Origin of the sequence: Phormidesmis priestleyi ULC007 (assembly GCF_003003695.1) — a bacterium.
GTDB lineage: Bacteria > Cyanobacteriota > Cyanobacteriia > Leptolyngbyales > Leptolyngbyaceae > Phormidesmis_A > Phormidesmis_A priestleyi_A.
Genome location: NZ_PVWG01000007.1, coordinates 113,929 through 201,167, shown reverse-complemented (window position 1 = coordinate 201,167; position 87,239 = coordinate 113,929). Strand labels below are relative to the sequence as shown.

Here is an 87,239-nt window from a genome sequence, read left to right as displayed (position 1 = left end):
CATACTCACCCCTCTTGGTTGCATCACTGAGGTAATATCATGATTGAATGATTAAATCAAGTAGAGGTCGCACCCGTAGAAACAAACATCAAACTCCATAAAGAAGTTGACTTGTCCCAAAATGAGCGGCACATTTGTAGCTTGCGTCCATGCAAATACTAACTGTAGAGGCTCAAACTCTCCAACAATGGCTTGAACATCACAACACGCGCCTCGTACTGAGCCAAATTTCCTGTCAAAATCAGTGCTGTTGTTTGCCGTTCCCATTCGTATCCAAGTTCATTCCCTACCAAATACGAAAGCACATTTACACTTGCTCCAGTGTCTAACAGACCGGATGCTCTAACAGAAGCTTGCTGATAAATCAGAGTCAGGGGCAAGTATGGGCGAAAACTAGCTTCGCCTAATGCAACATCACCAGAGACAAAAGGATATCGTTCAGCATTACGCATGGTTTTGAGTTTTAGCAGCTTGTAGCACTTTTAACATCGTATCTGCTGCTTCAACCGCATCACAAGGCGACCACACTGGATAAGACTGGTCGGGTCTGATTAGATCCGTTTCTTGTTGGGCTAATTCTGAGATTAGAACTTGCATGACATAGAGTTTGTCTGCACGATTTAGCCCCCGCAATGTCGAGATTAGTTCTGATAAAACCATACAAAATACTCCCGTCAAGTCTGGTTTGCCTCTCTATTTTAGTTGCTCTAGAGACTTTCTAATAAATCAGCATTGGCTTACGATTGATCAACACATTGTAAAATCTTCTGCCCGATCGCTGCATATTGTGAGTGATCCACTAATCCCGAATCGAGCAAAACAACGCCAAATAAAATTGCCCAACCTTTGGCACGGGCCAATGTCGCCTCAGATACTTCGCCATAAGCCTTGATAGCGGGTTGCCTTAAATGCTGCTCAGGGAACAAATACCAGAATGCAGCGAGATCAGTTGCTCTATCTCCCACAGCCAAATCTCCCCAATCAATCACCCCTTTAATGCCGCTTTTGTCTACCAAAATATTACGTGAATGTAGGTCGCCATGTATCCACGTCGATTCTAGGTCAATCGGTGCATCAACTGCTTGTTGCCAAAGCGATCGTAGAGTTGGTGTGATCACCGCTGTCTGTGCTTCTACTCGTTGCATCCGCTCATTCATCATGGTGACTCGCTGAATTAGGGGAACGCCTCGAAATGGGTTCTTCGGGGCATTGTCAGGTGCTGCAATGTGTAGAGCTTTCAAGAACAGCGCAAACTGTCGGGCATGATTCATATTGAGTCGAATTTCGTCTGCGGTTTGTCCTGAGAGCCAAGGAATGATGCTCCAATGCCAAGGATAAAGCGGGGACGGCAATCCAATTCTGTGAGGCACGGGAACTGCTATTGGAAGTTGCTTTGCAAGTTGTGGAAGCCAGTGTTGTTCCTTTTCTAGGAGTCTTGCTGCGATCGCTCGCCTGGGAAGCCGCACTGCTAAGCGATCGCCCAAATGAAACATCGCATTATCCCAACCCGAATCAACAAACTGAATCGACAGATTTTGCAGATCTGGGTGCTGTTCAGTGAGTAGCTGTGATACCAATAAGGCATCAATTTCAACTTCAGCCGATGGAGTTCCCAACATACAAATGACCTCCTAAAAATGCTTATTACGGCACTCCGTATGTTGTAACTTAATCCAGTTCACTCTTATTTCTGCCGTTTGAAAACTTACCAATTAGCATAATACGCTTCATAGGAGAATTATGCTGTGTCAATACTCCGGACAAAATTTGAGCAGGTTTTGAGCCTCAAACCCTGATTCAACCGTGGACAGGATCTTATTATCAAAGTCAGGGGTAGAGCTAACTTTGAAAAAATAGCTCGATCCTGGAACTGTAAGCCCTGAAAGCCTTGTGAAGCCGTTCAAAAAACTGTCCGGACTATTGCTGTGTAGAGGCTGGATAATTCCCCAAGCTTAAGGTTTTATCCGGTTTTCTTGCCACATAATGCCTAAATGTCGGCAGTTATCCTGATTGGAGTTTTGGCTCGGTGCCCTTAGAAAGTATGGATTAATCGAGTATTGGCACTTGTATTCAATTTCTGATTGCCGCGAGCTTATAATAGCCATTCTTAAATCTTCAGAGATTCTTATTCTTCTAGCGTTACCAATACTGCTTGCAATTCTTTTGCTTTGTCTTCGGGTAGTGCATCATTGGCAAACATACCTGCTGCAAGTTCGGTGCCTGCCAAATACTTTAAACGATCGCTGGTTCGATAAGGCGGATAAAACTCGGCATGAAGATGAGATTCTGGATGTGGCTCACCGTCAGTCGGAGCCTGAAACCACGCCATCAAATAAGGAAACGGACGATTCCACAAACCATCAAATTTTAGCGTCACGGTTTTTAAAGCTTTTGCCAAACCCGATCGCTGTTCAGAGGTCAGATCTGAAAAAGTTGCAACAGATTGGATCGTCGCAATCCAAACCTCATAGGGATAACGAGCGCACACTGGGACAAACGCGATCGCGAATTCATCTTGATATAGAATCCGCCGATCGTCCTTAATTTCTCGCTGAATTAGATCGGCTAACAGTCCGCGCTGATGGGTTTGATAATACGAGCGCTGACACTCCAACATTTTGGCAGGCACAGGCGGCACAAACGGATAAGCATAAATTTGTCCGTGCGGATGATTGAGCGTCACACCTACTTCAATACCCTTGTTCTCGAACGGCAATACATATTGAATTTGAGAATGTTGACTGAGCGCGCGTGTGCGATCGCCCCAGACTTGCAGCAACAACTCCAGGTGACTCAGATCTAACGAGCCGAGAGAAGCTTGCGGATCTTGGGTAAAGACGACTACTTCACACGCTCCATTTGCCGGGAGAGTCTCCACAATCTCGATCGGAGCCGTCTCCACTTGCAAAGTCATCGACGGAAATCGATTATCAAACACTGCTATGTCATAGTTCCCTTGCGGCAACTCCGTCGGAAACTTCGGATCGGTGGTCGGCGCAAGCGGATTGTATTCAGGCGGCGGCAAAAATGTGCGCCCTTGACGATGACTCGCATAGGCAACCCACTCACCTCGCAGAGGGTGCCATCGTAAATGGGGCGTTGCCTGAATCGGTTCACTGCCAGGGCTAGGAGCCAGGGTGTCCGCTACAATGGGGCACCGACTGTATAGGGTGAGTTTCCGTCCATCCGGCTTGAGAAGTTCCTGGGAGTACATTTTCGGCTTCTGACCATGTTCCGGGCGCTGTTAGTATAGCCTCGTTGTCCGATTCCCTGCCCAGAGTTGCAGACGCGATCGCTTCTAGCGAAAATTTGGGCGTACGATCGACATACAGCAACCCGTTTGCCTCCTGAAAGGTGTCGGTTAACTGCGTATAGCAAAAGCCGCTAAAGATCTCAACTCGATTCACCGCACCGAGTAGTGACGAATAGCGATGTTGCAGATCGGAGGTGTCGTGCGATCGCACATAACCCCAAGCTTTATCGGCATCGGTGGCATCGGGGCGCGCATAGGCAATGCCGCCAAACTCGGTGAGCATGATTGGTTGCCCCTGATGCGGATAGCCATCAAGCGTGAGAATTCGTCCACCGGGACGCTGACGATCGAACAAATCCGAGAGTTTCACATCCGACCCATAGCGTTTAGCTAATCGTTGCGGCTGATTGTCATAATCGTGGATTGCCAAAATATCGGTCGTGGCACTCTCCCAGCCGTCATTGCCGATCACCGGGCGAGTCGGGTCGAGGGTTTTCGTCAGATAATAAAGGGCTTGAACATAGTGGCGATGAGCTGCCGTCTCAGTCAGATTAGGCACACCCCACGATTCGTTAAATGGCACCCAAGCGACAATGCAGGGATGGCTGACATCGCGCTCGATCGCTTCTGTCCACTCTTGAGTAATGCGCTGCACGGCTTTGGGCGTAAACCGATACGCACTGGGCATTTCTTCCCAAACGAGCAGCCCCATCGCGTCTGCCCAATATAAAAAGCGAGGATCTTCAATCTTCTGGTGTTTCCGCACACCGTTGAAGCCCATTCGCTTCGTTAGCTCAATATCCAGCCGCAGCGCTTCATCAGAAGGCGGAGTCATCAGCGTGTCTTGCCAATAGCCCTGATCGAGAATGAGCCGCAGATAATAAGGATGACCGTTGAGCATAAAGCGATCGCGCTGAATCGACACCGATCGCATTGCCGTATAAGATTTCACTTCATCCAACAATCTGCCTTGGTGCCACAGTTGAATCTGAGCATCAATCAGCGTCGGCTTTTCAGGACTCCACAGCAATGTGTTGCGATAGTCATCAATGCCCGGATCAGATAGGGCAATGCGTCGATGCACTTCTCCATTCAGCACTTCATAGAGGTCATTGACTAAGAGACGACCTGCGATCGACAGCCGCACTTTGAGCTGTAGTTCTTCGAGCATCTCGCCCGATGTAAAACCTTCAAACCCGATTTCCCAGCGCTCTAGGTGAGGAGTCCATCGGAGGCGGCTGATGTAGGTTTTGGGCACACACTCGACCCAAACTGTTTGCCAGATGCCACTGGTGCGCGGATACCAAATGCTGTGTGCGTCTAGCTGCCAGTCTTGTTTGCCTCTAGGCTTCGCCAAATCGTGCGGGTCATCGTGTGCCCAAACGGTGACAATCTGTTCGCCTTCTAGGTTTAACGTTGAGGTGATATCAAAGCTAAACGGCGTATGACCACCCTCATGTTCGCCGACAAACTGATGATTGACCCAAACACGAGCGCGATAATCGACCGCTCCAAAGTGCAGCAACACCCGATTAGAGTCTTGACTTGGCTCTAAGTCAAACGATCGCTCATACCAGCAGTTGGTATGAAACCCAGTATCGTGAATGCCACTGCGCTTTGATTCTGGTGCAAAAGGAACGACGATCGTCCGGTTCCATTCCGAGACATGGTTGGGTTGCTTCCACAGCCCGTCATCGTCGTAGGCAAACTTCCAGTCACCGTTAAGATTGAGCCAGTTGCCGCGCTGAAGCTGAGGGCGAGGGTAGGAAATTTCGAGTTGACGAACCATTGCAAGCTCACCCATGTCAGCAGGGCAAGCGTTTTCTAGACATCTACCGAGTAATCTCATCGACTTGAACCTTCAAGATTGAGAGGGAGTGCTTAACCTAATGATGACTTCACCACGGATGGACGATCGCCCCGAAAAACGACTGTTAAGAACGTTTACGATATGGCATTTAAAAATATGGCACAACCCAAACTTGTCTCAACGTCTTGTTAGACATTGAGTATTTCAAGACTAGGTTGTCAAAAAACTTTCTTACTTAGATCCTAGCTCAATTTCTGCATCATGCTAAAGGCAGAGAAAAGTTTTATTGGGATCAGCTTTGAAAAAGATTTAGCGGTTTGTCTACCTGTTTTAAGAAGGCTGCCCTAAGTATTTCTACTCGTTCATTGGTGATCCGTGATCCACCCCTGGCAATCCGATCGACTTTGCCATTCGTAATCAGAAAGTATAGTTGAAATTGTAACCAGAGAGTGAGACGGCCTTACCTATTTCCGTTTCTTGTAGCAGATGCCAACGTCAATTAGATTTCCTATTCTGATGTTATTCGTTAATCAATCAGCAGACCTATGATGCACTATCTTGGACAATCCATCGAACTGACTCAAGAAAACTCAGGCTGGGTCGGCATTTGGTGGCACTCAGCCGGATATCGCGTAGAAATGGGATTTTTCCCGACTGCGACCGCTGCTTGGAATGCGATCGTTGAACTGATTCAGCGTGATTTTGCGGTGAGAGCACTGCTCGAAGTCGTTGAAGAATGGCTCGACTTGGAATGGATTAACGATCGCGAGTATAGCACCAGCGCCGAAGCTCTGATTGAGTCTGTGATTGCCGTTGAGGGCTAATGTAAGCGCAAATAGCTTGGGATCTCGTCAGATTCGCGAACGTCTGCTAACGACAGCATCGCTTCAACCGTTACCTGTAGCGTTGGCAGATAGCTAATGCTGTTGATTAAAACTAGTCTGAGAGTGATTTAACTTAAGTATTGCGTGATTTTTCAAGAGATTGTAAACATCAAGACAGTGAATCGAATCTCAGAAGAAAATTTCTAGCAAGCGGGCAAGGTGTATTACCAAGTTCCAAACACAGTTAATGACCCCAGTAGAAATCTTACAAGACAATGGATTTGTTAGGTGTATTCAGGCTAAACAGGATTTATCAGCGAACTATAAAACGAATTACTTAAGATGGAAATTCTAGCTCTGTTTGTGTAGAGAGAAAGGGTTTACCCATAGTAATCTTTGGTTCTCCTAACTTCTCAGAGAGTTTGATTAGGTCGTCGTCAAAAGTATCTATGTGATTTACTTTGGCTCTAATTGCAGTCGCTACATGTACTGCATCGTAGGGTCGTAGTACATGTTCCCAAACAAGCTCTCTTGCCAATTCAGAAATCTTGCGATCTACATCTTGAAGAACAATCCATTTGTGCATAAAGAATCTTCTGATCTTTTCTTCGTCCTCTCTAGAAATAGGTTCTCTCTTCTTGAGCTTAATTACTTCTACAAGTGAAAGCGATGATGTAACAATCTTAACGCTACCCTTCTCGGCATGTTTCAAAACTGACACACAGCCATCAACTTTATCTGCTTCAGCCTTTAAGTAACCAAGAAACGTGCAAGAATCCCAGTAGTGCAGAGGAATTGCCATTAATTATTGTCCTCTGCAAGAATACCAATCATTTCTTGAATGGTAGGCAACTCATCTTCACTTGGAAGAACTTCAATCTCTTGAACCAAGATACTCACGCGCTCTCCATCATTTCTAGATTGAATTAAGCCATATATATAAACTCGCTGACCCAGGCAATCTAGCATCCTTTGTGTCATCTTTTTATCAACGTTGCACTTGATCAATCGATCATTCAAAGCAGTGTAGATATGGAAGTATGGATCTTTGTGGATGTTGGCTCCGTCAAGACATCCTTCAATCGAGCCATAACTTTCAAATCTTGGCCCTATAATCTCATCTACATTTCTCGCAATATCCTTGGTGATACTAACCACATGAGTTTCACTTCCAAGCTTTAGCACTTGCATTCCGTGGTCCAGCTTTTTGGCTAAAGATTCAAGCTGCTTCAACGCACGGTCAGAGAAAAAACGAGGGCGTTGAGCCTTCTCAGCCAGAACTGAAATTCCTGATTGAACACTTTCAACTAGGTTACTCACCGATTTTAAATCAATGTTTGAACTAATTGGAACACCAGAAAAAGTCAGATTTACACTTCCGGTACTAACACTTGATATATTCCATCTGACAGATCGCTTGGCAGATTCAAAAGCTTCCTTGTCGATTTCTTCTAAAATTATGGAGAAACAACGCTGAACATCTGAAAAATCCTCAATGGAAATCCCGTCGCCATCAACCGTAATTGTGATGGTGACATCGGTTCCTCCGTGCTGTCCCTTTGAGTTGAGTGCCAAGATAACCCCCTCTCACTGATTAAGAGGATACAACTACCCACCACAAATATATCACAGACATTTTTCCATAGTACGTTTGCACCCTAAGCTTTTTTCTAGCTTAGCTTCGCAAGCTGTTGGATTAACAAAATCTGCAATGCTATCCGAGCGCCAAGGCGGTATCTCAAGTTCTTGAAGCACTACAAAGTGTGCATGAAACTCTAGATCGCGACAATTCTCCTAGATTCAGCATTTGCTACCTAGCTAAGTTCTTGCGCGAGAGGCAGGCGATGGCTTGTCTTTTGTTTAGAGGCAGTTTTAGCAAATAGCTTACTGGCTTCTTTAAGGTCTACGTTGCCGCCACTGATGATCACACCAATTCGAGCATTGGGCAAAGAGATAATGCCTTCTAGCAACGCCGCTGCCGCTAACGCTCCAGTAGGTTCTACGACAATCTTGAGACGTTCCCATAAGAAGAACATTGTCCGCGAGAGAGCCGCATCAGAAACCGTTACCATATCATCCACATAGTTCAAAATCAGCGGAAAGGTGAGTTGACCGAGCGATCTCGTCCGGGCACCATCGGCGATCGTCTGCGGATCTTCTACTACTTGCAAGGTTTTGCTATAAAACGATCGCATCGCGTCGTCTGCCCGTTTTGGCTCCACGCCCACAATTTGACAGTTTGGAGCTAAGGTATCGGTCGCGATCGCGCATCCCGACAACAATCCGCCGCCTCCGCAGCAAACGAGTAGAAGATCTAACGGCCCCACTTCTTCGATCAGTTCTTTAGCGGTGGTGCCTTGTCCGGCAATCACAGGCGCATAGTCAAAGGGAGGAATTAGCGTCAACGATCGCTGCTCGGCAATTTGTTGGGTAACTTCCTCGCGCTTTTGGGTGGCACGATCGTAGAAGATAATTTCTGCCCCATACTCACGGGTCGCAGCTTGTTTAACCGCCGGGGCATCGTTGGGCATAACGATCGTCACCGGGATATTGAGAAGCTGGCCCGATCGGGCCAATGCTTGAGCGTGATTGCCCGAAGAAAATGCCACAACCCCTCGCTTTTTTTGATCAGTAGACAGTTGCGAAAGGGCGTTAAAGGCTCCCCGAAACTTAAAAGAACCCGTGCGCTGGAAGTTTTCGCATTTAAAGAAAACCTGACTTTTGGTGCGCTGGTTGACCGTGGTGGAGGTCAAAACTGGCGTGCGGTGGGCCTTGCCTGACAACCGTTTTGCAGCGGCTTCGATGTCAGCATAAGTCGGGAAGGACAAATCAGAAGAGAGTTGATCAGTCATAAAATCAGGGCAAGCGATCGCAAATATCTCTATGACCTTAGCGAAATTCTTGCGTCGGTGACGGTGCCGTAAAAAAGGATAACGCGCTTCTTTACTGACAGTAGATGGCAATATCTTCTCCACACTGATCAGCGAGATAGCAAAGCGCTTTAAATCGCAGTTCCATTAACTGCTGATAAAAAGGATTTAACTTACACAGGGGTGGAATGTGAAACAGCGTCCGACCAAACCATCGAACATCTCGCTCAAAGGGGCATTGCGATGGAATGATTCGGCAAAAGAAGCGGGCCATTTCAGCATTGTGAATCTCGATTGCTTCCAGTCTGTGAGAGATTGGCTGTAGTAGACTAGCGATGAATGGGTTGTCAATAGAGCGCAACATGGTCGATTTCTCCAGGGGTAGTGATAGAACATCTAGGGGTTGTTGACCTCTGTTGATCTATACTGCTGAACTTGAGAAGTTATGCAAAAAAACTGCTCGATCGCCGATCGCTCGAATTTGAAAACCCAATTTCGGAAGCAATTGCGACTGATTGTTCATTCCGACGAGGCACGGCATGCCATGCCCCTACGCTTTTTGTATGGACATGTCGTGCCTTGCCCTGATGCGGATCTGTCGCATTCACCAATCAAATTGATATCGTTTAAAATAGCGTTTCGGGAAAGTCACACGTTAGCGTTTTCATCCTATGCTGCTTCTGCAATTCAGCACGTCTCACTATTGTCGCAAAGCTCGATTAGCACTGGGCTATAAGCAAATTTCTTATCAAGTCGAAAATCTAACTCCCGGACTGCACACTCTCAAAATCAAGCCGCTCACGGGAGGATTAACCACGCTGCCTGTGTTGCTGCCGCAGATTGAAGGGCAACCTGTGGCGATCGCTGACTCGACTCAAATTTTTCACTTTCTAGAAAGCTATTGTCCTGATCCTCCACTCGTTCCGACTGATTTAGAAGCGCGATCGTCTGCCTGGATGCTGGAAGATTGGCTCGATGAAAGTCTCGGCATTGCGTCTCGATTTGTCTATTATCAGTTTCGATCTGGGGAGGGCAAATCACTCGATCCATCGCTGATGAGTCAGATGGTGATCCAAGCGGTAAAGCGGCAATATCGCATCAATCTCGCTAGTGTTGAGCTAGCAGAAAAACGGTTAGCTACTGGCTTAGAGGCATTGAGATGGCGCTGGCAAGATCAGTCTTATTTAGTAGGCGATCGCTTGAGTGTGGCAGACATTGCGGCGGCAGCGTTACTCAGTCCACTTGCGCGAATTCCGAGCTATCGGAAGAATTATTCGTGGTTATTCGATCGCCTGATCGAAGTCCATCAAACTTGTAGAGAGCCGTTTCCACCAGGATTGGAGCAAGACTGAACGGTATAGTAGAGAAGTCGCAACTCAGGGCTGTCTATGACGAAATCGGTGCAAGTTCTCAGCCTTCTCTTGCTCTCTTCGCCCTTCTACCCGTTGGTTGCCCTTTCGCTTCCTCCGGCTGATGACCCGCCTGAAGAGGTGTTGCGATCGGAAATTATCACTGACGCTCGATCGCCGATTGATGGTAAACCCCTAACGGCTGCTGAATATGCTGAATTGCAATCTGAAATTCAACAAGGTCAACCCGTTCAGCCTCAACTTTCACCCAAAGTGAGGAAAACGATCGGACTTTTGCGTCTAAGAAGATTTATTAAAACATTCTTTCCGTTTATTCCGCTCAAGTAAGTTCTCCGTCAGGGGTAGGCACGGGGGCACTACCCCTACTAGTCTGCTACTACTAACCAAAATGTCCGCTCACGTAGAGAACTTTAAGATTTTCGGTTCGCAAAACGGCTTCGGCTTGATCATTTTGCTGAGGCTGTTGAGATTTATTTTTCTGGCGATCGGTCTGATTTTGAGAAACCATAATATATTGATCCCAAGTTCAAAGTTAGTGGTTATAAAGACTTTTGCGCGCCGCCCAGTGAGCGAGAATGCTAGTCGCCAAGACAAACAGCACCAAAACCAGAGACGCTGCCCAAGCAATGTCTTGCTGATTCTGAAATGGAACAGTTGCAAAGTTGTAAATCAGAACGGCAAGCGTTGGGGTCGGGTCGAACAATCCTCTTGACCAAAACTGTGAAAACAGCGTGGTGAAAATGAGCGGTGCCGTTTCGCCAGCCGCCTGGGCGATCGCTAAAGTGGCTCCCGTCAAAATGGTGGGTAATGCAGCATTACCCAGATTACTCGTTTGATGAATTACCGCTAGAACGCTGCAAAGACTCACAAGAACAACCGCTAACTGTAACCATTCAACTCGTCGATCGCGCTCCCCAAAATCTCACTCAAGCACAGCGCGATTATTTTGGCGCACATACCTACGAGCGGTTAGATAAACCCGGCAGCTTTCATACGAATGGACTCCGATCGCGGCTGAGTCCTTACAAACAAGTTAGACTTTATCCGGCTGAGAACTGGACTTTCTTGAATGACTGAAACTACCCGATCGTACTAATACCAATTTCGGAAGCAATTGCGACTGATTGTTTAATCCGACGGGGCACGGCATGCCATGCCCCTACACTTTTTGTACAACATTTGGATTAAATCGGAGCATTATAGAGGTCTGTCAAAGCTTGCACTTTCTGCCAAATGCGATCGCGCAACGCACTCGGAGCAATCACCTCGCAATCTTCGCCATATCGAAAAACCTCTCGAAAAAACCAGAACGTAGAAGTCACTCGCCGCAAAACTCGCCGCACTTCTGAGGTATTAGCCAACCATTCATTGGAGATATCTTCTGGTTTAGCTTGGTAGGCAAATGCCAACCTTCGATAGAAATTTATTTCTACTTCAACAGCATCTAAGTTGGGGTGCCATTCACCCTCGATCGGGATGATTACTGCTTCTGGAATGCGATCGAGCCTCAAACACCAATTATGCGCCAGTTCTGGAATATCCTGATTACCTGCTGTTTGCTCACACCAACAGTCTAGATATTGGCGCTGTTCGTGAGGTGTGATTTTGGCGTAACGAATGGTGAACACCCAAGGACGATCGGCAGCATCTCGGTAAGAAAGTTGGAAAGGCTGCTGTTGCAGAATGTAGCGATCGATCTCTTGTCGCCAAGGAATTAATGGAGTTTCTAAATAGTGAACAATGTCCCTTCGCAATGGGTCAGACAGTTCACCGCGTTCAAGTAAGAGATGAGCGATCGTCTCGGCGATTTGTGTATATCCTGTGTCATGTAGCACTCGAATCGCTTGGTTCAATTCTCGAATGCGTACGTCTGACCAGTCATTGTTACGACCGATCAGCAGTTCGCGGCGCGCGATCGCTTCGACTAAACGAGAGATATTGGGACGATCGCCCCACATCATCCCTTGTTCTTGAGCAATCTGCTCTAGCTGCGCCTTATCCTGTTCTGAAATTGACAGTGTAACGGACTGTCCTCGACGACCCATAAGAACCCCAAAAGTGTACGTCCACTTTGTACTGGACAATCCTTATTATGCCTGTCATCATAGTCTTATTGCAACCCGTCACGTACACTCAAACCCGATGATCGTCTACACGACTCCGCTAAAGCCTGTTTATTCTCAGACTGTTCAGACTCCACAAGGGGTAAATTTGCCGGAGGGTTGGGTGCTTTCCTGGCATCAGGCTGCAACGCTAGAAGCCTTGCGTGACGCGGCGGTTGATGTAGTGTTTAACAGCGCTATGACGGGAGATGGTAAGAGTCTCGCCGCATTTTTAGAAGTGTTTCAGGGAGAGTGCAACGCGATCGCGCTTTACCCCACAAACGAGCTTGCCCGCGACCAGGAAACGCAAACTCGTCAGTATATTGCAGACTTTCAACCGCCGAATAATCCACGAGTAACGCGCTTGAGTGGGGCAGAGTTAGAAACCTACGCCGAAAATGAGGACATCAGTAAAGGGGCAGCGATCGCGACGCGAACCAGTCAATCAGAAATATTGCTCACAAACCCAGATATTTTTCACTTTTTACACCGGGGCGCATACATCATCAAAGGCAACAAAGGCGATAGTCCTGACAAGCTTTGGGGACGCATCGACAAAGACTTTGACTTGTTTATTTTTGATGAATTTCACGTTTATGCCGCTCCGCAAGTTGCGAGTGTGATCAATACAATGTTGCTGATCCGATCGACCAATCGCCGCAAAAAATTTCTATTCTTATCAGCAACGCCAGACATCCAGTTGATGGGGCGACTAGAAAAAGCTGGATTTCGCTGCCGGACTGTTAGCCCGATCGAGCAAAACAAATATCAGTTTCCAGAAACATTAGAGCAACAACAGCAGCTCAAGACTCAAAACTGGCGGCAAGTTGCGAGAGCGATCGCCCTTAATTTTGTCTCATTAGAACCTGTTGCCAAAGCATCCGAATCTTGGCTTAAAGACAATGCAAATCTGATTCTCCAACAATTTCAGCAGCATCCTCACAGTAAAGGTGCAATCATTCTCAATTCTATTGCAGCCGTCAAGCGACTAACGCCATTTTTTCAGGCGCTGCTGCATTCTCAAGGTTTAGTCGTGAGTGAAAATACAGGACTGTCAGGCAAAAGTGAGCGAGAGCGATCGCTAATGGCTGATCTGGTTTTAGGAACTAGCACGATCGACGTTGGGGTCGATTTCAAAATCAACTTTCTAATTTTTGAATCGTCAGACGCGGGAAACTTTATTCAACGTCTAGGGCGACTGGGACGACACGACGGCTATGAGCGTAACGGACAAACTTTCGAGTTTGATCAATTTACGGCTTATGCATTGGTGCCAAACTTTTTAGTTGAGCGGTTGTTCTTGAGCGAAGAGCCGCCTTTAGTCGATGGAGAAAGCCGCGATCGTCTCTCTTTCAACACTGTCATTAACGAGAAATATCGTCAAATCAATGACTTCCGAGGCTACTACAAACAGTGGGGTGCGGTACAGTCCTTCAAGCTATATATGGACTTAAATCATCAAACGATTCGGCAACAATATGCTGGCAGTCGAGAGCAGTTTCAGACCGCGTGTGAGACGGTTTTTGAGACAAGTTTATCGAGAGTTGCGGGACGAGTGAGCGGTTGGGCAAAAGACTGGCAGCAGCTTTCGGGGCAGAAAACAGGGAACCCGATCGCCGAAGATGCCTGTAGCTTTCGGGGTTCTAGCCCGTTGCAGTGTGGTCTGTACGACGAGACAGAACTGCACGAGGCAGACCGCTACAAGACCTATGATCTGCCAGGAATTTTAGGAAATTTAGAGATTGAACTGTGGACAAAAGAGGCTTTCTTGCGATCGCTTGATGACACCGCCAAACGCACTGGACAACCCATTCCCAAAGGTAAATTCGCCCACTGTCTCGCCTTCATGAAACTCAAAGCCTACCGAGAAGAGCGGCTGAACTGGAAATTTCACGTTTCGGGTAGCTTAGAGACGATCGCAGATGGCTGGAAGGTGCAGGTGTTGAAAGGCGTTGAAATTTGGCAACCCGATAACCGCTGGGCTGGGGAGATTAATCGCAAATTGCGCGATCGGGCATTGGTCAGCTATGTTTTGCATCGTCCAATAAGCGAGGTAAGGCAGAGGCTGCGATTGCCGATGCACTTTCAGATTTACCCGATTAGCGACAACTACAGCTTCCATGATGCAGTAGCACCCTACTCGATCGCATTTGGGCAGAGTGCGCTACTGCTAGATACGTTGGCGTATCAGTTCAAAAGTAAAGGAGGCGATCCATATTTCGCCTAGTTTCGATCCCTGTAAGGGATTCAGGTGGATTGGGCGGAGAGGTAGCTTACGCCAATAAGTACAGACGTATTTATTTCAATTCCTAAAAGGGATTTTGTTTTCCTGAAGCTTTACAAACAGGAGGCTCCGCTTCTCAAAGCTACCACGCGCTGCCACTGTCTGATGCATGTACGGTCAAATAAGTCTAAACTTAAGCGACCCCTTGATTCCTGAAATTCCAAATGTTACATTCAAGCTGTCGTAATTCTTTGATAAAGGAGATAACACCATGAGTAAGAAAGAGCAAATCCGAAAGCTCCTCGCAGATGGTCAGCCGCACTCTGCTAAAGAGCTAGTCGATGTCACCCATCGCTTTAGTGCTGTCATTCACAGTTTAAGAGAGGAAGGATATCGCATCGAAACGATCCCTTTATCACACCATGATTTTGCTTATCAGCTTTCCAGCAAAGCAACGATCTATGGCTAGTCTATTCTAGAAGTGTCCATCTTGAGGGGTGCAAGGAACTTGCTTCACACATGCAACTGGATATTATTTGCTTAAAGTTTTAACAAGGTTCTCTTTTTAGCTTGCGGCATTAAGTCCAAACATAGGTAATCTCGACTCCCATACGCAACTGCCATTTGTTCAGTTAGCGGCTGGCTGGTTAAGTTCCCAGTAAAAAGCAATGTGTGAATGCTAGTTTTCGGTAGTTTACTACTGGAGCTACTCCTTCATGATGAACGAACAAAGGCTCTTAGAGCGCATTACCGTTAACCCTAAGATTTTTGGAGGTAAACCGATTGTTAGAGGTCGCCGTCTTGCCGTTGAACACATTTTGGGAATGCTTGCCGCTGGAGATACCTTGGAAACGCTGTTAGCAGCTTATCCTTGGTTGGAGCGGGAAGATATTCAAGCCTGTCTGATCTACGCCCGTCGTCTAGTTAGCCATGAGCGCATTGAAACCCTTGTTCTGGAGCCTTAAGGATGAAGCTACTGCTTGATTCTTGTGTCTGGCACGGAGTTCGCAGCACACTGACTAGCTCTGACTACGACGTAGTTTGGGTCGGTGAATGGGACGCTGATCCGGGTGATGAGGAAATCTTAGCGATCGCTTATCGTGAAGAGCGCATCCTCATCACCCTAGACAAAGATTTTGGCGAGATGGCGATTGTTCGTGGCTTTCCTCATGCTGGAATTCTGCGGCTTGTGAATTTGATGACGAGCCAACAATCTCAAGTCTGCTTACAGATCTTATCTCGCTATGGAGATGAGCTAAGGGCAGGTGCGATCGTGACTGCTGAATTGGGTAGAGTAAGAATTCGCCCTCCTGAAAACTGATCAATCCCGCTCTTGACATCGAGAGGAGAACAACAAAGTGTCACTGCAATCGATCGCCGATATCCAATCAGCTATCCCACAAATTCTGGAACAAGTCCCTTATCTGAAACTATTGGTTCTTTTTGGTTCTAGAGCAAGAGGGGATCATTTCCCATCCAGCGATTGGGATTTTGCCTTGCTGTTCGATGAAGAACTCCGCCAGCAGTATGAACCGGGAGGCGGTTGGAATTGCTACCGATCTTGGAGTGTACTTCAGCAACTTCTCGATTTGGGAGATGATGAGATGGATTGGATTGATCTGAAAAACGCTTCAGACTTGCTGGCGCACACGATTGCTTCTGAAGGTAAGGTTATTTATGAAAAGACTGCTGGAGAGTTTGAATCATTTCGTCAAACATCACTAAAAACTACGGCTGAACTCAAAAAAATTTATCAGGAAGAGCGAGAAGAACTAGAACTAGAACTACAAAAGTGGGGTGTATGAGCAGTATTAACCCCATTTCAATGAATCGCAAACTAAAGAGTTTGGTGAAAAATCTAAACGCACTCAAGCATTTTGAGAATGTCACTTTAGAGGACTATCTCAATAACTATCAGATGCAGCTTGCCGTTGAGAGAAGCCTAGAACTCATCATTCAAGCATCGCTCGACATCAATCGATATTTACTCAAGCGAATTCGTAAGGTTAACCCCAAAGAAAATGCAGAAGTCTTTTTAGCTGCGGGACAGTATGGCTTGTTGACTCCAGAACTTGGGTTGGTTCTTTCAGAATTTGGAAAATTTCGCAATGTTTTAGTTCACCTTTATGAGGACATTAATCCAAATGAAGTGTTCTCCACGATTCGAGAAACTTTAGAAATCTATCCAACCTACGCAAGATAAATCACACAGTATATTGACTCTTTGGAAATTGACTATGGCGAATCTAACGAATGACGAATTTGACTTTCTAGAGGGGGATTTTGGCTTTGATGAGGACAGCGATCGCACCCTCTCTTCAACTCAACGCGAACTCCTGACCCTCAAACTATTACGAGAAGCCATCCAATCGCAAAACCCAGATGATGCGGTGATGCAAGACTTTGCGGAGTATGTGTTGCCAAATTTGTTGCGAGTCGCGATCGGGGTCACGGCAAAGGGCGGCAAGTTTTTCGACGAACTCGATCGCAAAAATGAAGCCGCAGGCAAAGCCAAAGTTAGGCGAGATAATGCAGCAGATCAATCACTCAATACCCATTTGTTGAATGGTTTATTTCCTGCCAACCTAATCGAGCGGCGATTAGCAAAGTTAGACACCACCATCAAACGAGTCGTGCGCGATCGTGAGCGGAGATTAGTAATTGCTGGGTTTATTCTGCACGATTTTGAGAAGTTTCCCGATGCCCCTGACGACTGCCGCAAACTGCCTTTAGACGCGCATCGACAAATCATTGATCAAAAAGTGCGTCAGCTAGGACTCGATCGCTTTATTGACTCCAGTGATCTAACTACCTATAAAGCGTATGTCGATGATTTGCTGTGTATGGCATACAACGCTCAACGGCGATGGGATACAAACTGGAACTTCTCAGAATTTGGACTTAACCCAACTCTTAAAGATCGCGTCTTGAGAAGCTTGTCTGATCTGACGTGTCTTGCCGACTCATTAGCGTCGATCGTTAAGCATCCCTACGATGCTGACAACACCCGCTTAAATGATCTGTTGCACAATCTTAGCGATGGTCAACTCCATTTCACTTATCACAGCATTTCTGAAAATCGTGGCGTTTTGACTAATGTGTTGAACAATGCACTGGTAGAGGCTCACACAAGTTTGAATACAGCCGATCGCACTTACTATGAGCCATTGCTTTATTTGCCGACGGGTGTGATTTACATTGCTCAGAAAGATGCGCCAAAAGTTGAACGATCGGGCTTGAGCGATCGCGTAGTTGTCAGCATCAAAGCTTTGTGTTCTGGACAACTCCGCCAACGACAAACCGGGTTTGGCAGAGATGGCAAAGGCATGAAATATGCGGATTATTACAACCTGTTTTTTGACGATCCAGGTTTGATGCAAGTGGCACTAGATGCGACATTGCGAATTCTCAGAGTCGGCAAACCTTCAGTCGCAACCAGCCGCAGCGAGAACTTAGTTAAATTTCAACAGCAAAACGTCTTGCCCGCCGATTTTGACTTCAAATTTAGCGACGATATTCGGATTGACCAAATTGCCGAATTTGGAGATGTGATCAGTCGGAAAATTTGGGGAGAACGGTTAGCAAAAATTGAAACGGCTCGTAAACAGAACAAAAAGCTGCCTGCCCCTGTTGCGATCGACTTAGTACAAAAGGTTGCAGAATTTTGGAACTTATCTGAATATCTGCCGCAGATTCGGGCGATCGAGCGAATCAACGAATCGCTCAGAGAACTCAAACTAAAAGGCAATACGGGCGGTGTTCCTTACGAATGGTATTACTTGGCAGCAAAGTATCTGGAACATCATCCAGGGATTGAAAGTGTCCGTAAGACTTGCGAGAAGGTGATTACTCAAATTGCAGCATTCACACGTCCGATCGCAGATGCCTATCAATTGCCGGATGGCTGGAATGATTTGCGTGAATGGTGCGATCGCGTCATCATGCTCCCTAGCGCAACGCTAGAACAATCGATCGCTAAACACGCTGATATCTTTCTCAAAGAACTTTCTAACTACAACAATGCTAAAAAATCAGGACGCGGACGGCAACTAATTTGCTCGATCTCTCACTCGGCTTACACCGTCACAGAACAAATGGAATCAGCAGTGCTATTTACGCCGCAAGTGTATACAAACAAGCAAACGCTAGGCGGTTCCAATGCAAAACGCAATATCTCTAGCATTTCTGGCATTGAGATGATGCTACGGCAAATCTTAATGAATCAAACTCAAACAGTGGGCAAACGCTTTGAAGATGGGAAATATCGCTATCTCTACTTCTATCCGACCTACTACTTTACCCCTGAGACAAATCGATTTTTGCAGAAAGCCTATAGTGGCATTGCTCAAACTCGTTTTGATACGAGCATTCGTAACCACTTCATCAGCAAAGATCTCGATGCTAATTTTGAGCGCGATCGCTATCAGACTGTTGATGCATTCTTAATTGATGAAGACCTGGATCGCAAAAAGAATCTAGATGAAACCGATCCAGAATTCAAGCGCGATCGCACCTTCAAACTGGCTTACCCCGATGACAAACCTTTGACGTTCTATTTCATGGCACTGCCACCGGGCAAAGACCCCACCGATACCGAATCTTGGGTGATGCCTGCGTGGTTAGCGTTGGCGTTCCCGATGATTTTGGATGTCAAAACCGTGGTTTCAGAATCGCCAATTCCGCCCTTTAACGATGGGGCAGAGTTTGAAGAAAGCGTGTTTCTCGACAGTGCGCCACAAGCCTTTCGGATGTTGCTGGGCAACGATCGGTTTCGACTCGATCACATTTTAGAAGGTTGGAAAACGGCGGATGGCGTTCAGCGATCGGCTCCGTTGAACACATTGACGGCTGCCTATGCCATTCATTTAGATGTGAATGCCAAACAGGGAAAAGGTGGCTACGATGCAAACTGGGGCAGACTGACGGAGTTAGCGAAAGACTTAGATACGAGTCCGCTATATGTTTTTTCTTACCTCGTTAAATGGGCGAAAAAGCAATCGAGTGACACACCTAGCCCCCAGAAAATCAGGCTCTATACCCACCACTTCTACCCCTGTTTTGACCCCTATGTCAAATTTGATGCCAATCAAGAAATGCTCATTGTGAATGGAGAATCTCCTTTGAATCATCCTCAAAAACTGACGGAACTTTATCGCAAGTTCTATCGAGCGAAGCAACGCTACAACCCCAAAGCAAATGCTGTACTCAAGCCGATCGACGTTGCGGCTGAGGTATTGCTCAAAGCCGACACTAGCGTCTTTCAGGGTGAAGTTTTAGTCATGGTTGTTGCGGCTGAAATCTTCAAGCTGATGGATCGCGTTCGCAATTCACGGGCTGAAGGGTTTACCCAAATCAGAGATCGCGAAGCAGAACGCCAAGCAATTTTAGAGTTTGCCCGCTATTTTGTGGAGGACGTATTTGAGCAAGCATTCGCAGGCGATCGCGCTCGATTATCCGGCAGACAACTCAATCTGATTCGTGACACTTGCGAATTGCTTTATCGCTTAGAGCAAGACAACGACAATCGCGACCTTAAGGCAAAAGGCGAAGTGATTGAAGAATCTGAAACTGAAAACTAATTATTGGGAGAGTTCATCATGGCATTGCTAAAAGCGATCGACGCAAAGTTTTTTCACACCGAAATCCCCTACAAGCCAATGGGAAAATATGTTCACTTTTTGACGATTCGCGTCACCGAATCTTACCCGCTCTTTCAAACAGACGGGGAACTCAACAAAGCCCGAGTCAGAGCCGGAATTATCGATAAAACGCCAGTCAGCCGTCTCTCAATGTTTAAACGCAAGCAGTCTACACCCGAACGATTAGTCGGTCGAGAACTGCTGCGAACCTATGGGTTGGTCGAACCTAAAGAGTGCGAATATAACGTCGAGTTTGGCATGGACAATCCAGACTGCATCATCTACGGTTTTGCGATCGGCGACTCTGGTTCCGAAAAATCTAAAGTAGTGGTTGACACTGCATTTTCGATTACCCCATTTGATCAGTCGCACGAAACGTTTACGCTGAATGCGCCCTACGAAAATGGCACAATGGCATCCAAGGGCGAAGCAGGGTCTAAGCCGGGAGAAGTCACCAGTCGCATTAATCAACAAGACCATATTCGTCCTCAGGTATTTTTTCCGAGCATTGTTACCTTAAAAGATCCAACTGAAGCAAGCTTCCTCTATGTGTTTAACAACATTTTGAGAACTCGTCACTATGGCGCTCAGACGACTCGAACGGGACGAGTTCGCAACGAGATAGTTGGCGTTGTGTTTGCAGATGGTGAGATCATTAGTAACCTGCGCTGGACTCAAGCCATCTTCGATCGTATGAGTGCTGCCGGAACACTCCACTCGCCCGACCCACTCGATGAGGATGATGTAATGACCGCAGCCAATGCAGCAATTACCCACTTACTCGCTGAAGAATTCATCGTTCACACTGATCTAATCGGTGACTTGTTCACACCTTTGTTGGATGAAGTGAAGTCACTCACAGGCAGCGAAGCAGGCATTCAAAAAATTCTGCAACAGGCAGACAAAGAAGCAAAAGCCTACGCCAGCAAGCACATCAGCAAGAAAAAAACAGCAGCAAAAGCGGGGTGATTTGAATGGTGTCGATTTATCGCTGCACGATCGAGCTTCACGATAATCTCTACTACGCGACTCGTGAAATCGGGCGACTCTATGAAACCGAACCCATTTTGCACAACTATGCCCTTTGTTATGCACTGGGTTTAGTCGATAGTGATCGCTACTCGACAACAGTTGCCGAAGAGCATTCCTATCGCTACTTCTGCCCAGAGCAAATTCCTAAATATGCAGAGCATTTAACGCCGCTCAACCAGCAGGGAATCTATGTCACGCCTGCCCGATCGCTCAATCACGCTGCTGTTCTCAACACTTGGAAGTATGCCAACAATAACTACCACGTTGAGATGGAAAAAACTCAGAAGAACATTCCGAGTTTTGGCAGAGCCAAGGAGATTGCGCCTGAGAGTCAGTTTGAGTGTTTCATTCTGTCTGACAAACCGCTCACACTTCCTAAATGGATTCGGTTGGGTAAATGGATGAGTAAGGCAGAAGTGAGGGTGGAGGAGTTGCTACCAAAGCGATCGCAGGGCGATTTCACCTTTCCTTATCCACTCAACCCGCTGGATGTGATGTTTACCCATCAAGTTCTCAGCTACGACACCGTGAATATGCCTCCAGTGAGCTTAATCCGCAATGTTCGGATTCAAGGGAAATACTACAGTTTCGAGGAAAGTAAGCTTAAAATTCCGGCTCAGATGCACTATCGATTTAAATAGCAATGCCGCATAGTTTAGTTCTTAACCTTGTTCCGCGATCGCCCATTTCATCTGGTTATCTCACAGGCAAACATCTCCATGCCCTATTTCTGACGTTGGTCAGTTCGGTGGATCAAGAACTGGGCAATCATCTCCATGCCCAGACCACTGACAAAGCGTTTACCCTCAGTCCTTTGCAAACCCGCTCTCAGCGAGGACATCTGCAATGGGAACATCCACAAGCGATCGCTGCCGGAACGCCCTGCTGGTGGAGAATTTCGCTCTTAGACGATCGTTTGTTCTCACGGCTGACTCAGCTTTGGCTAAATCTCAACCCTAGTCAGCCCTGGCATCTAGGTTCCGCAGACCTATCGATTACTAGCATTTTAGGAACGCCACAAAGTACGCAGCCTTGGGCAAATTTTGCGACCTATGCCCAACTCTATGAGCAGGCATCGGAGAACGATCGTCAGCTTGATTTTGCGTTTTGCACCCCAACTGCTTTTCGACAGATGCAGTTTGACTCTGCTTTACCAACCAGAGATTTAGTGTTTAACAGTTTGTTGCGGCGTTGGAATCAGCACAGTGGCTTGATGTTTCCTGAATCGTTGGTAGAGTGTATTTTTCCTAGTTTCTTTGATATTCGCACTGAGATTGTAGCTGACAGCCGCAGCAAGTTTATTGGATGTGTGGGAGCGATTAACTTTCGCATTCTAGGAGACGCTGATCCAACCGTAATTAAGCAAATCAATACGCTGGCAGATTTTGCACTCTATAGCGGGATTGGACGCAAAACCCCAATGGGCATGGGCATGATTAGGAGGGTACGTGGAAAACATTGAGTATGTGACGATCGCAGCTCTCAACCAATATAGCTATTGTCCTCATCGCTGTTGGCGGATGTTTTGCGCGGGTGAGTTTGCTGAAAACCAATATACGATCGAGGGCACTCATCTGCACGAGCGAGTTCATACCTTGGGCGACGGGCACCGCGAGGAGGTTTGGCAAGTGAGGGCGATTTGGTTGAAGTCCGATCGCTATGGATTAATCGGTAAAGCTGATCTGGTTGAAGAGACAAATGGGCAGTGGGTTCCGATCGAATATAAGCGCAGCCATCGCGGTGAATTTGACAATGATGAACTGCAAGTCTGTGCCCAAGCATTGTGTTTAGAAGATATGACCGGAAAGCCTGTCACCCAAGGCTATATCTACTATGCTCAGTCTCATCAGCGGCAATTAGTAGAGATTTCAGCAGAGTTGAGGGCGGCGACGATCGAGACAATCCAATTAGTCAGAACTCTTTTAATCACTGGAGCAATGCCTGCTGCTATTTACACAAAACGCTGTGAGGGATGTAGTTTGCAACGGCAATGTTTACCGAAAGCAGTCGTTAAAGTGAATCGATATCAGGAAGCATAGGTTATCTAAATACAACTTAAAATAATGGGAACAGTCTACATTACTCAAGATGATGCGTTCATTGGTAAAACAGATGAGCGATTGCAGGTGAAGGCGCAAAAGAAAACGCTGCTAGATGTGCCGATGATCAAAGTCGATGGTGTGGTGGTGTTGGGTCGAGCTACCATTTCTCCAGCAGCGATGATCGAACTGTTGGAGCGCAAAATCCCACTCAGTTTTTTGACGGGCACGGGTCGCTATCTGGGGCGATTGGAGCCGCCGTTGACGAAGAATATTTTTGTGCGATCGGCTCAGTGGAAAGCGAGTGGAGAATCGGCGCAAGCGGTGCATGTGGTGCGAGGATTTATTCGGGGCAAGCTAAAGAACTATCGCAATACTTTGCTGCGCGCTCAACGAGAAACTGTGGAGTTGAATTTGCAAGCGGCGATCGCTCGGCTAGAACAAACGATCGCGCCAATCAACAATACCGAAAAAATCGATTCTCTACGAGGATTGGAAGGAGCCGGGAGTGCGGCTTATTTTGGCAGTTTTGCTCAACTGATTCGGGTGAAAGAGTTTTGTTTTGAGACTAGAAATCGCCGTCCCCCGACCGACCCTGTGAATGCGCTGCTGAGTTTTGGCTATTCATTGCTGGCAAACGATGTGCAGAGTGCGGTGAATATTGTGGGCTTTGATCCTTATCTGGGATATTTGCACGTCGAACGCTATGGGCGACCGTCGCTGGCACTCGATTTGATGGAGGAGTTTCGCCCGATCGTGGTGGATGCGATGGTGTTGTCGGTGATCAATCGCCGAGTCTTAACGCCAGACGATTTTACAACCGAGCCATTGAGTGGGGCGGTGTCGCTGTCAGATGAGGGGCGGCGATCGTTTCTACGGGCCTATGAGCAGAAGAAGCAGTCGGAGTTTAAGCATCCGGTGATGGGGCGAAAGTGTAGTTATCAGGAAGCGTTTGAAATTCAAGCGCGATTGCTGGGGAAATATCTGATGGGTGAGACAGAGCAATATCCGCCGCTCATTCTCAAGTAGTTGGTTGCTCTATTTATGAACCCAGATCATGCACGTTCTGATTGCTTACGATATTCCAGAAGATAAGCGCCGCACGAAGATTCACAAGGCTTTGAAGTCTTATGGACAGTGGATGCAGTTTAGTTTGTTTGAGTGCAACCTAACAGATGTTGAGTATGCGAAGCTAAGAGCTAGGTTGAGTAAGATGATTAAGCCTGAGCAAGATAGTGTGCGATTCTATTTTCTCTGCGCTTGTTGTCAGGCGAAGGTCGAGCGGATTGGTGGGGTGCAGGTGCGTGATGAGTCGATTTTCTTTGTTTGATGCGCGGAGGGGTAGGTGTTGAGGGCAGGTAGGCTATTTTTGGGGCTGAGGTGCCTGCTGTGTAAAGGTTAGATAGGTTTTGTGGTGGTGAGTCGATCCGCGCAGTCTCTCAAGTGCAGTGTAGATATAGGTTTCGATCAAAGGGTTGGTGTTAGTTTGTTCGCACGTCAGAGTTTACGATGGTATAATTTCAATGGTTCGCGCAACTGCACCTGGAAAACTAAATTTAATCAGGGTTACAGCCTCCCGCGGTTCCAAAGAGCCTGAATCCCTTCCAGGGATTGAAACAGGAGGCTGCAACGCAAGTTAGCCAAACAACGTTCCAAAGAGCCTGAATCCCTTCCAGGGATTGAAACATGACACGGTTTGCCATCTTGAAGGCAAGACGAGGTTCCAAAGAGCCTGAATCCCTTCCAGGGATTGAAACATAAATGCGAAGCATTTTATCTGATTGGGAAGAGGTTCCAAAGAGCCTGAATCCCTTCCAGGGATTGAAACTAAAGCCACATCCAAGCGAGTGCAATGAAAGTAGTTCGCAGAGGTTCCAAAGAGCCTGAATCCCTTCCAGGGATTGAAACTTCTGAGCTAAACGCATCATCCACAATGATCCCGATCGTTCCAAAGAGCCTGAATCCCTTCCAGGGATTGAAACCGAAATGCGCTGATGCACTCTTGCGATCTTCTGATGTTCCAAAGAGCCTGAATCCCTTCCAGGGATTGAAACAGAATAAATCAGAGCGATCGCTTCTTTTTTGCTCGGTTCCAAAGAGCCTGAATCCCTTCCAGGGATTGAAACCACATGATTATTGAGTACACGCCCAAGATGGAGGTTCCAAAGAGCCTGAATCCCTTCCAGGGATTGAAACTAAAGACGCGGGGATTCTTGAACGTGGTAGCGACAGTCCGTTCCAAAGAGCCTGAATCCCTTCCAGGGATTGAAACCGAGCCAAGGAAAACAGCGAGAGGGGACTGGCGAGAGTTCCAAAGAGCCTGAATCCCTTCCAGGGATTGAAACGAAAAACAGAGAGGACACGAATCAATTTTTTCTTGTGTTCCAAAGAGCCTGAATCCCTTCCAGGGATTGAAACGTTAAAGTTCACCTTGATTTGGGTCGTTGTGGCTGGTTCCAAAGAGCCTGAATCCCTTCCAGGGATTGAAACGGCGTAAGCGGTGACGATTTGAAAAAATCATTGACCTGCGTTCCAAAGAGCCTGAATCCCTTCCAGGGATTGAAACGTCGGTAGATCGCTCTTGGCTTTTAGAGCTAGAGGTTCCAAAGAGCCTGAATCCCTTCCAGGGATTGAAACAATTTCCTGCTGTAGTTTCTCAAGTTCAGTGCGAGTAGCGTTCCAAAGAGCCTGAATCCCTTCCAGGGATTGAAACAGCGATAGCGATGTAGCCACCAGCGCCGCGATCGGTTCCAAAGAGCCTGAATCCCTTCCAGGGATTGAAACTAGTCTTGAGTTTGCCAATTGGCTTGGCTATTCAAGGTTCCAAAGAGCCTGAATCCCTTCCAGGGATTGAAACTTAAACGCGCGATCGGGCATGGATCTCACCGTCGAAGGTTCCAAAGAGCCTGAATCCCTTCCAGGGATTGAAACAGGCAAGCCGCGATTCAAGGGAGTAGGGCGTTATCGCTCGTTTGTTCCAAAGAGCCTGAATCCCTTCCAGGGATTGAAACTGAGTGATCTTAATTAAAATCTCAGCATCGCTGTCGTTCCAAAGAGCCTGAATCCCTTCCAGGGATTGAAACCAGATTCTGGACTCTTCAAGAATCCCCGCGTCTTTAGGTTCCAAAGAGCCTGAATCCCTTCCAGGGATTGAAACACGCCCAAACGATCGCCGATCCGTTTGTGGGCAGTGGGTTCCAAAGAGCCTGAATCCCTTCCAGGGATTGAAACCCAGATTGCCCCACTTCTCGCCTCAAGACCAATGGTTCCAAAGAGCCTGAATCCCTTCCAGGGATTGAAACGACCATCGGCTACGGGAATATTGGCTGATGGCAGCGTTCCAAAGAGCCTGAATCCCTTCCAGGGATTGAAACTAATAATTTGCCTTGAAACTTAGTGCCGATTAGCTCGTTCCAAAGAGCCTGAATCCCTTCCAGGGATTGAAACTATGTCAGCGTTGGGGGAAGCTTCTCTTTAGCAAAAGCAGACGTTCCAAAGAGCCTGAATCCCTTCCAGGGATTGAAACAAACCTCGACTTCGCAGCCTTGCGAGAGGTGCGGGTTCCAAAGAGCCTGAATCCCTTCCAGGGATTGAAACACTGAGACAGTGCTTTCAGCCCAACAAGCTCTTAAAGTTCCAAAGAGCCTGAATCCCTTCCAGGGATTGAAACAACCCCGATTCAATCGCTGCTAGAAATGCAGGCGGCGTTAGGTTCCAAAGAGCCTGAATCCCTTCCAGGGATTGAAACAAAGCTTGAAAATGCTTGTAAACAGGCATCTTCAGTTCCAAAGAGCCTGAATCCCTTCCAGGGATTGAAACTAGCTCAAAATCAACCCACCCCACACCGTAGGAAGTTCCAAAGAGCCTGAATCCCTTCCAGGGATTGAAACTTACGGCTTTGCGGAACGAATCGAGCGAATTGGGGGTTCCAAAGAGCCTGAATCCCTTCCAGGGATTGAAACCTATCCACCTTTCGGACGAACAGACGCACGATCGGTTCCAAAGAGCCTGAATCCCTTCCAGGGATTGAAACAGAATAGACAAGCCTAATGAGATGTTAATCGCTTAGTTCCAAAGAGCCTGAATCCCTTCCAGGGATTGAAACGCATCATTTAAGCGTAGGAATTATAGCAGCGAGTTCCAAAGAGCCTGAATCCCTTCCAGGGATTGAAACTCAGCGCTACCACCAAATTCAGCTAGCAATTGCCGTTCCAAAGAGCCTGAATCCCTTCCAGGGATTGAAACCGATCAAGCCAGTAACGGAGCCAAACCGGGACTTAGTTCCAAAGAGCCTGAATCCCTTCCAGGGATTGAAACAGAGTGCCATCTTCACCGACGTTGATGCTGCCGGGGGTTCCAAAGAGCCTGAATCCCTTCCAGGGATTGAAACGCTCAAAGAGCAGTTGCAGGAATTGGGTTTCAGTGGTTCCAAAGAGCCTGAATCCCTTCCAGGGATTGAAACGATCGAGCGCTACGGCTTTATCGACCCACCTAAGTGGGACATCAATCTCGTTCCAAAGAGCCTGAATCCCTTCCAGGGATTGAAACCGAGAAACAGGCGAGGGCGCTGTCGGGCTTGATTTGTTCCAAAGAGCCTGAATCCCTTCCAGGGATTGAAACAACTCTATGGTTTCTGCTACGCGAGAAAGTTACTGGTTCCAAAGAGCCTGAATCCCTTCCAGGGATTGAAACTAACACATAGTCATTCGGATCAGACGGCTCATCAAGCGTTCCAAAGAGCCTGAATCCCTTCCAGGGATTGAAACTCGATAAATCGCTCAACGCGATCGCGCATCCAAAGAGTTCCAAAGAGCCTGAATCCCTTCCAGGGATTGAAACGCTCAAATCGCCGCCCAAGTCGTTGACGCGCGACTGTTCCAAAGAGCCTGAATCCCTTCCAGGGATTGAAACTGAAACAGACAGACTCGTATTGCAGGCATCGCGCGTTCCAAAGAGCCTGAATCCCTTCCAGGGATTGAAACGAGAGAGTCTTGCAGCCCTGAGATGTTGGCGATCGGTTCCAAAGAGCCTGAATCCCTTCCAGGGATTGAAACATCACGAACCCTCCCCCCAATTGATTCGAGAGTTCGTTCCAAAGAGCCTGAATCCCTTCCAGGGATTGAAACGCGATGAGCGAGTACAACGCGAGGGGAACACTGGGTGTTCCAAAGAGCCTGAATCCCTTCCAGGGATTGAAACACTCTATTTTGGCTACACCACCAGCGCCAGCGTTCCAAAGAGCCTGAATCCCTTCCAGGGATTGAAACAAATTATCAGCTAGTGGAATCAATTCTTTGCTCGAAAGTTCCAAAGAGCCTGAATCCCTTCCAGGGATTGAAACTGAGAGTCGATAGAGGGGCGCGATCGTAGTCACGGGTTCCAAAGAGCCTGAATCCCTTCCAGGGATTGAAACGCAGTCGGGTGCGGCAATCTCAACCATTTCAGGGCGGTTCCAAAGAGCCTGAATCCCTTCCAGGGATTGAAACGGGAACAATAAGGGCGAACCCTTTAGCTGAGTCGCCCAATGACGTTCCAAAGAGCCTGAATCCCTTCCAGGGATTGAAACGATTAATTGGACGGCTCCAGGGGCGGCGATCGGCTCGTTCCAAAGAGCCTGAATCCCTTCCAGGGATTGAAACCGGGGGCTTGGGGCATGATGGGGTGAAATACTAAGTTCCAAAGAGCCTGAATCCCTTCCAGGGATTGAAACGCCATAGGTCTAAGCGATCGTGCCCCTTTTTCAGGTTCCAAAGAGCCTGAATCCCTTCCAGGGATTGAAACTGAAGTCGAATCGCAGATTCAGCAAAAGCCTTATGTTCCAAAGAGCCTGAATCCCTTCCAGGGATTGAAACCAAACATCCGCACCGCAAACCGAGCCGGATAAGCGGTTCCAAAGAGCCTGAATCCCTTCCAGGGATTGAAACGAATCACAACATCAGCAAACAGCTTGTGAGCCAAGGTTCCAAAGAGCCTGAATCCCTTCCAGGGATTGAAACGCAACAATCCAAAACTGTCAGTTGTGGTGAATGTGTTCCAAAGAGCCTGAATCCCTTCCAGGGATTGAAACGTACCGATGAGACAATCGGATCGCCTCATGACATCGTGAAAGCGGTTCCAAAGAGCCTGAATCCCTTCCAGGGATTGAAACAGAAAAATCAAGGCGGCTCAGAAAGTGGAAGAGGGGTTCCAAAGAGCCTGAATCCCTTCCAGGGATTGAAACTTAATCGTGGGAACTGCGGTGAGCGTAATCGCAGCAGGTTCCAAAGAGCCTGAATCCCTTCCAGGGATTGAAACGAAGCTGTAAACCCTGTGTTGGCGAGGTTGGTTGCCGTAACGTTCCAAAGAGCCTGAATCCCTTCCAGGGATTGAAACGAGATTGTGCGAGATGGCAAACGCAGTGGCGCGATCGCGTTCCAAAGAGCCTGAATCCCTTCCAGGGATTGAAACTCGACAAACTGAATGCCGTGCTGTTCACACAGTTGCTTGATGTTCCAAAGAGCCTGAATCCCTTCCAGGGATTGAAACTGATTTAGTCAGACGCAGTAGAAAGGTCTACTCACGTTCCAAAGAGCCTGAATCCCTTCCAGGGATTGAAACAGGACAACAAACCAGCTTACACACGCATCCGGGCCAACGTTCCAAAGAGCCTGAATCCCTTCCAGGGATTGAAACTACAAAGTGCCATAAAATTAGACAACCTGAAAACGTTCCAAAGAGCCTGAATCCCTTCCAGGGATTGAAACGTAGAGTGCGACGGTCAAGCTGAGTACGCCATTTTTGGTTCCAAAGAGCCTGAATCCCTTCCAGGGATTGAAACGTTTTGAATCTGGCGCTGAGACGTGGTGCCGCCTCTGGTTCCAAAGAGCCTGAATCCCTTCCAGGGATTGAAACGTCAAATTCTTACAGACTCGATCGGGGGCTTGAAGTTCCAAAGAGCCTGAATCCCTTCCAGGGATTGAAACGGATAACTATGATATTTACGATCGACAACGCCTCACGTTCGTTCCAAAGAGCCTGAATCCCTTCCAGGGATTGAAACCAGTTTTCGCAGGGTCGAGGGCAGTATCAAGATCTGAGTTCCAAAGAGCCTGAATCCCTTCCAGGGATTGAAACTGAAACTGATGAATTAGCCCATACTTTGAGAGCGCGTTCCAAAGAGCCTGAATCCCTTCCAGGGATTGAAACCTGGTATCAGCAGGGCGATCAAAGAGGACATTTTTGTTCCAAGTTGTTCCAAAGAGCCTGAATCCCTTCCAGGGATTGAAACGTCGAAGATCTAGTTGGCAAAGACAAGATCACGATCGTTCCAAAGAGCCTGAATCCCTTCCAGGGATTGAAACTTCGACAGATGGTCAGTGGTACGCCCCCGATCTTTGGTTCCAAAGAGCCTGAATCCCTTCCAGGGATTGAAACCACACCGTCCGTAAGCTTGCCCCAGTGGGTTGAGGTTCCAAAGAGCCTGAATCCCTTCCAGGGATTGAAACAGCACCAGATCGCAGCCTCCTCCCGGGTAGAAGCCAACAGTTGTTCCAAAGAGCCTGAATCCCTTCCAGGGATTGAAACAACGCAGTTGCCCAAGGACTGATTGGTAATATCGGCGGTTCCAAAGAGCCTGAATCCCTTCCAGGGATTGAAACAAGGGAGATGCCTAAACGATCTGCTTCACCTCTCGCAAGTTCCAAAGAGCCTGAATCCCTTCCAGGGATTGAAACATCCGCACTTCCATTGGCAGAGACACGCCTTTACCGTTCCAAAGAGCCTGAATCCCTTCCAGGGATTGAAACTAGAAATATTGATTGCCCCATTCAAATCAGCATCGCCGTGAGTTCCAAAGAGCCTGAATCCCTTCCAGGGATTGAAACGCGTGTTCCCATCTAGCGATCGTCAGGTGGCACCGCGTTCCAAAGAGCCTGAATCCCTTCCAGGGATTGAAACCTCACATTCCGCCCGACCCTGCTTGGGGAATCTACCCCGTTCCAAAGAGCCTGAATCCCTTCCAGGGATTGAAACACGCCAGAACGGGAGACACCGAGTTAGTCATCCTGTTCCAAAGAGCCTGAATCCCTTCCAGGGATTGAAACAAAGGCTTCATTCGTTGATAGCGATTTTCTGCCTAGTTCCAAAGAGCCTGAATCCCTTCCAGGGATTGAAACAGGGTACGATCGCGCGACCTCCGATTTTTATCAAGTTCCAAAGAGCCTGAATCCCTTCCAGGGATTGAAACAAGAGACTGAAGTTGAGATCGTTCGAGCGATAGAGACGCTGTTCCAAAGAGCCTGAATCCCTTCCAGGGATTGAAACCTTAAGGAATTCACAATGGATACTCAAACTCTCACGTTCCAAAGAGCCTGAATCCCTTCCAGGGATTGAAACCAATAACGCCACCTACAGCTAAAAATACCTGGGTTATTTGGTTCCAAAGAGCCTGAATCCCTTCCAGGGATTGAAACGAGCATTAATCCGACCTGCGCCGATTCCATCCGCTCGTTCCAAAGAGCCTGAATCCCTTCCAGGGATTGAAACTTGGATCGCCCTGTGTAACTCGATGGTTTCTTGTAGTTCCAAAGAGCCTGAATCCCTTCCAGGGATTGAAACGCCCTGAAGGATTTAGCCCCATCAATGGCAAAGGCGGGGCGTTCCAAAGAGCCTGAATCCCTTCCAGGGATTGAAACTAAACTAGCTTAAGATATTCTAGGTAACATATCTAGTTCCAAAGAGCCTGAATCCCTTCCAGGGATTGAAACCCTGAGATGGGTGAAGCTCCTGTAGAAGACCCCAGGTTCCAAAGAGCCTGAATCCCTTCCAGGGATTGAAACAATGAATTGGATATGCTCCGAAAACATATCCATAGCAGTTCCAAAGAGCCTGAATCCCTTCCAGGGATTGAAACCCTGATGTAACTATTGGGATGTATGTAGATAAAGAGGTTCCAAAGAGCCTGAATCCCTTCCAGGGATTGAAACTCAGGCAACCACTGGGCAGCGCCCGTGCAGGCAGGTTCCAAAGAGCCTGAATCCCTTCCAGGGATTGAAACGTCATCTGGGTTATCCATTAGCATCTGTGATCATCGTTCCAAAGAGCCTGAATCCCTTCCAGGGATTGAAACACTAAGTCAGGTAACAACAACACCACTGCAATTGCTACAAGTTCCAAAGAGCCTGAATCCCTTCCAGGGATTGAAACTTCTTGTGTGTTCGGTTTAGTGTGCCCAATTCTCTGGTTCCAAAGAGCCTGAATCCCTTCCAGGGATTGAAACACTTTAAGGTTTTGCACCCAACAACCCCCTTAACTGTTCCAAAGAGCCTGAATCCCTTCCAGGGATTGAAACGTCTCCATCCAGACTTGATGAATACAAAACCATACCGAACGCTAGTTCCAAAGAGCCTGAATCCCTTCCAGGGATTGAAACGTCTCCATCCAGAACAACCGTAGCCTTACTTTCAAAGTTCCAAAGAGCCTGAATCCCTTCCAGGGATTGAAACCAGCATTCGCAACAGTGCGGAGATTTCGACCTCTTTGTTCCAAAGAGCCTGAATCCCTTCCAGGGATTGAAACATAGTAATACATGTAAGCAGCAAGCTGGTCAAAGTGTTCCAAAGAGCCTGAATCCCTTCCAGGGATTGAAACAAACTAGTTTTAGAAACCAAGAGTAATGATCTGGCGTTCCAAAGAGCCTGAATCCCTTCCAGGGATTGAAACATGCACTTGAAGGATACGAATGAGGTCAGTGAAGTTCCAAAGAGCCTGAATCCCTTCCAGGGATTGAAACAATAGCTTCTACTACGATGGATGGACTAAAGTAAGTTCCAAAGAGCCTGAATCCCTTCCAGGGATTGAAACCCCTTCTGTTGAAGGCAAGACTATTGCAGAGTTGCCCAGGTTCCAAAGAGCCTGAATCCCTTCCAGGGATTGAAACACCTAACTTTCCCTGCAACACTTGAGTTATCTGGTTCCAAAGAGCCTGAATCCCTTCCAGGGATTGAAACAGGGATAGAGATAGCAGGTCACCGATACAACGCTGACAGTGGTTCCAAAGAGCCTGAATCCCTTCCAGGGATTGAAACTCAAGTTCAGTTATTTTTCAAGTTTCAGAATCGTTGTTCCAAAGAGCCTGAATCCCTTCCAGGGATTGAAACATCGAGATATTCGATAAAATTGAAAATGAACAAGAGTTCCAAAGAGCCTGAATCCCTTCCAGGGATTGAAACATTGATGGGGATTGGTACGGGAACGTACGAGGTGTTCCAAAGAGCCTGAATCCCTTCCAGGGATTGAAACAGATTCAGTCGGTGCTTCTGAAGGTTTAGGTGATGTTCCAAAGAGCCTGAATCCCTTCCAGGGATTGAAACTTACTCACGGGGGTCTGGGGGGGGGGGACTGGAAGGTTCCAAAGAGCCTGAATCCCTTCCAGGGATTGAAACTAGCCTATCGAGAGATTGAAAACAATTGAAAATCGTTCCAAAGAGCCTGAATCCCTTCCAGGGATTGAAACTTCCAATCATCGAGCCAATCGCCGGGAGGAACAAGTTCCAAAGAGCCTGAATCCCTTCCAGGGATTGAAACGTAAAAGTCTGGCGTGTAGACCATGCAACATAGATCCGCTAGTTCCAAAGAGCCTGAATCCCTTCCAGGGATTGAAACTGAGACTGATGCAATGGCGTGGCATGAACTCACGAAAGTTCCAAAGAGCCTGAATCCCTTCCAGGGATTGAAACACCAGTAACCGAGAAGGGCACCAACTTACAGTGGTTCCAAAGAGCCTGAATCCCTTCCAGGGATTGAAACTGGGAATAAAGTAGCAACGAGCGGGACATTGCGTGTTCCAAAGAGCCTGAATCCCTTCCAGGGATTGAAACTAAAGACATTGGGACGCTGGTGGCAAGACTTCCTAGTTCCAAAGAGCCTGAATCCCTTCCAGGGATTGAAACCACTGAGAGGAAACTAGGGAATGTCATTATCCAAGGTTCCAAAGAGCCTGAATCCCTTCCAGGGATTGAAACGGGAGTCAATGTGAAACGAGCGCAACAGATACTTGGTTCCAAAGAGCCTGAATCCCTTCCAGGGATTGAAACCTCTCAGGGTTCGCTAACTCTCCACTCACTGCCGTGTTCCAAAGAGCCTGAATCCCTTCCAGGGATTGAAACAATGGAGAGGTTGTAGCCAGTACTTTAGAATGGAATGTTCCAAAGAGCCTGAATCCCTTCCAGGGATTGAAACTAGACCCAACACTGAACGGGACTATTGTTCACATGGTTCCAAAGAGCCTGAATCCCTTCCAGGGATTGAAACTGAAGACCCTTGCACGTAAAGCCATCTACTGAGAAGTTCCAAAGAGCCTGAATCCCTTCCAGGGATTGAAACCGTAAGCTCTGGGCTATGCTTCGCTCCTTGGTTGGTTCCAAAGAGCCTGAATCCCTTCCAGGGATTGAAACGCCGGGAGGAACAAGGGAAATCGCATCATTAAAAGTTCCAAAGAGCCTGAATCCCTTCCAGGGATTGAAACCACTCAGTACGACTTCCCAATACGGAGTGTTTGGGTTCCAAAGAGCCTGAATCCCTTCCAGGGATTGAAACCTACATTCCAGTTGAGTTTGCTACTGAGGAGAATGTTCCAAAGAGCCTGAATCCCTTCCAGGGATTGAAACTCAGAAGACTAGACAACTCATCGATGAAGCAGCAAGTTCCAAAGAGCCTGAATCCCTTCCAGGGATTGAAACAGAACCCACTTGCTCCCATTGACATCACACTCCCGTTCCAAAGAGCCTGAATCCCTTCCAGGGATTGAAACGCAACTCCCACAACAGTAGGGTGGTCAACCATGTCTGTTCCAAAGAGCCTGAATCCCTTCCAGGGATTGAAACCTACAAACTCCCTTGACTGCCAAAAAGCGCCTCAAGTTCCAAAGAGCCTGAATCCCTTCCAGGGATTGAAACTTGTAGTTATTGCGAGGGAATGAAGGGGAGATAGTGTTCCAAAGAGCCTGAATCCCTTCCAGGGATTGAAACATGGGTAGCGAGAGTAGCGATAGCGCCACTCTAGCGTTCCAAAGAGCCTGAATCCCTTCCAGGGATTGAAACAATATTTTGGCGGTTGAGTGGCTCTGGGAGGATGGGTTCCAAAGAGCCTGAATCCCTTCCAGGGATTGAAACAGCAGTATTGGCAGGATTGCCCAAGCCAGTATCAGGTTCCAAAGAGCCTGAATCCCTTCCAGGGATTGAAACTAATTACTATCCCACTAATTCATCATCATCAGTAGTTCCAAAGAGCCTGAATCCCTTCCAGGGATTGAAACGATGCGAGAACGACTGGAGGACGAAGAAAGAGCGGTTCCAAAGAGCCTGAATCCCTTCCAGGGATTGAAACAAAACTGCTCACCCGCTAACCCTATCGAGATCACGTTCCAAAGAGCCTGAATCCCTTCCAGGGATTGAAACAGGACGAGAAACACTGACAGAATGCCCCATTAAAGTTCCAAAGAGCCTGAATCCCTTCCAGGGATTGAAACGCAGATGGATTGTCGAGGTGTGAGAGTTGCAATATGTTCCAAAGAGCCTGAATCCCTTCCAGGGATTGAAACCTCGTTGGCCAAGGCTGGGTGAACAATGCTAAACGTTCCAAAGAGCCTGAATCCCTTCCAGGGATTGAAACGTCGTTCACCTCCTGGATGAACAACCCCATTCTCAGGTTCCAAAGAGCCTGAATCCCTTCCAGGGATTGAAACTTCATTGTTCCTCCATCCCCTACGGCTTGGGGCATTTGTTCCAAAGAGCCTGAATCCCTTCCAGGGATTGAAACGACGAAGGGACTTATGGCGGCGAGGTAACTGTTTCGTTCCAAAGAGCCTGAATCCCTTCCAGGGATTGAAACTCGTCAGGCGGTAATGCAGATTAGATTGCGCCGAAGTTCCAAAGAGCCTGAATCCCTTCCAGGGATTGAAACCAAATAATTCTCGCACACAATAAACTTTAGGGGCGTTCCAAAGAGCCTGAATCCCTTCCAGGGATTGAAACTCAATACAAAAACCCTAATTAAAGCAAAATCCTAATGTTCCAAAGAGCCTGAATCCCTTCCAGGGATTGAAACAGACGAATTTCTCGCTCGTATCCAGCCGTAAGGCGTTCCAAAGAGCCTGAATCCCTTCCAGGGATTGAAACGATATTTTCTTGCGAGGTATCTAATTCACCTCGTACGTTCCAAAGAGCCTGAATCCCTTCCAGGGATTGAAACAATTCTAAATCTGCAATTTCTTTCTCTGTTAGGGTAAAGTTCCAAAGAGCCTGAATCCCTTCCAGGGATTGAAACTTTAGGCTGCGAACGTTGAGCGTGACAATCTCTGGTTCCAAAGAGCCTGAATCCCTTCCAGGGATTGAAACCTAGCCGACGAGCAAGCCGCGCTAACGAATCGACCGTTCCAAAGAGCCTGAATCCCTTCCAGGGATTGAAACCTGACTGCTCTGAAGAGTTGGGACGCGATGTTAATTACGTTCCAAAGAGCCTGAATCCCTTCCAGGGATTGAAACGCAGCCAAATACCTCAGATCTAAAAATCAGGAAGTTCCAAAGAGCCTGAATCCCTTCCAGGGATTGAAACAGAGATAAATGAAGAGGTAGAGGCGATCGCGAGATGGATTCGTTCCAAAGAGCCTGAATCCCTTCCAGGGATTGAAACCAATTTTATGGCGGCATTCACCCTGATTTTGAAACGTTCCAAAGAGCCTGAATCCCTTCCAGGGATTGAAACGAAAACAGTATCCTGATTCTGGACGTAAACGTCTGAGTTCCAAAGAGCCTGAATCCCTTCCAGGGATTGAAACTCGATATAGGCTTTGCAGCAGCTATCGGAGGAGCGCGTTCCAAAGAGCCTGAATCCCTTCCAGGGATTGAAACCTTTAACGCTTTCCTGCTGCTGGTGCGAAGCGAAGGTTCCAAAGAGCCTGAATCCCTTCCAGGGATTGAAACGCTGAACTTGGCGGCTCTCCAGGGGGCAAGGAATCAGGTTCCAAAGAGCCTGAATCCCTTCCAGGGATTGAAACGAAATTCCGGGCATGGGTACACCCGACGCGGATCAGTTGTTCCAAAGAGCCTGAATCCCTTCCAGGGATTGAAACGGGAAGGATGCCCCGATATCGCTTGCAGCAAGAGGCGTGAAGGTTCCAAAGAGCCTGAATCCCTTCCAGGGATTGAAACGCCATGAATAATCAGCCGCATTTTGCTCTAATAGGGTTCCAAAGAGCCTGAATCCCTTCCAGGGATTGAAACGAGTACGAGTCCGTAGCTGCCATCGCGGTAGGTCGGAATGCGTTCCAAAGAGCCTGAATCCCTTCCAGGGATTGAAACTAAGGGACGATCGCGACTTCTGGATAGACGAGTTTGTTCCAAAGAGCCTGAATCCCTTCCAGGGATTGAAACAGATACAGAATCCGCTTATAAGAAAGGCAGTCATGTTCCAAAGAGCCTGAATCCCTTCCAGGGATTGAAACTGCGGAGTCGATTAGCTCATTTAATGGCGGCAACTCTGTTCCAAAGAGCCTGAATCCCTTCCAGGGATTGAAACATGACACCGAGCGATCTCTTAACATTCAAGTGCCCGTTCCAAAGAGCCTGAATCCCTTCCAGGGATTGAAACCTAGATCCTGAAGTGCAAAGAGCGATCGAGGGCAAGCGTTCCAAAGAGCCTGAATCCCTTCCAGGGATTGAAACGACTCGGACTCAGAATTTTGAGAGGCTTTAGAGGAGGTTCCAAAGAGCCTGAATCCCTTCCAGGGATTGAAACGGAAGTTCTGAAGCTAGTCGCACAGGGATTAACAGGTTCCAAAGAGCCTGAATCCCTTCCAGGGATTGAAACAAGACTTTCTCACGAGATGCTGACAACATCTCGGCAGTTCCAAAGAGCCTGAATCCCTTCCAGGGATTGAAACGGATCGTCGAACGAGAGATGAGGAGGGCGATCGCGGTTCCAAAGAGCCTGAATCCCTTCCAGGGATTGAAACGGTTCTAGGCGTTGCCCTGACCACCGCATGGGGTTCCAAAGAGCCTGAATCCCTTCCAGGGATTGAAACGAAATTATGGGACTCGCTGCCGTGCCGCCCAGGGGTTCCAAAGAGCCTGAATCCCTTCCAGGGATTGAAACATCTAGCAAAGTTTGCCAGTAGAGACGATCGCTAAAGTTCCAAAGAGCCTGAATCCCTTCCAGGGATTGAAACAGAAATGAAACTAAAGGCTCTACCTATCACGTTGATTGTTCCAAAGAGCCTGAATCCCTTCCAGGGATTGAAACCAATCTGAGCTAGAGAAGATGTCGAAAGCTGCGAGTGGTTCCAAAGAGCCTGAATCCCTTCCAGGGATTGAAACACGATCTCCGGGGGTAGAACTGCCCATGAGCTTAAGTTCCAAAGAGCCTGAATCCCTTCCAGGGATTGAAACGCAGTGCAAGCTGGATCGATCGGAGACTTCCTTGAAGTTCCAAAGAGCCTGAATCCCTTCCAGGGATTGAAACAACCCCATTGCGCGAAGAAAAGGCATTCGATGTTTGGGTTCCAAAGAGCCTGAATCCCTTCCAGGGATTGAAACTGCCATTATTACAACCACATTTCACCTCAATTTTAGGTTCCAAAGAGCCTGAATCCCTTCCAGGGATTGAAACCAAGCGCTGGCAACGGTGCAGCAGCTAGGACATCCCGGTTCCAAAGAGCCTGAATCCCTTCCAGGGATTGAAACTGGGTGTGACTTCGAGAAAGCAACGATCGAGCTTGAGTTCCAAAGAGCCTGAATCCCTTCCAGGGATTGAAACGAACTCATCGATAAAGCACAATCGAAGGGCCGCAAGGTTCCAAAGAGCCTGAATCCCTTCCAGGGATTGAAACCCAAGTAGTAGCCAAATTTGTGCAACTCAAGCCGTGTTCCAAAGAGCCTGAATCCCTTCCAGGGATTGAAACGCATTATTCAGTCGGCGCTGATCATCGTGGCTCAGTTCCAAAGAGCCTGAATCCCTTCCAGGGATTGAAACGGTTTTGGGCATCAGAACTGATACCCTCGATCGCGATTGCTCGTTCCAAAGAGCCTGAATCCCTTCCAGGGATTGAAACCGAGTCGCTGCTCTGCCTGTACACGGTAGATATTCGTTCCAAAGAGCCTGAATCTCTTCCAGGGATTGAAACAGAGTAGATGCTTGAGTACTTGGGATTAGACATTAGTTCCAAAGAGCCTGAATCCCTTCCAGGGATTGAAACTCGTCTAATCGCAGTGCCCACAGTCAGGAATCACCGCTCCTTTAGGACGGTGAGGATGTCAAGAAACCTCTATCAGCGGAACGAGGAAAAGCTTCAGAAGCTGTGGCACTGTGAGTAATAGGTGCTGTGTCACGAATTCTTTTTATAAAGTATGTATACCGAAGAAAAAAAAGTTACTCAACTCGCTACTCTAGATAGCTTTGCTTACTCTGCGATCGAGAAACATTTTAAGAAATCAATCAAACACGAGTCAGACGTTCTCGACGACAAAGATCCCGAATTGCTGCATCAGATGCGAGTGGGGTTGCGTCGTCTGCGAACTGCCGTAGACGTTTTTGACTTTGCGGTAGACTTGCCGAAGCCAATTAGCGATCGTACCATCAGCAAAATTGCTCACTCACTGGGTGCGGTCAGAGATCTCGACGTGCTAACCGCAGAACTCAACAGTCAGCAACAAAGCAGTTTGCCGATCGCAGAGCAAAATCGACTAGAAACGCTGCTTAAGAAAATGAACAAACAGCGCAAACGAGATTTTGCTCATCTCCAGCAAACCCTCAAGGGATCAGACTACGATGCCCTCAAAGATGCCCTTAAAGGTTGGTTAAAAAAGCCTCACTATCAGTCGATCGCTCAATTGCCAATACAAGAAGTGTTGCCAGATTTATTGCTGCCGCTCATCAGTGAAACATTGCTGCATCCCGCCTGGTTAGTGAATGCGAACTTTGAAAATGGAGCGGCGATCGTTCATTCTATTCATCCAGAAATGCTTGATGACTTTATCAAACAGCATGGCCCTACTCTGCATGACCTCCGCAAACAGATGAAGCGGGTTCGTTATCAAACAGAGTTGTTTGTTGACTTCTATGACTCAGCTTACGCCGAGCAAATTGAGGACTTTAAAGCCATCCAAGAAGTGTTGGGGCAGATTCAAGACAGGGCTGTGCTTCAAGGTTATTTAGGATCTCAGATCAAGGAATCAGTTCAAGATGTGTATCCTACTCTGTCAAAACAGCTTGACCAAAAAGTTGCTGATGCACTGCGAACTTGGCAGACCTTACAGCAGCGCTATCTAGATCCAGAATTTCGGAAGAAGTTGCGATCGCTTATATGAAGTTCATTGAAATGGACTAAAACTTTGACTCAGTGTTCTTCAGAGCACTTTCGCTATTAGCCAGGAAATTCATTTCCCGGTGGGCTGAACCAAAGCGATATGACACAAAATATTAGACATACTCTTAAAATCATCGAAAAATAGGAGCCTCAAAATTAGCAGCGCCAGCAGTTGCTAACCTCAAGACTCCTCAAAACCAGTCAGATTACCAGCCGAAGTTAGATGAGAAAGCTCTCGAATCAGTGACATCTTTGACAGGTTGGGAATCTGATCGATCGCTTTGTGCCTCCTCTCGAATTCGCGTCTCCGTGCAGAATGAGGCAGTGCTAAAGCCGCCAAACCGTTTAACCGTTCCACTCCGAATTCTCACATCTGGGCTGGCAAACCAGAAGTGTTCTTTAGAACTCATCGTTTCATATTCTGTAATCAGCACCAGTCCGTCTTCGTCATCCATCTCATAGCGCCCAATCACGGGCACGATTTCGGCATAGCCAACTTCTCGCAGCAATCTGCCGTTGCGGGGGTTATCTTCGTCGGGCACCAGCACAAACACGGTCGAGCCTTCGTGATTTTCTTCGCTGGAGCGATCCCACGCCATTGTGCCCATCCATTGCACTTGTGCGCCTCCGACCGCCAAGCTGGGGTCAACGTCGTGCAGTTTGCAAATTTCAAGAATTTTAGGATCGTCTACTGACAGCGCTTCAACCGCAATCTCTGACTCGCCGCCTTCCGATCGCTTGAATGCTAGATGGTGAGTGGTGCGCTGCGACAACCACTTGCCAGCACTCAGTTGAAAAAACTCCATAACATTCATCTAAGCTTGACTCCTGAGACTTTCGTGAGTTGAGGTTGGCAAATTAAGCACAAATGACTAGAGAACCCCGTTCTCTCTCACCTGCAAAGACCTCTCTCATGATAAAACGTTTGCTGCTTTGATTTAGTTGAGGCAATCGTGACACTTTAAATAATTGTTCGGGCTTCAGCCGCGATCGATCTGACCCAGCCTCACTTCACCACGACGGTCTGACGACTGAGAAAACGTCCTTCTAGAGACATTTGCACCTGCCACACGCCTACCGCAGAGCGGCGATCGAGTCGATAAAAACAATTGGTTGTCCAGGATGATTTCTCGATCGGTTGAGTTTGGTAGTTACTTTGCTGAACCACTTGCCCAGTTGGATTAATCCAATCACACGTTAAGCCTAAGCGATCGCCGAGGGGCACATCTTTTAAGGTGACTTGATAAAACACCTGAGAATTCTTTTGACGATCAATTTCTCCGATATTGGTCTGACTGTTTTTTGTGAGCGTAACGCGATTTTGAGTGACAGCAATTCGCGCAATTTCTTGTTGATATTGCTGATGAAAAATCATTGCAGCCGCAGTTGCACCGATCAGCGTAGTGGCGATCGCGCTCCCAATCAGCCAGATTCGTTTTTGCTGTCTTGCCAGCGCTTTACGTCGCGTTAGCTGCACAAGGGCATCGTCTAACAAATCATCGGGCAAGTTGAGTTCTTGCAAAACCTGTTTGACTTGTAATGACAACTCTTTGTCACGTTGTTTTGATTGCCCAACTTCAGCAACCACTTGCGCTAATTGCGTTTGGGTGATGCGAGTATCCATAGCAGATGCAATATTCGATCTCGATTGCCCCTATTCAATCATGTCTAGTGAAGTTCGTGACAAAAATTTTAGCGCCTCATTTCTTGTGGTTACGACACTTCACAGATCTCATCGGTCTTGAGTAAGATTTCGCCATAGTCAGGAATCCAAGCTAACCAGTGATCATCGGCATATTGGCACAGCAGCCAAGCCTCATCAAAACTAAATGCAGTCGGCGGATTTAATAACTTCACCCACGTGGACGGCGCAAACTTGGGTAATCGCGCCCGTCTTTGAATCTCCCACGCGAAAGAACTCGTCGTCTCGTCTTGAGACGTGAAGGGTGGGATAGAACAGAAGTTAGTTTGAAGCATAAATTAAAATCCTTTAACGCGAGAAGGCAACGCAAGGTTTAGACCAAAAACTGCTGTGCAGAGAAAAGACATTTATATTTTGTCATTCCGTATCTTATGCTACAGTTTTTTGATTTTAAAATCATCTTTTATCTTAGAAGTTTACGAAGTTTTACCTTTCGTTGAACTGAGCGTTCATCTGCAAAGAAGACAGCGGCACGTCGATCGCGTCACATCCAATCGCTGAATAGCGAGATGATTGGGTAGGGGCAATCCCCCCGTGGTTGCCCTCCGTCAGGGGTGGGCAGACCCCTACAGCCATTTCATCCCCGCATTCTGCAACGCCTCCTACCCAATAGAACGAATTGCTATACGATCGAGGCTTCCTTATTTCAGCATCTACTATGTCTGCCGTCGCTGCCTCAAACCCTCTGCAACGCCTGCTGCGCTACAGCCGCCCTCATCGTGCTCAAGTTTGGCAAGCCAGCCTTTGCTCGGTGCTCAACACAATCTTTGACTTGGCACCGCCTTATCTGATCGGCATAGCAGTCGATGTCGTTGTCAAGCGAGAATCATCTTTGATCGCAAGAGTCGGTGTCACCAGCATCATCGGACAATTGGCGGTGTTGTCATTGCTGACCTTCTTAATTTGGGGTCTAGAATCGCTGTTTCAATATGCCTACGATCGGCTTTGGCGAAACCTGGCACAAACCTTGCAGCATGAGTTGCGGCTTGATGCCTATAGCCATTTGCAAGAGTTAGAACTGAGCTTTTTTGAAGAGCAAAGCACCGGAACACTGCTCTCGATTATCAATGACGACATCAACCAGCTAGAGCGATTTCTCGATAGCGGTGCCAATGATATTTTGCAATTTTTCACTACGATCGTGTTAGTCGGCGGCACCTTTTTGGCATTAGCGCCTGGGGTTTCGTGGTTTGCAATGTTACCGATTCCATTCATTGTGTGGGGTTCGATCGCGTTTCAAAAACGTCTCGCCCCTCGTTATGCAGACGTGCGCCAGCAAGCCAGTTTAATTAACAGCCGATTAGCTAACAATTTGTCAGGCATTGCCACAATCAAAAGTTTTACGGCTGAAGATTATGAACGCGATCGGGTTGCGGCTGAGAGTGAAGCTTATCGTCGCAGCAATCGTCGAGCCATTGCGTTAAGCGCTGCGTTTATTCCTTTGATTCGCATTCTTATTTTAGTTGGCTTTACTGCCACCCTTTTTTTAGGTGGCATCGAAGTGGCAAACGGACGGCTCTCAGTTGGCACCTACGGATTTATGGTGTTCATCATTCAGCGATTGCTGTGGCCCTTTACTAGTTTAGGGAAAACAATGGATCAATATCAACGGGCGATGGCATCGGTCAATCGGGTGATGAATTTGTTAGATACGCCGATCGCCATCCCCACGGGCGATCGCTCATTGCCAGTTCATCAAGTGCGCGGTGAAGTCAGTCTTGAACACATCACCTTTGCTTACCAAGGTCGCAGTCCTGCGTTAGAGGATTTATCTCTACATATTCCAGCCGGACAAACGATCGGAGTTGTGGGCGCAACGGGGTCAGGAAAAAGTACGCTGGTGAAATTACTGCTGCGATTTTATGAGATTCAGCAGGGGCAAATTTTGCTCGACGGCATTGACATTCGTGAACTGCGACTGCGTGATTTGCGCCGCTGCATCGGCTGGGTGAGTCAGGAAGTGTTTCTCTTTCATGGCACCGTTGCCGACAACATTGCCTATGGAAGTTTTGATGTCATGCGCGAAGAAATTACGCGATCGGCAAAGCTCGCAGAAGCGCACGAATTCATCATTGAGTTGCCCGACGGATACGACACGATTATTGGCGAACGGGGTCAAAAATTATCGGGTGGGCAACGACAGCGACTTGCGATCGCCCGTGCCCTCCTCAAAGATCCGCCAATCCTAATTTTGGATGAAGCCACATCTGCGGTCGATAACGAAACCGAAGCCGCCATTCAGCGATCGCTGGAATACATTACTCAAGATCGCACCACGATCGCGATCGCTCATCGCTTATCCACAATTCGTCATGCCGATCGTATTTACGTGATGGATCATGGACGCGTGGTTGAGCAAGGCACCCACGAGACGCTGCTTAACCACGATGGAATTTATGCGGCGCTGTGGCGACTGCAATCGGGCGTTAAATAGGGGCACGGCATGGCATAGGGACACGGCATGCGATGTCCCTACAGATTGATTGCGTGTTCCTGCAATACCTCTAGCGCAACCACGTTGAGAGCCGCCTCGTGAGTGGCAGACAGCACGATCGGAGGCGCAACCCCAGAGTCGAGTGCCTCCTTCCAGCGAGAAACACACAGACACCAGCGATCGCCTGGCTTTAAACCCGGAAACTCAAACATTGGCATGGGTGTGCTCAAGTCGTTACCCTCAGATTTTGTGTAAGCGAGAAATGCTTCAGTCACTTGGGCGCAGACGACGTGCGTTCCGACATCTTGCGCCCCGGTTTCACAGCAACCATCGCGAAAAAAACCAGTCATCGGAGACGTACTGCATGTCTCCAAGGTTTTACCTAATACATTCTTCGCGTCTGTCATCACAGAGACTCCTAATTTTTAGACTCTTTTTGCAGAATGATTCAACTCAGTCAATTCAGCAGAACCCCATCAGAATAAAGCCTTCTGCATACAGTAACTCAACTATTATTGGATGATTTTGTAAATAATCAAAAGCCCCAAGTGCTCAGGAACTTAGGGCTTTATTCATGCTAGACGCGTTCTTTTAGAGAGGAGAGTTTAACAACAACCTGACGCATTTGCTATTGACTAAAACTTAGCAGTCTCTCATCTCAAATGAGCCAGTCTTAAGGCTTGGTAACATCTCACTCTATAGTAGGAAAGTAGACGAAAACCTTTCAACCGAGTGCGCCTTGAGAGAGACGGAATTCGATACGATCGCCGCGATCGTGCGGGTGAAAATGCTTGTCCATTCAACTTTTTTGACTGGGATTTTCTCGATCGTCATCAAGACAACTAAAACGTAGCCCGAACAATGTGCAGTTTTATTTAATTCACGATCCTAAGAATTGAAGGCTAGGAAAAAAGTTGCGCCCACCGATCGCTTTAATTTTCGCATCGCTCGACCCGCCATATCCGTAAATAATAGATCTCCATAAAGAAGCTGGGTTGCCATCCGAGTGGCTCTTTCAGATTTAACGCCATATTTATAGCAAGCGCCCGTCCATTGATAAAAGACTTGGGCAAGCGTCAAGGCGGCATCAAAGTTGGCGGCAAATTCAGCGTGAATGCGATCGGTGTATTGGTCCGCTGCCTCATCTACTAAACATTGAGCGGCGATTGTGCCACTTTTAACCGCATGCAGAATGCCATCTCCAAATAGAGGATTGATCAATCCGGCGGCATCTCCCACTAATAAAATTCGTCCTTCATGAAGCGGTTCTTTGCCATTCCACGTCGGCAAGGGGTGAGCGTGAAAGCGGGCTTGGTCGCGATCGATCTGCAATCCCATCGCTTCGACATATTGAAAAATGGTTTGCTGCAAGTCTGCTCGTAGGGTGCGAGTGTTGCGGGCATCTTTACGATCGGGTCGAAACACTCCTGCACCAATATTCAGGTGATCGGCTTTAGGAAAAATCCAGGCATAGCCGCGCTTGATGGCTCCATATTCTAAATGAGCTACATCAGGACGCAATTCAGCATGACCGTCGCCCCACTGGTGAGGATGCTCAATTTCCATCGCTAAGGCGATCGCGCGATTTTGCCGCAGTCGAGTTGATTTGACCGTTACCCCATTGGCTCCATCGGCCCCAATCACATATTTAGCTTTGGCGACAAAGTGACTGCCTGTTTTGATGGCTTGAGCCGAGACTTTGATGCCGTCTGACTCGACTTCGAGCGATCGGACTGCCAGCCCATCTCGCAATTCTGCGCCCGATTTCACAGCTCGCTGGGCAAGGGCATTGTCAAAAATCGATCGCTGCACCATCCACAATAAAAGCTGTCGATCAACACCCGGCGGATTGATGGGTGCGAGATAAGCATCATCAAAATTCCAGGTGTGGCGCATGTGAGTGACTTGAGATTCGACAAACGCCTCTGGTGCCAAATCTCGCAAGCTATTTTGCATCACCATCGGCATGCCACCTCCACAGGTCTTATGACGAGGCAGAAATTGCTTTTCTAGCAAGGCAACTTTTAGCCCCGCTTTTGCGGCTTCTGCGGCTGCCATTGTTCCAGCGGGCCCGGCACCACACACCACAAGATCGTAATTCAACATAGTCTTGGCTTGACAGCTAAAGGGTCGATCTTTAGCCTAGTACACAAAGGAGGCGTTGCTGAATAGGGAGGATTTGGTAGGGGCAATCCCCCCGTGGTTGCCCTCCGTCAGGGGTAGGCACGGGAGCGCTACCCCTACAGCCATTTCATCCCGTTGTTCTGCAATGGCCACAAAGGAAACCTTTCTCGATCGGGGCCAGTGGATTGGACGGTTAGAAATTTTCTATCGCGGAATGACTACGATCGCCGCTTTCTGTTTTGAAGATGACTCTTGAGAGCGATCTTCAATTTTTGACGCTAGATCCGGCATCTCTTGCCAGCAGTGAGAACAAAACCAGTAGATTTCTCCATGCCGAACATGACGCAGCAGTTTTCCTGCACAACAAGGACATTTAGGCATGACTTTTAACTCACTTTTAATCAAAAACGAATGGAAAACAAACAAGATTGCCATAAATCAGCCCTCCTCGATCACATTAAATCTGGAGGGGGATCATTATCATCAGCAGGTCTACCCATTTTCTAGAGTAGTATCCCTACTCTATTGATTAAGTTTATTTTCGCCTTTGCAATGAGTTAAACGCGAGACATCTTATGGTTGGATTAAGAATAGAGAAAAATCTCGGAATTTAGCTTGAATCGCTTGCTAAGATTAGAAAGTTTTTAATGAAAATGTTGTTTTGCATACCATATTTATTCTTAATTATGTCTTCAGAATGATGTGGTTAAAAATGCCTTGAAGCAAACCCCAAAAAATTGCCTGTTCATCTCTAGGTGTATTTGCCCAAACTAAGTTGAAATAATTGATGGAGTCTTATTCGATTTCCCCCAACAACTGGGTCGGAATTATCTTGCGATTGAGTTTAGCGCTGGTGGTCGGCGGCGCGATCGGGTGGAACCGTCAACAACGACACAAAGCAGCTGGGCTAAGAACTCACATGCTAGTTAGCCTCGGAGCCGCACTGTTTGTCATGATTCCTTTACAGAGCAGTGCTCATTCAGGTGATGCGGTCAGTCGTGCCATTCAAGGAGTCGCCACTGGAGTTGGCTTTTTAGGAGCCGGAGAAATCTTGCATTTGTCGCGTCCCACTTCTGCCAACCCTAAAGTCAAAGGACTCACCTCTGCCGCCTCTATCTGGGTCACTGCTGCGTTAGGAATCATTTCAGGCTGTGGCTGGTGGCAACTCGCTGTCTCAGGAACCATGATGGCTTTAATTACTCTCGGATTAGTGAAAATGTTAGAGAACCATTCATTCATCCACCACAGTGAAGAGGAAAATGAATAAGACCTTTGGCTGCAAGCCGCTAATCTTCGATCGATGACTTATGATTGGGAACATGAAAAATTCTCCTTTTAACAAGAGCGGACTTAGAAGAGATCTGACATCGCCCTGCATAGTGAAAGGCTGAAATGGGTCAAGAAATTTCTGCGAGTCGTCGGTTTGGGATGGAAAACCCTCGCTTTGAAGCCTGGGTCGATCGCGGCTGGCTTCTAGGATTATTCGTTGCAGCAGTGGTGCTATTGGGTATAAATCTCGGAGACTTACCGCTCAGAGATTGGGATGAAGGCATCGTCGCTCAGGTGGCCCGTGAAATGTGGCGATCGCCCTTTCCCTCTTCAACCTGGCTCTATCCCAAAGAGTTGACCGGAACGCCCTATTTTAACAAGCCGCCTCTAATGCACTGGTTAGTAGCACTCACCTACTCGATCGCAGGCGTGAGCGAACTGACCACTCGCCTACCAGGCGCGATGCTGACGGCATTTTCGGTGCCGATGATGTATTGGCTCGGAAGAGAAGTTTTTTTCCAACGCACGGCAGCGATTTTTTCGGCGTTGGTCTACCTCACCTGGCTGCCCGTCGCGCGACAGGGACGGCTGGCAATGCTCGATGGAGCCGTGCTGTGTTTCTTTTTGCTGATGATGGCGTGTTTGCTGCGATCGCGGCGAGATTTACGCTGGGGTTTAGGCGTAGGGATCGGCGTGGGGCTGATCTGCCTCACCAAAGGCATTTTAGGGCTTTTGCTTGGCGCGATCGGGCTGCTGTTTCTGATCTGGGATACGCCTCGCCTGTTGACCAGCCGCTATCTCTGGCTCGGCATTGCGATCGGAGCGGTTCCGATCGGGCTATGGTATGGCGCTCAGTGGTCGCACTATCACCAGCAGTTTATTGATGCCCATTTGCTCAATCAATCCCTAGTGCGAGTTTGGGGAACGGTCGGCAATAATAACGGCCCGGTTTGGTATTATCTGTGGGAAATTCTGAAATTTGGCTTTCCGTGGCTGCTGTTTTTGCCCCAGGGGTTACGCCTCGCCTGGGAAAATCGGGGCTTAAGCTGGGCGCGTCTAGCACTCGTCTGGAGCGGTGTTTATCTGCTCGTCATTTCGGCAATGCAGACTAAGTTACCCTGGTACGCCTTGCCCATTTATCCTGCTTTGTCGCTGATGGTGGGCGCTCAACTGAGTCGCATGTGGAACCCTTTGAAGATGGGAATTCGGCAACAGCGCCCGATCGTTCATGCTCGTATCTGGTTCGCAGTGTTTGCGGTGTTTGCATTTGTGGCATGGGGCTTAAGTGCCTACTTCACCTTTTTTGCCCCTCAGCAAGACCTTCAGCTTGTTTCCTCCACATTGGCGCTCACCGTCACTGTCACCGCAATTTTAATTCTTCGGCAAGACACTCAGTTTATCTCGGTGCTGATCTGGGGCACTTATCTGACTTTGATGGTGCTAATGATGTCGAGTCATTGGGTCTGGGAGTTAGCCGAATCCTACCCGGTGAAACCTGTGGCGGATATGATTCAACGTTATACGCCTCGCGGTCAGACGATTTACACGTCTTATCCCTATCACCGTCCCTCGCTAAATTTTTATAGCGATCGGGCAGTCGTTCCTGCCTCTGAAGCAGAGTTGCAGCAGCGATGGAAGACTGACCCTCACCCTTACCAACTGTTGAGATCTTCGGCGTTGGGCTACTTGCCTACTAAACAGACTCAACTGCTAGAGATGCAAGAAGGATGGATTTTGGTGACTCGCAATTCGCACTTTAAGCCGATGGTAAGTGCCAGTCGCCACAAAAGCAGGAAATCTTGATCACTTGGCTGAAGTCCGATCGCTGCCATCCGGTGCTTTGCGAAAAGCGGCAACCAGCAGACAAAAAATGCCCACGTTGATAAAAGCATCTGCCAGATTAAACACCGCGAAGTTAATCAGCCGCACATCTATAAAATCGACGACGTGACCCAGCACAAAGCGATCGATGCCATTCCCCAGTGCCCCACTTAAAATAAACCCGTAGCCCAACTGCTCCCACCGCTCAAATCGAGGGCCAAACCACGCCAGGGCCATCAGTCCCACGCTAACGGCAAGTGACAGCCATCGCAGCCACACGCTGCCCTGAAAGAGGCTAAACGCGGCTCCCTGGTTGATCACATAAGTGATGTGAAAAACGCCTGGCAGCAGCGGAATCGTTTGACCCAGCGTCATTGTCTTCACAACCCAGAGTTTTGTAAAGCGATCGAGGATCAGACCTACGATCGCAGCCAGCCAGAAAAAACGATTTTTGAACATTCAGGAGAGGGATCGAGGACTAATAAAACATTAAACGACGCATTGCAAACGCCAGCACCGTCACAGCACACACGACCGCAAATTGTCCGGGTAGAGGAGTGAGAGAATAGGTTTTCAGAGCATCCCACAATGATAAAGCCTCTGCATCAGCCCACTTCAGCCCATAGGACAAAAATAAGTAGAAGATTCCAGTTAGATGAATGACTAACAGCCCGCAGAAACAGCTAAAGGCTAGAGATTCTAGACGAGGAGGCGTTTTGAATGCGAGATATCCACACAGCCATGCGCCGGGAATGAAGCCCAGCAAATAGCCAAAGCTAGGCTTGCTAAAATAGTGAATTCCGCCGCCGTCGCTAAAGATTTCAAACCCGGCCAACCCCAGCAATAGATAAGCAATTTGGGAAATGACCGCCGCGTTTTTTCCGCCCAGACAGCCGACTAGCAGCACGGCTCCGATCTGGTAACTCACGCCCAAAAAGTGGAGGGGAACCGTTTGGGGTGTCCAAGTCCACGGCGCATCGGCGATCGAAGCCTTGAGCAGTGTGCCTCCGATCGTCAACAATAGGCCAGTCAACGCCCACAGCATATCGGTGAGCGTAATCGTGGGTCGGGTGGTAGTCAGTCGTGAGGAAGAAGTTGACCGCGGCATAGTGATTGAAATTGTATCACTGGGTTAGAGATCAAAATTTTTGCATTCTCTAGACGCTGACAGACTGCTAATCTAAATAGCTAGGAGTTTTGAATCTTCCCTGACGTTTGAATGCTATGTTGACCTCTTCGATCGCGCCCATCGCCAAAATTTATCATCAGCCTCTGCCCGATCTGCTGTTTGAGGCGCAGCGAGTGCATCGAGAGCATCACGATCCGCGGGCGGTGCAGATGTGTACGCTTAGTAGTATCAAAACGGGAGCTTGTCCAGAAGATTGCGGCTACTGTTCTCAGAGCGTGCATCACCAAACGGATTTGAAACCAGAACCGCTGATGGATCTTGAAAGCGTGGTGGCTGAAGCTCAGGTCGCAAAAGCAGCCGGATCAACGCGCTTTTGTATGGGAGCGGCTTGGCGAGAAGTGCGAGACGGTGCCCAGTTCGATCGCGTCCTTGATATGGTACGTCAGGTTGCCGCGCTGGATCTCGAAGTCTGCTGCACGTTAGGAATGCTCAAACCTCATCAGGCAAAACAACTCAAAGAAGCAGGACTGACTGCCTATAATCACAATCTCGACACGTCACCCAGCTATTACGAGAAAATTATCACGACTCGCACTTATCAAGATCGACTGGAAACGATTCGTGCCGTTAGTGAAGCCGGAATCTCGGTCTGCTGTGGCGGCATTGTCGGACTTGGTGAATCGGTTCAAGATCGGTTAGATTTGCTCGAAGCGCTGTCAAACTTGAATCCTCCACCTGAATCGGTGCCGATCAATTGCTTGGTTCCCGTGGCAGGAACTCCGCTTGAAAATGCGCCTGCGATCGACGCGATCGAGCTTGTCCGCATGGTTGCCACCACTCGAATTCTGTTTCCAAAGGCAATGGTGCGACTGTCAGCCGGGCGACTAGAGATGAGCGACGAACTGCAAGCGCTGTGCTTTTTAGCGGGTGCAAATTCGATCTTTACAGGTGCGGTGCTGCTGACCACGCCAAACCCGGAGCGATCGCAGGATGAACGACTGCTCGATCGTTTAGGAATGGTGCCCAAACCGCTTTAATCGCTAAAAAGATTCAGCTTTAAGACAAATTCAGGTAGGGTATCTTCGCCTGACAAGTCACTAGGGAGATTCAAGACTTCAACGGGGCGACGGAACCGATAAATTTCCACTCGCTGATCTTGAGGATTGATCAGCCAACCTAACTGCACACCATTGTCTAAATACTCTTGCATCTTGTCTTGCAGGTCTTGCAGATCGTCGGTTGCGGATCGGAGTTCAATCACAAAATCGGGCGCGATCGCCGGAAACTTGCGGCGCTGAATCGGTGTTAAAGCGTCCCATCTTTGGCGCTGAATCCAGGCGGCATCGGGCGATCGATTCGCTCCATTGGGGAGTTTAAAAACAGTGGAAGAACTAAAGACAATCCCAAGATTTGTATGACGATTCCAGATGCCCAGATCAGTGATGAAGTCAGCTTCTCGTCTGCCGCTTTCTCCGCCTACAGGTGGCATGACGATCAGTTCTCCTGTTTGAGTGCGTTCAAATCGAAAGTTTTGATTGCGGCGACATAATTCATAAAACTGGTCATCTGTCAGGTTAACTGTGTCTAGATTTAAGGTCAAAGCATTCATGATTTTTCCTGCTTTAGTCTGATGAGAATCTAGATCATTTAATCGATGCCTAAGTGCTTTTTGATTTGCTTAATCGAGAGATACATCTCATATAAGCGGTGATACATTGCAGAAGCTTTGAGATAAACTTTATGCTCGACGGCAGGATATCCTGAAACGGTTTGTCCGGCGGGGACATCTTTGTGAACGCCCGCCTTGGCAGACGCAACTGAGCCATCGCCCATTTTGGCGTTATTGGCAACGCCGACCTGCCCCGCGAGAATAACGCGATTGCCGATTTGAGTGCCGCCTGCAATGCCGCAACCCGACGCAAACGCACAGGCTTCACCGACTTTTACGCCATGCCCGATTTGCACGAGATTATCGATTTTGGTGTTGCGACCGATGCGAGTCTCACCCACAGCAGGACGATCGATCGCAGAATTACAGCCCACTTCAACCCCATCTTCTAGCACGGTGTAGCCAGATTGCTCCATCTTGAGCCAGCCCTCGCGAGTCGGCACAAACCCAAACCCTTCAGAACCGATGACTGCACCGCAGTGAATCACGCAATCAGCCCCGATGTGAGTGCGTTCTTGAATCGAGCAATTCGCATGAAGGACAGTCCGATCGCCAATCTGCACGTCAGGATAAATCACAACATTGGGATGGATGACGACACCCGCGCCAATTTTTGCCCCAGTTTGGATGACGACATTCGCCCCGATCGCGACGTTTTCGCCAATCTCAGCGCTGGGATCGATCACTGCCGTGTGATGAATCACAGGCGCGGGTTTAAACGGATGATAGTAGAGCGCGATCGTTTGAGCAAAGGCGAGTCGTGGATGACGAACCGACACCCAGGCAATGCCACGAGCCTCGGCTTTTGCCTGCAAGTCTTCGTTAGATGGAAGAATTAAGGCACTAGCGGCAGTCGATCCGATCAACACTGCAAACTTGTTGCTTTCTGCATAGCTGATTGTGTTAGGAGTCGCTTCGTCGATCGCGGCAACCCCTGCGATTTCAGGATCGCTATCTGAGTGAGTGGTCAAACTGTGAGCCACGATCGAGGAACCAAGTTTCTCAATAATTTCGCTAAACTTCATCGCAAATGCAGTTAAGATTGACGACCATTTACCCTACACCCTACACCGTATCCCCCGCACGTCTCAAGAAAGCGGCACATTCGACGTGGGCAGTTTGGGGAAAGAAGTCAGCAGGCTGCACACGCTGAAGCTCATATTCGCCCTCAGCGCAAAATAGCTTGAGGTCACGAGCCAGGGTCGCCGGGTTGCAGCTCACGTAAACAATGCGCTCAGGTTTCATGTGTCGAAGCGTCTCGATCACAGAGCCATCACAGCCCTTGCGAGGCGGATCTAACAGCACGATATCGGGTTTCATCTCTAGCGCGGGCAGACCTGTTTCAACGGTTCCGGTGAGAAAGATGACGTTTTCGATGTGATTGAGTTCGGCGTTGATTTTGGCTTGCTCGACGGCTTCGGGCTGGACTTCTAACCCGATGGCGGTCTTGACTTTTTGAGCGATCGGCAGCGTCAGCGTCCCAATTCCGCTATAGGCATCGACAAAGGTCTCGGTGCCTTGCAGATCCAACTCATCCAAAATCACCTGCATCAGGGCTTCGGCTTGCTCGGTGTGAACTTGAAAGAACGTATCGGGGAGAATTTGGAACGTCAAACCCAAAAAGCGCTCGTGTAAGTGAGGTTGACCCGCAATGCAGCGAGTTTCTTTGCCAAAGATGCCATTGGTTTTGGCACCATTCACGTTGAGAGAAACCCCGACTAGATCGGGATAGCGATCGAGCCAGTCTTGAGCCTGATCATTCAACCCAACCAGGTTTGCATCTTTGCACACGAGGGTAAGCAGCATTTCTCCAGTGCGTCGTCCGATTCTCAAACTAAGGTGACGCACTTTACCACGATGAAGTTTCTCGTCATAGATGCCCCAGCCGCGTTTTTGAATGTCTAGTTTGACTTCTGCCAATAGCGGATTCAATCGCTGATCTTGAATCGGACATTGATTGAGGTTGATGAGTTGATGACTGCCTTTTTGATAATATCCGGCTTGCACCTGCCCAGTAGCAGAGCGAGTGATGGGGTAAGTCACCTTGTTTCGATAAGCCAAAGGCTCGGCAACATTTAAAACAGGATTGACGTTCAGATCTCTGAAACCGCCGATTCGCTCTAACGCTTGGACAATTTGATTGCGTTTTGCCTCAAGCTGATAGTCATAATCGACGTGCTGCCACTGACAGCCGCCACACTTATCGGCAACAATGCAACTCGGTCTAATGCGGTGAGGAGAGCGGGTTAAAAGCTCGTGAACCTTGCCATTGGCGTAAGTGGGCTTGGTGCGGATCAGACGAACGATCGCGCGATCGCCCGTGACAGTATCAGGAACGAAAACGACGCGCTCTCCGAATCGACCCACGCCATCGCCGCCCTCTGTAATGTCGGTAATGTCAACTTCGACCAGTTCTCCTTGCCGCCATAGGTCAATCACAGGCTCAGTTGGGGTAGATTCTGATTCAAAAGGCAGTTGTAAGTCGGAGATGGTCACAGAGAATATTCCTGGTCTGATATAAACAGATCCCTATTCTCGCTTTTCTAATCGACATATGACCGAACTCGCTGAAGTCTTGCAATTTATCGCAACGATCGAGCAAAAAATCTGGGCAAGTCTGCTTAGGATCGTGGATTAAATAACCTGTAAAAGTCCTCTGATTTGTCATCGCCGAGACTTTTGCCCCCTAAATCCCCCACGAGTGAGGGACTTTGAAGCCAGAGTCTTAGCTCAAAGTCCCCCAGAATGGGGGATTTAGGGGGCTGAAGCCGACCCAAACGCAGCGACAAAGATTGGTGTACACCGTAGCTCCTTAGGGAGATGGCGAGAAGTTACACCTTAATAAATCCACGTTCCTTACGAAATTGCAAATATTGGCGTTGCCTGATGGTGCTCTGAATTGAGGCTAAATTGTGTTGTTTTATCTTAAGCAAACGCTTTCTGTCAAATACTAGTGATACGCTATTATGTTCGGAAATAACACCCGTATTTTGGAGGCTTGTAGTGTCTATAGACTCGGCATCCTCTTTCCTTCAAACAGAAATAATTCTAGAGAAAATCGCGGAAATCACTCTCCACATTCAACAGGGTCGGGAACTAGAGGACATTTTACAGTGGACGATCGCTGATGCCAGGGCACTTCTGCAAACCGATCGCGTTCTCATTTCTCGCTTCCTAGAAAACCAGGATGCGGTCGTTGCCTTTGAGTCTGTCGGTGCAGATTGGACACCGATTCTCGGACAACTCATCTATGACCCCTGCTTTAGTGCAACTTGGGTCGAATACAAGCAAGGGCAGACTACCACCCTCTCAGACACTCACAGCGGGACGATCGACCCTGGCTATGTCCAACTTCTGAAAGGGTTACAGGTGCAAGCCAACCTGGTGGTGCCGATTTTCAACCAGGGCACCTTGTGGGGTTTATTGATTGCCCATCACTGTCGCAGCCCGCGTGCGTGGCAACCCTTAGAGGTGCAGTTATTGCAGCACATCGCTCTGCAACTAGGGGTTGCCACTCAACAGGCAGAACTGCGCCAACGCCAGCAATATTTAGAAAGCCAGCTTGAGCAGCACACGGTTGACCGCCAACAATCTACGATCGCTTTAACAGATCCAAACGGTGATATTTCTGGCTTTATTGGTACAGTTGCCGACCTCAACGATCGTCAGCGAAAAGAAGACCTGATCCAAGATATTGCTCAAGGCGTTTCAGCAAAAACTGGCGAGGCATTCTTCCATTCGCTGGTGCAATATCTGACTCGCTTATTGGGCATGGATCAAGCCTTTGTGTTTGAATTAATTACGCCTGAAACCAAGCGAGTTAAGATCATTGCTGGGTTAAGTGATGACCAGGTTCTAGATGGGTTGGAGTGTCCCTTGGTAGGCACCCCCTGCGAACAGGTGTTTGAGCAGGGCTTTTGTATTTATCCTAACAACGTTCAGCAACTCTTCCCAGAAGCTTTGGCATTGAAGGCTTTGGGAGGAGAGAGCTATGTGGGCATTCCCCTGGTGAGTTCGTCTGGAGCGGTCATTGGCTCGATTTGCGTGATCAGTAACCAGGCGATCGCCAACGTCCAGTTTATTCAAGAAGTCTTGACAATTTTTGCCGTGCGAGCCGCCTCCGAGCTAGAACGTCGGCAATCAGAAGCCATACTTCGTCGCTATGAGCGGATTGTTTCCGCCACCCCCGATATGGTGTCGCTGATCGATCGTAACTATCTCTACCAAGTCGTTAACCAGAGCTACCTAACCTGGAATCAGAAAACCTACGATCAAATTGTTGGACATTCTGTCAGCGATTTATTGGGGCAAGAACTTTTTGAGACTGTTCAGCCCTTAATGGATCGCTGCCTTGCAGGAGAACTTCAGCAAATCTTGGAGACATGGCAGAACTATCCAGATGGACAGCGACGCTATATCAGAGCCACCTATTCCCCCTACCTAGAACTAGACGGCACAATCTCCGGTGTGGTGGTCAACGTCCACGATCTAACCGACCTAAAACTTGTTGAAGAAGCCCTGCGGGAGAGCGAAGAGCGGTTTCGTCAAATGGCGACTAGCATCCATGAAGTGTTTTGGCTAACGGACATCAATTCCACCCAAACTATTTATGTCAGTCCAATTTATGAGGAGATCTGGGGACGCAGTTGTGCCAGTCTTTATGAGCAACCTAGATCGTTTCTAGAACCTATTCACCCAGACGATCGCGCCCACGTTTTAGACACCCTTGAGCAGCGGCCACAAACTGGCTTTAACCACGAATATCGCTTAGTTCGCCCTGATGGAACGATTCGCTGGATCTGGGAGCGGGCTTTTCCAGTAGCAGATACTACAGGACATCCTTACCGTTTGGTCGGGGTTTCCCAAGATATTACCGATCGCAAAGCCGTCGAAACTGCATTAAAGGAGTCGCAACAGCACTACCAAAACCTAATAGAAAATTCTCCCGATATCATTGAACGGTTTGATCCTCAACTCCGGCATCTTTTCGTCAGTTCAGCCCTCACCAAACTGACTGGAATCGCAACCGAGTCCTTTATAGGCAAGACCTGCCGTGATTTAGGCATGGATGCGGCCATGGTCAACACTTGGGAAGCAGCAGCCGGGTCTCTGCTGTCCACAGGTCAAAAGCAAATCATCGAATTTGAATTGCCGACGCTTAACGGGTTGCGCTCTTTTGAGATGGCGATCGCTCCAGAGTTATCAGATCAACAAACGATCGAGTCGATTCTCTGTATCTCTAGAGATGTGACCGATCGCAAAGCGTCTGAAATTGCCCTACGAGAGCAGCAACAGTTTACGGAACAGATCGCCCAATCTACCCTGGCAATTCTTTATGTATACGACCTAATTGAGCAGCGTAATATCTATACCAATCAACAGGTTGAAAAGGTTTTAGGGTATTCTCCAGAGGAGATTCAGGCCATGGGCGATGCGCTCTTTTCGCTGCTGGCTCATCCAGACGACCTGCCTAGAATGATGGCAGGTCAGCAGCGTCTTTTGACGGTTCAGAATGACGAATTTGTAGAAACGGAATACCGGATGCGGCACAAGACTGGAAGCTATCGCTGGTTGCTCAGTCGCGATCGCATCTTTAACCGCACTGCCGAGGGGTTGCCAACGCAGTCGTTGGGTGTTGCCACTGACATCACAATCCTCAAAGAAACTCAGGTTGCCCTGTATCAACAAGCAGAGCGTCAACGGTTGCTGATGGCGGTTGCTCAACGGATTCGTCAAACGTTAGATCTACACGACATTCTCGGTACCACAGTGACCGAAGTTCGGCAGTTCTTGCAGACAGATCGGGTGGTGATCTATCGGTTTGAACCCGACGGGAGCGGCATCGTCATTGCAGAATCGGTGACAGAGGGCTGGCGATCGATCTTGGGAATGCAAATTACCGCTTCCTATTTTGTGGAAATCCAAGGACAACTCTACGAGCAAGACAGAGTTAAGGCAACCGATGATATTTACACCGCTAATCTAGATCCTTACCCGGTGTCACTGTTAGAGCAAATGCAGGTGCGGGCAAGACTGATGATGCCAATTCTACAAGACAATCAACTGTGGGGGTTGTTAGTTGCCCAGCACTGCCGATCGCCCCGACAGTGGGAAGCCTCAGAAATTGAACTGCAACAACAACTGGCAACCCAGATTGCGATCGCCATTCAACAAGCCGCTCTCTACCAACAGTCGCAACAAGAACTCGCAGAACGCCAACGGGCAGAAACCGCTCTACAACAGCTCAACCAAGAACTAGAACAACGAGTGCAAGAGCGCACTCAATCCCTGCACCAACGGGCAGAACAGGAGCGGTTGCTGCGCTTGATCATTCAAAATATTCACCGCTCTCTCGATCTAGAGGAAACCCTCGCTGCCGTACTCAGCGAAACCCGCCAGACCCTCAGAGCAGATCGGGTCGCGGTTTATCAGCTTAACCCTGATTGGAGCGGCAGTTTTGTGGCAGAGTCGGTCGGTGCAGGGTGGGTGCCTTTAGTGCTGCCGGGCATCCAAAAAGTTTGGCAAGATACCTACTTGCACGATACTCAGGGCGGACGCTATCAGAATAACGAAACCCTTGCAGTTAATGATATTTATACGATCGGGCATCACCCGTGCCACATTGATCTGTTAGAACAGTTTCAAGCAAGAGCCTATGTGCTCGCCCCCATTTTTCTAGACGATCAGCTTTGGGGGTTACTTGCCGTCTATCAAAACAGCAGTCCTCGTGAGTGGCAAGGTTGGGAGATTAGTCTGATCCGACAGATTGGCATCCAAACCGCGATCGCCCTGCGCCAATCCTATTTATATCAGGCTGCCCAAGCACAGGTGAAAGAACTAGAGCGCCTCAGTCAACTTAAAGATGACTTCCTGAGCACCGTCTCCCACGAACTGCGATCGCCGATGTCTAGCGTTAAGATGGCAACCCAAATGTTGGAAATTACTTTGCAAGATTTGGGCGTATTGGATGATGAATCCAACGCTATCAACCGCTATTTCAAAATTCTGGAAGAAGAAGGACAACGCGAGGTCAATTTAATCAACGATCTGCTGGATCTGGCGCGACTTGATGCCGGGACAGATCCGCTCAATCTCACTACTATTGCGCTCCAGTTTTACATTCCTCACCTGGCAGAGTCATTTGTCGAACGCACCCACCAACAACAGCAGCAATTAGCCATCCAAATTCCTGACGATCTGCCAGACTTCATAACCGATTTGCCCTACCTCGGACGCATTTTGACCGAACTCCTGCACAATGCCTGTAAATATACCCCCCCCGGAGAAACCATCACGGTGTCTGTTCAACTTGCCGCCTCAGCTCTAGAGATTTGTGTCAGCAACGCGGGTGTCGAAATTCCGGCCGCAGAATGCGATCGTATCTTCGACAAGTTCTACCGCATTCCTAACAGTGATCCCTGGAAACATGGTGGCACAGGGCTGGGGTTAGCTCTGGTGAAAAAGCTCACCGAACGATTGGGCGGTCACATCCACGTTGAAAGTGACTGTGGACAAACGACCTTTATTCTAGAGTTCGGGTTGTTCACATAATGTCTATGCTCGATCGTCAAGAGTTGATTGATTAGGAACGTGGATTTATTGGCGTTGCTGAATGGTGACATGAATTGCAAGATTCACCCTCTCCTTTTGGGCTACTGTGTGTACACAAATTGCTTTAAGTTCGGATGGCTGGGGTTTGCCCCCTAAATCCCCCATTCTGGGGGACTTTGACCCCAGACTTTCAGTTTCAAAGTCCCCCAATTTTGGGGGATTTAGGGGGCAGAAGCCGCTCATAACGAAGCGAAAGGACTGATGTCTACACGGTAGTCTTTTGAGAGGGAACAAGAATTCTAGCTCCCTTCTCCTGTGGGATGAGGGCAGAAGATCCTTAGAAGTGGGCATCAATCCGTGTCTTGGGGAACATTGACAGAGACAATAACTCCCTCCCTCTCTGGACACGAATGAATCAGCCATCGATTCCTGCTTTTTCCCTGCCTCGCAGTTTAACGTCACTCGAAACCTGCGGGTTTGGTTTTAGCGGCTTGCTTTTGTGGTTAGGCACTGCGCCCGCAATGCACGCCGCTTTAGGATCTCAAGCCATCTGGGTTTGGCTACCGGGAACGATCGTCGGCATTTTGCTGAATCTGCAAGTCAAACGCTTGGGAACCCATTTTCCAGACGTGGCCGGCGGCACACCCAACTACACGACTCGCCTGCTTCAGCGCTTTCCGGCGATCGCTCGCTATAGCGCGATCGGCTACCTGTTGGGCTGGATCTCTGTGCCGCCGATCAATGCCATCATTCTGACTGACTTAATTCAGGCAAATTTGGAGCCGTTGGGAATTGCTTGTCCCATCATGCCGCTTCGCATTGGCTTTGCTATTTTGCCCTTTATTGTGGCGTTTAGCGGTACGCGGACGTTGGGCATTTTGCATACCTTCTTTGTATTTCCAGCGATCGGGTTTCTCGTCACCTTTTGTCTACAAGGCATCGGCTGGCTCAGTCTTGCCCCAACTAGCCCCGGTCTGCTGCCAAACACTTGGCCGGGCATTAGCGCCATCGATTGGATGAAGTGGTTCTTTATTGCCGTTTATGCCGTTTATGGCTGTGAGACGGCTTCTTCGTTTGTTGCCGATAGCCGCAAACCGACTGTGACGCTCCGTTGTTTAAGCGTCACGGCTGGATTCATTCCGATCGTTTATTTCGCGGGGTCTTGGGTGGTCATGCGGTTAGCAACCCAAGCTGGATTAGGGGACAGTGCTTATCTCAACCTGGTGGCAGCAGCCCAGCCATTCTGGGGCGTTCTTACCCCTGCGCTCGTGACCTTTTTGATTACGTCTGGCTGTCTCCTGAGTTCTGCAACAGCCGTTTCTAACTGCCCTCGCATTTTGTATCAATTGGCAAAAGATGGATATCTGCCCCCCGTATTCTCTGCCGTTTCGCGTCGGGGTGTACTTGAACCCAGCCTGATTTTTACGCTATTGCTGAGTCTACTTTGCCTGGTGTGGGGAGACGTTGCCCGCGTTGTGATGGTCACAGGAACAGGCTATCTAACGTCTATGATGGCAATCCACTGGGGTTTATGGATCTGCCGCAATCGACCAGAAACGCGGTGGTCTTGGTTATCACTCGGCTTCTTTGGGATGGAGGCTGCTGTTTTAGTGATTGGCGGGTTGGCATGGGGCTGGCAAGATTTATTGATTGGCTTACTGCTGCCGTTGGCTGTTGGGATGACAGCAGTATGGCTGCCTCGTCTGCACTTTGCACCGTTCCAGATCAATTGGTGGCTACAGCGCGATCGTCAACCACTTCGCGCACCTAAAGCTGATTGGATCGCCTTGCAAGTGACAATTCTGATCATCTTAGTGTGTGGTGCGGTCAGCATTGGCTGGTTAGTGAGAGCGAGACTTGAACGTCACGGCATGGGTAGCCATATGGCGCTGTTTAGCATTTTGCTGATCACCATTGCCTTTGTGGGTGTGGCGATCGCCTGCTGGACAAGTCTGCCTCAAATTGCTGCCATTACTGAATCACGAGAAGAAGTCGAACGGACTCTGAGTGATTTACAGCGAACGCAAACGCAACTGGTGCAGGCAGAGAAAATGTCGAGTTTAGGACAGTTAGTAGCAGGTGTTGCCCATGAAATCAACAACCCTGTCAACTTCATCTACGGCAACCTGATCCATGTGCGAGAATACTCCCAAGATTTGCTGAAGCTGATCCAACTTTACGAGCAACACTATCCAAACCCCATACCCGAAATTCAAGCCGAATCTGAAGCGGTCGATCTGGAGTTTTTGCAAGAGGATCTGATCAAAACGCTCGATTCTATGAAAATTGGCACCGATCGCATCCGTCAGATCGTGTTGAGCTTACGCAACTTCTCCCGACTGGATGAAGCCGAATTTAAAGAAGCCGATATTCACGAAGGCATTGACAGCACTTTGTTAATCTTGCAACATCGTCTCAAAGCGCGATCAGACCGTCCAGAGATTCAGTTAATTAAAGACTACAGTGATTTACCGCCAGTAGAATGCTATCCCGGCCCGTTGAATCAGGTGTTGATGAATGTTCTGGCAAACGCGATCGATGCATTAGAAGAAAGTAACGCGCAACAAACCTATCAGGAGATTGAAGCCAAGCCTAACCAGATTACAATTCGGACATTGTTGCTGGATGCTGAATGGGTAGAAATTGCGATCGCCGACAATGGACAGGGAATGCCTGAAGCGGTTCAGCAACGTATTTTCAACCCATTCTTTACCACAAAACCCGTAGGCAAAGGAACAGGCATGGGAATGTCGATTAGCCATCAAATCATTACCGGAAACCATAGCGGCAATCTGAAATGCCTCTCTAGTCCTGGGGCTGGAGCCGAGTTTGTGATTCAAATTCCGATTCGACAACCCGCTTGTGAGAGAACGATCGTGTAGGGGCACGACATGTCGTGCCCTCATGCGGATCTGTCGCAAATGTTAGAGAGATTTTACGAGAGAATCATCGTAGAGCGTCTTGACATCAAGCGGCTGTGGAACCACTTTGAAATCATAGGCAGCTTTTGCAACCAGTTCAAAACTCTTGACAGCGTTGTTTGAGTTGTCAGCGTTGAACCCAATCGTTTTGTTGCCCTCGATATCGAACAGTGTGATTCCGGTCAGTTGTTCGCGTAACTCTTCAGGTTTAATTCCCAGTTTTCCTGAGGCAGCGGCGATCGCATCTGCGTCTCCTGCTTTTAACAGGGTGATTCCTTGATTCGCTGCTTTTAGAAACGAGAGTAATTCGGCTCTGCGATTTGCAATTAAGCTAGGGCGCGTAATCAAAACATCGGCAATCAAATTGGTGCCTTTAGTGCTAAAAATGACTTCTCCACCGCCTTCTTTTGCCGCTTTAGCGAGAAACGGCTCATAGGTCACGGCTGAATCGACGCGCTTGGCGCTAAATGCTGTCGCTGCATCGGGTGCAGGCAGATCTTTAATGCTGACATCCTGTTCGGTCAGTCCACCTTTTTCGAGGTATGCCCGCAGCAAAACTTTCTCGAACAAAACGTCTTCACGCGCCAGCGTTTTGCCCTTCAAGTCTGCCGCAGACTTAATTCCGCGTCCGATAATGCCATCCGAACCGTTTGAGTAATCGCACAGAAATATGATCTTCAGCGTGGGATCTTTCCCAGCCATTTGAATCGCATCTCCGGCTGTCAGCCAAGCCAGATCAAGCTTGCCAGACAGAAATGCTGTAATTTCCTCGGTGTTTGACTGAAACAAAATGTCTTGAATTTTGAGTCCGGCTTGAGTATAAAAGTCTTTCTTCACTGAGACATGATGCCCAGAGTAACCAGACCAAGGGTTAGTGCCAACAGTGAGTGTTTGAGGTTGGGCAGAATTATTTGCCGCATTGTTATTGCCTGATTGAGGAGAGCAAGCAACTATCCAAAACAGAGCAACTAATGCAAATGCAATCAGTTTGATAGAACGAAACTTAAACATCTAAGACTTCCTTTGGGAACGTGAAACAAATGACAAAAGACCTCGGTTTAGCAATCAAAAAGCCCGAAAGAGCCGTAACAGACTATGGCTGTTAAGCGTCTCTCCCGGGCTTTTGTCCCGCCGTGTGACTGCCTGCTCTAATGCAGACAGTTTGCTTCTCTCGGACCAGTCATTAAACCTTGCATTGCTTAATTGAGGCTTAATCGGAACCCTAGAAGCCATAAATTGTTCTAACGCGGAAAGGATTTCTTTAATGAGACAAGTGACTGCTCCTAGTTGCTGAGTCTAATGTCACTATTTGTAACACGCAACAACCAGAAAAAAGTATCTCAGATCACAGTTTTGCTACGGTTATTCGCGCAGCGACTGTAAAATCTGCCGCTTAATTTCGATAAACTCAGCCGATAACTTCGTTTCTAAATCGCGCTGTTCGGGCAGCCCGATCGCAACTTCTCGCTTCATCCGTCCTGGCGACGTACCCATGACGTAAACTCGCTGCGACAGAAAAATTGCTTCTTCGACATCGTGGGTAATCATCAGACCCGTGACGTGCGTTTGCTCCCAGAGTTCTAACAAAAATTGCTGCATTTGCTCTTTGGTTTGAGCATCCAACGCGCCAAACGGCTCATCCATCAATAAGACGGCTGGCTCGTTGGCTAGGGCACGGGCGATCGCGACTCGCTGCTTCATGCCACCCGACAATTGTTTGGGATAAGATTTGGCAAACTGAGTTAAGCCCACCACATTTAGATAATAATCAATGCGATCACGCTGCTCGGCTTTGGGCATTTTGCGAAGCTGTAACCCAAACGCAATGTTTTGTGAAACAGTCAGCCAAGGATAAAGCGTGTAGTTTTGAAATACCATGCCGCGATCGGAGCCAGGCCCAGTCACGGGTCGCCCATCAACTAACACACTTCCCGTAGAAGGATTGATTAGCCCGGCCACAATATTCAATAGGGTTGATTTGCCGCACCCCGAAGAACCCACTAGACAGACAAATTCTCTTGGAAAAATCTGAAGATTGATATCCTCTAGCACCGTCATTGAGCTACCTTGAAGCGCAAATGACTTAGACAAGCCACGAACTTCAAGCTTGGGAGGAGTCGGCGCAAGATCGGCGGCAGCAGGCTCAGTCTGTCCCCGTAAGTCTTGCGATCGGGTATCAAGCATGATTAAGTTTCCAAGATGGAGCAGTGAAAGGGAGATTCTTCATCAGTTAAATAGATACGATCGCTTCATAGTGTCATTTTAGATACATAAATAGGCAGTTGCCCGATAAACTCAAACAAATTTGCTGAACCCGATGAAGTCCAGAAATTTATATGGTGATAATAATCAAAAATATCCTATCTCATCATTTTGCTTAGTCGAAAAGATTTTATCGAGTAGCCTTTGATACAAAAAAGCGTGAGAGTCTCCTTAAACTGAGGGGAATGTCATTGATTGTTGACGTTGTATTCCATCACAGTTAGTTGTGTAACTTGATAAAGGATTAACTCAGTGGCTAATGCGAGTCTCGATTCTGCTAGTTCTCCTGATCGCCAACATCACTATCTCAAGCCTTCGGTCTTCTGGAGCATTCGCCAAGGATTCTCGCGCCGATTAGCCGCTTTAATTGTGATCGTTTCGTTGGCGGTTCCGCTCTTATTGTGGGCGATCGTTAGCTATGCCAAGCTAGTGCCGCCGATATTTTTGCCCACTCCCACGGCGGTGTTGCAGGCGGGGGTTGATATGTTTATAAACCACGATCTCCTGTCAGATGTGATCGTGAGTTGCAGTCGAGTGTTGGCGGGGTTTATAGCCGCAGCCGCGATCGGCGTACCTATGGGCATTGCGATGGGCACGTTCTACAGCATGAATAGTCTGTTTGCGCCCTTTGTGGGAACAGTGCGATATATGCCTGTGACTGCGTTTGTGCCACTGATTGTGATTTGGGTTGGGTTGGGTGAAGAATCAAAAATCTTGATCATTACGCTGGGCGTTGTTTTATATAACGCGATCATGGTTGCCGATGCGGTTAAATTTATTCCCAGCGAGATGATTAATGTTGCCTATACGCTGGGTGCGAATCGGCGGGATGTTTTGTTTAAAGTGATTATTCCGGCAACGTTTCCGAGTGTGTTGGATACGCTACGGGTGAATATTTCTGGCGCATGGAATTTTTTGGTGATTGCCGAATTAGTGGCGGCTCAAAGCGGTTTAGGGTTCAGAATCATTCAGGCACAGCGATATTTGCAGACTGAAAAAGTGTTGTTCTGCATTCTGTTAATTGGCGTGATCGGACTGGCGATCGATTACGGTTTGAGTTGGCTCTCAAAAGTTCTCACGCCCTGGGCAGATCAAACTCGACATTAACGTCAGTTCGACGAGTTTTTTCGCTTCGTTCTCAGCGGCTTCTGCCCCCTAAATCCCCCATTCTGGGGGACTTCAAACCCGATTTTCAGTTCAAAGTCCCTCACTTGTGGGGGATTTAGGGGGCGTTCCAGAGGTGCAACCGCAGCGAGGGATCTCATCGAATTCACGTGACATTAGAAAAATTTTAGATATCGCTGGGTTTCCCAATCAGATACATGATTGTGATACTCAAACCATTCTTGAGTTTTGAAGTCTACATAAGTTTTATACATCAAAGATCCCATCACGGTTTCACTGAGCGGATCGGTTGCAAATGCCTCGATCGCTTCCCCCAGCGTTCGCGGCAGTGTTTTAATGCCCATCTCTGTGAGTTTTGCCGACGTGCAGTTATACATATTTTCAGTATGCGGCTCACCGGGATCTAGATTTTCTCGAATGCCTTCTAAACCAGCCGCCAGAATCATTGCAGCCCCTAAATAAGGGTTACTTGAAATATCGGCGGCTCGACACTCGACCCGTCCGCCCCCTAGTGGAATGCGTAGCATATTAGTTCGGTTGTTGTTGCCATAGCAGATATAGACAGGTGCCCAAGTAAACCCAGACATACTACCTCGCGCGATCAGGCGTTTGTAGCTGTTCACCGTTGGCGCAATCACTGCACAAATTGCGGGCGCATGGCGCAACACACCCGCGATAAACTGATAGCCCAATTTTGACAACCCACAGTGACGCGAATCTTGACGATCGATAAACAAATTCTCTCCCGTTTTCAGATCTGCCAGCGACATATTGTAGTGAGCACCGCTTCCAGTTCGATTAGCAAACGGTTTAGGCATAAACGTTGCAAAATAACCGTGCTTACGGGCAATCTCTTTCACCATTAATCGAAAAAACGTTAAGCGATCGGACATCGTGAGCGCATCGGCGTAAGCAAAATCGGTTTCAAACTGACCATTGCCATCTTCATGGTCAAATGAATAAACATCCCAACCCAGATGATTCATCGCCTGCACAATTTCATCGACCCAAGCGTAGTTGTCGAGCAATCCTTGAAGGTCATAGCAAGGCTTTGCTAGACGATCGCGATCGCTAACCGGAGCTGCCCCTCCAGCGTCGTCTTTGAGAATAAAAAATTCTGTCTCAATGCCTAGATTAAACTGAAACCCCAGACCGGCCGATTGCTGCAAAACCGATTTGAGAATGCTGCGACAACACGCTTCAAACGGTTTGCCCTGCAAATATAAATCACTGGCAAACCAAGCCATCTCTGAGTTCCAGGGCAAAATCGTGGCACTCGCGGGATCGGGCATTGTCGCAACTTCATCGTCGTTCACGGCTTGAGGAACCCCGTCTAAAGCGGCTCCCGTGAATAACTCTGACCCTTGCATCATCGAGTCAAAATGCGTCAACGGCACCATTTTCGCTTTACACATGCCGTGAATATCGACAAAACTTGCGATCGCATACTTCACCCCTTGCGCTTCTAGAGTGGTTTTTAGTTGCTGCAATTCTGGAGTGGATTCGTGACTCATTGATTTTTTAATGAAGTTAGTTGGTGACTATTAGAACACGTCTGGCACGATCGACAGCGATTCTAACGGGGTTTTTCAATCATGGCGTGTTGCAGTTGTGTACTCAGTTCAGCAATACACGCGGCTAAAATGGCTTGTCCAAACGCTTCATCTGCCTGACTCGGATTTCCGACTCCTCCATGAACGCTTTCTTGATCGACAGTGTAGGCAAAGAAACAGTGCGCCGATCGATCGGGTTCATCCACTGCCCGATCCATCTGCACCAAATCGGGTCGCAGAGCCAACATTACCGACGTTTCTGCACAGTTCGCGTGAAAATTCACCGCATCGTGATGATAAAACTCGTGAATCTTGGGCGAGATTTCCCACAGCGTTTAGCGCAAAGCGCAACTCCGCAGGAACCGCAGCGCAATTCGCAACTCAGGATAGCGATGACGGACGTTTTCTAACCCACAGCGCAACGGTGCCCAATTCGTCACATGCCCATTCAGAAGCAGTAATCGAGAAAACCCTGCACTCGCTACCCACTCTGCAATTTCTAGAACGATCACCGCCAAGGTTTCGGGTCTGAGAGAAAGCGTTCCTGCCCACTTTTTGGAGTGACCTAACGAACAACCATCAGGCAAGGCTGGCAACACTGGAATTCCAGTTTGAGCAGAAACGCCATGCGCCACTGCGGTTGCTGAAAACGTATCGACTCCAACAGGTAAATGTAGCGCGTGTTGTTCGGTTGCCCCGATCGGAAGGATGACTAAATTAATGTCTCGATCGCGCAGTTGCGTAATCTGCTCCCACGTTAATTCTTCCCACAAAACAGATTTAGATGGCATGAAGACTCCTGAACTAAGTTACTCAGATCTTGCACCCGTATCAACGATTTCCCAATCACCCGCCCCGACTTAAAATTCGAGCTAAACGTATTGATGAGAATATACAGCCGTAAAACGCAGTCTTTCTCTAGATAGACGTTTTTCACTCGATCGATCGGCATGATTTTGAGCACGCTACATTACCAAGATTACTCCCATGACCCAAACCGAAGCGGTTGTTGCTCAGTTCAACGAGTTGCAGAACGGAGAAAAACGGCAAGTAACCGTCGGCGAAACCGCTGTTTTGCTGATTCGTCACGATAATCAGGTTTATGCTTTGGGAGCCTACTGTACTCATAACCAAGCGCCATTAGTTCAGGGCGTAATCCACGATGATCATATTGTGTGTCCTTGGCACAACGCTTATTTCAACATCACAACAGGCGACCAACAAGAACCACCGGGTTTAGATTCGCTACCGCAATACTCGCTCAGAATTGAAGACAATCAAGTCATCGTCACAGTTCCCGATTCGGCAGCGGGTAAAAGAACGCCGGACATGGTGCAGTATGACCCCGCGATTGATCCGCGCACCTTTGTGATTTTAGGAGCTGGAGCCGCCGGAACTCATGCCACCGAAACGCTGAGAGTTGTAGGCTATCAAGGTCGGATTGTGATGGTGACACGCGATGACAAGCTACCTTACGATCGTACGACACTCAGCAAGAACTATTTCACAGGCAAAGCTACCAAAGAGAAAATACTGTTGCGATCGCCTGCGTTTTATGAGCAGCATCACATTGAAGTACAGCTTAATCAAACTGTTCAGAATGTAAACGTGAATACGAAGACAATCACGTTTCAAAACGGAGAAACGCTTATTTATGATTCGTTATTGATTGCAACTGGCGGTCAACCACGTCAGTTAGAAGTTCCGGGTGCAGACTTACAAAATGTCTTCACGCTGCGGAGTTTTGCGGACTGCGAACGTATCCTCAAATCGGCTCAAAATGCGAGTCAAGCGGTGGTTGTCGGGTCTAGTTTCATTGGCATGGAAATTGCATCAGGACTCACCCAGAAAGGCGTAAAAGTCACCGTTGTTTCTCCAGCTTCGTTGCCGTTTGAGAAGACTTTGGGAGCAGAACTTGGACAGCTTTTTCAGCAAGTTCATGAGGAAAAGGGTGTGACCTTCCAAATGGGCAGGAAAGTCACGCAATTAGAAGGTGCAGGCGCGGTTCAAACCGTTGTCCTCGACAATGGCGGTAGCTCCGCTGCACAGAGTGTTCGCTTGCCTGCGGATTTAGTTGTGGTTGGCATTGGTGTGCAGCCTGTGACCGATTTCATTACTGGAATTGACCTACATCCCAAAGATCAAAGTGTTCCGGTCGATGAGTATCTTTGTGCGGCAGAGGGCGTGTATGCTGCCGGAGATATTGCTCGTTATCCAGATTGGCGCACCTCAGATTCAATGCGGGTTGAACATTGGCGGATTGCAGCACAACACGGGCGGATTGCCGCTTACAACATGGCAGGAAAACCGACAAAGTTCCGAGGCGTTCCAGTGTTTTGGAGTATGCAGTTTCAGTTTCCCATTCGCTATGTCGGACACGCGACAGAATGGGATGAACTGATTGTAGATGGCGACCTAAATCAGCGAGAGTTCATCGCATTTTATGTCAAAGATAATCAGGTGTTAGCAGCAGCCAGCAGCAAGCGAGATACCGAAACTGCCGCGATCGCAGAGTTGCTGCGACTCAACCAAATGCCGACTCCCGACGAGTTACGTCAAGGACAATTTAAGCTAATATATCCTGCTCTACTGAGTAATTAGCTCGATGCTCAGACGCAGGAGTTTCGATTTGCCCCCTGATTTCTTTCAGTCTTATCTGAATTCGATTTGTCAGCATTACGCGCAATGGTGTCGGGTTTACACACTAACAGATGTTGTCGGACAGGCTTCGAGTCAAGGATCGCCCACCGTTCCAATGTGGGATTTGGGATTGAAGGTGCAGACGATCGATCGTGACAAAGACCCAAAAACTAGCGAATCGAAGACCAAACGATTCACGGTGTTAGAAGGATTTCGCAAATATGCAGCCGATCACGTCTTATTAGTGGGGCAACCGGGTTCAGGAAAATCGACCGCGTTGGTGCGGTTACTGATCGAAGAAGCACAGAAAGCACAGCAGGATTCATCAGCGCTGATTCCCGTTCTGGTGGAGTTGAGGTATTACCAAGATTCGGTGCTGGAGTTAATGCGATCGTTCTTCAAAACTCATAATCTGTTGCTCGACCTCTCTACGATCGAAACTCTATTATTTGAAAGACGATTTCTGCTGCTGATAGATGGGCTGAATGAGTTGCCGTCAGAAGAGGCACGATCGCAACTTTCAGCACTTCGGCGCGACGATCGAAAAGTACCTATGATTTCCACCACGCGAGATTTGGGAGTCGGCGGCAATTTGAATCTGACCCGCAAGCTAGAAATGCAGCCGCTGACTGAAAAGCAGATGCAGGAGTTTGTACAATCGTACCTTCCCACTCGAGATACCTTGCTGCGACAGTTGGGCGATCGCCTGCGGGAGCTTGGTCAGACCCCGTTGCTACTGTTGATGTTGTGTTCAGTCTTTGCAAACAACCAAACCCGAGTGCCACCTGATTTGGGTTCTGTGTTTCGGGAGTTTACGCAAATCCACTATTGCAAGCTAAAAGAGGATGCGCCTGTCGCAGAGGGTTCGCGCGAGTATTGGGCAGAAATGCTGCAAGTGCTGGCATGGAAAATGACTCAGAGAAAGTCAGCAACAGAATTGCAGGTGGAGATCGAGATGGTGCGATCGTTAGAGCTTTCGCAGATGGTTGAGATTCATTTGTTGGGGGTGGGGCGATCTGAAAATCAATGAAGCAGTTCAAAATCATTATCGAAAAACATCCTGATGGATACGTCGCTTACCCGATCGGGGTCGTTGGTGCGATCGTCGGGCAAGGTGACACCAACGAAGAAGCCTTATCTGATGTGAAATCTGCGATCGCCACCTACATCGAAGTTTTTGGCAAAGAAATCCTAGAAGACACCTCACCTGTAGAGATTTTCATTGACGAAGCAGCGATCGCGGTCTGATGGTCAAGTTTCCAGTTGATGCTCCCAGAAATCGAGTCACCAAAACCTTTGAGTCAATGGGCTTCCGAATCGTTCGTGGACGAGAACACACGCCCATCTGCAAAAAATTGTATCTTTGCAGTCAACCCTTATGATGGCAACTGGACTTATTGGAGTCAACGAAGAGGAAATTACCCCGGAACGTCTCAAATGATGGCATTAGCTCTCAAAAGACAGAAAGGGAAATGTCCTGAATGTGGATTACACTTTCACCCGGAAGATCAAATAGAAATTCATCACCTGGATGGAAACTATAGGAATAACCGGAAGGAAAATTTGACCGCTACCCATCGTCACTGCCACGACCGGATACACGGTGGATTAAGCATTCTTTCACAACAATTAAGTACCCATGCCAAGGGTCAACTCGGAGAGGAGCCGGATGAAAGAAAACTTTCACGTCCGGTTTTGAAGCCAAGCCGGGAGGGCGATCTCCCGGCTTAGGTTAGCGGCTTTACGCATCACGACTTGTAAAAAAATCGATTAATCTACCGATTTCAGCCTGAAATTCTTAAACTGATAGAGAGCTTAGTTTTTTACACGGCTTAAGATTAGAAGGCTCTGGTTAATTTAGTAGGTTTCTTTCTACGATCGGCGGTGTGGGCTAACGTATAGGTAGCACACCCTTTTGTATACACATCAAGAGGAAAGACAGAATTATGGGATTATTTGACAGAATCAGCCGCGTGGTTAGATCGAATGTCAACGATATGGTGAGCAAGGCTGAAGACCCAGAAAAGATTCTGGAACAAGCTGTCATCGATATGCAGGAGGATCTGGTGCAGTTGCGTCAGGCAGTTGCTAGCGCGATCGCGAGTCAAAAACGCAGTGAGCAGCAATATAACCAGGCGCAAACGCAGTCGAATAATTGGCAGCAAAAAGCCCAGCTTGCGCTGCAAAAAGGCGACGAAAATCTTGCCCGCGAAGCCCTGCTCCGCAAAAAAACTCACGCTGACACGGCAACGACTCTCAGGACTCAACTCGATCAGCAAGTCACCCAGGTTGACACGCTCAAGCGCAGTTTAATCGCTCTAGAAGGCAAAATCTCTGAAGCGAAAACCAAGAAAGATATGCTGCGGGCACGGGCCAGTGCTGCCAAAGCTCAAGAGCAATTGCAGAACACCGTCGGAAATCTGGGCACAAGCAGCGCAATGGCAGCCTTTGAGCGGATGGAAGAAAAAGTCTTGACCCTAGAAGCGCGATCGCAAGCGGCGGCTGAGCTGGCAGGTGCCGATTTAGAAAGCCAATTCGCAAGGCTAGAGTCGGGAGATGTTGACCTCGAACTCGAAGCCATGAAGGCGCAAATGCTGGCTCCGGGCACGCCTCAAAATCAGGCTCAGTTGCCCGGAACTGCACCCGCTGAGACGACTCCTCAACCCAAGACAGCCGCGTCTCCTCAAGATCAGCAAGTCGTTGACGCAGAGTTAGAAGACCTGAAAAAGCAACTCGATCAGCTTTAAGATTGCTGCGATTTACCTCTAGAACTCCGACTTCTCAAAGAAGTTGGAGTTCTTTGGTTTTAAGGTTTCTTGCAAAAGCCGCCAGCATCGGAGAGCTAAGGCTTTAGAATTATGAACGGATGTTAATAACAGTGATGCCGATATGAGTAGCGTTCGGGTAATTGGGGATAACGAATTTGAGACAGAAGTCTTGAAAGCCGATCAGCCCGTGCTGGTTTACTTTTGGGCTTCGTGGTGTGGCCCTTGTCGGTTGACGGCTCCTTTAGTTGAAAGCATTGCATCTAGCTATGGCGATCGCTTAAAGGTGATCAAGATGGAAGTCGATCCAAACCCTCAAAGTGTCTCTCAGTGCAAAATAGAAGGTGTTCCCGCGTTTAGATTTTTTGAAAGCGGCGAAGTGAAAAAAGCCAGCGAGGGCGCAATCACCAAACAAAAACTAGAGGATTTTGTGCTGTCTCAGCTTTCGGCGTAGGTTACATTCACTTAAAGCGATACACTTTAAACCTGACTTCTGTCGTCTCAATGCTGATCCGCGATCGCAAAGGCGTATGCAATTTGCCACCCGTTTAGAACCGCTACAAGTCAACGTCTTTGCTGACATGGATCGGGCAAAAACCAAAGCCAAAGCAGCCGGACGTGATGTCATTGATCTGTCACTGGGATCATCTGATTTACCCACTCAGCCCCATGTGCTGGAGGAGATCGAGCGATCGCTTCATGATCCCAGCACGCATGGCTATCTTTTGTTTCACGGCACTCAGGCATTTCGTCAAGCGGCTGCTAATTGGTACACCCAAAAATTCGGCGCTGCGATCGATCCAGAGACGGAGGTATTGCCCCTGATCGGCTCTCAAGAAGGCACTGCCCATTTGCCACTCGCAATCTTGAATCCAGGTGATTTTGCGCTGCTGCTCGATCCGGGTTATCCATCTCATGCGGGTGGGGTTCATCTGGCAAGCGGTCAAATTTACCCGATGCCGATCACCGCCGAAAATGGGTTTCTGCCAGTTTTACAAAACATTCCGCCTCACGTTTTGGCACAGTCGCGAATGATGGTGTTGAGTTATCCCCACAATCCGACGACAGCGATCGCGCCGCTCTCTTTTTTCAAAGAAGCCGTCGCATTCTGTCAGCATCACGATCTAGTTTTGGTGCATGACTTCCCGTATGTGGATTTGGTGTTTAGCGAGACGATCGTGCCCTCGATTTTGCAAGCTGACCCTGATAAAAGCGTCTCGATCGAGTTCTTCACGCTCTCCAAGTCCTACAACATGGGTGGCTTTCGGGTGGGTTATGCGATCGGCAATGCGAAATTGATTCGAGCACTCAGGTACGTCAAAGCCGCCGTAGATTTCAATCAATATCAAGGCATCTTAAACGGAGCGATCGCGGCTCTCACAGGTTCTCAAACTGGCACTCAAGAGGCGATTGCAACGTTTCGTCAGCGTCGAGATGTCTTTGTCGGAGCGCTCGATCGCATCGGATGGAAAGTTCCCACTCCTCAAACCGCACTATACGTCTGGGCAAAACTACCAAAACCCTGGAGCGCAAATTCGATCAAATTCTGCATAGATCTCGTAGAAGCAACTGGGGTTGCCGTCTCACCTGGTGCAGGATTTGGTAAATCGGGTGAAGGATATGTGCGATTTGCGCTGGTTCATCCATCAGAAATTTTAGAAACTGCGGTCGATCGCATGGCTCAATTCCTCTGATCGATGCACTCGTGAAATCGCCCTCAGAAAAGCTTCACACAGCCTTGATAGTAGCCGAGAAAGCTTAATCAGAACTTTGCCAAAGTCCAGTAGACTTTTTTGTAAATTGGGCAGGATAGAGTAGCCAGATATACACAGCTTCCAAAACGATTTCTGGACTGGGACTGCTCAGAGTTGCCCCTGCATTTAACTTCACAAAAACGGCGCGATATGGCAAAAAAACTTTCTCGATTTGCGATTACAAGCGCGATCGTAACGGCAAGTGCAATTATGGGCACTCCAGCCTTTGCAGGCACACTATCGGGCGCAACGATCGGCGGCACTCAGCCAACCGACTATCTGATCTACGATGCCAACAACACCAACACGTTTGAGGTTGCTAAAACTCCAGCAAACCTGGCGAAGGTTTTGGGTGGCAATAGCACCAGCCCGACGGGTAACGTTGAACTCGCCGCCAGCAGTGAAAAACCTGGCTTCAATTTCACCAAAAACACCAGTCTGACAGGAACCATTGGCGGCAAAGCCATCACCATCAGCAGCCTCACTAAAGATGATTGGAACAGTGCCTATAATGGCACCACGTTTGGTCAATCTTGGTTTAATCAAGCAATGACTCAAAACGGGTTTGGTAGCTTGGCGGGCACCAGTGATGGGGTGCAGGTGTTCAATATCTTCAAAACCTATGGTGGCTTTGAACGGTTTAGTGACCCCAACATTTCCTATCTAAATCAGAACGACACGACGGGTGAGATTCAAGTCGGCTTGGCAGGTCACCTAAATGCCAATTCTCTCATCACAAAATCACTCGATGCCTATCTCGCGGGCTTGACTGGAAACTCAGCAGCAACTCAACAGAGCAAAGTCAAGATTACTGGGTTAAAAAACCAGTTAGGAGCCAGCACCATTCAAGCCAGCGAGGTCTTTAAGTATACCTACAATGGGGTCACTGATTACGGCTACGGCTTTTCTGCAACGAAATCTAATCTAGTTGAGAAGAGTGATGGCATCTCTCATAGTGGAAACTACGAAATCAAGATCAAAGGGGTTGCCCCGCCAAAGCATGTTCCTGAGCCGTCCACTTTGATGGGCTTAGTGGGGTTGGGCAGCTTGCTTGCGTTCAAGCGCCGTCTGCTCAGAAAAGCGTAAAGCTTTCAGATTCATTCACAAAATGCGAAACGGGAGCGAATAGCTCCCTTTTTTTGTGCGCTGAAGGTAGACCGCTCGTTGCTCTCAAAGGTGAGTGGGGAACACTGCGATCGGGAATTCTAAGTATGCACATCAAAGCCCATTGCCTATCCAAAATCGCTATTAGCGCAGACTTGCCGCCTTTCCTAAATAGTCCCGCGAAACAGTCACGAAAGCCGATATTGTGATTGACGATCGAACACTACCTGGAGCGAAGCTACCGCATCCTGACAGGGCAACAGAAACCAAAACAAAAGTCGAAGCGACGGGACATGAATCGAGTCATATTTGGACTCCCCATTTAGACCCGAACAACACGTCTAGAACATTACTCTTGAAGCTTACTTTGCCGTCGATCGCAGTTTCAACACTTTCACTGTATTTTAGCCAAAAGTTTGGTTGTGATCGTACCGATTCTGGTCGAAAATAGTAGGTTCTTGCAGCTTTTTTCAAAAGTTTGAAGCTACCGCATCGTGCGTGGAACCCATTGCTGGAAGCTCTCTAAGTGGTTCCAATACGCTAAATATCCGGTGAATGCCCAGATCAGTGCTGCTGCAACTAATACGATCGCGCCAACGAGTCGCCAAGTGCGATTCTCTCGAAACAACAGTAATGTTGGTAATGCACAAACGCCACCGATTCCGGTCAAGATAAAGCCAATGCTAGAGACTAAGGGTTGGTTAGTCAGTCCTAGATTTAGTATGCGGATGCCGACAACGATCGCGACTAAGCCCGCAAAAAAACTATAGAGGGCTAAGGCGATCAGATCCCAACCTTGAGCGATCGCAACAGCGGTGCCAACAAAGAGAATGCCAAATAAAACACTCGTTTCACCAAACGCAATATTGAAGCTGCCTGGGACGGGCCAAGTCAACATCATGTGTAACCCTGTGGTTAACGCGATCGCACCTGAAATCCCAAAACCAGGAATCCAGCGTTTCTGATGAGCATCTTCTAACCCAGCATAAACATAATACGCTAGTAAACAGAGTCCCGCGACCATGTTAATCAGCATGAGTGTGATGTAGTCGATAAACATAGTAACTTCCCTGAAAAGACTTGGATAGATGGGATGACTTCAGAGAGATAAAAAATCTAGAACTCGGTGTTGGAGTCTCAAACATTGCTAAAAGAGTTATGTTAAAGATTGAATTGTTTGAGTTCACCCTGCGTCTACCTTTAGGTCAATAATAGTTAGCAGTTAATTACTTTTCTGGTTTATACAAACAATGGTTGCAGAGTATGGAAAAAGCGCATTTGATGCAGGAAGCTGCTGTGAGGCGACGAGAATCCTATTTGAGCAAAGAAGGCTCTGAAAAAGGAACCACTTCGTATTAGACTTCCTGCATCAATACTCCGCCCTCATCCTAGCCCTCTCCCCAAAAAGAGGGAACAGGAGAGTTCTGGTTCCCTTCTCGCCAAGGAGAAGGGTTAGCACATTTCTAATTCACGCCGCGAAGCTTGCGCGTATTGTCCACCAGACTTTGGGTAAAGAGATCGAACCGTTCAGCAAGTTTGTTGTCTAAGAGTTTGCCGTCTTCATCAAAGGCTTTCCACGCCTGCGCGATGCCGACTTGTTCAGGAATCACCCACGCATTCACCCACCGCATAATTAAGCGCAAATCGTTGAGGGCGTTGCTGTTTGCCTGTCCGCCCAAGACGCTGATTAGCCCGGTGACTTTCCCTGCCATTTCTTCAAAGCCCATTAAATCTAGAGCGTTTTTTAGCACTCCACTGACGCTGCCGTGATATTCGGGGCTTGCTAGCACGATCGCGTCCGCCTTTTTGACGGCATCTTGCAACCGCTTGACATCAGGGTAGTCAGAATAGTCATCTCCTCCATCGCAGAATGGGAGATCCATTGTTCGCAAATCAAGCAGTGTGACCTCAGCGCCCAAGGCAGCCAGGCGATCAACGGCTTGCTGAAGTGCCAGATAGGTGGAGGAACCCGATCGTAAGCTTCCCCCAATTGCAACGACTTTCACCATTCTGAATGTTCCTCTTTGTGATTAAAAAGTTTTCTGAAGAGACTCACGCTTTAGTTTGCAAAAATTAGAGCAAAGTTGTCTACGTTAATAGAGATGAACTCACGACAAGACTAAAACGAAGTCGTTATGACTACATACAGTCTAACTGTTAAATGAAGAAAGTGTCAAAGATTTTGTGAGCAGTTAAAAGGTGAAGCTGAGTCGCAGCGATCGAGTCATACTCTAGCGACGAATTTCACGTCAATCATCCTGTGGTAGTCTTAGCAACACATTTGTTGCTTCCTGCTGCTAATGGGCAGACCGATTTTTATGAACATTCGCGCCGTTTCTTTGGCGATCGCTCACCGTTTTCGATCAGCAGAACTTTGGCTGGTGCTGAGTTTAGCGTTTGCCGCTCTCTATGGCGGGTTGGCCTTGCAGGAAGCATTTTCTAGCGAATATGTGATTCAGGACGATGCGCGAGTCTATCTAATTTGGATGCAGCGGTTTCTCGATCCGCAACTCTTTCCGCAAGATTTGATGGCAGATTATTTTCAGTCTGTCACTCCTTGGGGGCTAGGAACGCTCTATCGCATGATGGCAATGGGGATTTCTCCCTTGGTGTTCAGCAAGCTGCTGCCGTTGGTTCTCAGTCTGCTTGTAGGCTGGTATGGATATCGGTTAACAGTGCAGTTGTTTCCGATTCCGATCGCAGGTTTTTTTAGCAGTGTGATTTTGCTGCAAAGCTGTTGGCAGCGAGATGATCTTGCCTCTGCATCTCCCCGATCGTTTTGGGAATTATTGCTGATTGCTTTTCTCTATTACCTAGCGCGACAGGCTTGGATTCTCTTAGCGATTACAGTATTGGTGATGAGCCTATTCTGCCCTCTGTCAGCCGTGTTGATCGCTTTGTTTATCAGTTTGCGTTGTCTGTGGTTTGTTGGAAGTTCTATTCGAGCTAATCGAGTGAGAAGCCTAAAGCGTTCTTCACTGCGATCGTGGATTGCAGCCGACTGGTTTCCAAAACCACTGCGCTTAGAATTAGGGATTTTAGTTTTAACGATCGCGGCACTGCTTCCTTATGTGTTGAGTCAGTCAGAGTTCGCGCCCACGGTAACAGCGGCTCAAGCCCGCACCATGCCTGAGTTTTTGCCGGGAGGACGATTGCCCTTTTTCTTTCCCAGTTTTTTTGGATTTTGGTTAGATGGCACTGATAGCGGAATTCAGATTACCGCGAATCCACCTTTGATCACGATCGGGTTATTGTTGCCGTGGCTGCTCAAGTTTCGCCCCCAGATTCCGCTTTTAAAGCAACTGCGATCGGAATGGAAACTCCTACCGCAGTTGGCGCTATCGGGCGTAGTAGGATTCTTGATCGCTCACATAATGTTTGCCAAACTCCACTTTCCGAGTCGCTACACAACTCATAGTTGGCGGGTCGCAATGGCAATATCAGCAGGCATCGTCTTGGCGATCGGGCTAAATTCGCTGCTTAATTGGGCACGGCAAGCCCGATCTTCTGTTCGCAATCTGCTGGTGCATGGCATGGTTGGAGTATGGATAGTGGCAGCCGCGCTATATCCTCATCTGGTGTGGAAGGAGTTTCCCAAAATGGGTTATGTCACGGGCGGAAACCCTGCGCTCTACCGATTTTTGCAAGCTAGCCCAAAGTCCAGCTTGACGGCTTATTTAGGGCTAGACGGCAGTAACTTGCCGATGTTTGGTCAACGGTCTACGCTCACTGCTCAAGAATATGCAGTGCCGTTTCATCTGGGCTACTATAATCAGATTCGTCAGCGAACGATCGAGCTTTTAAAGGCTCAATACAGCCCTGATCTGGCGCTTGCAAAACGACTAATCCAGCAATACCGCATTAACTATTGGCTAATTGATCAAGCTGCATTTAAACCTGAATATCTCCGAAGTTATCGCTGGTTTCGACTATTTGAACCTGAAACCGGACGTGCGATCGCCTATTTAAAAGCTGGTAAGTTAGGGGCGATCGCTCAAGTCATGCCTCAATGTCGCCTCACCACAGCAGGCGGAGTCACGATATTAGATGGACAGTGCATTCTCAAACAAAAGCAGATTAGTGCTGCACCCACTGACGCAGTTTAGACGGCAACTCTTTTCTCGATCGACCCACCGGATCAATGCAAACATGACGAGTCGAGGCTCGACTTGCGGGACGATCGAAATCAGCTAACCCAATTTCATAAATAATCTCAAACTCACTGTCATTAATCGGGTGAGGACTGATTTGCACCGATAAGCGATCGCCACAGTGTAAAGGGCGAAAAAAATCAACATCCGCATGAACAATGGGAACGGCAACATCAGAATCTCGAAAGAATGATTTCAGATCAATGCCTGCGGCGATCAAAATTTCTTCGTAAGCTTCATGGCAAATCTTGAGAATATTGGCAAAATAAACAACGCCAGCCGCATCAGTATCTTCAAAACGCACCGTTCGTTGATAGATAAAAGTCATTGATTTGATGGCTCAAATAGGGCTAAATCAGCTTGCAGAAAATCAATAAACTGCCGTGCAGTTCTGCCCGATCGCCCGTTATGTCGAGTTGCCCACTGCAAAGCACGATACTCCAAATCCTGCGGCTCTAGCGTGATTTTTGCCCGTTGTGCGAGGTGATCAATCATCTTTAAATAAGTGGTTTGATCCGCAGGTTCAAAGGTGAGCGTTAAGCCAAAGCGATCGCTAAACGATAATTTTTCTTGCACAGTGTCCCAGTGATGAACTTCGTCAGCATCTTTGGGGCGAGGACGATCGTCAAAAAACTCGCGAACTAAATGCCGTCGATTTGAGGTGGCATAAACTACGACATTTTGAGGACGAGCCGTGAGATTACCTTCCAGCACAACTTTTAGCGCTTTATAAGCATCATCGTCTTCTTCAAACGATAAATCATCGACAAAAATAATAAATTTCTGAGGTAAATTCCGCAATGGCTCAACGATTTCGGGCAGATCTTTGAGTTCAGATTTGCCGACTTCAATCAGACGAAGCTGACGATCGTCATACTCTCGCAGCAGCGACTTCACGAGAGACGACTTCCCCGATCCCCGGCTGCCATAAAGCAAAACGTGCAGAGCCGCATGACCAGACAGCAGAAACGCTGTGTTTTTGAGCAGCATTTCACGCTGACTTTCATAGCCAATCAAATCAGATGCTCGGAGCGAATCGGGATGAGCGATCGCGTTCAGTTGCCCATTTTGCCAACGAAATGCCCGATATTCTGCAAAAATTCCCGTCCCAAACTCGCGGTAGTAGGCAGATAACGCTTCTAAAGCTTCCGCCCAATCTGGCATCGTTCCTAGCTTAGTCTTTAGCTGTGAGGCGATCTTTTCTGAGTCACTCACCGTCATTTTTTGGGATAACTCATCTGACCAAGCAGTTAAATTTTCAGATGAAGTTTGTTGGGTAACCCACTCACAGATTTGCTCACTCCCACAGCCATAGAGACTCTGTAATATCTGTAGGTCGCGCTTTACTGCTTTGATCAAGGCAGACGGGAGATCGTCAGCTTTTTGGACGTGACGAGAAAAAGCATTTTCTGCGGTCAGAAGCCGATCGAGCACATATTCCTGCCAGCCTTGATTGCGTTCAGCCAGTGCCGTAAACCAAGTTCCATAAGCCTGTAGCGCAGCGGAACTGTCTGCACGGGTGAGCGACTGCAACAACTCTAAAAAGGCTTGCCCCACCCGATCGCTTAAAATCTCTCGATATACCAGCAATGAGAGTAGATTCTGATGCAGGGTTTGAGGTGCGCTGACTGGAGTATTCATAAACTCAACCACGCCAACACGACTTTAGGTGCAGGCAGAATAATCAGCAGCACTAGAGCCAGCGCTAACAGCCCAATCACATCGCGGACGTTGTTTAACTCAGTGACATCGTTCAGCGCAGGCTCATCAGTGGCAGGAAGCAGCAATAGCAAAATTGCCCACAGCAGCAAATGTTGTTGGGCAAATGAGAGAACCAGCAGCAGCAATCGAGAAATTTGTCCGATCGCGGCTCCGGTGCGCTGCCCAAACATGGCATGCACCATCCGTCCACCGTCTAGCTGTCCGACGGGCATCAAGTTAAAGGCACTAAACAGCAAGCCAATCCAGCCCGCGACAGCGATCGGGTGCAGATTAATGGCCTTTTGAGCCACCAACTCGCTTCCGAGAGCTAACTTTCCTAACACTGCCAGCACCACAGAATATTTAGGATTCAGTGCCTCAAAGCTGAGTAACCCGGCTCCTGGTTTAGGCGGTAGGGCAACCACGCTGGAATGATCTAAGCCCCAAAACAGCAGGGGGATCGCGATCGCAAGTCCTGCCAATGCGCCAATCACACCCACATCAAACAGCGCTTTGCGGTGAGGAATCGGCGATCGAATCTGAATAAACGAGCCAACCGTCCCCAAGGGGATCAGCGGCAGGGGAATGACTGGAATGAAATAGGGCAGAGTCGCGGCGATGTGGTAGCGGCGAGTTGTCCAATAAGAACCCAGCGATCGTATGGCAAAAAATCCCATGATTGCCAGCGCATAGGGCAACCCTTGCACTAATACGGAGGGTTCCAAAGTAGGCTGTTTCCCGGCAATTTCTAACCCTGCCAGCGTTGTGGTAAGCAGCGTCATTGCCGCTAGACCCAGTGCAATGCCAGGACGAGTCAGCCGTTGATTTTGTCTCGCCTCTACGCTGGCTTGAGGGTTAGGCACCAGCGCAAAGAAGGGTTTATTATCGTTCAGCCCTTCTTGAAACACGACAAAGAAGCGATCGCCAAATTTTCCTTCGACGTTTTCCTGGATTGTCTTGTAGGCAACTTCTGGCACGGTGCGTAGCTGTCCCCGACAGATCACGGCTTGCGGACGATATTCAATATTTTGTAAATAATAAATTGACCAGGGAAAACAGCCTTGTAAACTGGTCTCCTCGGCTTTATTAATAGGGCGCGAAACAGGTTGCTCAACAGGTTGCTCAGATAGCGTTTCTGGGGTCGAAGATGGCGTTTGGGAAGCCGTATCGAGCGCAGAAGTCGGCGCAATTCGCCCTTTTTGAATTAAGTATAGATAAAGTGCCAAACAGCCCACAAACAGCAAAATGACCAACTCTAAGGGCATTCGTCGCTGTGTTCCAAACGCGATCGCCCAAGCGGTGAGCAAAAACGCAGGCATCATGGCAACGAGCCAGAGCACCCAAACAGGAGTGCGAGTGATTCCGGTCACTCTCTGCACAATAAAATATGTAATCAGTCCTAATACAAATAACCAGATCCAATTCATGCGCTGAATTTTAAGAATTTATGATGCAGTAGATTCCGAAACACCGTCGTAGAGCCTTGTTTAGTCGTTGAGAGATGCCCCGGTAGGATTTAAACCATAGCACTCAACCCACTGCCACCGTTTGCTAATAGATTCAATGGGTAAAGTTGCAGAAGCCTAATATTTTTTCGTTCTTTGTAGAATCCTCAACAATCTGGCAAAATCAACAGGGGCGAACCACTTAGGATCGCGTAAGGGCATGGCACTGCCGTGCCCATTATCATTGCAAGTAACCGATATTATTCAATTCGCATTCCTTACTATTAGAATTGACAGCCCATCAGTCAATATTTTTATAACACCAGTGCCTTCAGAACAATTTGCGTCTTCCTCTTCCACTCCTCTTCAGGCTAGTTCATCTCGTCAAAAGGTGTCATCTTCCAAACCGCCCCGTCTCGTTTTAAGCAGCGATGACGGCTCTTCTCCTCACTTTATTTTTGCGTTTGCGCCCAATCGAGATACGTTGGGTGGAACAGCTTATCTGATTATAGAAACAGAAGGCAATATCTTAGTAGACTGCCCTGCCTGGGATGAGGCAAACCAAACCTTTTTGCAAGCGCAGGGGGTGCGCTGGTTGGTGATGACGCATCGGGGTGGCATGGGCAAAGTTAGAGACATTCAGCAGGCATTAGGCTGTGAAGTCGTGATTCAAGAGCAAGAAGCCTACTTACTACCAGGGTTAGCGCTGACGGTCTTTCGCGAAGAATTGAGCCTCAATCACAGTCGCCTGATCTGGACTTCAGGACATTCTCCGGGTTCTGCCTGTCTCTATCACCAGGCTTGGGGGGGAGTGCTGTTTTCAGGTCGGCATCTGGTGCCCGATCGTCACGGCAACCCCGCGCCCCTCAGAACTGCCAAAACCTTTCATTGGGTTCGTCAAATTCGCAGCGTCCAAACGCTATTGGATCAATTCACACCCGACACGCTGCGGTTTCTCTGCCCAGGCGCAAGTATTGGCTTTCTGCGGGGCAAACAAACGATCGCAGACCCCTACCCCAAACTGGCTCAACTAGACCTGCAAGCCTGCCTAAAAATGCAGCCAATTCTCTAAAGCATCAGCCGTTCTAGCGCGTGCGGGTCGGGAATGCAGAGGGTGTCACGATCGCGCTCAATTAATCCTTTCTTCTCTAATTTGCTCAACACTCTGGTCACCGTTTCTCGCGCTAGACCACTCAGGCTGCTCAATTCGCGGTGAGGAAGGTTGGGAATCTCGATTCCTCTAAGGCTGCGCTTGCCCTGACCTTCGGCTAAAAACAGCAGAATATCTGACACCCGTGAGGTGCTGTCAGATTCTCGCAGTCTCAGCCGCCGATTGACCTGTCGCAGACGACGCGCCATGAGTTGAGCCAGTCTGACTCCTGCTTGTGGCTCGTGGTTGAGCAGTTGCACAAAATCTTGAGCGGGCATGTTGCCGATCGCCGTCGGAGCCAGCGTGATCACATCGGTCGATCGCGGCACTTCATCTAGGGGTGCCATCTCTCCAAACAGTTCTCCTTTGCCCAAAATGTTGAGGGTGACTTCCTTGCCGTCGAGGTTATAGGTTCTAATTTTTACCCAGCCCGTCAAAATAAAATAAACAGAGCTTCCCCAGTCATTTTCTAGAAGAATGACTTGATTTGCAGGGTGGCTTCGCATCACCACATGAGCAGTCGCTTTCTCAATTGCCGCCTCTGGCAACCCGTCAAAAAAGGGAGCAGAGGTGATCGATTCACTAGAGGAGTTGTCGGGCGAGTTATGCCAATCTTCCATTGGAACTTTAGTTTGAGGGGGGCAGGTCACACTGAAGAGCGAAATTTTAGAAAACCTAAATTCAGGGCTGTTCGTTTAGTAGAGCTTATTCCTTAAAATTAGTAGAATTACAGATCAATTAAGCGGATAGGCATGTGTAGAAGCAAGAGTTTATGGCAATTAATTTATACAGTAGTTAGTCGCTTTTATACAGTAGTTGGTAGCTTAATGACAGATGACGATTCCGTAGTTTGTTTCACGATCATCTATCTCAAAAGAGTTGAGGCAGCCGCTACTCCATTAACTAGCGTAAACCACACGACATCATAGCCTAAAGTTTTGCTGACATCCGAGGAAACCACAGTTAAACCGCTAAAATTGGACAAACTACAAAAAGCGCTCCGCTATAGTGCTGAAACATCTCAATTTAATACTGAGTTTCTGTCTGTTATCTAGTGATATTTTAGACGCTTTCCGTAACGATGAATTCTTAAAGTGATTCAGGTTTCAAGAAAGGGGTTCCTCAGTTCTGCAAAACTTTAATCAAGGACGCGATCGTGACTTCTCAGATAGATCAACTTCAGATCCTCATTGACCAAGTTGACAGCGCACTTAGCAAAGCGGTTTCTCGTCTTCCTTGGGCAGCAAGTGGGCAAATCAATCAGCAGCGTCAAGTCTTGCAACGAGTGCGTGATTATTTGATTGGGCAGCAACGATCGGCGGCAAATTTTGCTGAAACGACGCAAGAATCTGCGGCGCTAAATCAGTCAGAAGCTAATGCCCAACAAGTCATGCAGTCTATGACGCAAGAGATCACTGAGTTGCGCTCAACGCTGCTTAGACCCTTGAAATCTGAAGTGATCACTCTAACCCAGCAGCGAAATGCGCTGATGCGTCAAGTTCGGCAGCTAGAGGCTCAGATCCACAGCCACGCACTCGAACAATCCGATCCGTCTGCTCTCAAGTCTTCTCAAGTTGAGCAGTTGCAGACTGTACACGATCGCGCCGATCAAGTGTTGGGCACACTCGACGCTACCTTAAGGATCGTCTTTGATTCGCTACAGCAAGATATCGACGCTTACCAAAATTCGCTCTCTCAAGGACTCGCCAAGCTCCATGGCTTAGGGGAGCAGGGAGAAGTTATGTTTACCGAGCTAATCAGCCGTCTGGCGCAGCAATTGGGTCAAGAATCCTCCCATTTGCAGTCTCAACCTCAATTAGCGGATAGCGGGTTGCCGTTTCAATTAACTCAGAATCCCGCCCCGTTGATCGGCAATAGCGCGATCGCGGCTAGAGCTACGCATACAGCCTTTGACCCAACGACGATATCGCTTCCTTACCCTGGAACTGAAATACCGACTTCTCGCACAGAAACCCCTGAACTATTCTGCAACGAGTCTGATTCTATTCACACGCTCACCGATTTGTTAGAGCAAATAAGTCGTGGAACGCAGGAGCCTCTTAACGTCGTTTCAGTTGCGCCACCCGCGCTTACAGAAACAACCTACACGCCAGAAGAAGATCTATTGCCTATACACCCTGCTCAGAATGCAGAGCTTGGCCAGAGTGCTTTAAGTCAAGTTAGTGAGGAGTCTCAGCTAGAAAGAGAGGAGCAAGACGGGACATCTTCTGATTCGGCGGACTCTCAATCATCGTCTTCTGCCCCTCCGAGTGTGATCAAATTGTCTGGGATGGATGATCTATTTACTTAGATAAGAATCTTCAGCCTCGCAAAAAGTGAATCGACAGGGCACCCATCTAAGGAAGATTTTCTTAAGCCCTATCTGAACTTCATAAAAACTTGAGTCAGTTCAAAGATTGAGCAAATGTCGCCCCTTTTCCTACCGTCTAGGGGGTGAGGCTGAATAT

At 48.2% G+C, this 87,239-nt stretch carries 68 protein-coding genes, 1 pseudogene, 1 CRISPR repeat array and 1 riboswitch; of the genes and pseudogenes, 36 read left to right on the top strand and 33 right to left on the bottom strand.

Features of this window, described 5'->3' with window-relative positions:
* Nucleotides 1–51: 51 nt before the first annotated feature.
* From C7B65_RS28730 to C7B65_RS09195, 5 genes are all read right to left on the bottom strand, one after another.
* The gene (locus tag C7B65_RS28730; protein WP_244913187.1) at nucleotides 52–267 is read right to left on the bottom strand and encodes a hypothetical protein; all 216 of its coding nucleotides are present in this window, start codon (nucleotides 265–267) and stop codon (nucleotides 52–54) included.
* Between the two features lie 177 nt (nucleotides 268–444).
* Nucleotides 445–660 (bottom strand): hypothetical protein, encoded by a 216-nt coding sequence (locus C7B65_RS09210; RefSeq protein ID WP_073070702.1) that lies wholly within the window; start codon nucleotides 658–660, stop codon nucleotides 445–447.
* Nucleotides 661–737: 77 nt separating this feature from the next.
* Nucleotides 738–1,619 (bottom strand): aminoglycoside phosphotransferase family protein, encoded by an 882-nt coding sequence (locus tag C7B65_RS09205; protein WP_073070703.1) that lies wholly within the window; start codon nucleotides 1,617–1,619, stop codon nucleotides 738–740.
* Between the two features lie 506 nt (nucleotides 1,620–2,125).
* Nucleotides 2,126–3,214: a galactose-1-phosphate uridylyltransferase gene (gene galT / locus C7B65_RS09200; RefSeq protein ID WP_073070704.1), complete on the bottom strand. Its 1,089-nt coding sequence runs from the start codon at nucleotides 3,212–3,214 to the stop codon at nucleotides 2,126–2,128.
* Nucleotides 3,126–5,102: a glycoside hydrolase family 2 protein gene (locus C7B65_RS09195; RefSeq protein WP_073070705.1), complete on the bottom strand. Its 1,977-nt coding sequence runs from the start codon at nucleotides 5,100–5,102 to the stop codon at nucleotides 3,126–3,128. Before C7B65_RS09195 ends, galT begins: the two co-directional genes overlap by 89 nt.
* Before the next feature lie 506 nt (nucleotides 5,103–5,608).
* On the opposite strand from C7B65_RS09195, the gene C7B65_RS09190 reads away from it, so the two are divergent.
* Nucleotides 5,609–5,887 carry a hypothetical protein gene (locus C7B65_RS09190; RefSeq protein ID WP_106253977.1) on the top strand — a complete coding sequence of 93 codons (279 nt, stop codon included), beginning with the start codon at nucleotides 5,609–5,611 and terminating at the stop codon, nucleotides 5,885–5,887.
* A 337-nt stretch (nucleotides 5,888–6,224) separates the two neighbouring features.
* Here the strand turns inward: C7B65_RS09190 and C7B65_RS09185 are convergent, their stop codons facing one another.
* The 4 genes from C7B65_RS09185 to C7B65_RS09170 form a co-directional block, all read right to left on the bottom strand.
* Nucleotides 6,225–6,689 carry a type II toxin-antitoxin system VapC family toxin gene (locus C7B65_RS09185; protein WP_073070707.1) on the bottom strand — a complete coding sequence of 155 codons (465 nt, stop codon included), beginning with the start codon at nucleotides 6,687–6,689 and terminating at the stop codon, nucleotides 6,225–6,227.
* Nucleotides 6,689–7,462 (bottom strand): hypothetical protein, encoded by a 774-nt coding sequence (locus tag C7B65_RS09180; RefSeq protein ID WP_073070708.1) that lies wholly within the window; start codon nucleotides 7,460–7,462, stop codon nucleotides 6,689–6,691. The genes C7B65_RS09185 and C7B65_RS09180 overlap by 1 nt, the downstream gene beginning before the upstream one ends.
* Nucleotides 7,463–7,701: 239 nt before the next feature.
* A complete protein-coding gene (locus C7B65_RS09175; RefSeq protein WP_073070709.1) occupies nucleotides 7,702–8,739 on the bottom strand; it encodes a threo-3-hydroxy-L-aspartate ammonia-lyase in 1,038 nt (345 codons plus the stop codon).
* A 91-nt stretch (nucleotides 8,740–8,830) separates the two neighbouring features.
* Nucleotides 8,831–9,121 (bottom strand): Mo-dependent nitrogenase C-terminal domain-containing protein, encoded by a 291-nt coding sequence (locus C7B65_RS09170; RefSeq protein ID WP_073070710.1) that lies wholly within the window; start codon nucleotides 9,119–9,121, stop codon nucleotides 8,831–8,833.
* Between the two features lie 307 nt (nucleotides 9,122–9,428).
* Between C7B65_RS09170 and C7B65_RS09165 the strand changes: the two genes are divergently transcribed.
* Together C7B65_RS09165 and C7B65_RS09160 are read left to right on the top strand one after the other, a co-directional pair.
* Nucleotides 9,429–10,109: a glutathione S-transferase family protein gene (locus C7B65_RS09165; RefSeq protein ID WP_073070711.1), complete on the top strand. Its 681-nt coding sequence runs from the start codon at nucleotides 9,429–9,431 to the stop codon at nucleotides 10,107–10,109.
* Nucleotides 10,110–10,145: 36 nt separating this feature from the next.
* On the top strand, nucleotides 10,146–10,454 hold the full coding sequence (locus tag C7B65_RS09160; RefSeq protein ID WP_073070712.1) for a hypothetical protein: 309 nt from the start codon (nucleotides 10,146–10,148) through the stop codon (nucleotides 10,452–10,454).
* Between the two features lie 52 nt (nucleotides 10,455–10,506).
* Here C7B65_RS09160 and C7B65_RS29225 read toward each other — a convergent pair whose 3' ends face one another.
* Entirely contained in the window at nucleotides 10,507–10,635 is a 129-nt protein-coding gene (locus C7B65_RS29225) for a hypothetical protein (protein WP_262983531.1), read from the bottom strand.
* A gap of 24 nt (nucleotides 10,636–10,659) precedes the next feature.
* A complete protein-coding gene (locus C7B65_RS09155; RefSeq protein ID WP_219898453.1) occupies nucleotides 10,660–10,923 on the bottom strand; it encodes an ABC transporter permease family protein in 264 nt (87 codons plus the stop codon).
* A gap of 11 nt (nucleotides 10,924–10,934) precedes the next feature.
* Between C7B65_RS09155 and C7B65_RS29575 the strand changes: the two genes are divergently transcribed.
* On the top strand, nucleotides 10,935–11,204 hold the full coding sequence (locus C7B65_RS29575; protein WP_425320462.1) for a hypothetical protein: 270 nt from the start codon (nucleotides 10,935–10,937) through the stop codon (nucleotides 11,202–11,204).
* A 107-nt stretch (nucleotides 11,205–11,311) separates the two neighbouring features.
* On the opposite strand, the gene C7B65_RS09145 is transcribed toward C7B65_RS29575, so the two are convergent.
* Entirely contained in the window at nucleotides 11,312–12,172 is an 861-nt protein-coding gene (locus C7B65_RS09145; protein ID WP_073070713.1) for a helix-turn-helix transcriptional regulator, read from the bottom strand.
* Between the two features lie 97 nt (nucleotides 12,173–12,269).
* On the opposite strand from C7B65_RS09145, the gene cas3 reads away from it, so the two are divergent.
* The 14 genes from cas3 to C7B65_RS09075 all read left to right on the top strand — a co-directional run bounded on the left by cas3 (nucleotide 12,270) and on the right by C7B65_RS09075 (nucleotide 40,502).
* Complete coding sequence (gene cas3 / locus C7B65_RS09140; RefSeq protein ID WP_073070714.1) at nucleotides 12,270–14,456, top strand: type I-D CRISPR-associated helicase Cas3'; 2,187 nt, start codon at nucleotides 12,270–12,272, stop codon at nucleotides 14,454–14,456.
* Nucleotides 14,457–14,724: 268 nt separating this feature from the next.
* A complete protein-coding gene (locus C7B65_RS09135) occupies nucleotides 14,725–14,922 on the top strand; it encodes a hypothetical protein (protein ID WP_073070715.1) in 198 nt (65 codons plus the stop codon).
* Between the two features lie 247 nt (nucleotides 14,923–15,169).
* Nucleotides 15,170–15,418: a DUF433 domain-containing protein gene (locus C7B65_RS09130; protein ID WP_223257341.1), complete on the top strand. Its 249-nt coding sequence runs from the start codon at nucleotides 15,170–15,172 to the stop codon at nucleotides 15,416–15,418.
* Between the two features lie 2 nt (nucleotides 15,419–15,420).
* A complete protein-coding gene (locus tag C7B65_RS09125; RefSeq protein ID WP_181314374.1) occupies nucleotides 15,421–15,774 on the top strand; it encodes a DUF5615 family PIN-like protein in 354 nt (117 codons plus the stop codon).
* A 37-nt stretch (nucleotides 15,775–15,811) separates the two neighbouring features.
* Nucleotides 15,812–16,258: a type VII toxin-antitoxin system MntA family adenylyltransferase antitoxin gene (gene mntA, locus C7B65_RS09120; RefSeq protein WP_083582816.1), complete on the top strand. Its 447-nt coding sequence runs from the start codon at nucleotides 15,812–15,814 to the stop codon at nucleotides 16,256–16,258.
* A gap of 20 nt (nucleotides 16,259–16,278) precedes the next feature.
* On the top strand, nucleotides 16,279–16,656 hold the full coding sequence (gene hepT / locus C7B65_RS09115) for a type VII toxin-antitoxin system HepT family RNase toxin (RefSeq protein WP_073070950.1): 378 nt from the start codon (nucleotides 16,279–16,281) through the stop codon (nucleotides 16,654–16,656).
* Between the two features lie 34 nt (nucleotides 16,657–16,690).
* The gene (cas10d, locus tag C7B65_RS09110; RefSeq protein ID WP_073070717.1) at nucleotides 16,691–20,032 is read left to right on the top strand and encodes a type I-D CRISPR-associated protein Cas10d/Csc3; all 3,342 of its coding nucleotides are present in this window, start codon (nucleotides 16,691–16,693) and stop codon (nucleotides 20,030–20,032) included.
* 18 nt (nucleotides 20,033–20,050) lie between these two features.
* Nucleotides 20,051–21,061: a type I-D CRISPR-associated protein Cas7/Csc2 gene (gene cas7d, locus C7B65_RS09105; RefSeq protein ID WP_073070718.1), complete on the top strand. Its 1,011-nt coding sequence runs from the start codon at nucleotides 20,051–20,053 to the stop codon at nucleotides 21,059–21,061.
* Between the two features lie 5 nt (nucleotides 21,062–21,066).
* Complete coding sequence (gene cas5d / locus C7B65_RS09100; RefSeq protein WP_073070719.1) at nucleotides 21,067–21,765, top strand: type I-D CRISPR-associated protein Cas5/Csc1; 699 nt, start codon at nucleotides 21,067–21,069, stop codon at nucleotides 21,763–21,765.
* A gap of 2 nt (nucleotides 21,766–21,767) precedes the next feature.
* The gene (gene cas6, locus C7B65_RS09095; protein WP_073070720.1) at nucleotides 21,768–22,586 is read left to right on the top strand and encodes a CRISPR-associated endoribonuclease Cas6; all 819 of its coding nucleotides are present in this window, start codon (nucleotides 21,768–21,770) and stop codon (nucleotides 22,584–22,586) included.
* Nucleotides 22,573–23,163 (top strand): CRISPR-associated protein Cas4, encoded by a 591-nt coding sequence (gene cas4, locus C7B65_RS09090; protein WP_073070721.1) that lies wholly within the window; start codon nucleotides 22,573–22,575, stop codon nucleotides 23,161–23,163. The genes cas6 and cas4 overlap by 14 nt, the downstream gene beginning before the upstream one ends.
* 24 nt (nucleotides 23,164–23,187) lie before the next feature.
* Entirely contained in the window at nucleotides 23,188–24,192 is a 1,005-nt protein-coding gene (gene cas1d / locus C7B65_RS09085) for a type I-D CRISPR-associated endonuclease Cas1d (RefSeq protein WP_073070722.1), read from the top strand.
* Nucleotides 24,193–24,220: 28 nt separating this feature from the next.
* Entirely contained in the window at nucleotides 24,221–24,493 is a 273-nt protein-coding gene (gene cas2 / locus C7B65_RS09080; RefSeq protein ID WP_073070723.1) for a CRISPR-associated endonuclease Cas2, read from the top strand.
* A gap of 251 nt (nucleotides 24,494–24,744) precedes the next feature.
* Nucleotides 24,745–39,391: a CRISPR direct-repeat array (repeat unit 37 nt; unit sequence GTTCCAAAGAGCCTGAATCCCTTCCAGGGATTGAAAC).
* 151 nt (nucleotides 39,392–39,542) lie between these two features.
* A complete protein-coding gene (locus tag C7B65_RS09075) occupies nucleotides 39,543–40,502 on the top strand; it encodes a CHAD domain-containing protein (protein WP_073070724.1) in 960 nt (319 codons plus the stop codon).
* Between the two features lie 205 nt (nucleotides 40,503–40,707).
* On the opposite strand, the gene C7B65_RS09070 is transcribed toward C7B65_RS09075, so the two are convergent.
* The 3 genes from C7B65_RS09070 to C7B65_RS09060 form a co-directional block, all read right to left on the bottom strand.
* Nucleotides 40,708–41,307: a phycobiliprotein lyase gene (locus C7B65_RS09070; RefSeq protein WP_317615809.1), complete on the bottom strand. Its 600-nt coding sequence runs from the start codon at nucleotides 41,305–41,307 to the stop codon at nucleotides 40,708–40,710.
* Between the two features lie 200 nt (nucleotides 41,308–41,507).
* Nucleotides 41,508–42,125: a hypothetical protein gene (locus C7B65_RS09065; RefSeq protein ID WP_073070726.1), complete on the bottom strand. Its 618-nt coding sequence runs from the start codon at nucleotides 42,123–42,125 to the stop codon at nucleotides 41,508–41,510.
* A gap of 89 nt (nucleotides 42,126–42,214) precedes the next feature.
* On the bottom strand, nucleotides 42,215–42,478 hold the full coding sequence (locus tag C7B65_RS09060; RefSeq protein WP_073070727.1) for a hypothetical protein: 264 nt from the start codon (nucleotides 42,476–42,478) through the stop codon (nucleotides 42,215–42,217).
* 383 nt (nucleotides 42,479–42,861) lie between these two features.
* Here C7B65_RS09060 and C7B65_RS09055 point away from each other — a divergent pair, with 383 nt between their 5' ends.
* Complete coding sequence (locus tag C7B65_RS09055; protein ID WP_073070728.1) at nucleotides 42,862–44,637, top strand: ABC transporter ATP-binding protein; 1,776 nt, start codon at nucleotides 42,862–42,864, stop codon at nucleotides 44,635–44,637.
* Nucleotides 44,638–44,675: 38 nt separating this feature from the next.
* Here C7B65_RS09055 and C7B65_RS09050 read toward each other — a convergent pair whose 3' ends face one another.
* The 3 genes from C7B65_RS09050 to C7B65_RS09040 form a co-directional block, all read right to left on the bottom strand.
* Nucleotides 44,676–45,044 carry a DUF2237 family protein gene (locus C7B65_RS09050; protein ID WP_073070729.1) on the bottom strand — a complete coding sequence of 123 codons (369 nt, stop codon included), beginning with the start codon at nucleotides 45,042–45,044 and terminating at the stop codon, nucleotides 44,676–44,678.
* Nucleotides 45,045–45,525: 481 nt separating this feature from the next.
* Nucleotides 45,526–46,743: a geranylgeranyl reductase family protein gene (locus C7B65_RS09045; protein WP_073070730.1), complete on the bottom strand. Its 1,218-nt coding sequence runs from the start codon at nucleotides 46,741–46,743 to the stop codon at nucleotides 45,526–45,528.
* A gap of 222 nt (nucleotides 46,744–46,965) precedes the next feature.
* A complete protein-coding gene (locus tag C7B65_RS09040) occupies nucleotides 46,966–47,196 on the bottom strand; it encodes a hypothetical protein (protein ID WP_073070731.1) in 231 nt (76 codons plus the stop codon).
* A 352-nt stretch (nucleotides 47,197–47,548) separates the two neighbouring features.
* On the opposite strand from C7B65_RS09040, the gene C7B65_RS09035 reads away from it, so the two are divergent.
* Both C7B65_RS09035 and C7B65_RS09030 read left to right on the top strand, forming a co-directional pair.
* A complete protein-coding gene (locus tag C7B65_RS09035; RefSeq protein WP_073070732.1) occupies nucleotides 47,549–48,028 on the top strand; it encodes an MgtC/SapB family protein in 480 nt (159 codons plus the stop codon).
* Nucleotides 48,029–48,153: 125 nt separating this feature from the next.
* Nucleotides 48,154–49,833, top strand: a complete 1,680-nt coding sequence (locus C7B65_RS09030) for an ArnT family glycosyltransferase (RefSeq protein WP_073070733.1) — start codon at nucleotides 48,154–48,156, stop codon at nucleotides 49,831–49,833.
* Here C7B65_RS09030 and lspA read toward each other — a convergent pair whose 3' ends face one another.
* Together lspA and C7B65_RS09020 are read right to left on the bottom strand one after the other, a co-directional pair.
* Nucleotides 49,834–50,310, bottom strand: coding sequence for a signal peptidase II (gene lspA, locus C7B65_RS09025; RefSeq protein ID WP_073070734.1), 477 nt, complete (start codon nucleotides 50,308–50,310; stop codon nucleotides 49,834–49,836). It abuts the gene before it with no gap.
* A gap of 19 nt (nucleotides 50,311–50,329) precedes the next feature.
* Nucleotides 50,330–50,959 carry a biotin transporter BioY gene (locus C7B65_RS09020; protein ID WP_083582821.1) on the bottom strand — a complete coding sequence of 210 codons (630 nt, stop codon included), beginning with the start codon at nucleotides 50,957–50,959 and terminating at the stop codon, nucleotides 50,330–50,332.
* Between the two features lie 116 nt (nucleotides 50,960–51,075).
* Between C7B65_RS09020 and bioB the strand changes: the two genes are divergently transcribed.
* Complete coding sequence (gene bioB, locus C7B65_RS09015) at nucleotides 51,076–52,017, top strand: biotin synthase BioB (RefSeq protein ID WP_073070736.1); 942 nt, start codon at nucleotides 51,076–51,078, stop codon at nucleotides 52,015–52,017.
* Here bioB and C7B65_RS09010 read toward each other — a convergent pair.
* The 3 genes from C7B65_RS09010 to rlmD are packed head-to-tail and all read right to left on the bottom strand — an operon-like array spanning nucleotide 52,014 to nucleotide 55,145.
* Nucleotides 52,014–52,589: a Uma2 family endonuclease gene (locus C7B65_RS09010; protein WP_073070737.1), complete on the bottom strand. Its 576-nt coding sequence runs from the start codon at nucleotides 52,587–52,589 to the stop codon at nucleotides 52,014–52,016. The genes bioB and C7B65_RS09010 overlap by 4 nt on opposite strands.
* Before the next feature lie 38 nt (nucleotides 52,590–52,627).
* Nucleotides 52,628–53,674 carry a UDP-3-O-(3-hydroxymyristoyl)glucosamine N-acyltransferase gene (lpxD, locus tag C7B65_RS09005; RefSeq protein ID WP_073070738.1) on the bottom strand — a complete coding sequence of 349 codons (1,047 nt, stop codon included), beginning with the start codon at nucleotides 53,672–53,674 and terminating at the stop codon, nucleotides 52,628–52,630.
* Between the two features lie 40 nt (nucleotides 53,675–53,714).
* Nucleotides 53,715–55,145: a 23S rRNA (uracil(1939)-C(5))-methyltransferase RlmD gene (gene rlmD / locus C7B65_RS09000; protein ID WP_244913186.1), complete on the bottom strand. Its 1,431-nt coding sequence runs from the start codon at nucleotides 55,143–55,145 to the stop codon at nucleotides 53,715–53,717.
* Nucleotides 55,146–55,652: 507 nt separating this feature from the next.
* Between rlmD and C7B65_RS08995 the strand changes: the two genes are divergently transcribed.
* Together C7B65_RS08995 and C7B65_RS08990 are read left to right on the top strand one after the other, a co-directional pair.
* The gene (locus C7B65_RS08995; RefSeq protein ID WP_073070739.1) at nucleotides 55,653–60,200 is read left to right on the top strand and encodes a GAF domain-containing protein; all 4,548 of its coding nucleotides are present in this window, start codon (nucleotides 55,653–55,655) and stop codon (nucleotides 60,198–60,200) included.
* Nucleotides 60,201–60,610: 410 nt separating this feature from the next.
* Nucleotides 60,611–63,082, top strand: a complete 2,472-nt coding sequence (locus C7B65_RS08990; protein ID WP_073070740.1) for an ATP-binding protein — start codon at nucleotides 60,611–60,613, stop codon at nucleotides 63,080–63,082.
* 42 nt (nucleotides 63,083–63,124) lie between these two features.
* Here C7B65_RS08990 and C7B65_RS08985 read toward each other — a convergent pair whose 3' ends face one another.
* Entirely contained in the window at nucleotides 63,125–64,132 is a 1,008-nt protein-coding gene (locus C7B65_RS08985) for an ABC transporter substrate-binding protein (protein ID WP_073070741.1), read from the bottom strand.
* 99 nt (nucleotides 64,133–64,231) lie between these two features.
* Nucleotides 64,232–64,358, bottom strand: a riboswitch (guanidine-I (ykkC/yxkD leader).
* A gap of 125 nt (nucleotides 64,359–64,483) precedes the next feature.
* Complete coding sequence (locus C7B65_RS08980) at nucleotides 64,484–65,305, bottom strand: ABC transporter ATP-binding protein (protein ID WP_073070742.1); 822 nt, start codon at nucleotides 65,303–65,305, stop codon at nucleotides 64,484–64,486.
* 330 nt (nucleotides 65,306–65,635) lie between these two features.
* On the opposite strand from C7B65_RS08980, the gene C7B65_RS08975 reads away from it, so the two are divergent.
* Complete coding sequence (locus C7B65_RS08975; RefSeq protein ID WP_073070743.1) at nucleotides 65,636–66,490, top strand: ABC transporter permease; 855 nt, start codon at nucleotides 65,636–65,638, stop codon at nucleotides 66,488–66,490.
* 173 nt (nucleotides 66,491–66,663) lie between these two features.
* Here C7B65_RS08975 and glnT read toward each other — a convergent pair whose 3' ends face one another.
* Nucleotides 66,664–68,022 (bottom strand): type III glutamate--ammonia ligase, encoded by a 1,359-nt coding sequence (gene glnT, locus C7B65_RS08970; protein ID WP_073070744.1) that lies wholly within the window; start codon nucleotides 68,020–68,022, stop codon nucleotides 66,664–66,666.
* Nucleotides 68,023–68,084: 62 nt separating this feature from the next.
* Nucleotides 68,085–68,852 (bottom strand): annotated as a pseudogene (locus C7B65_RS28720) (creatininase family protein).
* 196 nt (nucleotides 68,853–69,048) lie between these two features.
* Here C7B65_RS28720 and C7B65_RS08955 point away from each other — a divergent pair.
* The 8 genes from C7B65_RS08955 (at nucleotide 69,049) to C7B65_RS08920 (ending at nucleotide 76,306) form a co-directional block, all read left to right on the top strand.
* Nucleotides 69,049–70,662 (top strand): FAD-dependent oxidoreductase, encoded by a 1,614-nt coding sequence (locus C7B65_RS08955; RefSeq protein WP_073070745.1) that lies wholly within the window; start codon nucleotides 69,049–69,051, stop codon nucleotides 70,660–70,662.
* 28 nt (nucleotides 70,663–70,690) lie between these two features.
* Nucleotides 70,691–71,731: an NACHT domain-containing protein gene (locus C7B65_RS08950; protein ID WP_181314372.1), complete on the top strand. Its 1,041-nt coding sequence runs from the start codon at nucleotides 70,691–70,693 to the stop codon at nucleotides 71,729–71,731.
* Entirely contained in the window at nucleotides 71,728–71,949 is a 222-nt protein-coding gene (locus C7B65_RS08945; RefSeq protein ID WP_073070747.1) for a type II toxin-antitoxin system HicB family antitoxin, read from the top strand. Before C7B65_RS08950 ends, C7B65_RS08945 begins: the two co-directional genes overlap by 4 nt.
* A gap of 18 nt (nucleotides 71,950–71,967) precedes the next feature.
* Nucleotides 71,968–72,432 (top strand): HNH endonuclease, encoded by a 465-nt coding sequence (locus C7B65_RS29570; protein WP_073070748.1) that lies wholly within the window; start codon nucleotides 71,968–71,970, stop codon nucleotides 72,430–72,432.
* Nucleotides 72,433–72,647: 215 nt separating this feature from the next.
* Nucleotides 72,648–73,448 carry a PspA/IM30 family protein gene (locus C7B65_RS08935; protein WP_073070749.1) on the top strand — a complete coding sequence of 267 codons (801 nt, stop codon included), beginning with the start codon at nucleotides 72,648–72,650 and terminating at the stop codon, nucleotides 73,446–73,448.
* 142 nt (nucleotides 73,449–73,590) lie between these two features.
* Nucleotides 73,591–73,920 (top strand): thioredoxin family protein, encoded by a 330-nt coding sequence (locus tag C7B65_RS08930; protein ID WP_073070750.1) that lies wholly within the window; start codon nucleotides 73,591–73,593, stop codon nucleotides 73,918–73,920.
* Nucleotides 73,921–73,996: 76 nt separating this feature from the next.
* Nucleotides 73,997–75,160, top strand: coding sequence for an LL-diaminopimelate aminotransferase (locus tag C7B65_RS08925; protein WP_073070752.1), 1,164 nt, complete (start codon nucleotides 73,997–73,999; stop codon nucleotides 75,158–75,160).
* A 210-nt stretch (nucleotides 75,161–75,370) separates the two neighbouring features.
* Nucleotides 75,371–76,306: an NF038130 family PEP-CTERM protein gene (locus C7B65_RS08920; RefSeq protein ID WP_073070753.1), complete on the top strand. Its 936-nt coding sequence runs from the start codon at nucleotides 75,371–75,373 to the stop codon at nucleotides 76,304–76,306.
* Nucleotides 76,307–76,808: 502 nt separating this feature from the next.
* Here the strand turns inward: C7B65_RS08920 and C7B65_RS08915 are convergent.
* Together C7B65_RS08915 and C7B65_RS08910 are read right to left on the bottom strand one after the other, a co-directional pair.
* The gene (locus C7B65_RS08915; RefSeq protein ID WP_073070755.1) at nucleotides 76,809–77,384 is read right to left on the bottom strand and encodes a DUF981 family protein; all 576 of its coding nucleotides are present in this window, start codon (nucleotides 77,382–77,384) and stop codon (nucleotides 76,809–76,811) included.
* Nucleotides 77,385–77,787: 403 nt separating this feature from the next.
* Nucleotides 77,788–78,333 carry an NADPH-dependent FMN reductase gene (locus tag C7B65_RS08910; RefSeq protein WP_073070756.1) on the bottom strand — a complete coding sequence of 182 codons (546 nt, stop codon included), beginning with the start codon at nucleotides 78,331–78,333 and terminating at the stop codon, nucleotides 77,788–77,790.
* Between the two features lie 309 nt (nucleotides 78,334–78,642).
* On the opposite strand from C7B65_RS08910, the gene C7B65_RS08905 reads away from it, so the two are divergent.
* Entirely contained in the window at nucleotides 78,643–80,430 is a 1,788-nt protein-coding gene (locus C7B65_RS08905) for a hypothetical protein (protein ID WP_073070954.1), read from the top strand.
* Here the strand turns inward: C7B65_RS08905 and C7B65_RS08900 are convergent.
* Genes C7B65_RS08900 through C7B65_RS08890 form a run of 3 tightly spaced genes read right to left on the bottom strand, consistent with a single transcriptional unit; the run spans nucleotide 80,402 to nucleotide 83,603 of the window.
* On the bottom strand, nucleotides 80,402–80,803 hold the full coding sequence (locus C7B65_RS08900) for an acyl-CoA thioesterase (RefSeq protein ID WP_073070758.1): 402 nt from the start codon (nucleotides 80,801–80,803) through the stop codon (nucleotides 80,402–80,404). The genes C7B65_RS08905 and C7B65_RS08900 overlap by 29 nt on opposite strands.
* The gene (locus C7B65_RS08895) at nucleotides 80,800–82,116 is read right to left on the bottom strand and encodes an ATP-binding protein (protein WP_073070759.1); all 1,317 of its coding nucleotides are present in this window, start codon (nucleotides 82,114–82,116) and stop codon (nucleotides 80,800–80,802) included. The genes C7B65_RS08900 and C7B65_RS08895 overlap by 4 nt, the downstream gene beginning before the upstream one ends.
* The gene (locus C7B65_RS08890) at nucleotides 82,113–83,603 is read right to left on the bottom strand and encodes a site-2 protease family protein (protein ID WP_073070761.1); all 1,491 of its coding nucleotides are present in this window, start codon (nucleotides 83,601–83,603) and stop codon (nucleotides 82,113–82,115) included. Before C7B65_RS08890 ends, C7B65_RS08895 begins: the two co-directional genes overlap by 4 nt.
* Nucleotides 83,604–84,012: 409 nt before the next feature.
* On the opposite strand from C7B65_RS08890, the gene C7B65_RS08885 reads away from it, so the two are divergent.
* A complete protein-coding gene (locus C7B65_RS08885) occupies nucleotides 84,013–84,693 on the top strand; it encodes an MBL fold metallo-hydrolase (RefSeq protein ID WP_106253979.1) in 681 nt (226 codons plus the stop codon).
* Here C7B65_RS08885 and C7B65_RS08880 read toward each other — a convergent pair.
* Entirely contained in the window at nucleotides 84,690–85,391 is a 702-nt protein-coding gene (locus tag C7B65_RS08880) for a Crp/Fnr family transcriptional regulator (RefSeq protein WP_073070764.1), read from the bottom strand. The two genes, C7B65_RS08885 and C7B65_RS08880, sit on opposite strands and share 4 nt — an antisense overlap.
* A gap of 536 nt (nucleotides 85,392–85,927) precedes the next feature.
* On the opposite strand from C7B65_RS08880, the gene C7B65_RS08875 reads away from it, so the two are divergent.
* Nucleotides 85,928–87,082, top strand: a complete 1,155-nt coding sequence (locus tag C7B65_RS08875) for a hypothetical protein (protein ID WP_073070766.1) — start codon at nucleotides 85,928–85,930, stop codon at nucleotides 87,080–87,082.
* Nucleotides 87,083–87,239 lie beyond the last annotated feature (157 nt).

What these genes read in the sequence shown, in the direction of transcription:
- C7B65_RS28730 (WP_244913187.1), bottom strand. Translation starts at nt 267, where the DNA reads ATGGGAACGGCAAACAACAGCACTGATTTTGACAGGAAATTTGGCTCA.
- C7B65_RS09210 (WP_073070702.1), bottom strand. Translation starts at nt 660, where the DNA reads ATGGTTTTATCAGAACTAATCTCGACATTGCGGGGGCTAAATCGTGCA.
- C7B65_RS09205 (WP_073070703.1), bottom strand. Translation starts at nt 1,619, where the DNA reads ATGTTGGGAACTCCATCGGCTGAAGTTGAAATTGATGCCTTATTGGTA.
- galT (WP_073070704.1), bottom strand. Translation starts at nt 3,214, where the DNA reads ATGTACTCCCAGGAACTTCTCAAGCCGGATGGACGGAAACTCACCCTA.
- C7B65_RS09195 (WP_073070705.1), bottom strand. Translation starts at nt 5,102, where the DNA reads ATGAGATTACTCGGTAGATGTCTAGAAAACGCTTGCCCTGCTGACATG.
- C7B65_RS09190 (WP_106253977.1), top strand. Translation starts at nt 5,609, where the DNA reads ATGATGCACTATCTTGGACAATCCATCGAACTGACTCAAGAAAACTCA.
- C7B65_RS09185 (WP_073070707.1), bottom strand. Translation starts at nt 6,689, where the DNA reads ATGGCAATTCCTCTGCACTACTGGGATTCTTGCACGTTTCTTGGTTAC.
- C7B65_RS09175 (WP_073070709.1), bottom strand. Translation starts at nt 8,739, where the DNA reads ATGACTGATCAACTCTCTTCTGATTTGTCCTTCCCGACTTATGCTGAC.
- C7B65_RS09170 (WP_073070710.1), bottom strand. Translation starts at nt 9,121, where the DNA reads ATGTTGCGCTCTATTGACAACCCATTCATCGCTAGTCTACTACAGCCA.
- C7B65_RS09165 (WP_073070711.1), top strand. Translation starts at nt 9,429, where the DNA reads ATGCTGCTTCTGCAATTCAGCACGTCTCACTATTGTCGCAAAGCTCGA.
- C7B65_RS09160 (WP_073070712.1), top strand. Translation starts at nt 10,146, where the DNA reads ATGACGAAATCGGTGCAAGTTCTCAGCCTTCTCTTGCTCTCTTCGCCC.
- C7B65_RS29225 (WP_262983531.1), bottom strand. Translation starts at nt 10,635, where the DNA reads ATGGTTTCTCAAAATCAGACCGATCGCCAGAAAAATAAATCTCAACAG.
- C7B65_RS29575 (WP_425320462.1), top strand. Translation starts at nt 10,935, where the DNA reads ATGCAGCATTACCCAGATTACTCGTTTGATGAATTACCGCTAGAACGC.
- C7B65_RS09145 (WP_073070713.1), bottom strand. Translation starts at nt 12,172, where the DNA reads ATGGGTCGTCGAGGACAGTCCGTTACACTGTCAATTTCAGAACAGGAT.
- cas3 (WP_073070714.1), top strand. Translation starts at nt 12,270, where the DNA reads ATGATCGTCTACACGACTCCGCTAAAGCCTGTTTATTCTCAGACTGTT.
- C7B65_RS09135 (WP_073070715.1), top strand. Translation starts at nt 14,725, where the DNA reads ATGAGTAAGAAAGAGCAAATCCGAAAGCTCCTCGCAGATGGTCAGCCG.
- C7B65_RS09130 (WP_223257341.1), top strand. Translation starts at nt 15,170, where the DNA reads ATGATGAACGAACAAAGGCTCTTAGAGCGCATTACCGTTAACCCTAAG.
- C7B65_RS09125 (WP_181314374.1), top strand. Translation starts at nt 15,421, where the DNA reads ATGAAGCTACTGCTTGATTCTTGTGTCTGGCACGGAGTTCGCAGCACA.
- hepT (WP_073070950.1), top strand. Translation starts at nt 16,279, where the DNA reads ATGAATCGCAAACTAAAGAGTTTGGTGAAAAATCTAAACGCACTCAAG.
- cas10d (WP_073070717.1), top strand. Translation starts at nt 16,691, where the DNA reads ATGGCGAATCTAACGAATGACGAATTTGACTTTCTAGAGGGGGATTTT.
- cas7d (WP_073070718.1), top strand. Translation starts at nt 20,051, where the DNA reads ATGGCATTGCTAAAAGCGATCGACGCAAAGTTTTTTCACACCGAAATC.
- cas5d (WP_073070719.1), top strand. Translation starts at nt 21,067, where the DNA reads ATGGTGTCGATTTATCGCTGCACGATCGAGCTTCACGATAATCTCTAC.
- cas6 (WP_073070720.1), top strand. Translation starts at nt 21,768, where the DNA reads ATGCCGCATAGTTTAGTTCTTAACCTTGTTCCGCGATCGCCCATTTCA.
- cas1d (WP_073070722.1), top strand. Translation starts at nt 23,188, where the DNA reads ATGGGAACAGTCTACATTACTCAAGATGATGCGTTCATTGGTAAAACA.
- cas2 (WP_073070723.1), top strand. Translation starts at nt 24,221, where the DNA reads ATGCACGTTCTGATTGCTTACGATATTCCAGAAGATAAGCGCCGCACG.
- C7B65_RS09075 (WP_073070724.1), top strand. Translation starts at nt 39,543, where the DNA reads ATGTATACCGAAGAAAAAAAAGTTACTCAACTCGCTACTCTAGATAGC.
- C7B65_RS09070 (WP_317615809.1), bottom strand. Translation starts at nt 41,307, where the DNA reads ATGGAGTTTTTTCAACTGAGTGCTGGCAAGTGGTTGTCGCAGCGCACC.
- C7B65_RS09065 (WP_073070726.1), bottom strand. Translation starts at nt 42,125, where the DNA reads ATGGATACTCGCATCACCCAAACGCAATTAGCGCAAGTGGTTGCTGAA.
- C7B65_RS09060 (WP_073070727.1), bottom strand. Translation starts at nt 42,478, where the DNA reads ATGCTTCAAACTAACTTCTGTTCTATCCCACCCTTCACGTCTCAAGAC.
- C7B65_RS09055 (WP_073070728.1), top strand. Translation starts at nt 42,862, where the DNA reads ATGTCTGCCGTCGCTGCCTCAAACCCTCTGCAACGCCTGCTGCGCTAC.
- C7B65_RS09050 (WP_073070729.1), bottom strand. Translation starts at nt 45,044, where the DNA reads ATGACAGACGCGAAGAATGTATTAGGTAAAACCTTGGAGACATGCAGT.
- C7B65_RS09045 (WP_073070730.1), bottom strand. Translation starts at nt 46,743, where the DNA reads ATGTTGAATTACGATCTTGTGGTGTGTGGTGCCGGGCCCGCTGGAACA.
- C7B65_RS09040 (WP_073070731.1), bottom strand. Translation starts at nt 47,196, where the DNA reads ATGGCAATCTTGTTTGTTTTCCATTCGTTTTTGATTAAAAGTGAGTTA.
- C7B65_RS09035 (WP_073070732.1), top strand. Translation starts at nt 47,549, where the DNA reads ATGGAGTCTTATTCGATTTCCCCCAACAACTGGGTCGGAATTATCTTG.
- C7B65_RS09030 (WP_073070733.1), top strand. Translation starts at nt 48,154, where the DNA reads ATGGGTCAAGAAATTTCTGCGAGTCGTCGGTTTGGGATGGAAAACCCT.
- lspA (WP_073070734.1), bottom strand. Translation starts at nt 50,310, where the DNA reads ATGTTCAAAAATCGTTTTTTCTGGCTGGCTGCGATCGTAGGTCTGATC.
- C7B65_RS09020 (WP_083582821.1), bottom strand. Translation starts at nt 50,959, where the DNA reads ATGCCGCGGTCAACTTCTTCCTCACGACTGACTACCACCCGACCCACG.
- bioB (WP_073070736.1), top strand. Translation starts at nt 51,076, where the DNA reads ATGTTGACCTCTTCGATCGCGCCCATCGCCAAAATTTATCATCAGCCT.
- C7B65_RS09010 (WP_073070737.1), bottom strand. Translation starts at nt 52,589, where the DNA reads ATGAATGCTTTGACCTTAAATCTAGACACAGTTAACCTGACAGATGAC.
- lpxD (WP_073070738.1), bottom strand. Translation starts at nt 53,674, where the DNA reads ATGAAGTTTAGCGAAATTATTGAGAAACTTGGTTCCTCGATCGTGGCT.
- C7B65_RS08990 (WP_073070740.1), top strand. Translation starts at nt 60,611, where the DNA reads ATGAATCAGCCATCGATTCCTGCTTTTTCCCTGCCTCGCAGTTTAACG.
- C7B65_RS08985 (WP_073070741.1), bottom strand. Translation starts at nt 64,132, where the DNA reads ATGTTTAAGTTTCGTTCTATCAAACTGATTGCATTTGCATTAGTTGCT.
- C7B65_RS08980 (WP_073070742.1), bottom strand. Translation starts at nt 65,305, where the DNA reads ATGCTTGATACCCGATCGCAAGACTTACGGGGACAGACTGAGCCTGCT.
- glnT (WP_073070744.1), bottom strand. Translation starts at nt 68,022, where the DNA reads ATGAGTCACGAATCCACTCCAGAATTGCAGCAACTAAAAACCACTCTA.
- C7B65_RS08955 (WP_073070745.1), top strand. Translation starts at nt 69,049, where the DNA reads ATGACCCAAACCGAAGCGGTTGTTGCTCAGTTCAACGAGTTGCAGAAC.
- C7B65_RS08945 (WP_073070747.1), top strand. Translation starts at nt 71,728, where the DNA reads ATGAAGCAGTTCAAAATCATTATCGAAAAACATCCTGATGGATACGTC.
- C7B65_RS29570 (WP_073070748.1), top strand. Translation starts at nt 71,968, where the DNA reads ATGCTCCCAGAAATCGAGTCACCAAAACCTTTGAGTCAATGGGCTTCC.
- C7B65_RS08935 (WP_073070749.1), top strand. Translation starts at nt 72,648, where the DNA reads ATGGGATTATTTGACAGAATCAGCCGCGTGGTTAGATCGAATGTCAAC.
- C7B65_RS08930 (WP_073070750.1), top strand. Translation starts at nt 73,591, where the DNA reads ATGAGTAGCGTTCGGGTAATTGGGGATAACGAATTTGAGACAGAAGTC.
- C7B65_RS08925 (WP_073070752.1), top strand. Translation starts at nt 73,997, where the DNA reads ATGCAATTTGCCACCCGTTTAGAACCGCTACAAGTCAACGTCTTTGCT.
- C7B65_RS08920 (WP_073070753.1), top strand. Translation starts at nt 75,371, where the DNA reads ATGGCAAAAAAACTTTCTCGATTTGCGATTACAAGCGCGATCGTAACG.
- C7B65_RS08915 (WP_073070755.1), bottom strand. Translation starts at nt 77,384, where the DNA reads ATGTTTATCGACTACATCACACTCATGCTGATTAACATGGTCGCGGGA.
- C7B65_RS08910 (WP_073070756.1), bottom strand. Translation starts at nt 78,333, where the DNA reads ATGGTGAAAGTCGTTGCAATTGGGGGAAGCTTACGATCGGGTTCCTCC.
- C7B65_RS08905 (WP_073070954.1), top strand. Translation starts at nt 78,643, where the DNA reads ATGAACATTCGCGCCGTTTCTTTGGCGATCGCTCACCGTTTTCGATCA.
- C7B65_RS08900 (WP_073070758.1), bottom strand. Translation starts at nt 80,803, where the DNA reads ATGACTTTTATCTATCAACGAACGGTGCGTTTTGAAGATACTGATGCG.
- C7B65_RS08895 (WP_073070759.1), bottom strand. Translation starts at nt 82,116, where the DNA reads ATGAATACTCCAGTCAGCGCACCTCAAACCCTGCATCAGAATCTACTC.
- C7B65_RS08890 (WP_073070761.1), bottom strand. Translation starts at nt 83,603, where the DNA reads ATGAATTGGATCTGGTTATTTGTATTAGGACTGATTACATATTTTATT.
- C7B65_RS08880 (WP_073070764.1), bottom strand. Translation starts at nt 85,391, where the DNA reads ATGGAAGATTGGCATAACTCGCCCGACAACTCCTCTAGTGAATCGATC.